We start from the raw sequence: 113,667 nt of genomic DNA on the forward strand, positions 1-113,667 counted from the left end.
TTACAACGATCATCGACCACACTCTGGACTAGGCTGGATGACGCCTGCCGAGTTCGCTCAGACCATCAACCCGCGACGTGATGCGGTGCTGCGCAGCCGAAATGGCTCCGCACCACACCCCGCCGCTACCGCCCCGAATACAGCAACCCAAAACCGCTGGAGCGAACTCAAAACTGGATAAAACTTGGGGGCAAGGTCACGACGCTTGTTCAAGATGGATCAGCCTCAACATCGCGATCGACAACCATCAACGATTCCCGTACGCGTTCGAGCGCCATCTCAACCGCTCCATCCATGCCCATAAGTGAGAAGCTACCGCTAAGATCAAAGGTACAGTGGCCATGGACGGTCGCAACCAACGAGCGCGCGAGTCGCGGCGCCATATCCGTCCTAGCGGGGGGCAATGCATTAGCGACTTCCTGGACGACGACCTCTGTGAGTTTGCCGCGCTTCATATCCTGGTGCTCCGGCATGACGAAATCATCTGGAACGTGATGCTCGTATATTGCCCGCCACAGGTTACGGTTATCCCGAGCAAAGGAAAAGTAGTTTTCAACGAGACACTGGATCCTGTCTCCCTTGCAAGCTGACAGCGCATCTCTCAATTCGTCGGCCCAGAGCTCAAATGTCTGCGTGTTTACGGCGGCGACGAAATGATCATAGGTGCCGAACACATTGTAAAGCGTACCTATAGAGTAGCCGATGCGCTTTGCGACTTCACGAGCGGAGAACCGCGCAAAGCCCACCTCGGCCATATGCTTATGCCCTTCCAAAATCAGCATCTGTGCGATTTCGGGGCGTGAATGATCAGAGCGTCTTCCCATTGAAAATTTGTACCACAGCGTCGCCATAACAACAATTGAACGCCGTTCATAATTATGTTATCGCCTTAAAAATGAGCTCGCTTTTAAAAAACTATGGACGCGCTGTGAAGTCCGTTTGGGCCACCTTTTCGGTTATCACACTCTGTGGTCCAGAAGCGTACGCAAGCGGTCAACTGCCGCAACGGGTGATCCGGGACGAAACCTTTTCCGACATCCAGCTATGCAGCAGTGTACTCTACAAAATATTCTATGCCGACGTGTCAGAGGCGGCTCAAGCAAACTTTCCAGCATTAGGAAAACGCCTGATCTTCACGAAAGGGCCGATTGCAGAAAATGCCAAGCGCATAACCTATGACGTTGAGCTTGGATGGGAGTACAGAACTGAACTTCCAGAAGTTCAGCAGGTTCGGACAAGCTACAGTTATGATAGGCGTCGTTATGTATGTGAAGGTGGCCATCTCGCTGGCACGAGTACCGAAGGTTACAGCAGTGATAGTTACGAAGATCTTTCGACGGCAAACCGCCCGAAGGAGGGCGCAAGATAATGCGTTCTAGAGCGCTAGCGAACGGCTTCAAGGCATTGTGAACAGAAACTATTGCCAGGAACGCCTTAGGGATGGCCACTTCGCTATAGGAAGCCGGGCAGCGGATGACATTGAAAAGGAATTGCCATGACACTGAGAAAACCCCTCTCCTTATCTGTAATGCTGACGCTCGGAATCGGCAGTCAGATTTCCTCTGCCAATGCAGAAGGGATCAACTGCGCCAAGGCACAAACTAAAATAGACAAAGCGGTATGCGCAGACCCTGACTTGCGGGCTCTGGATAAGCGCATCGCAACTGCGTATAGCCGATTGATCAAGGAACTTGATCCTCAAAGTGCCGAAGCGTTGAAGAAAGATCAACGATGGTTTCTTGGTGCTCGTAACAGTGATGAAGACTTGCGAGAGGGATCTGTCGACAAACAGGATCTATCCGACACGCTGCAGTTCCGCGCCAAGTTTCTTGAATCAATCATTGCCCATCCACGGCCTGGGTTCTCGGGTCGGTGGGAGAATGTCGCGGGCACTCTTAATCTGGAAGAAAGTTCTGGAAAGCGCGTGACATTCGATGGAAATGCGGCTGATCCACAAAGCCAACGCTGGGTTTGCGAGGCAGCAGGTGATGGGCCTTTGATAAATGGTAAAGCACAAATTGCGATAGACACGGACGATGGCGCCTGGACCCTTACCGCCAGCCGTGATGGCGCAACGCTTGGTGTGGAAGAGACTGCGCCCGCGAAGGAGGGAGGCGTTGGCAGCCCACCCTATTGCGGTTTTAACGGTACGTTTTCCGGGGTGTATTTTCAAACCGCCAAGTAGCGATACGCCTAGCCAGCAAAGAGTTCGATAGAAGGCAGGCTTCCCGGTGCAATGGCAACTTTTCGCCGCCGCTTTTCGTCGCCAATTCCTCAAACGCATGATCATGCCTAGGCATTTTCATTCAAAACATTGCCGGTTGGCCGATCTTAGGAGAATGACAATGAAACGACTGAACTTTCCACCTGCAGCGAACGCATTTCCCGCGCTGCTGATCGCACTCGCGTCATCCGTGATGATGACTTGCACGATCGCGCAGGCAGCTGAAGAACCTACGCTAAAGCTGCGATCAGCGCTGAGTCTCGTGCCAGAATCGGTGATGACCACCGCAGACCCAATGCCGGTGGTTTTCTTGGATATTGGAGCTCTCTCTAAAGCATCCGATGGCGCTTTAAGTGCGAAAGCGCTGGGACGAATGAGATTTGTTCAGCAGATCAGACCACTTGAGGCGCTAACGACAGATGGCGGCAAGTCTTGGACAGATAAGGCTGGCGTCCCGTTCGATGAAATTTCGTACTTTACTTCTTTCGGATCGAACGAGACAAACATCACATATTGGGGCCTGGCAAACGCAGTGGGCGCAACAAAGCTTCTCGACACGTTGAAACAGAAGAAGTTCGATGCGGTTTCTGCATCGCCGCTCATCCTTGCAAACGGTAAGCCAGGGGCGATCAACCTAGCGAACAGGGACCCCAATAATCCATGGAGTGGCCTGATGGGAAGAACGAGCGCCGTGATGGCTCTGGATTCCGTGGTCGCTCAAGCGTCAGCCCCCGAGCTCCTCACAGAGCTGAACAAAAGCAAGACGAGTGTTGAAACAAACAAGGCTGTGGCTGTGGCACTGAGCGGGCTGGATTCTTCCATCAGTGAAACGAACAGCCACATAATTCAGGCCGGCGTATTCACGCCTCTCATGGGCGTTCCGGCAGCTGATCCGGCATTTCTGCTGGACGCTAATAAAAGTTTTGCTGAGCTTTCGGCCGATCTTGAGAAGCAGTTTACTCCTGGCGAGACTGGCCTTCCAGTTTATGCAGGCGGTATTGTCGCTGATCTTGATACTGGAGGTAGTTCTACACTCGCAGTCTCCCTCGCATACGGTAGTTGCGAAGATGCCGAGAAGGCCTTATCCGCTCTTCAGAGCCGCTGGGAGGAAGGCATGGCCACGCCAGCGTCTGTCACCGTTAAGAAAGTTTACGCGGCACAAGATGGGTGCGCCGCAGTGGCGCACTTCACCACGAACGCCGGTGAGCCCGATGCCTTCACAGAGGTTTTGACAAACTACCTCCAGAGAGGCTTCAACGTGCTGCAAATAGGTCTGGCACCATAAACCGCTCATTTAAAATGGCGTGATGTTTTTGCTGCTGCTTGAGCAGTTCCTGTATACACAAAAGCCTCGCGCTGCTATGGAGCGTTTCTTGTGTAAAGAAGCGCTCCGCATGGAGATAGACATGATTTGGAGCAAAGGATTTTCCATTCGGCGATTACTGCCTCAGCGAATATCAGGCAGCCGTTTCGTGGTTCTCTGCTGCTTTCTAACCGTTTTGCTCCCGTCTCATTCTTGGTCAGAACAGACTATTCCGAACTTAGTTATTGTTGATCAGTACCCGACAGAACCCTCATCTTCCGGGGCGCAGCCAATTTCCACGGTTCCAACCACATCAGATGATATAAAAGGCATTAGGATCGAACCGAACGGCGCTTTGATAACGGGCCCGCTGAATGCGAGAAAGGTTTACATCAAGCTCGACGCGGTGGATTTACCGCGTACCTTTCACGCCATATGGGTTGGAGATCAGGCTCTGTGCTCATTGGCAAGCGAAGCGAGCAAGTCGAATGCGGAAGAAATGCCTGATGGAAGCATTTTCATGACAGAGCGGCAGTTTTTTGGTCGCCAAAAGTACGATATTCAAGCTGTTTTCGTGCCGATCCCCGACACTTTTACCCTAGACTTGCTTAATTCTGGCAAGCAGTTGGTTCTCCCTGGGGCGGACTACAGAATGGCGTCTGAAGCGTTGATAATCTTCTCAAGCCGTGGCCACCGTGATTATTTGATACTGTCTCTGATCGCTCAGGGACAGAAGCTCAATGTCCGGGGTCAGAACGGTACCGAAACCGCCGTTAGATGCAATTAGTAAACTCCCGTAAAGGAACGGCGCCTCCGTAAGCGCCGCGGCAAATCGGATACAGAAACAACGCGCTCAGAGCTTGTATGCCTTTAGAAGTGGGACGCCAATCCTCTCCGCAACCACGCTTAGGAACCTCATGGGTAGACGCCGAGCGAGAGGAAGGTGTCTGAAATAGAAAGCAGTATACTCGATTTCAGCTGTCGCGCCGCGAGAGATCTTGAATGCGGTTGCGCCGGACGACATGTTGAAGCTGAGCTCCTTCTCCGCGGCGTAGCGACTACCCGCGTGAAACCCTAACCGGTACAGACCGGCTGCTCGTTGAAGGTCGGTATTGTAGCCCATGAGCGGGACGGTTCCATGGGTACCAAGTCGGTGAAAACCTGCAAAGCTCTGAATGATACCATTTCGGTCTCTATGAACAAGGTAACGGATCATCCCGATCTGGTGGCTCATAACGATGAAGTCCGCCGTGTAGGCCGGGTTGAGACCAGAATATTTTTCAAGATATAGCATCGTATAAAGGGCTGCGATCCGCTCTGCATCCGCGTCGCCGACCGTTTCCAACTCTTCGTACCGGAGGCCGGATCCCAGCCACAGCGCCTCGTCCCGCTTGAGATCACGCCGTCGCGTCATCTGGGTTTTAATGTCGTCAGCAATGAAAATTTGTCTGCTGGGCAGAAGCACCCAGCCCTTGGCAAGGAGCCAAGCAATAAGCTGAGGGTGATGCCTTCTTGTGAGTGATCGGATCGCGAGAAAGTGTTTCGGAAAGCGCAACCGAAGTTGCTGTGTCTGCGCAGATACAAGAGAGCCGTCGATCTCGGGTAGCAGGTTCGTGGACATCATCCAGTTGTTGATGTGAACGACTGTATCGATCTTGGCGTGTGCCAGAACTCTGGCAACGCAGCCGATCACAGTCCTCAAAGCTGGCACGATCGCGGGGTTTGGAAATCTCGCAAGCTCCTCTTTTACGTAGTCCACGTAGCCGACCCAAGGCGAAGACACAAAAGTCCCCTGAGATTCGCCATCGTTGATCGTCATCGGGAGACAAGCGTCCCCCCATTGAAGACTTGTGACTCTCGTCCGCAAATTGCGAATATAGGCCGTCGAGCCCGCTTCATCAAAAGCCGAAACATAGCGTCTGACGAGCTCGTTGCGGCTCCCCTCAACCATTGTCGCCACAATGAATTTTGCCAGTGCGGACGCGGTAGATGATGGCCTTATCCGACACCGTAAGTGCTTCTGACAACGTTTTATCTACGTCGATCTTTTCGAAGGGCGGCGGCATGTCGTTCATAAAAATCCGTTCGCAAAATCTGGCACCAAGGTCGGCCACAGCCACGATGCCTTTCCAGCACTCCTCGTAGGCCTGCCAATTACTGTAGGAGCCGAAATCGGAGAGAGAAAAACCATCAAAGCTGCCGATCGCCATGTTTGGCAAGTCGACGAGGCCGCCCTCGACGATCCGCAGTCTTTCAAGCCGATCTTTCAACATCTTATAATTCTCGCGCCGTAGATGAACTGGCAAAGCCCCATCGCCATCGTGCCGGCCATTGAAGATAAGCAGTGCGAAATCACTCTCCTTGAAGAGAAATGTCCGCGCGGCTCTGCTGAAATCGGAATTGAGCCGCGCGCCCACCTCCTGCGGAGGTGGCAGGAACTCTCCTGCTGGCTCTCGCATCACCCACCGCCATATCCAATCGCGACCGATCATCTCGAGCGCGGTCTGCAATTTGCTGCTGGCGAACTTCTCTTCCCACAGACGTCCCTGTGCTTCGACATTCTCAATCCGCATCAACTGCTTGATATCGCGTCTACGCATGAGTCTTAAGAAGCGTGAGTTCCACAGCAACAACTTCTCCCACTTCCCCGCGTGCCAGACGCCCGCTCGCACCATGTTTCTCTTTCGGTCCCAGATATCACGCGCCGCGGGCGATAGTTCAGGCCGTAGCTGCTGATAGATCGACAGACGTGACTTGCTCCTTGCAACTCCGAGAAAAGACAGCAGATTGTCATAATCCAGAGAGCGGATTGCTGCGATTTTCAATTCAAGCAGCGCGTTCTGAACTGGATTGATATCGAGCGCCACCACCTCGTCGGCTGTCGATAGCAGCATATCTAGCGGACGGGTGCCGGATCCCGTTAGGCACAAGATTCTTCTGCTCCCAGCAAGCGCGCTCAGCTCGGTGTTCCCGTCTTCGTTCGCGGATGAGAAATTGAGATTTTGGAAAAATCCCATGCTTTCCGGCCTCCTTTTCAAAAACTATCACGGCGCAGTGGATCACCACCGCTTCGGCGCCATTGACGCATAACTCTCCTGAGCTTCCTGCTTGGATCTGGGACAAAGTCCGCCAGCCTTAGATCGACACGGGGAACTCCATGTCTTTGAAGCAGTAAAACCAGATGGTCGCGCGCGCGTTCACGTACTGGCAACGGGACCGATGACGGCAGGTGCAAGATCAGTTGGTTGCACGCCGTTTGCACCAGTTTGAAGTCGAGTATGCACCTGTCTGCATCGACGATGGTGTTGCGAAGAATGTCGGGCGTCAGTTCAACGAGATGCCCATCCTCGTTGCCGAGATAGAAGATATCGTCTTCTCGGCCAACGATCTCATCTACGACCTGAAGCGGCGATCCACATGAGCACCTTCGGGAGCAGAGGCGCAGCAGGTCGTTCAAACGATATCGCGCCATGATTTGGGTTTTCCTGCTGAAGTCGGAGATAATTGGCAGGCAGAGACCGCCCCCCTTCTCCTCAAAGCTGAAATGCATACAGTCCTCGGTCAAATGAAGCCTGCCATGAGCGCAGGTAACCGCCAGCAAGCCTTCGGTGGCCATGTAGATTTCCTGGAGTGGAACGCGAAATACCGTCTCTATCGGTTGCCTGTCGAAGCTCTCCAGCTTTTCGGCACAGGAAAATACCCGCCGCGGCGAAAAGCGCAGGTCCATTTCGGCGATCTGTCTGAGGATACGTGGCGGAGCGATCAAAACCGTCGGATTAAATACGTGCAAGGCTGTGCGATGATCTGCAAGAGGCTCGTTGGTGTCGAAGAAACGCAGTGTAAGAACTCGTGTGCGATCGGCACTCGTATAAAGGGGCGTATTGACTGGCAGCAAAACCGCTACACGGTCGCGGTGACGCCAGAAATCCGGCAGCGCCTTTGCTAAAACGGCGCCAAGCCAGGCAAAACGCTCTTGCTCAGAGATAACGAACAGACCTCGATTGCCACTCGTTCCAGTACTTGCACCTGCAATCAGATTTCCGATCCGGCGGCTGCCTTCGAAAGCGCTCCAGCCCTCTTCGTTGGTAACGCGAGCGACGTTATATCGGGAGAAGTCGGCCATCAGATGAGACTTTTCCATTATGGGAAGGCTCTCAAGCACAGGAACGCCGCCAGTCAGGTCTTGAAATGCCTCGACCTTTTGAATGTCGTTTCGTAACCAGCGCTCAAGTCGCCGCGCCTGCCACGCCAAAAAGTCTTCACGTCGGTTCGCAAAACGGCGGACGGATCTCACCGTGAGATAAGAGTGCAGCGCAGCAGCCAGGCTCATGTTTGCGCCTCCCCCTCTGCATCGAGGTCATAGCGATGAGAATTTATATCATGGCACAGCAGCACATCTCCGCCCCGTCGAACAAAGATGGCCACTTTCTCCGTGCTTAATCGCAACATTTCTCGATCGCATGCGACCAGGCTTGCTGCAAAGCGGGGCATCCTGTCCTCGACGATTGCCTGGGTCAACCACTGGCTATCCGTTGCGTAAAGAAACGGCTTGGGTAGTTGGGGGAAGCAAAAACCGACGTGGCCCTCGGCATGTCCTGGAAGGTCTACCACCAGAAGCGAGCCATCGTTCAGAAGATTATAGCTGCGGCCTAGTTCGTAAGGTGCCTCGACCATCGGAGCATCCTCGAAAAAGCTAAGACGCGTTTCGATATCCTCCGGCAAAAGAACGCCAAACACTCCGGATAAGGCGTTCTTGAAACTTGAACGAAGACGATAAGTTTCCCAGGCTCTTCGAGAGCAGATGATGCGTGCATTGGGAAAATCGCGCAGTCGTCCGATATGGTCTGCGTGGAAATGACTAATCAGGAGGGTCTGGACCTCTTGCCTGGTGATTCTGAGCAATGCCAGACTGCAAGATAAAGGATCATGACCAAGCGTGGACGGTCTCAAAAGGGCTCGATAGATCGAAAGGAACGGTGATGTTACGATCCCTCGGAGCGTGTCGTTATTGAAATAGCCGGTATCGATCAAACTATGACCGAGTGCCGGGTGGTGAAAATAACCGACCCGCACGCGCAGCTTGATCTTGCGCCATCGACCACCTTTAAGAACGAGCCATTCATAAACCGGCAGCAGCGATGTAGTGAAGAACCGTGGAGAAATTTCTGCCATCATATCGTCTCCCCGCCGATCCTTCTCCCAGGGAATGTCCGCGCGAAGCCTTCATCCCACGAAATCCTAGGTTTCCATTGCACATGTCGCTCGATCCTTGAGATGTCCAGGGTCTGCGAAAATGCGAAAATCCCCAAAGAATAGGCGGTGACTCGGGGCTCAGGTCGGTTCGATCCCAGGCCTGAGATGAATTCGCCGGCGCGAACCGCAGCCAGTGCGAGGAAAAGCGGCACATCCCGCCACGCTGGTTCCACACCGCTTGCCCGAGCAGCTTCGCCGACGATATGCTGGATGGGTATCACCTCGCCGCCGGAGACGTTGAAGGTTTTCCCGGTCGCAGCCTCGCGTTTCTCCACAATGGTTATGACCGCATCTACGGCATCATCGACATGGGTGATATCGGTTGCAGCGACACCCTTGCGAAATCGTGGCAAGGGGCCAGCTTTTGCCGCCCGGATCAGCCTCGGAAGCAGAGCCGTATCGCCTTGCCCGTAAAGCCCGCGAGGCCGGACGATGGTGTATGCAAGACCGCTTTCGCGGACAATTTTCTCCGCGACCGCTTTGCTACGCGCATACTCGTTGACCGGTCGCGGTAGCGCACCATCCTCCCCAACATCCCATTGGTCCTTAAAGCGGAAGTAGATTGCAGGAGTGGAAATGTGAATGACATGGCGAACACCGCAGGCCTTCGCCAGTGCGATGACCTTCTCGGTTGCCCGTACGTTGGAATGTTCAAAATCCGATTTACGTCCCCATGGCGACGACAGGCCCGCGCAATGAATAATACAATCCAGACCGCCGAGCTTTTCCGCCAGTCGAACCGGCTCCGCAGCACCAAGGTCAAATGCAAGCTTGCGTCTTTCATCTACAAGCGGAAGCGCGTCGAGGATGTTGCTGTTACGTCCGGCAGCAAAAACATCATGCCCCCTTGCTAGCAGCCCATGGACTATCGCTCCCCCGAAAAAACCCGTTGCACCCGTGACCAGACAAAGGCTCATGATCTAGATATCCATCACGAGGCCACCGAAAGAGACGCCTGCTGAAGTGCCGAGCAACAGTATTCTGTTACCTTCGCTAACAAGGCCCTGCTTAAAAGCATAATCCAACACAAAGGGGATGGATGCAGCAACCTGATTGCCAACCTTGGCAGAGATATCAATCACCTGTTCGTTTGTAAAATTGCACAATTTACACATGTGCGCGAGACCGCCCGGACTTGCTTGGTGGGCGATAACGCGATCGATCTCGTGCCTTTGTGTCCCGGCGTCATCCAAAAGCTGGTCAACGAAGGAACCAAACGCTCTTGCGGTTACACGGAAAAGCTCCTTACCATCCATCATGAACACACTGTGCTTTGAAAAAAGCTCGAATTCGTTTCGGAAATCGAAGCGTGTGCCGCCAGACGACAAGCTGCATGCGTCATAGGCTGAGGGAAGTGTAGTAAATTTTGACGCAACGATGCCCGCTCTATCACCTGCGGTCAAAACTGCTGCACCCGCGCCGTCGCCGAACAATCCCGCAACGGCAGGCGCCTCTTTCCAAGGAAGCGCACGCGAAGGAACCTCGGAGGAAACAATTAGGATCGTCCTGTACATTTCACTTTGTATCAAGCCCTGCGCAAACTGAAGGGCGACCGGGAAGCTGAGACAGGTGCTATTGACATCGGTGGCGAAGCAGGCCCCGTCATTAATTCCAAGCGCACGCTGAAGGGCTGGCGCTGTTGCCGGAATAGGTTGATACGGAACAGCATTCGCGCAGATAATCATGTCAATCTCCTGGGCTTCCACTCCAGCAGATTGTAGCGCCTTCACAGCTGCTTGCCTCCCTAACTCAATCTGATCCTCCGTGCTGCAAACGTACCGTGTCTTCACGCCGGTGGCCGATTGCAAATAGCCCGGTGCAAGGCCATGCGCTTTGTTCAGCTCATCAGATGATATAGCGAGCTTTGGCAAGGACCTTCCCGTACCAGCAAATTTCAGCCATCGCTTACTGCTACCAGACATAATCGAGTTTCTCATTCAGCACTTGTCCTGCGGCATCCAGGGGTCATTCCTGGCCGCGCTCTCCATCCGGAAGCAAGATGTCGGAACTTCATCATGTCTTAATTACCGTTCAAGAGCCGATATAGGTGCGCAACCCCCTCCGCGCTGCTGATGTCGTGATAAGTTCTCAACCAGTTTTTCTGATTTCCGCGGATTAAACGGCTTGGTTTGATTATTGCTCTTCGGTTCGATCAACCTCTAGATCCACCAACATGCGAACAAGCAGGAATCGCGCTCTCGTTTCACGGAAGAGTGTTTGTTTTCAGACAAACCTGGCTTTCGGAGGGTGATTCTCTTAGGCCTTGCCGCTATTGGCTTTTGAGATACACGGCGCGTACACCTGTTAAGTTGTTCTGCTTGTTAAATGAGAAAGTCATGACAACCGATCTCGCATCTGGATCGAGTATCGGTCTGCCCATATTACTTCTGACAACGAGCTGCTCAGGCAAGTCTATGACGATTTTTGACGATGAGACTGTCTCAAGTGCCGCTAGGACCTGAGAGCGAGTCTTCCCGATCGGAACAATCGTCCTCACTCGAGCAGATACATCGACCTGTTGAAATCCCGTTGGAACCGGAGAAGAAAAAACTTCTTGTAGAAGCTGAGACATATCCAAGTTAGTCCCAGCCTGCCATGCTTGCAAAATGGGGACAGCATCCTTAGCACGAGCGTTGCTGGACGTCGCTGCAAACGGCAGCAGAAGGGCAGCGGACAGCGAAAGCGTCCCGAGAGGTAGAATGCTCTTATTCAAATTCAATCCTCCAATCTGTCGCACCTTCAGAATCACAACTTCCCCCTACCAATATTGTCATTCAAGACAGAACTCCGCAGTCGAGCTGCGAAGGCAGCCGCGCTTACGACCAATGTTTTCAAGTGCCGCCATTAGCCCGTTTATCAACGGGATGGCTGGAACTACGTCACCTCACTCCGACTGCTCATACTGTTTTGTCGTCGTGTTGATCTTGTAATTTACAGCGTCGGCAGTGCCTAAAGTCTTTGTCTCGCCTGGGCCCGCAACCTCCGTGCCACTCAAAGTTACGCGAATGGTTGGCATTTTACTGGCTCCGCGCGTCGGCGCGACGAATGAAAGGTTCCCGGTGCTGGACACGCATGGCATCGGCAGGCCTTCCCCACAATTTGCGCTGTTCTCACCGCCTGCCGCCACGGTTCCTAGATAAGTCCAGCTCTTATAATCGCCGAGGTCGTTCTTGTTTGGATCAAAAGAGAAGATCGTGAAATTGGTGAACGTCTCCCCATTCTCAAAATCCGTTGTGGGAATTGCTAGAACGAGGTTCTTATCTGAGGTGATAAAGGTCTGTGGGCTTCGGGTATCGTCAATTTGCGGCGCCCTCATTATACCCGGAACTTCTGCGGTAGCGCGATCGCCATAGGATGAAACCCAACTAGGTTTTCCGTCGTCATTCTTCAGAACGTAAGTCAAATGACCAAAAAGTACGCCACTGTAGGAAGTACTGCCCTCTGCCGGCTCTAACACCGTGAAGCCGGTGTAGTATTGTCTACCAGATAGCGTAAAGTGATAATTGTACCAAAGGCTGACGACGTGGCCGCCGTTGTATGACGCGAGTTGTGAGGACGTCGAATCGTCGCTAACTTCCCCTTCGATTGAATCCCCATAGACTTGCCTGATTACCGATCCAGGACTGGGATCTGGAACGTCTCCAGTGTTAGATCTCGAAGCGCTGTTAGCCGTGCTCACAAGAGCAATAAGCATGACCGATCCAAATATCGGTTTTCGGAGGTATGATATCATCTTTGTTTCCAGTCATCAGGTGAACAGTGCCAGATACGAAATTAGAGCCGGACGCCGCACAATTATCATAAAATAGACAATGTTCAATATCCACTTGCAGCCGCAGATTGAAAACTGTAAGAGGTGGAAGAAATGGGATGAGCACAATTGCTTATTCGGGCACGGCAACGCCGATGCGTCGGCGGCAGGCGTGCAGGATCTAGCTTCGCCGACACAGGATGACCGAATGCGGAATACTTTCAGACGGCAGCTCCCTTCCTGGATCGCTAACACATTGCTCGCCCTCCTAATAGGTTACGCGGCCAACGCTCTAATTGGCACCACGCTTGTCGCAGTTGACGGATTCAACCCGCTGCCGAGCTTGATTGTTGAGTATGGCGGATTGGTCTCACTGTTTCTCACTTCTCTCGTATCCCTTATCTGGCTGTCGAGGATTAGCGCACCTAAAACTCGTTACGCCGACGGACTAAGGCTTGCTGGGTTACTTTTCCTCTCTGTGATCGCGCCGTTCTTGACACTTCTGATTGTTGATGGGGCAAAGCGAAACCCTGGCTCCGACGGCGTGGCGGGGGCTGTGATATTAATGACGGTCGTCGTTACGCTCTGGTATGGAGTGACTGGGGGATGTCTGCTGTTCCTGAGCCGCATCATTTCCCGTAGTCAAGCAAGGCACGACATCTAGACTTAATCCAGAACGCGAGCGGAAGTATGCGTTAAACAATCGGGAAAGATTCGAAGCGCATAATACGGATCTTCCGAGTAATTTTCGGCCTGGGAGAGTGACTTATGGGCGATTTTTCTTTGCGAGATGCCACAACGCCGTCACTGGTTGGCGACGAATGCCGTGGGCTCTAGTTGTGGAGCCTCAATAGGTTGTCTCGGTTAAGGCCGAGGCGACTGATTGGTGTTTTTGATTTTATTCCGCCATGCGGTCTATGCCAATTGTACATGCGCGTCCATTCCGGGAGATGCGTCTTTCGATGCTCTGAGGAGGGATATGATCGTGCATAGGCCCATTCGGGCAAGGCTGTCTTGATGAACCTTTCGGCCTTGCCGTTGGTTTTCGACGTATAGGGCTTTGTGCGGATATGCTCGAGACAGAGCGCCTTTCCTGCCACTCGCCGAAGAGCTGAATGATTGGCTCCAAACCGAGCGGGCAAAATTGTCGCGCAGTTCTCCCGTCTCCGAGCCGATAGATTACATGCTCAGGCGATGGGATGGCTTTACGTCATTCCTCGATGACGGCCGGATTTGCCTGACGAAAAATGCTGCCGAACGAGCGCTAAGAGGGTTTGCACTCAGCAGGGAGTCATGGCTCTTCGCCGGATCGGATCGTGGTGCTGATCGCGCCGCGTTCATGGCTACGCTCATCATGAGCGCCAAGCTCAATGACATCGACCCACAGGCCTCGCTCGCCGACGTCCTCGCCTACATTGCCGACACGCCGATCAGCAGGCTGGCGCAATTGCTGCCGCGGAACTGGAAACCGATGCAAACAGCAGCCGTTGCGGCATAGGATCAACGATGGATAACAAAGCCAACCGAGCTATCATTCGGAAAATATTGCTCACAGAATGGGACCCCATCGGGGGGTCGGACATTCCTGAAGCGCAAGACGAATATGATGCTTATGCCGATACCGTCTTTGGCATGCTGACCAATCAAACCGCATCAGTTGACGCCATCGCGCAGTATCTCTTCAAGATCGCGACCGAGCACATGGAGCTCTCATACCCAGAACTTGCAGAGCGCTGCGACAAGGCTGCCAAAGCAATCGCGGAACTTCAGTCAGGCCGCTGAAGCTGGACACCATCAGCGTCAACCGCGGTAGTCAGCGTATACTTACGGATAGGCGGGGTCGGTCAAACAGGCGGTCAACCAGGTCTCGTCGGCGATCTCGACTTCGGCATCAAGTTTCGGTAAGGGTTTCTCTGAATAGAGGTCTTTGCGCGGTACAGGACGCACGTTCCAATGATCGCCGGCCCCGCTATCATCCAAACAACTTGTATCATTCCCGTTGAACGTGCAGGAGGCCACAAGCTTGGGTTTGCCTGCAACGATGTCCACGACATAGCGGTTCTCGTACACAGAGCCAGTTGCCCAATACTCCTCGTCAGAGCAGATCCTGTTTAAATTTTGAAAATGCTGCGTTGTGAAGCACGAGTAGTAATCGTAGTTGGGTGGTAAGTAATTACAGGTGGTATCGAAGCCCGCAAAATCTCCGCCGGAAAACTTTTGTACAAAAAGCCGCTGCCTCGAAGCCGCTGCGATCAGCGTCGGAACGCCATCTTTTTCCAGAGACGAAAGGTCATCCGTACGCCCCTGAATATTATTTAGCAAAATATCATCGGGTGAATGTTGATCGGCACCCTCGTCTGTCTCTTCGGCCTCTTCACCAGCAAGCGTCTTGCTATCATCCGGAACCATCTCGAATGCCAGGCTCAGTGCTGCCTGCCAACGTTTCTGGCTCAAAGTAAGCATCGTGCGAATCTCGTCATCCGGTGCTTGTGCCAATATGGCGCTATAGGCCGATTCCATCTTCTCGTAGGCATCCATGAGCCGACGATCTGCACAGAAATGTGCAGTTGTACTATCCGTCTTATTGCTGCAGTCGATTGCTAGAGCTGGATAAGCGCTCGCAACCAAAAGTCCGATAGCGAGTAGCGCCCGTCTGCTAAATCCACTAGGCTTCAATAACAACGCAAAAGCGCGACGCTTTCCGTCGAGATCCTCACAAGACAACAAAATCATCATCCACCAAGATAATTGACCACTGTTCAATTATCTTGTAAATGGCTTCGCAGAAAATGCAATCGCGAAAGTTCTGTCACGCTCAAGTTGAACGATATCAATATCACCCAAACGATTGCGCTGGGTAGGTGCACGATCAGATGCGCGGACTATGATTTTCAAAAAGGTGAGTAGATGCTTGCAAAATTTTCTTGCCCACTGATTTTAGCCTTACTCCTGGGCTCGTTACCAGCACGCTCAGAACCACTCGTTGCCGATGCCGACAATCTCCAGAACGACGAGACTTTGGTGATCACCCTGCCCGCAGGTCCTATCGAAATTACCATGGACCAAGTTAGCGCTGCACGACTCATCATTAAAGACGGAAAAGGCCAAACCGTCACGATTGATAGCGCCTACATGCCACGCCTTCTGAAAAGCTTTCATAACAGCGCTTTGCTGGAACTCAATACGGGTGGAAATGCATGCCCAATCCTATTCGGATGGGTGACATTGGACGCGCGGGGATTGAGAGCGAGCGAAGATTTCGGGACATGCGCGGAAGACGCGAGCTACGAGGAAACGAAGGATGGCCCGGTTGTAAGTATGGATGACATTGGAGATCCCGGCCACACCGTAAGCTATCTCTACGACCCGACGTCGAACAAGCTCACTAAGATGAAAACTAGGGCGCTACACGCGCCTTAAAAGTTTTCAGGATACGCGCGCGGTGACTTAGTAAGCGGAGCTTGGCCCTGCCTCAAAAGTTTTATTTCTGTAATGTATTTTCCAAGATGCTGAGGGTTCTATCTCAGCCATGTTTCAGAGGCGAAAACTATCAAAGATTTCTGCGCCAGCGGTCGATTTCGAATTCTCAGGGCAGTAGATTTTGCCCACTAGACCAACTTTTGACTCCGCCACACAGGAAATCGCCACCCTATTTTATGCCTTCACGACATATGAGGGTGGTCGGCTGGTGTTCTCTACGAATGCAGACGCGCTAAGAACAACATTGGGGTGGTTTGATCGATCATGAACTATAAGGAAAAATTGCCTGAACCACTCCGCCCGCTATGGCATCCTCTCCTTGTGATTGTGTTTCTACTTGGATTCAGCTGGATGAATTATTCTTCCGCGGCAGTTGTCGAAATTCCACCTTCCCCCAATGAGCTTAAACAAGTCCGTTTGACTATCGACTCTGTCACAAAGTTTGAAAGCCAGTCCGCTACCCCGGGGCGCTATAAAAACTCTTATGCGCTCAAGACATTTGGTAGATCAGACGAGTGGCCTGGTTTCGTATTCGACTTTCATACTCTTGGTTACTTCGTGAAACCTCAAACGACCTACACTGTGTACGTCACAGAGGATCCACAGGAATGGATGTCAACCTATGGTAAAGCACCGACTTACACTCGGACCACCCGCGTATATGGTGTCGAGGCAGACGGAAAGATGATTACAGACCCCTTTGGCCCTTACTATAGAAACGTAGAAAGAAAAGAGCGACTTTTACTGATCGCACGGATTGCTCTAGTGCTTGCCCTGCCAGCATGTGCATTTTTCGCTTGGCGCGTAAGAAGACTTCTATCGGAACTCTAGTCTCCTGATAGTCATGGTCAATGGCCAAAGCGCGAATCTCCGAGATCAGCTCACCTCGCGTCTCCATTTTCGAGCGCTTTCTCACCGACGGCCGCATCGAGCTCGACAACAACATAGTCGAGCTTGCAATCCGGCCGCGGACAACTACGAGAAAGAACGGCCTCTTCGCCGACAGTGGAAGGACTTGGGCAACAATCGCCACTCTCCTTCAGAGAGCGAATATGAACAATGTAGATCCGCAGGCTTGGCTAACCCAGACCCTCGAGCGCATAGCCAACGGGTGGCCCCACAGCGATCTCGGTGCACTCATTCCGTGGAATTACGCGCGCTGAATGGTCTCTGCTTGCCGCTTCCGTAGCACCCCGCGGCCTTTATCGGTTGCATATTCCTTATAACCTGAAGAGATCCAATCAGGCCGCCAACGCGCCAGCGCATCCGTACCGTTGCTCTAAAGCGGACATAGGCATCCGAATTTCGCCTGCAGATGGGGAGAGCAAATGTCGAGCAACTCTATCAAGCGACTAATCTGGCAGGGGCGCGCAGCCTTTCACGGTTTAGTTCGAGGCGATAACAGTATGCCGTCGACAATCTGAGGTTTTCCACTCCAAGTCATGATCTTTGTCAGGTCGCCACCAGGTTTTGCAAATAGATCGCATCCCTGCTCTCTAATAGCATCGCGCACATCCGCGGCTTGCGTCGCACCGACTACCACGGCCTCTCGCCATGTTTTCGCCCATTCCTGATCTTGGTCAGGGAGCGTTGAGCGTGCATCTTCCAACTGTGATCGGCTAGCATTTAAAATTGCTTGGGCGTCGTCCTCGGAAAGTCTTTGACAAAGACGTCCTATTGAAACCAGCCGCAGGATACGAGCATAAGTTTTTGCTTCACTCTTGAAGATTTTGCGGTTGGCGCAAGCCTCAAGCGCCGTCAGGTTGTCCAAAGGTACACCACATTCGGCCGCCATCACCTCTAACGGATCCGTAACGGTGCTCGCACGCGTGAGAGGTGTCAACTCTTCCCTTGCAGAAGCCACGTGCGCCAAACAGGTAAGAGCGACTATTATGGTCCCGATGTATCGTACACGTCGACCTAACATTGGCTGCTTGACCCCGCATTGGTGATTGCTATTCTTCCGCAAATATCTGACTTTGCTGCTCTTGGTACTCATTCGATATTCCTTGCTGGATCAGCCAGTGGGAAAGAACGATCCGTCAGACAAACCTTGACCCAAGCCTCGTCCTCTTCAAATACCTCTGCGTCGACTTTAGGTAGCTGTTTTGAAGTGTAGAGTTCAGGATGTGACATTGGTTCCGTGTTCCACCGACCGTCGTCGCGCACACCGATGGGACATGGTGAATCCGCTCCCCATCGGAGACTGCAAGACGCGATCAGTCGCGGCTTGCCGCTCGTCACGTTGGCAACATATCGGTTCTGATCTGGGCCGGCGCTGGTCCAATGCTCTTGAACAGTACAAAGCCTATCCCTGTTCCTGTAAGTCCTTGTGGAGACGCACGAATAAGAAAAATCCACCCCCATGAACTCACAGCTTGTCTCGTAGCCGGCAAACTCGCCATTGAGATAACGCGTAAGCTCGTGCTGTTCGTTCTCAAGAGCTCTGGCGATGAGGTTCGGCGTTCCATCCTCTTCCTCCGCTGTTAAGTCGTACAAACGGGCCTTCAGCGCTGCTGCAGCAACTTCTTCCCTGTTTGTGGGATATTGGCTACCGGTCAGGATCTGAGATCGCTCTGGCGATCGCTCCAAAGCTCGGTCCAGAGCGGCCTTCCAGCGTTTCTGGCTCTCTGTAAGCATCGTGTATAGCTTCCCGTCGGGGACGTACCGAAGAGCCTTTTCGTAGGCATCTTTGACCTCGGCATCTGCGGATTGCAATTGATCATCTCCGCAGATCACCGCATCTGTGATGTCTTTATTTGCAACGCAATCAAGCGCCGTGCCCGGGGTGTAAGACGTTAGCTGTAAGAAAAATGCCCACAGAAGAAGATGGAGGTGCTTCATGGTGCTACCCTTGGAAAAAGAGACGAAAATGCGCTCACGAATAGCCACGCTTCATCGTGACAAAGCGACGACGTGACCGCTGTCTAAGAGGGTTCGTACGAGGCAACATATCCTCTAATTTTGGCTACTATTTATTGCTCGACCAGCTCGACTCTTCGGTTTTTAGCGCGGCCGCCATTATCTGCGTTGCTGGCCACTGGGGCGAAAGGGCCTAGGCCCTTAGGGGACAGGCGGTCAGGCGTAATTCTGTACTTTGTGATAAGGATCTTGACGACGCTGGCTGCTCGAGCTCCCGATAGGTCGATATTGTGCTTGAGCGAGCCCGTACTGTCTGTATGTCCGACCACATAGACCTTACGACTTGGATGATCCGCCAACATTTTTGCCATCTGCGCCAACGTTTCGTTGGACTGAGGTTTGAGGGTGGCGCTTTCCGTATCGAACTGTATCCCGTATAGCGCAATGTGTCCCATAGTCGCTAAGCCGTTACTCATAGCGTTGGCATCGATATTGACCTGATCGTTGTCCATCGGACGTCCCTCTACGATTTGTAGAAGGACGCCAGGCTGCCTACCTGAATCTTGACTTACGAGCAACACGACATCTACGGGCCCATTTGGACGATCAAGACGAGCCGTCAATGCTCGCACGTCGCCATTAGTAGCGTCGAGTAGATTTATCCTGAGATTAAATAGATCGCCCGCCATGGCTTGGTTTACTGGGTCCGCTATGGTTGCTGCGAAATTGTAGCCGCCGCAGCTTTCCGCTTCGCATTTGAATGACGATTTAAATCCGGCGTCAGCTAGCGTCTGTTCATAATTCCGGTAGACCTCCAGAGCCGACTTTCCCTCAGGTGCCGCATAGGCAATGCTTGTCACCCTGCCCTCAACGGTTTGGCTGTTAGCAAATTTGCTACTTTTTCCCTCATCATATGGCCCGAGTGGCTTTATGAGTGCGGCATAGTCCTGTTCTTGGTAGCCGATGATCACAGCTCCGCGAAAACGCGAAATTATAGGGCTGTCCTTCGCCCCCTTGACGTCCTCGCTAGGGCTATCTGCTGCAAGGACTGGCATACTAAGGCCGACGAGCAGCAATACCGCGGCGAATCTTCTAAGAATATCAATCACTCCACAATCCTTTCATTCCTCAAGAAAAATGTAGACGGAGAGCGCATTTCACCGGTTGCGAAACAAAGAAGACTTTTGTTGAAAAGTGTCGGGATCCATGCGGCACCCAAAAAGAGCCGAAGCTATTCCTGGCCGGGCAGACCCATGGAATAAGCCTCCATCTCGCGTGCGAAAATCCAGCCCTGTGGACAGCCGATGTAGCGTTGGGCTTGGTGATCCGCTTTGCACGTGACCATGACTTTCGGCGTTGGCTTAGGTAGAGGCAGACGGCAGACCTCGCCATCCCTACATTTTAGTTTGTAGTCCCAGGGTAGAGCCATGACATATTGTTCAACGTCTCCTGTCCCTGGCCCAGAAGAAGCAGTCGCAAGGATACAGACCAGTTGGTTCGCTGGCAGCTCCGCGAGAACTGTAGTGTGCGACCCAGTGGTGGCAACCGTCTTCCGGGCCCCAACGGTTTTGTTGGAGATGCGTCCGTAATAGGCATTCGTAAAGCAATCGCCATAGATCGTGACGTCGTAGAAGTCACCTGTCGACAAATCACCGGCGGTGCATTCCTGCCCTGTGGAGTCACAGTTGATAAAGGCTTTCTTCATCAAAGCTGCACGGTCCTGAGGGGACAAATCGCCATCCTCGGCATGCACTGAAGCGGCCAACATTGCCAACGTAGATAGAAAAAAAGCCAGCACTCGCGTCAAGCTATTTATCTGTTTCATTTTACTTTCCTCGTGGAACTGCGAGCAGATGGATATCAGTCAAGAGTTTTTTGGTGTTTATCCATTATGGCTTGCACAGCTTCAGCATCGATCTGCGAGAGAGGTGTGAAAGGTATGTCGTCAGGAAAACGCGCTTTTCGAATCACCACACCCATTTTGCCGGTCTTCTGACTTTCAGACGGACTCGCACTTCTGGCTTCGAACAGAAACCAGGTGTTTTTAGACTTGTCATATCTTAGTTCGAAGGTGACGTTGCTACGAGCGGCCTGGTTAACGTAAATGATTTTGCCATCGCTTACCGTGAGATTTGCACTCAAATCCGTGGCGTTACGAGCAAGGTCATTGAACAAGCAGTCGACAATCGACCCGCTTCGTTCTTTCACCACCCATTCGGACGCCGTTCGCTGCAAGATTAAGAGCTCGCACGTGTTACCATTAGCGTCCGGTTGTGAATGACGAACGACTGCTGCGGCTGCCTTATTCTCGTCGTTGCGCCCGTCCACTTTTTTAAAGGCTAGGAGCTCGTCATTAAGCTGCACTATCTCCTGTAGATCAGTTTCTGGCCCTTTTTCGGCACTCATCACATCGCCGCAACAAAGGGTGACCACAGCGACTTTAGCAAAAATCTTGGTTCTCGCCGAGATATTCATGTCAGGAAGTTGCTCCGTTCCGGTCAAGATGGGACGACCCTCACAGTCCCACGAAAGAAGTGGCCACCGTAAATGATCAGCGTTCAATTTCCGACTAGCACAAAACGGAACGCCTAGGCAATTGGCTACCGTGCCTTTCATTCAGGTGCCGCCACTCACCGCCCTTGCTGCAAACACATCGGCGCGATTACGCGGGTTGGAGAGATTATCGAAAAATTTCCAAATAGCGGCTGCTCGATAATTGTGGGAGTAACGCCATGGTTCACTACAGGCTGCGGTCTCTATCTTACGCAGGCTGGTAGAGGCAGTGGTGCTTGCCTCGATATGGTTCGCTGTGCGACGGAGTTGCACGACACGAACCCGCTTCGATCGGAAGGCCTTCATAGATAGACCTAAGATCGGGGAGCCACGGTTCCGGCATGAACTAGCCTCTAGGAATGCACGGTAAGGACGCCAAACTGCTCAATTCCAAGAGGAGCAATGTGCAGTCGATAACAAGCCAGAACCGATAAGGAGGCACTGCGAGACATCATCAGCGCGATGAACGAATGGCTGACTCTTCGGCCCATGCTGGAGGCCTATTCAGATTTCACCGCGCCAATCATTCGAAATAACGAAGTTGCGCGCGCGTTGGTCAGCCTCACCTTAGGGCACGCCCACAGCGTCACGGACTTTTCTGAACCATGGGACGCGCAAGGCAGCTCGCGGCTGCCATCTGGCAATCATGAATGTAGTTTTGCGTAATTTGTGTCAAGTGCAGCATTCAAGGCAACAACCTGGCCGGCTTCAAGGGCGGCTTCGTTAACGGAATAGCGGATAGTCTCGCTTGAGCCGTAGCTCGATCGCCGCTGCGATCGGATGTCGTTCAACCGGGGTCAGATCACGGAGTAATGCCCACGGCGCATCGATGAGAAGGTGGCCGGTGTCAAAATCGGGAAGACCATCGCGGCACCGGAGCGCCTGGACCGCCAATAGCTCGCCGGGAAAAAGCCGATCAATATCGCGATCGAATTCGTAGAGTTTGGAGCCGTTGCTGTGTTTGCTTCGGCTGATGTCAAAGTCCGCCGCGTCCCGCATCACCTTGGCAAAAGTTGCCTCGTCCGCCGATCGCGAGTGATCCAATACGGCCTGGTACTGTACAATCAACCGCTTTTGCGGCTTGAAATCCGTCGCGATGCCGAACGCATCAGAAAACAGAAAGCAAAGAAATGCATCATTGGTCTCCTGAGCGATCCTGCGCGATTCTGCAGACCGATTGACGCGCTGATATTTCTCCGCCATTTCCAAAAATCGTCTGGCACAGACACTTGCCTCATCCCACCAAGACACCATGGTTGGACCGACAGCTTTCATGCTGTCCCAAAATTGCGTGGGCCAATTTCCAAGGTCCGGATGCATTTCGCTATGCATGCCATTCCACCGCACTGGCACTGCACACAGGGCGACGGTCCATTGCAGGAAGCGCGTCAGTCCGTTATGTTGGCGCGGAAATACGCGTCACAGGCGGCAACATTAAAGTAATGCCCAAGACGATCTAGGCTTAGCCCCACCTTTGGGTCAAGCGGTCCCGGCCTCATCAAACTGATTTCGATGGTCGCCGCGTAGCGGTCACAGTCGCCGGTTTTACGCGTATGCTCGATCCAATCCGTGCATTCCTTCTTGAGCGTCTTCAGCGAGGGATGGAAACGACATGACCGACGCGTTAGTGGACCGTTGCGGAAAAGTCAATATTGTGACGCCGCCACTGCGACTTTCGCTTGCATTATGGCACCCATCGTTGTCTTTGCCCTGTCTTATGGCGTGCCCCAATAGTCCATTGACGGATAACCCTGCCAAGTCATTTTTTTAGCGGTTGGATAGGCTCGACGAGGCGGACGCCAACCGCGCTAATAGAACGTGGCTCAAGTTGTAAGGCGGGCAGACGAGACCGTAATAGTGGCGCCTGCCCTTAGGTGACATGCGCTTGAAGAGAAATAAACCGGCAACCTGTAATTCTAAAGACTTAGGCGGACCAGGGATTGATAGCTAATAATCAGGCTGCTTCAAATGGGCTTGTATCCCGCGTTGCGACCGCGAGATAGTTTCTGCAGCCGTAGCAGCAATGTATCCATCAGCCTTCCCGATCGCCTTCCCAGATGTTCGCCTGCTGGCCATCAGGTCCGCGTAGAAACGCAAGGTGCCCGCGTTGAAGGGCAGAATGCGCCCGTCGAAAATTGGTAGAACTTCACCTTCAAGGCGATCGTGGAGAATTGTCTGACGCTTCCCCGATGGCATTGAGGCAATCCCGAAACGAAGTTCGGCAATTGTAATCGCAGAAATGAATAGCGTTTCGATGGCCTGTGCATCCAACCAAGTCAGCACAGCAATATCAGGAGCTGGCTTCCAAGGCTCAGATATTACATTAGTGTCTAGCAAGATCATTCGAAAGTCATCGATACTGCAGGGGTCCTGTCGCGCTGTTGTTGCAGCGCTTTGACATCATTGTTTGACATTTCGGCGTCCCGGCCAATGGCCGCGAGAAGTGAGCCCAGTTTCACGCGTCCAGAAGGACGAACAGCGGCGTCAAGAATGTCACGAATTTCGGCCTCGGTACTACGACCGTGGTAAGCTGCTCTTGCGCGTAATGCCCGATGAGTTTCATCAGAAAGGTTTCGTATGGTCACCGCCGGCATTCGTCCGAACCTACATATATTTCGTCGTGATATCATTAACACAGAAATGATAGCATTTTCAGGTCTTACCATGAGCCGGAAATTGGAGATTGTGCCCGCTCTTTCGCCTTGATGCAAATCGGACCAGCGACCATGCTTTCGCTCCGCTAAGTGATTGAACGCCTTGTGTCATGGCGCGCGAAGGAAACAAATCGATGAGTTTCGGAAAGCAGCCAGTCTGCAAAAGCCTGTATTGGAGCGTCACCCAACCGGATGGGCTCCGGGAGGATCAGGCTGAACGTCTTGGAAATGGCTTGGCTTTCGGGCCAAGGAGCGATTAGACGCCCTTCCGCCAACTCCGTCTCGACATATAGCCGCGGCACCAGCGCAACGCCAAGTCCCGCCAGTGCGGCCTCGATCAGCATAATATGGAGGTCGTAGTATGGACCGATCGCAGGATTGGTGAGCGTGATCCCTGTCTCCTGCGCATAACGTTGCCACGCATCCGGGTTCTGGCGACGATGCAGACGTGGCAGATGGTCGAGCGACACCACGTCTGCGCCTTTGTCGAGAAGCGCCGGATGACAGACAGGCATCAGCGTTTCGTGCAGCAACGGGTGCGTCCTCATTCCGGTCCATGCGGGATGCTCGTAATGGATGGCGGCGTCGAAACCGCTTCCGGCGAGCACGAATGGTTCCATTCGTTCGGCAAGATGCACGATGATGTTAGGGTGGCGCTCCTGAAATCGTCCAAGGCGGGGAATGAGCCATCGCGTGGCGAAAGTCGGGATCGTCGCGATATCGATGCTGGCGCCATCGCTGGGCTGCCCCATCAGATACTGGCTGTCACGCTCCAGCCGATCAAGAGACTCGCGAATCTGGGCGGCATACCGCTCCCCGCTTGGCAGAAGCCTGACGCGATTGCCGACGCGCTCGAACAGCGTCAAGCCGAGGAAAGCCTCCAGCCGACCGATCTGGCGGCTGATTGCTCCTTCGGTCAGTGCTAACTCGTCCGCTGCGCGTGCGAAGCTGCCATGACGCGCCGACGCCTCGAACGCCATGAGAGCGGAATTGCTGGGAATTTTACGGCGCATCCGTGGTCTCCGCAGGTCTGATCGATCCCAGCTTGATATTAGATCATTGAAGGATGACCCAATATCGATATCCATCGGATCATTCGCCTCCTATCATGACAAAATATCAATGACAAACGAAGCCGGAAGCGCTGTGCGGCCGGCAGGAAGCGATAAGATGATCTATACAGTTGAATGCAGCTTTGCTGACCCGCACAGCGAGGCGGAGTGGAACGCGTTTTACAGCCTGGACAAGCTGCCGGCCCTGATTTCCGTGAGCGGCTTTCACACCTCACAGCGTTTCAAGGCGTTGAGAGGCGGCTGTCCCGTCTACCTCGCTCTCCATTCGATCGACGGCCTCGATATTCTGACCGGCGAAGAATATAGCCAGAAGGGCGGCGGCAACTTCGCCCGCTGGCAGCAACACATCACGGATTGGCACCGAAACCTGTACGAGGGCGTCGAGCGCGCCCCGGCCGTCGGCGAAACCGAATATCTGGTGCTGAGCACAACAGGGCCTCAGCCGCTGCGCGAATTGGGCCTGACGCCATTTGCGATGCGCGCGGTCGCCATGGAGAAGTTCCCGGAACATCGGTGGCTCGCGACAGCATGTCGCGACGTGATCGGAGATATCGGACATCTGCCGGACGATGTTCACGTCTATGCGCCGATGACGCCGCAATTGACGAACGGCGATGACGTCGCCTCCGCCAGCGCGCGGTGAACGTCGATGCCCAATGTCACCCTCTACATCTCGCAAGACAGGATACCGCCGGAGGAGACGCTCGTGGCGCTCACGGAGCGATGCACAGCGCTCTGCACCGACATCCTTCGGGCGGCCTTGGAGAATGTGCATGTCATTTTTGTCACCGTTCGGCATGGCCGGGGGCATCCGGCCTTTGCCGAGATCCAGTATCGCCTCGAACCTTTCCGGACAGCGGCCGTGATGGACCGGTTCATGATGGAATTGGACGACGTCATTCAGAGCAGCACCGATCTGACCGCGCGCATTCGCTGCTTCGGCTACGAAGCGTCGAGCATCCACGCACGCAACTGAACTCACGCCAGAGAAGAACATGACGATGACCGATTTTCCCACCCAGACGGTTGGCGACCTGACCCTCACAGCCATCAGTGACGGCTATCTCCACGCCAGTTTCGGCCTACTCTCGAATATCGATGCCGACGATGCCTCTCAAATGCAGGAGAATGCGGGGATACGGGATCACACCGCTATCCACATCAACTGCTATCTGGTGCGCGGAGGGGGTCGCACGGTCCTGATCGATGCCGGCGCGGGCGGTTTCAAACAATGGGGCGGTCGGCTGAAGGACAACCTCGCCCAGGCGGGCATCCAGCCTGCTGCTATCGACGCCATCCTGTTGACGCACGCCCATCCAGACCATGTGGGTGGACTGCTCAATCCCACAGGCGAAGCCGCATTCCCAAACGCCGAGCTCATCGCCCATCGGCAGGAAGTTGCGTTCTGGCAGGATGACGGCAATCTGAGCCGCGCGCCCGAGCGTGCCCATGGCAACTTCATCTTCTCCCGTCGGGCGTTTGCCGCTTATCGTGGCAGGTTGCGCATGTTCGAGACCGGCGACGTGCTTCCCGGCATGACGGCAGTTCCGCTCCCTGGTCATACGGCAGGACATACCGGCTACCGCCTTGGGTCCGGTGGCCAGAACCTGTTGGTCTGGGGCGACATAGTCCATTTCCCCCAGATCCAGATCTCACGGCCGGATGTGTCGATCGCGTTCGATCAGGATACACATCTCGCCGCAGAGACGCGATCGAGATTGCTGGATATGGTCAGTTCGGAACGGCTTCTGATCGCCGGGATGCATCTTGGTGAGCTCGGTTTCGCGCGCATCGAGCGAACGGGGGGAAATTACCACGTCGCCTATGAGGAACGAGCACAGCATTCTCCACATGCGTGACAGAAGGCGTTCACGCTCGTTGGGTATTTAGGAACGTGAGACCAACTTCCTGCCCAAGTCCTCCAGATCGCCCAGAAAGCAGCACGACGATCCCTGATTTGATTCATACACGAAGTCCTTCAGCGCTCTGCTTAGGCATTCGCCGTTATGACGACCTACGCCAATCGAGCGGTGTCACCAACGCCACCCTGTCGGACCGGCTGAAACTGCTGGAGGAAAACGGGCTCGTCGAGCGACGGCAGTATAAGACACGGCCCGATCGGTTCGAATATCAGCCGACCGGAAGAGGTCGCGACCTCGGCCTCCTCACGCAGGCAATGGTGCAGATCGACGTCCGGTGGAACCTGTCCAACCTCGAAGGACCGCCCCTCGACTTCATCGACAGGCGAACGGGCCAATGCGTCAAATTGATTACCGTCAATCGGGAAACGAGCGAGCCAGTCGAGAGGGATCAGCTCGGCGTGCGATCCGGCCGCAGCGCCGACGCATTAATGACCTGGCGGCTCTCACGGGGATGCGAGAGCGCAGAGACCTCTGCAGTCCGTTCCGGCCAAAGTTAGGGCGCGGACTATCCCGCAGTCCGGGACGACCATTCCTCCGCCAGAAGCCGGTAAATCAGCGAATCCCGAACGCCGATATGCGTCTGCCATTCGGCCCGCAGGCGCCCCTCCAGCGTGAAGCCGAGCCTCGTCAACAGCGCGATCGACGGCTGGTTGTCCGGATCGGTATCGGCGAAAATGCGCCGTTGTCCCTCGGCGAATAATTGGTCGATCAGCATGGCAACAGCTTCGTGCGCATACCCATGCCCCTGTGCTTCGCGCGCAAGCAGATAGCCAATCTCGGACACGCCTTCGCGTTTCTTTCCTGCCGCCACAAAGCCAACGGCAAGCTCTTCATCTGCCCGTACAATCGCCCATGAGCGCCAGTTCGATTGATCGTCGTTGGCGAAATACTCCCTCAGATCCTTGACACGCTCAAAGGGTGCGCGAGACCACCACCGCATCATCTCTGGATCGGCCATCGTCAAAAACAAGGCGTCAGCGTCGGACGGACGGCGTGGGCGCAGTGTCAGGCGATGCGGCTTTGACGTGTCGCCGATCAAAGTCAGTGCTGCTTCTGGGAATACCATTCTTAATTCCTTTCCGAATGCGTATGCGGTGCAAGACGGCTAGACTCGATCAGGCTTGGCAGCTCACGCTCGAACAGGGTCGCAAGCGTCCGGATTCGAGATGGGATCGGTCGGGTCGCCGAATAAAGAATATGAAGGTCAAAGCCGGTCAACTCGAAGTCCGGCAGAATGCGCCTGAGGCGCTCGGCGGCGAGGTCATCGGAGCAAACGGGTCCCTGTAAGACACCAATTGGCCCGCCATCAAGCAGTATTGCGTACAAAGGCCGCCAATTGCTCATCGTCATCACGACGTCGACCGGCACCAACGTCAGTCGGGCATCGTCGGCAAAGGCGGTGCGCTGCCCCAATAATGTGCTCCTGAATTGCAACGGATGTCGGCCGCGATGACGACTTCTGTTCAGCGGAAGAGAGTGCATATGTGGTCAGCGAATGCGCGCACTCTTGGGACCATGTCTGCTCGATTTGGAAACGTTAGATTGAGCCGCGTCGGGCGGAGCCCCGCGTGCGGGAGGAGCGGTTCTGCATTGCCAGTCATAACGGCATCCTGGCACAAGCCTTGCGGCAACAGAGCAACACCAAAGCCGTTCAACATCAGATCCCGGGCCAAGGCGTGGCTATCGACCTCGATCGCACCGGCAGGTAGGGATGCACCACCAAGCACATGCTTTTCCAGATATCCGCGCAAGACTGGTTGCGGGGAGATGAAATCCTCCACCTCGCTGATATTTTCCGGCCGCCCCTTTCGCTCCAGCCACGATGTGCTCGCATAGAAGGCCCATTCGATGTCGAGCAACCGTCGTTCGATTGCAGTCTGGGCAGGGTTCGCGCCGACTCTGACCGCAATGTCGATGTTGTCCTCGACAAGATCCATAACGGCATTTGTCGACATGATCTGGAAGCGGACTGCCGTGTGGGCCTGCGTGAAGCTGGTGATTGCGCTCGCCAACAACGCGGTGGGGAAATCCGCCGGGACGGTCAGCCTGATCAGACCGCCCAGTACGCCATCTCCCGCTTGCAGGTCATCAAGCGCCCGGACGAGAACATCTACCGGACCCGACGCCTTGTCATAGAGGCGCTGTCCCTCGTCCGTTAGGGCAAAAGAACGGGTCGAGCGCTTGAGCAACCGAACCCCTAGCGTTTCTTCGAGCGCCCTGACCTGAAGGCTCACCGTCGAACGCGGCGTGCTCGTGCGCCGGGCCGCTGCGGTAAAGCCGCCAGCACGAACCACTTCTACAAAGGTCTGGATCGGATCAAGCTTCATCATTGTCCAGAATAATAGATGATGATGGCAGAGCTTGCCAGATAATCGTTCTTGCTCTGATGAGGTACCGTGGGTCCGGATCATAAGGAGACCACATCATGGACATCACCCCTCATCCCGCCTCGCCTGCAAGCGGCGTACTCTCCTCTCACGCAACCGCACGCTTCTCGGGTATCGATGCCGAAATCCTGCTCGGTGGTGAAGCAACTCCCATGACCGTCATGGCGATGACGGTCCAACCGGATCAGGGCGCACCTTCTGGGGTGAAGTCCGAGCCATCATGCCACTTCACTCCCTCGCGCACATCCATCCAGACCTTGGTCTTGTCGTCGTTCCAGCCCCAGTCGGTCAGTAAACCGGGCTCGAAGGAAAGATCCGGCTTCTGGCCAATATATTGATCGTAAATGGAGCGGTAGATCGCCTGGATGGCGGGATTAACGCCGGAAAGCCCAACTGTCCCGTCAAAGGATGGCAGGTTAGAATTGAAGGCAATCGTCAGAGTATTTGTTTGCGCAGCTTGAACCGGGATGCGCCCGGCAAGGATGCCGGTCAGAACGGTAGCCGCACCTAGTCCCAGTACGCCACGACGCGTCATGTCAGTCATTTTGGACTCCTAAAGTTCCCCTTGAAGGACTTCCGGTGTTTCCCGGATTAGCAATTGTTTTAAACTTAAAATTAAAATCAGGATTTTGACAAGAGCCACGTCGTCCATTTTTAGAAAATAATATGAAAGGGAATATTTCTTGGCGGCACTTCCGGCACGCCGCCAGTCGCGTTTCCGCTGGTACTTCTGGATAGTACAGCTATGCAAAGGCTTGTTGGGCCGAGCGGTTCGCAACATAAAACGCCGCGCTGATCGCAAACCATCGAGCTCTCACACAGGCAATTTATTTTAAGCTTGATGCATTATCGAGAAAATGTATGCATACAGAAATAAAATCATAATACTGGTGGAATGAGATGGCTGAATTCGATGCGGTGGTTCTGGGAGCAGGTCACAACGGGCTGGCAGCGGCGGTTCATCTGGCCGCGAGGGGCTGGAAGGTCGCAGTAGTCGAGGCAAAGGCCACTGCCGGCGGTGCGGTGAAGACGCAGGAAGTGATCGAACCTGGCTTCCGGCACGATCTGGCAGCGATGAACCTTTCGATGTTCGCTGGCTCCGCTTTTCATCAAACCTACGCTCAAGACCTCGCAACGCATGGTCTGAAGTTCGTCCCCGCCGCGAAGTGCTTTGCCAGCGTTTTTCCAGACGGAACCCATCTCGGCATTGGCACTGACCTTGCAGCCAATAAAGCGGCAATTGCTGCCCTTTCGGCGAAAGATGCCGAAAGCTTCGCCGCCATGTCGGCAGAGTTCGGCGCCAAGGCTCCGCATCTCTTTGGACTGCTTGGGGCACCCATGCCTTCGTTTCTCAGCGTCAAGACGATCTGGAAAGCCTGGCGAGCAGGTGGCATTCCGCTGCTAACCGACCTGCTCCGCCTGCTACTGTCCTCGCCACGCGGTTTTCTCGATCGGCATTTTGACAATGAGAAGCTGAAGGTCACCATGGCGACGTGGGGCCTCCATCTGGATTTCCCGCCAGATGCTTCCGGTGGCGCACTCTTTCCTTATCTGGAAACGATGGCTGATCAGGCCTTCGGCATGGTGATCGGTGAAGGCGGCGCGGATATCATCATCAAGGCGATGGTGAGCCTGCTGGAGAGCAAAGGTGGCGAGGTGTTCCTCAATTCTCCTGTCACCTCTGTGGAAATCTTCAACAACACAAAGAAAGTCGTCACACTTGCAGATGGACGCAGACTTACGGCGAAACGTGCCATCATCTCCAACATTCACCCCAAGCTTCTCTTCGACGGAATCGTGAAGACCGGTCGGTTGCCGCCCAAATTCGCCGAAGGCATCAAGTCCTACCGGTCTGGACCAGGCGCAATGATGATCCATTTGACGCTGGACGGCTTGCCGGACTGGATAGCCTCTCCAGAACTGAAAACCTACGCCTACGTCCACATAGCGCCCACTCTTTCGATGATGACGAAGGTTTACGACGAAGCAATCTCTGGTCTTCTGCCTCAAGAACCGGCTCTCGTCGTCGGTCAGCCTACCGCGGTTGATCCAACCCGCGCGCCCGATGGCAAGCATGTGCTGTGGGTACAGGTGCGCGTGCTCCCGGCAGAGATCAAGGGCGACGCTGCAGGCAAGATCAACGCCACGGACTGGGCGTCGGTAAAAGACGCCTATGCCGAGCGCGTCATCTCGATCATTGAGAACTACGCGCCAGGCTTTCGGTCTAAAATTCGAGGGTGCTCGGTCTGGTCACCCGTCGATTTACAGGCGGAAAACCCTAATCTCATCGGCGGCGATAGTTTGTCCGGCTCGCATCATCTTGACCAGAACTTCCTCTTTCGCCCCGTTGCAGGCTATTCGCGCTACAAGAGCCCCATCGATGGCCTGTACATGTGCGGGGCCGCGACGTGGCCGGGTGCAGGAACGGGAGCCGGCTCTGGCTTCATGCTGGCAAAGATGCTTGCTGGGTGACAAGCAAGTCCGCCTGCTGAGGTGGTTCCAGTCGGGTAATGCCCAACAACAAGCGAAGCATCACCGCGACTTGTCCTACGCCTGTAGTCTGGACGCCAGGAAGTGGTCAATGCCGGCCTGAGCACATTGCGTATCCTGGGCTGGCGTGCCTGAACTCAGGCCAATTCCGCCTACGACCTCGCCATCAACTATCACTGGCAATCCGCCGCCTACAACCACCAGGCGCCCACCGATCGCAGAGTTGATGCCATAGGCGGGGTTGCCTGGCTGGCTTGCCGCGCCGTAACTCTCGGTCGTGCGCTTGGCGCCGGCCGCCGTGTACGCTTTGTCCTGGGCAATGATGGTGCTGGTTATCTTACCCCCGTCCATTCGTTCAAATGCGATCAACTGACCGGATTCATCGACAACAGCGATACACATTGGCACGCCAATTTCCGTTGCTTTCGCTCGCGCTCCTGCAATCAGGCTGCGCGCGTCCTCTATGTCCAAACGCTTGATGACCAACATTTGCTGTTTCCTCTCGTGTACCTACCAACTCAGGCAGCGCACCGCATTCGAAAGATCAATAGCGGGCACTAGCCTGTTACTCGACGCAAAGACTATCATTGAATGAGGTCGCTCCGATCTTCGGAACGACACTCCCCCAAGGATATCAAAGCGCGAGTTGACGGCGAAGCGTTTCCAGACGCTCCATCGCGATAACTCCCTCGACGATCGTCGGCGCGGGGGTACTTGCTCCAGCAAGGGCGGGAACCACATCTGCAAGCAGAGAATGGTAGCCTTTGGGATCCTCATTGGCCGCTGCCGTAAAGTTCGGCTTCCATGTCAGCGTGTCGCAATCCTCGTTCAGTGTTGCACCGAGATCATCGATCTTGAACGGCGGGTTTCGGTGCCATTTGATATCGATCACGTCGTCCACTTCGATCCGCTGGTGATCGCCCATGAGCTCAATGCGCTCGACCGGCGTGCCGCGCGATTGGATGGTGCCCATCGCCACATTCCCGATAGCCCCGCATTCGAATTCGAAGCCAACGTGGAAGAGTACGCGCCCCGGTGTTTTCTCGACTTTGCGGGCGTTAATCGAGCGGACGGGGGAAACCAGGAAAGACACGAGATCCATGTAATGAACGCAATGGTGAAGGAAGAAGCCGGTATAGTCGACGTTACCCACGAAGTAGCCCGGTGCGGTCATGTAGTAGCCAGTCAATCCCAGGACATCGCCGAAACGACCGGACTTGACGATATTGGCTGCCATGCGATTACCGATCGAGTACCGTTTCATGAAGCCCAGAAGGAGCGGTTTCTTGGCCTTTTCCGAAGCAGCCAAAAGTTCACGAGCACCGGCAGCGCTGCCCGACGGCGGCTTTTCCATGAAAACAGGCAAGCCCCGCTCGAGAGCCATCTTTCCGAAAGCCAAGTGCTGGTCGGGGCCAACCGCCATTCCGACGGCGTCGAGTCCCGGCGTCTTCAGCAGATCGGCAACGTCACTGACCAGATTGGTCACTCCGAACTGACGGCCAGCATCTTTAAGGCGCGCGCCGTCAATATCGCAAAGCGCGACGAGGTCGACGTCATGGCGAACAAGCTGCGGAAGCAGCATCTGCGTGGCGTGAATGCCGCAGCCGATCCAACCGATTTTTATAGTCATCGACGATACTCCGTCAGCAGGAGGTGAGATTTCATGAACGCGCACGAGGCAGACAGGCGATTGCTCTCGTCTTCATGGGGCGCCCGCCACTGGGCTAACGGAACACCGAAACGGTCATCGGTACGACGAAAAGGTTCGAGCGAGATCGGCCCCTTGTAACCAACCTCATGGAGGGCGCGGCAGACGTCGACCCAGTCCGTCAAGCCCGTCCCAGGGAAGCCACGATGGTTCTCGTTCGCCTGGAAATGGACAAGGCGATCCCCTGCGAGCCGGATGGCCTCTGATAGCGAACTTTCTTCCATGTGCATGTGGAAGGTGTCGAGCATGAGCTTCACAGCAGGATGATCGACGGCATCAAGCAGTTCCATCGCCTGCTGCGTCGTACATAGCACGTCGCTCTCGAAACGGTTGAGGGGCTCCACCGCCAGAACAATGCCGGCCTTCTGCGCGTAGTCTCCCGCCTCCTTCAGCCCTCTGACACATCGATCTTTTCGTGCAAGGCGCTCAGCTTCTTCCACGACCTGTGGGGCACGACCTGCGAAGACCAGCGGGTTTCCTGTCAATGGCCCCCCAACCACCGTCGCGCCGAGACCAGCAGCACAATCGACCGTGTATTTGAGATAATCGATACCGGCACGATGCGCATCCACGTCGGCGGACGACAGGTTCCTCTGCAGATTGACACGAGCGGCGAGAACAACGCCAATTCCGGCATCGTCGAGAGCCTTTTTTGTCTCAGTGATAGCGAGCTCACCGATTTCTGGAACAAGAAGCTCAACGAAATCATAGCCATGATCGCGCATTTTCATGAACAGCGGGAAATGCTCAGCCGTGAAAGGGCGGGCATACTGCATGGATATCAACCCTATGGGGTTCATCTTTGTGTCCTTATGATTGAATAAAATTCCATTGCCGCGAAGACCTCTGCGAGGACGCTCAGCCCTTCACGGCGCCCTGCGTCAGACCGCCGATCAGCCGACGCTGAACGAGCAGGAAAAGAATTGTTGCTGGCATGGCCCCGACCACGGCACCTGCGGCAAGCAGGCCCCATTCGATTTGATACTCACCGATCAACGTCTGGATAGCGACTGTCACAGGCCGAACATTGCGGCCACCAAGCGTTAACGCGTAGAGATATTCATTCCAGGCGGTGATGAAGATGTAGATCCCGGTCGAAATGATCCCCGGCATTGTCAGAGGCAGAACCACCTTCCGGAGAGCCGTCAGACGTGAACATCCGTCTGTCATCGCCGCTTCATCGAGACTTCTAGGGATCGCGGCGATATAGCTTGTCAGCATCCAGACCGCGAACGGAATGGCGACCGTCGCATTCGCGAGAATAAGCCCAATATGCGTGTCGAGAATGCCGAACCGGCGCATCAGCACAAAAAGCGGCAGGATAAGCAGGACCATCGGGAACATGTTGATTAGCAGGAACTGCATCATCAATAGTTTCCGCCCACGGAAGCGAAAGCGCGAGAATGCATAGGCAGCGGTGACCGAAACGATCAGTCCGATGACGACCGTGCCTCCGGCGATGATCAGGCTATCTCCCATGTTTTTTAGAAACGACGTCTGCTCGATGAGCCGAACATAGTTGTCCATACTCCAACCCATGGGCGACAGCGAGACCCCGGTAGCCGAAAGGACGGCTGTTGGCGTGAGTGACGTTAGTATCATCCACACGAACGGTGCCATGGCGAACAGGACGATCGCAAGAACAGGCAAATCTGTTGTGAGGATCCGGCGAAGCGTGCTTTTCTGTGTCATCTTTCTACCTCGCGCATGGTGCGAGCGAGATAGAGAACCACGAACGCGCCAAGAAGGATGGTGAAGGTAACGGCAATGGACGTGCCGTATCCGAAGTCGAGGTTTTGGCGAGCTTTTATGAACGCATAGAGCGGCAGGGTGTAGGTGGCATATCCAGGTCCGCCCCCGGTCATCACGAAGATGACATCCATTGAATTTGCAACCCAGATCACGCGCAACAGCCCTGCGGTCGCAAGAACCGGCGCGATCCCAGGCAACGTTATATGCAGGAACTGCCTCCATGATGACGCCCCGTCGATCGACGCAGCTTCGTACTGACTCTTCGGGATGCCTTGCAGCCCCGCGAGGATCATGACCGCGAAAAAGGGGAAGCCTTGCCATGTCAGCGTTGCTATAATCGCATAGATCGCGACCTTTGGATCGGCGAGCCATGGAACTGCCGCTTGGACGACCGACAGATAGATAAGGATGTCGTTCAGCACACCTGTATTGGGATCATAAATCCAACGCCACATCAGGGCGATCACCACGCTGGGTAGGGCCCAGGGAATAATGATCAGCGCTCGCGCCAGACCACGCCACGGAAACTCCCGGTTCAAGAGCAAAGCCGTCAGAAGGCCGAGCCCCATCTGAAGCGGTACGGTCAAACCGATCCATAACAGAGTGTTCCAGAGTGCGGCCCAGAAAACAGGATCGTTGAAGAGCTTCACATAGTTTCCGAAACCGACGAACTTGCTGGCATTCGGTTTAAAAAGGATGAGATCGTAGAAACTCGTCCACACCGCCTGCACCATCGGCATGAAGACAATGACCAGCGTCACGACAAATGCAGGCGCAAGCAGGACATATGGAAGAAGCCGTTCCGAGCGCCAGTCGAAAATCGCGCGGCGCTGCGAGGAAGATGTTGCTAACAAAGACATACTGCGTCCGTTTCATTGCCGGGAAGAAGCCCCGACACAGTTGTCGGGGCAAGGAGGTGGCGGCTACTACTCAGCGAAAAGCGCCTGCAGCTGCTCCATCATCTGCTGAGAGGTTACCTGCCCCGTCAGCGCCTGCTGCATATTCGTCTGCCACGCGCTATTGACGAATTCGGAAACATTCGAGGTTTGGGGCAGTACCTTCGCAAACGGCAGCGATTGGACCGTCGCATCAACGAAGCGGCGCTCGTGAAGCTTCCAATTCGCCGAACCGCTCTTGGTCACGGTCATCTGGCCAGTGGCGCTATTGAAAGCGACGTTGTTCTCACCCTCTGCGAGAAATGAAATCCACTTCCAGGCTGCGTCCTTGACTGAGGAACTGGAGAAGATCGCAAGAGACTCGTCGCCATAGGACGTCCACTGACCGTTGCCACACTTCGGAACGGGCACCGCGGATACCTTATCGCCCAGCGCAGCAACGAGATCCTTCGATGAACCGATGTGGTGGATCGTCATCGCCGTTTTGCCCGATTTGAAAGCTGCAATGATTTCCTGGAACCCATCATTGGGGGCGGATGGCGGAATTACCTTGTCCTTCTGGAAGAGGTCGATCACCCACTGATTGGCCGCAATCGCCTCGGGCTTGATCAGGCCGCCTGGCTTCAGTTCTGCTCCCTGAGAAAAGACAAACGCGCCCCACTGATCCCAGCCTCCCTTGCCGCCGCGCAGGCCAAATCCATAGGTGTCAGGTGCCTTTGTCAGCTTGATAGCGGCGTTTCTGAAATCTTCGCAGGTCTTGGGTGGCTGCAGACCAGCCGCCTGAAAAAGATCGCTCCGATAATAGAGATAAAGAGCGACATACTGGATAGGCAGATAATATTGAGTGCCGTCCGGCCCCTTGTTCAGTTCGAGTACGTTATCGAGAAGATCGGCTTTGCCTTTCCAGGCATCGATCTTGTCGCCGATCGGCTCAAGCGCGCCCATTTCGACGAGACGCGGTTGAGCGAAAAGCTTCACCATCGCGGCATCAGGTGCGTTACCGCCCACAAGCGACGTGTATAGATTATCGTAATAGCTGTTCCACGGGACATTCTCGGCCTGAATTGTAATACCCGGATTGGCTGCTTCAAACTTTTTGACCAGGTCAGCCATCGGGTTGGCTGGATTGTCGAAATGATACCAAAAGCGGACCGTTTCCGCCTTTGCCTGGGATAGCGCCGCCGACGCCGCCAGTGCAGCGCCGAGCGCCATTGCTTTCAGAAATTTCATGCCTTCCTCCTCCAGGTTTGTTTTGTTTTCAGCGGCTGGTTAGTCGCCTAGCTGCACTGCCCGCTGCCGCCAACGCCTCCCGCGCGGCAGACAGCTCGGATGTGTTCTGCAAAAAGCCGTGAATCACGCCCGGGATGATCAACAACTCATCGCTGCGACCAAGCGATTGAAGACGCTCGCTCAGAGCCAGCGTGTCCGACAGAAGAGGGTCAACCTCCGCGGCCATCAAATGAAGAGGCGGCAGCGATGACAGTTGCAGATCGGTTGCGACGAGCGGACATGCCAAAGGGTCAGCTTCGATCTTCTCCCCCCCGGCATAGAAGCCCCAATAACGCTGCATCTTGCCACGCGTCAGTCCGGGCCCTTCGCTGAAGCGCACGTAGGAGGCCGTCTCGAATGAACACGCATAGTTCCCGTAGAACAGCAGCCCACCGTCTGGGAGTGGCCGTCCATCCTGCTCTTCGTGCAGCATGGCTGCCAATGCGAGATTGGCACCGGCGGAGTCGCCAGCTACCAGCAAAGGGCCATCGCAAACACCGAAAGCAGATGTTGCGCTAAAGACGTGACGGAGTGCCGATACCACGTCCTTCAGACCTGCAGGAAACGGACATTCGGGCGCAAGCCGGTAGTCCGGCAACACCACAGGCATCCCGCTTTCAATCGCAAGGACTCGTGCACAGCGCTCGTGCGTTTCCGGAGAACCGAATGCAAAGCCTCCACCATGTACGAACAGGATTGCTCCGTGCCCAGCACCATTCGGCACGAGAATTTTCAGGCGACAGCGGGCGGCACCAAGTTCTTGATCTTCATCGACCCAGACTTCCGAGACGCTCTGCATCGGCGGCAGATCGACATTGCAACGCGCGCTCGCGAACGCCGCCTGGGCCCTTCCCTCTTCAACCGCCAACGTCGTTGGGTCTGGTAACGGGCCAAGCTCCGCCAGCGTCTTTGCCATCAAAGCAGCGGTCTCTGCCGACAACGCACCCGATAGCACCTGGGCGGCGCTCACTGAACGCTCTCCGGAAATACCTCAGGACCAAAATCGACGATCGTTGCAATGTGGTGATGCATGGAAGCGGCTGCGCGCCGCGCGTCACCGCTTTCGATAGACTCGATGATGCTGCGGTGACGCAGTGCGGTTGCCTTCAAGTCGCGCGACATCGGGCTACGCGAAATCTTGAACCGATGATTATGAACCAGGCAGCGATGAAGAATGGGATCGAGGGCGGGCAGATTGGCATCCTCGAAGATTCGACGATGAAAATCACGGTCGACAGCTGCAAGCTCCAGTTCGTCGGCAGCGTCCGCGGCGTCCAACATTTTGCTCAACAGGTCCTCAAGGTCTTTGACCAGGGTTCGGCTCGGAGCGCGCATCATCCTTGCAATGCCGCTACCCTCGATCTGCTGCCGCAGCCGAAACATTTCGATTGCCTCGTCAGCGGTACACTCGGAAACCTGCGTGCCCCGACGACCCTTTCGAAGCACAAGGCCCTCTTCCTGCAACTGCAACAAGGCTTCGCGGACAGTGCCCTGACTGCATTGAAAGTGCGTTGCTAGATCGAGTTCGGTCAATCCCGTTCCCGGTTCAAGCACGCCAAGCATGATGTCCCGTTTCAGCGTGTCAAACGCTGCGCTGGATTTGAGGGATTTCGTCGCGGTTTGCCTGGGTGGAAAATATGCCATCCGAATGTGCCTGCGCTGTTGCGTATCGATGAACTTATCATTATCGATATTGACATCGATAATGATCGTCAAGCACGAAGTTGCGACCAGGGAGGAAAACGTGGCCGAAATTGCGCTGAAGGAAATCCAGAAGTCTTACGGCAGTCTAAAAGTTATTCACGACATCGATATTGATATTGAAAGCGGCGAATTTCTCGTCTTGGTTGGCCCGTCCGGGTGCGGAAAGTCCACCCTTCTTCGAATGATTGCCGGACTGGAGGAGATTTCCGGTGGGGAGTTGCACATTGAAGGACGGACAGTGAATCGTCTGCCGCCTGCAGAACGCAACATCGCAATGGTTTTCCAGGACTACGCGCTTTATCCACACATGAGCGTGAGAGACAATATGTCTTTCGGCCTGAAGATGCGTGGCAGCAAAGACGAGGAAATCGGTCACCGTGTTTCTCACGCGGCTGATATCCTTAAGATCACAGACTATTTGGACCGCCGCCCTGCGCAGCTTTCCGGTGGCCAGCGCCAACGCGTCGCCATGGGTCGAGCAATTGTCCGGGAACCTGCCGCGTTTCTCTTTGACGAGCCATTGTCCAATCTTGACGCAGCGCTCCGTGTCGAGATGCGGCTTGAGATTGCTAAGCTCCACCATCGCATGAAGGCGACCACCATTTACGTTACGCACGATCAGGTGGAGGCGATGACATTAGCGGACCGCATTGTTGTGATGAATGCTGGCGTTATCGAACAAATCGGCAAACCTCTGGATTTGTATCACAGACCAGCAAGCTTGTTTGTCGCCCGCTTTATCGGCAGCCCGACTATGAACACCCTTCCTGCAAACCTCGCTCGTGGCCTGCTCACGTTACTCAACAAGTCGATCCATCTAGATGATGCTGTTGCTTACGGCAGGCTCGACGGTCAGATCGTGGTCGGCATTCGGCCTGAAGACCTTATAGAGTGTTCTGAGGACGACGCCTGGGTAACCGGAGAGTTAGTAGTTGTAGAACGCTTGGGCAGTCAGACATATGGTTACGTGGAGATCGGTCATTCGAAAATGCTCTGCGCGGAGTTCCCTCGAACAAGTGACGTGAACGTTGGTGAGACGTTACATTTTCGAGTGCGCACCGAAAGTCTCCATCTTTTTGATCCTAAGACGGGCCGCAGGATAAATCCGGTGTGAGAGCGCTAACCGACGGAGCCACATACCGAGCTTACCGCCGTCCTTAGAACGTTCCACGGGCGTTCGCATTTTAGCGATCGCTTCACCGGCCGTGAAGGGTCCGATGTCTTATGGACGTCTCAAGAAAGGAGCTACTCCATTGGCAGACATCGGACTAAGGGCGCAGGCGCTTTCACTCGCGGTAAAACGGATTACCGAACTGCAGCGTCAGATAACCGAACTTGTCTTGGCGATGACAGGAGATAGGCTGACGGAAATCGTGTTTGCCGCGGGAGTGAAAGCCTTCCTCAGGGCTCGATGTAATTTGTCTGTCATCGAGCTATCGACCTACATGGGACGCGAAGCCCCTTAAAGCCTCGCAGCTCGTTCTTCGCAACACGCGAGCATCGTGCCGCGTCGTCAAAGCTCTGGTCGGTGCTGAGCAGCAGGCACGTCAGGAAATTCTCGAAAGAATGGAGATCGGCGCAAGGATCAATACAAGAGATGTCCCGCCGGCTAGGAAGCGGCTGGCCGACGCTACGTTGACGCCAGCTAAAGCAATGACCGCTGCCTCCTTCGAAGAGAAAGTCGCGTGGTTTGTGAGGAGCCAAAAAAGCGTTTTCGAACTACTGGCGAAAAGTGTACGCTCGCAGAGCCAGAGCCTCGCCAGCAGGCAGGAATTATTCAGCTCGAATGTAACCTCGCCGTCAGCAACGCCAGGAATGATTTGACTTCAACTACCCAGCGACACCAGCAACTGCCCTGTGTCCGCCTGCAGGCATTCTTGTTTACAGATCCTTGCACAATCCATGTGTCGAAAGAGTGTAGTGTGCGAACAGTGTTCTAGTATATTGTAAAAAACTGTAACGACTACCGTTGGGGGCAGAGTTGGCAAACGATATGTGGCTTCAATTGAATGGTGCGAAGCTCGGTATGTACACGTGGGATCTGTCTCGAAACAGCCTCGTTGGCGATGAGTACTACTCTTATCTCTACGGGTTTGATCCAGACAAACTTGCTGCTGGAATCGACATCGAGACCCTTTTGTCCAAAATCCTGCAAGAGGATAGAGAAATTGTCGCCGAGCGGACCCATGCCTCCATTCTTGATGGATTATTCGGCACAATATCCTTCAGGGTCACAAGACGATCAGGTCTATTAAGGCTCGGCGCGTTCGGCCGGTGTATCAAAGACGTGGACGGAACACCGAATTTTTTCACAGGCGCAGTCTTCGAGTTGGGGTCTGACAATCCGCGTTTCAGCTACCGCTCACCGACAAGCTTTCAATAATTTCGCTCTCTAGACAGCAGAAAGCGACACAGCGGCTCGCATCTGTCACGCAAGCAAGGATGTCCGCCTGACGAGCTTCGTACCCCTCTGTCGCGCATTCTGATCAGCGTCCTGTGTTAGGACAGGCGGGGACGATCTCCCTTATCGCGGAAGGAGTGACATTTTGAGCGATTTCTGTTCCTAGGAATAGGGCCATCATAGTTCGACAAAGACGACCGAGCGGTCGGCGGTTTCCAAGAGCGTGTCAGCAACAGTGCCGTAGGAAAGGTCAGTGCCTGCCCGCCTGTTGACCCCCAAAATGATCAGATTAAAGCGGCCTCTTCGAGCATGCTTAAGTATGGCCAACTCCGGTGATGCTTGCTGCGACGTGACCTTCTCCAATGGCAGACCGTAGAACTCTGCAATTTGGTCAAGTTGCTCGAACGCCGATTGCTGGACACCACTCGTGTCGCTCACTCTCGACAGAGACGCTGCCTGTGCAGGATCGTTGAAATACACTGCAGCGATCGATCCGCCGGTAGCCTTTGCGATGACAAATGCAAACTCTGCTGCGTTCAGCGAACGCTCTGTCCCGCTGACAGGTACAAGTATACGCAGTTGGGTATCCGCTTCTGGAAGATGTCCTCGAGCCGAAACAATCGCCGTCGTCCCGCCGAATGCATCCACCATCGTTGTGTGCCGACCACCGTACCCACCGCCCTCGGCAGTGCTCGGCTCAACGCCCACGAACATCATGTCATGGCCTTTGTCCGCAGTCTCCGACAGGATGTCGTCCAGTTCCCCGTCCTTTGCTCGGATCGTAACATGGACCTCACCATCAGCCGAAGCTTGCTTGACGTCGTCCATTTGCAGGGCCGCATCAGCAGTGCTCTGCACGCGCTCGCCGACCTCTTTCGCGCGACTGTCCGGCATACGTCCCGCCAATTCGTCAGTTCGACCATCGCCGGGTTCGTCCAAGACATCCAGAACGGTAATTGGCATCTTGCGCACGGCAGCGAAATGTCCAGCGATGCGGGCAGCAAGATCGCTGCTGGCTGAATGGTCGACCGCAAGCAGGATACGCTCGAAATTGGACAGGAAGCTTTTTTCCTCGAAGGATTCAAGCCGCAGGCGATCCTCCTCATCTTCCCGCATCGGTAACCGCGCCAATGCCCACCGCAAGGTGGGTGGCATAGCCATCGTCGTTACGACTGCCATAGCAACAATCACGGAAAACAGACGTTCGTCGAGCACGCCGACCGATAGCCCTATGGAAGCTACAATAACTTCAGTTGATCCCCGGGCATTCATTCCGCACCCAAGCGCGATAGCTTCTGGATTGGAGAACCCACCCATTTTAGCACCGACAAAGGCACCACCGAATTTTCCAAGACTGGCGATCAGGATCAGTCCTACCGCCAGAAGCAATATAGATGGGTCAGCCAAGAGGCCGAGATCAGTATTCAGACCCGTCAGACCAAAGAAGACCGGCATGAACAGCGCGGTCGTCAATCCACGTAGCTGTCCTTCGATCTGGCGTGTCAGGATTGGGGATTGACCGACGAGAATGCCCGCGACAAACGCGCCCAAGACAGTGTGAACACCGATCAAATTGGTGATTATCGCCATGCCACCCATAATGGCGATAATCGCACTCAACACTGGCAGGTCACTCTTGAAGGTATCGTTGACCCATCGAATGATCTCAAAAACGATGCGCCGTCCGATCGTGAAGCTGAAGGCCATGAACGCGATCGTGCCAATGACGCTCTTTGCGAGGATTGCAACATCAACAACGCCACTCGTGGCCAGGCTGAAGGTCACAGCGATGATAACCCAGCCGATCGTGTCATCGATAATAGCAGAAGCGACAATCAACTGACCGACATTACGGCGCATGAAGTCCATCTCCCGCACCACAGACGCCACAATCTTCACCGAAGAGATCGACAGTGCGGTTCCAAGAAAGAGCGACGTGACCAATCGCGCGTCGGGATCAGGCAACAGACTTGCGGGGATGACCTCCCCCAAAGCAAAACCGAGTGCAAAAGGCACCACGATCCCAGAGAGCGAAACTCCAGCCGCCGCACGACGCAGCCGCAACGCCAGACCAAGGTCCGTTTCCATACCTGCGAGCAGAAGCAAGAACAAAATACCGAGTTGAGCAACGGCGTCTGCCATCGCCTTTTGCGCCTCGCCATCCGGGAACAGCGTCGACTGGGCTTCGGGAAACACAAGGCCAAATACTGAAGGACCTAGCAAGACACCGCCGATGATCTGGCCCATGATAGACGGCTGCCCAATGCGCACCATAGCCTCGCCGAGCAATCTCCCGACGACCACAAGTACAATGATCTGGATTAGAAATAAGGCCTCTGAGGGGCCGGGGGATTTTCCATCGGCGGCAAAGGCGGCGCCGCACGTCACTAACATCCCGACTGTCGGCAAGGCCCAAAGGCTAAGCCGGACAGAGTTCACTCTGATTTTCATCGATGGAGGCCCCGTACATTTCTGGCGATAAAACGGGCAAGCCATGCCAATGTTCCGTAGAGAAGACTGAAGGCGCCTACGACCTTATTCGATCCGGCTATCCAAGCAGCCCCAAAGTTGTCTCCAATGGCTCTGACGTAATAGACACCCCATCCGTTTTCGTCAGCTTTCCCGCAGCCTGTTCGCAAACAGAACGGGCAAGCGATGCTGCTTAGCGACTTCTTGTACTGCCTACCTATTCGCTCAGAAACCTTGCACCCCGTAAAGATGCTTCCTCGAGGGCTCGAATGATAGGTTGTGCTAAATGGTCGGCACAAAGCCGGACATGATCGTGTCCAGCGACATCGTAGCAAGCGGCTCCAGTCCCGAATATCTAGAACACGAGCGAGTGTCTGGATCGAGGGTCGACATGTGTAGCCAAGCACGAGTCTAGCTTATCCTGCAACAACATCTTCGAAGCGGACAAATACCCAGACTGAGCAACAGAGCTAGATTTGAAGGTAAGCAACGCGATTTCGCGCAAGGCGATCCGTGAAAACAATGGCTGCCAAAGGATTCTGGCAACGCGGCCGACGGTCTGATCGAATTCGTCAGAGGCGATGAGCAGGCCGTCCACAGCACTTCAAGCGTCCAAATCCACCTGGACAGATTTTAGAACAACGTCTCATCATCTGGCCATCGCGGCCCGACACCGATGCCTGTAGAAAGCCATGCTTCGCTGACCTCGAGAGAAGCGGCGATCGGCTCAAGGTACTCGCAGCCCGGCTCGCTTCGATCATTCTCCCAAGCGCTCCAAACGTCGCTTTCCACCCCAACCATCTTCGCAGCATTATCGATAGAGAGCGTAGATGCATCTCGCGCCAATGAGATGCGTCCCCCGAGCGTGTCAGTTTCGGCGAGCGCTCTATGATTGGTTTCTAGTGCCATCCCTGCCCCCGAAAATGATCCGGCCTCCTCGAATATCTTACGAGAAGGCCGGATTGCATCAGCTCTGTTCCCCAACCCAGGCCTTCACCTGATCTGGATGGTCCTTGATGTATTTTTCGATAGCTGCGTCGTAAGACGTCTCTTGGGCTGTGAACATCGCCGCTTCCAGGTCGTTAAGCGGCACCTTCATGCGCGAAAGAAAGTCGGCAGCCTTGGGGTTTTCTTGCCTGAATTTCTTCGATGCAAGGATATCGACATGCTCGGCCTGACCCAAGGATTCTTTCGGATCAGTAAGATAGCGGAGCTTGTACTTTCCAAACATCCAGTGCGGGCTCCAGGACGTAGCGACGAACCACTTTTCACCTCGCATCGCGCGGTCAACTGTCGTTAGCATGCCCGCTTCGCTGGAGATTTGCAGCTTGTACTGGTCGAGCGCATAATCCTTGACCGCCTGTTGCGAAAGGCGGGTCAAACCAGCACCCGGATCGATGCCCTGTATCGTGCCAGACAACTTCTTCTGAACCTCAGGCTTCTTCAGGTCCTCGATCGAAGAAATCTCTGCTTCAGGAATATAGGCAGGCACGACCCAACCGAGCTTCGCGCCGTCATAGACCGTGCCGAGCGTCTCTACCTTGTCTTTCACCTTTGCGAAGTAATCCGCGTGAGTTGCCGGCAACCACGCCATCATCATTGCATCGATATCGCCTCGGCTGACGCCTTGGTAAAGCGGCGCGACATCCGTCTGAACGAGTTCCACATCCTGGCCGAGCTTCTCCTTGATCAGCTTGGCGGCGAGTTTGGTGACGAACTCAGCGTCGGACCACGGGGCAAAGCCAAGCTTCACAGTTTTCGCATCTTCAGCCATCGTTGGCGTTGCTGAGCCAAAAAGCACAGCGGCAGCAAAGCCAATGGCGCCACCAAGTGCAGCCCGGCGGGTCGAGGAAAGTGTCTTGAACATATGTTCTCCTTTTGGGAGGTTTGAATTTGCGGATTCAGCATCCGCATCGTTGGGCGGCGCGGTGCTCAGACAGTTGCCGGAGACAAGTGTTTGCGCTCGCTCTTTCTGTTGAAAAGCCCCGACCAAAAGGCAGCTTGAGGCTTTCCAAGGCTTTGTGTCAGGCGATCGAGGATCACCGCGAGAATCACGACAGCAAGACCGCCCTCAAAACCGGTGCCCACGTCCAGGCGCTGTATGCCGGTGAGAACCGTGTTCCCAATACCGCCTGCGCCAATCATGGATGCAATGACAACCATGGAAAGCGACAGCATGATCGTCTGGTTGATGCCCGCCATAATGGAGGGCATGGCGTTCGGCAGTTGGACCTTGAAGAGCAACTGCGAGGGCGTGCAGCCAAATGCGTTTCCAGCTTCTATGAACTCTACATGCACCTGGCGAATGCCTAGATTGGTGAGGCGGACCACCGGCGGCATGGCGAATATGACAGTTGCGATAGCGCCGGGTACTGCACCAAGTCCGAAAAACATCGCCGCAGGAATAAGATAGACGAATGCAGGCATGGTTTGCATCAGGTCTAGGACCGGTCGGATGATCGCAGCAACCGAATCCTTCCGCGCCATGGCGATCCCAAGCGGAAGACCGATGATCATAGCCATCAGCGTTGAAGCTATGACGAGTGATAGAGTCTCCATCATCGCGGTCCAAAGACCCATGTGGTCGACGAGCCAGAGCGCAAGTCCAGCCAAGACACCAAAAACTGCGCCGACCCGCCAAAATGACAGGATGACGAAGATGAGAATGCCCACTGGCATGGGAATGGCAGTGAGCGTGTCCTGGATGTTACTGGTCACGAACCCGATCAGAGTGGCGACGAAATCCAAGAGGGGTGAAAAATTGTCCAGAATGTAATTGACGACGGCATCGACGCCGTCCCCTATATCGAAATTCATAGTCAGACTCCGGTTGTTGGCCGGTTGGGGGAAATGCTGAAATCAGCTCGCGCGGTCGAGCGTTTCAAGCAGTGTCGATTTACTGATAGAGCCGAGGTAGCGCCTGGAGTTGTCGACAACGGGAACTGGCCATGGGCTCGCCGCTACGCGTCCCAGTACGTTCGACAATGGCTCGTCAGCCGGGATCGGTTCGATCTCGGATAGAAACGCCGCTCTATAGGGATCCGAATGTCCAGAACGCATATTCTCGACGAGCGTGGTTTGGCTGACAACGCCATGATAGGTTTTGTCGCGCCCCAGAATGATCGCATATTCGCGATCGAATGTCTTCATTCGCTCGAGTGCTGCGGCAGCGGTTACACCTTGTCGCTCGATGATCGTCACCTGTGTTTTTCGAGCGACGTCGCCAGCTTTGAAGACGTGACTCACGTCAACGTTCCTAAAGAAGGAGCGGACGTAGTCGTTTGCCGGGTTCATGACGATTTCGTCCGGCGTGCCGACCTGAACGACATCGCCGTTCTGCATGATGCATATCCGGTCACCGATGCGCATGGCTTCGTCGAGATCGTGACTGACAAAAACGATGGTTCGGCTGTGTTCGGCCTGAAGGCGGACCAGCTCATCCTGCATTTCCGTACGGATTAGAGGATCGAGAGCGGAAAATGCTTCGTCCATGAGCAGAATTGTGGGTTCACTGGCAAGTGCGCGAGCCAAGCCGACGCGCTGCTTCATTCCACCTGACAGCTGATCGGGCATGCTGTCTGCGTAACCGGCGAGACCAACAGCCTCCAGCGCCAGAAGCGCCTTTGCTTTACGTTCGTCTTCCCCCATACCGGCAACCTCAAGCCCGAAAGCGGCATTGTTGATAACGGTGCGGTTGGGCAGAAGAGCAAAGGACTGGAATACCATGCTGATATCGCGCCTACGCACCTCTATTAGGTCGCGGCGGGACATCTTCGTGATATCCTGGCCGTCGATCTTGATTGAACCCGCTGTGGGCTCGATCAGTCGGTTGAGCAGGCGTAGGAGGGTGGATTTGCCCGAGCCTGAGAGGCCCATGATGACGAAAATTTCGCCGGCTTGAATGTCAAAGCTTGCCTTGTTGACTCCGACCGAGCATCCGGTTGAAGAATGGATTTCAGATTTCGTCTTCCCGGCGCGAACCATATCCAGCGCCTTGTCGGTATCCTCACCGAAGATCTTGTAGACGTTATTGAGACTGATTTTGGTCGTAACCGGCGGAGCCAGTGCGTCATTTTCAGTTTGAGAATTCATATATTTTATTCAGCCCAGCATAGAGCAGGGGCGCTCTCCTTCTTACCGCAATTGCACCTGACACCCTCAGCGCTTAAGACGCGGGATATCGACAGGATAAAAGCTCGTTTGCGACATCACCGATAGCGCAAGCTTCAAAAACGCGGATCCAAATTCGTGATGACGACTTCGCACACGCACGATTTGGTCCGATAAAGACGCGGGATAGTGAGCATCAAACTCACTGATAGGCGCTACATAAGATAATTTTTTTCCAATGTCCATAAAAAAACCCTAAATATTTTTCGCGAAGTGAGTTTTCGCGAGCGTTTGAGAGGTCCTTTGGCAGAAGCACCAGTCTCGTCAGACTGACAAAAAACCTCTTGATAGCAACCAACGGGTCGCGAGATTTGAGGACTAACGCGGGAAGTGGGAATACGTCTATTTACGACATCGCACCACAGAATGAAGGAAGCGGAAAATGACTTAGAGTGGCATTGGCCCAACTGGCACTGCTTGGACGAAGCTGGGTAATGACGCTTACGGCTTTTCTATAAATACCAGATGTCACCAAAGGTCATATCCACACACGAGGCCTTATAGGTTCTTGTACAAGCTCGGGGAACGGGCAATGTATTTCCGTGGGTGGACCTTTTCTGAGCCCCCTCTAGACGTGACATTGCGTCACGCGACACTATGGGGGCTTGGGCTCATTTGACATGAGCTTAAGATGCTCGCCATCGACTCTGTGAAACTGCAGTGCCCGCCCGGAACATGGGGCCGCGTTGCAAAGTTCGAGGGTTTCCATGATGGAGTTACCATGACCTTCCTCGGCCTAGAAGCGGACATGCTGGCGCGGATACAGTTCGCGTTCACCGTATCCTTCCATTTTCTCTTTCCTGCCTTCTCGATAGGCACGGCGAGCTACTTGGCCGTTCTCAACGCGTTATGGCTGTGGAAGCGTGACGAAGCCTACCTGAAGCTCTTCGAGTACTGGAAGACCATCTTCGCAGTCACCTTCGCGATGGGTGTCGTGTCCGGAATCGTGATGAGCTATCAGTTCGGGACGAATTGGTCCGCGTTTTCAGACAAGGCCGGACCGGTCATCGGACCGCTGATGGGTTACGAGGTCTTGACGGCGTTTTTCCTTGAAGCGGGCTTCCTCGGTATCGCGCTTTTCGGTCGCAAGCGCGTCGGGGACTCAGCACATATGGTGTCCGTCGCCATGGTCGCTTTAGGCACGCTGATCTCCGCTACGTGGATCACGTCAGCCAACAGTTGGATGCACACGCCCGCAGGTTTTAGCATCGATTCTAACGGCGTCTTTGTGCCCGAAAACTGGTGGAATATTATCTTCAACCCCTCCTTCCCCTACAGAATGACCCATACCGTGCTGGCGGCCTTCCTAACCACCGCTTTCGCCGTAGGCGCGGTCGGCGCTTGGCACCTGCTGAAGGACAATACGAACCGCCAGGCTCGCATCATGTTCTCGATGGCGATGTGGATGGCGGCAATCGTCACACCCGTTCAGATTTTCGTTGGTGACCTCCACGGTCTGAATACACTCGAACACCAGCCCGCGAAGATCGCAGCAATGGAAGGACATTACGAGACACATAAGGAAGGTGCCCCTCTCGTCCTTTTCGGCATACCGGACGACGAGGCAGAGACCACCCGCTATGCAATCGAGATTCCGAAGCTCGGCTCGCTGATCCTGACCCACGAACTTAACGGCGAGATCAAAGGCCTGAAGGAATGGCCCCGCGATCAGCGCCCTCCTGCACTCATGCCATTCATAACCTTCCGCGTCATGGTCGGCCTCGGCTTCCTTATGCTCGGCGTTGGGCTGTGGTCGCTCTGGGCTCGATGGAAGGGTAGGCTGTATAGCACGCCGTGGCTCCATCGCATCGCTGTGCCCATGGGAGGTTCTGGTTTTATAGCCGTGCTTGCTGGCTGGTACACGACCGAGGTCGGTCGCCAGCCTTGGACGGTCTATGCACATCTGCGAACTGTCGACAGTCTGTCACCGGTTTCCGCACCCGCGGTCGGGACCTCCCTGCTCATTTTCATCGGCGTCTATTTCGTGGTCTTCGGCGTCGGGGTCTACTACCTGCTGAAGCTTATGCGGCGGCCACCGACCCCGCTCGATATGGATCAGGAGCTCGACGCCGGCCCAATCCGAACCGCTGGTATTGTGCCCGGCGTAACGCAGGACCATCAGCCTGGAGGCCGCCATGGACATTGATCTTTCCTTTGTATGGGCGGGGATCATTGCCTTCGCCGTGCTTGCCTATGTTGTGCTGGACGGTTTCGACCTCGGGATCGGGATCGTCTTCCCATTCTTCCGAAAGCGTCGCGACCGCGACGTCATGACGAATTCGATCGCTCCGGTCTGGGACGGCAATGAGACATGGTTGGTGCTGGGTGGTGGTGGCCTCATGGCCGTGTTCCCGCTCGCCTACGCCATCATCATGCCAGCACTCTATATGCCGATCATATTGATGCTGGTCAGCCTTATCTTCAGAGGAGTCGCATTCGAGTTTCGTTGGCGAACTCACGACGAATCCCATCTTTGGGATTTCGGCTTCTGGATAGGATCCTCGATCGCGGCCCTCATGCAGGGCATCTCCCTTGGCGCCTTGGTACAGGGCATCGCAGTTGATGGCAGGCAGTATGCGGGCGGCTGGTGGGACTGGCTGACGCCCTTTTCGATCCTGACAGGCGTCGCCGTTCTCACAGGCTACGCGCTGCTTGGCGTAACGTGGCTCAACCTGAAAACCTCCGGCGATATCCAGGCACGCTCGGCACTGCTCGCGCGTCCTCTGAGCGTCGCGCTCTTGGCGCTGATCGGGATCGTTTCTCTCTGGACACCGTTCATCAATCGGATTTACTTCGAACGGTGGTTTGGCTGGCCAACCGCGTTCTTCTCGTCATTAGTACCGCTGCTGCTAACTGGTTGCGCTTTCTTGCTCTGGAACGGCCTTAACAGTGGGAAGCACCTGCAACCGTTCTTGGCAGCGCTCGGCGTCTTCGTGTTGAGCTTCGCCGGACTTGGGATCAGTTTTTATCCCTATATTATCCCCGGCGTCCTCACGATCAGGGAGGCCGCGGCTCCGGAGAGTTCACTGATGTTTCTCCTCGTGGGCGCCGTGGTACTCCTCCCCATGATTCTCGCCTACACGGCTTATGCGTACTGGGTCTTTCGCGGCAAAATCGACCCGGAGGAAGGATATCATTGATGAGCGATGGCCTTCGAAAGACAATGTGGTTCATTGTCCTGTGGCTGGCCGGCGTCGGGACGCTCGCCGCAATAGCAATTTTGATCCGCTGGTTTCTGAAATAGCTCAAGACGGGAAAGAACGACCGCAGGAAAGTCGTCAGTTTGCAACGATCCGCGAACGGATCCGAAGGAACTTCAAGCGTCATCATGGGTTGAAATTCACGATGTAAAACGAGGATTTGCCAATGAAGATGGAAGAGCTTTCTAAAAAGCTCAGCAAGATCGACTTCTGCATGTTCAACACGCACGATCCAGCTGGGCACATTAACAGCCGACCGATGAGCAACAACGGCGATGTGGAATATGACGGTGACTCATGGTTCTTCTCCTATGAAGATACCAAGAAGGTCCAAGAGATCGAGCAAGACGCGTCGGTCACTCTGACTTTTACCGCTCCACCAAGCATGCTCGGCAAGCCCGGAATTTTCATATCTGTGAACGGTGAGGCGAGGCTGATTCGAGACAAGGCACAATTCGAAGCTCACTGGTCGCGCGATCTAGACAGATGGTTTCCGCAGGGCGCCGATACGCCACGAATCGTTCTGATCAAGGTATCGGCCGGCACCATCGAATTCTGGGATGGCGAGGAAAACGGAACAATCGAGCGAGCAAGCAGTGCCGCCATGAGAGGTGCAGTGTGAGTAGCGAGCAGACCGATCACGAGAAGATTTGGAAAGAGTTTTCCGACGCCGTCAATATGACACCATCCGCGTTGGAGAAGTGGCTAACGACTGACGAAAGCAAGGAAGCTGGCTGGTCCGGAGACGGCAAGAGCGAAACCGTTGGTCATAAGTCTGGTCGTCGTATCGTGGAAATCAAGCACAAATCAAAATCGGAACTCACGAATGACGACTTTGCCCACATGAAGAAGGTGATCGGCTATGTTCACCGTCACGTGGCCCAAGGCGGACCCAAAGAAGATGTGGAGAATTCCACCTGGCGGCACTCGCTCATGAACTGGGGCCATGATCCACTCAAAGATTGATGTCATTGGGGTGCGGAGGAGCCTGCTGTTTTGGCAGCAGGCTCCGTGTCCAAATGTGCGTTCAAATCAGTGTGCGTTACCGAGCTTTCTGATTGCTTCCACGTCCTTCGCCGTTAGCTCAGACGCTTCGTTCGTCCAGGCGTCACGCAGGAATGTCGCGAGCTCCGGCGAATGAAACTACGCCCTCGTTGGTATGGCACGCAGGGCGACCGCTGGCGCGTATCAGATGCACGACCTGCCGCAGGTTTGAAATCCGATCTGACTGCATAGCGTCAGGCAAACTACACTCCCTGCCCGGAAAATACCGAAAGACTACTGGTTACCAAGCTCGACGCGATCGAACCCGTTTCTCAACCCATAACCCGCAGATTACGTGGGCCTTCAGACGGGGCGGCACAGAAATCGTGTGCCATAACCCTAATTTATATATCTTATCAGTGTTAGCCTTGGTTCAGTTTTACGACTGCAGCTGCGTTTGTGGTCAGCCGGTATTCCGCCATTTTTTCGGGCGTGAGATAGTAGAGCTGATTGGGGGGAGTCTCCAGCGCATGGATCCACAAGCCAGCGCCAATACCCATTTCGTCGAGATGTCGCGCGACCCGTGCGGTGACGGCCTGAGCACTGGACATAGCTTGGTCTGGTGAAACAGGCTCGATGCCGCCATTGAAAACCTGATGCACGCCTATCACGGCGTCTTTTTCGGCTGTTCGCGTCACACCACCAGCAAAAACGATTGGGCAGGATGAGGCACAAAGCGCCCTCTCGTCGATCTTCGTACCGATTGCCTTTTGCCGGATCAGCTTGGACATCGCGATTGCATCATCGACCGAACCTCCCGGCGAGTTCAACGCGACGAATTTGATGTATTCGCCTCGGGCCTCAATCTCGTGGGCGAAACGTTCGGCTGCGCCCGGATCGATTGTTCCCTCGGCATAGAGCACTCCGCCCGAAATCAAATTGAACGTCATTGGTTTACGAAGAACCGCCTCAGGGCTTGAGGGTTTAACCGGTGGAGCTCCGGGGGCATCTGGCGCAATCTTCGGCGGTAAAAAGGTGGGCACGTCCGGGACTGTTTCCACGCCTGGTCGGGCTGCTTCGACTTCGCTGATCTCTCTTATGTCAATTACCAAAAAGGTCGCCGCCGCTGCGAGCAGCAGATAGAAGGCGCCGCGCATCAGCACCCCATCGTTGATGTTCGTCATGGCCTTTAGCGCAGTTGCCGGCTTCATGCCGTGGGGCCTTTGCGCGGTGCTTTGTTAAGGCCGAGACTCGTGATGTTATTGACCTCGGCGTCGTCTTTGTCATCTCCGGCCTTGGCGAGAGCGTCTTCGATATCCTGCTCCTCTCTGGCTGACATGCCTTCTCCGGCGATCGCCTTTTGCATGGCGAGCGCCTGCATCAGCTCTGCCACTGTGATCCTCTCAGCAAGCGGCATCGTTTCCTCTTGCCTGCGGATCGCGCCGTTCACGACAGCAAGGATGAAAACCATGACCCCTGGCAACAGATCGATGGAAATAGCACCGGCCCATGCAGGAATGAAGTCGGACGCATAGCGCAGAACGGCTTCCGCCGATGAAAGCGGCACGAACCTCCGCTCCGCCACGGGTGAACGCGATAGAATTTCATCTGCGGCATCGGACAGCACCTTTGATTGTGCTGCAACGGAAGTGCGGATCGTTTCCATCACCCGATCTTGGCGCGATATGAGATCCTGTTCGCCACCATCCGGGATTGGAGCTATGAAGCCGAGCGACAGATCATCTGCCGCGCGGCGGATCGAGGGAGCGATAGAGGTTTGCTGGAGCGAGGTGATTACGCCGGTTAGAGCCACGGCTTCCGACGAAAACTTATCTGCCCGGGGTTCGACAATACCGGGTGCCGAGACGAGACCACGCATGGTCTCAAGGCGCTTCTGTCCTTCGTTGAACAAGCTGGTGACCTGCTCGCGCGACGCATTGATGCCGTTTTCCAACTCGTTTAGTTGCGAAGACATCTGCGACAAAAGCGAGACAACGCTACCGGAACCTGTCGTGCCCGTCAGCGCCCCGGACTGTTGCTCGGAGGACGCCAGCTGGGCGAAACGCTCCTTTGCGCGTTGAATGTCCGGCAGCAGGCTTTGTGCAGCCAGCGCGTTTTGGTGTGCCTGCTCCAGATCCGACGTGTAATCCTCGACCGTCTCTGCCAGATGCTGTTCGAGAGCTGCCGATCCTGCGAGCGCAGCAGCATTCAACCAGCTCGACATCGCCAGGATCATGACGCAGCCAACGGCCATCACCGCCAGCATTGCGGTGCGGCTGGAACGGCTGGTGACGTGCGGATAAAATCGCGCCATGTATGTCCAAAACGCGTAGATTCCGACAGAAACTGAAGCGGAGTAGATGATGGCCGCGAAAAAGATCGCTGTTGGCGAGCCGTCGAGAATACTACGTACACCGAGATATGTGTAGACGCCGGAAGCGAGAGCAAGAACAGCAAGGGCAAAACGTGTCATCGTTTCGACCGCTGCCAGGCTTTCCTGCAAGCGATGCGATGCGCCAAGCGCCATAAATTTTTCTCCGGAAGAGGACTGTATTCCTTAACACGACCTTAAATGTCGGCGAATTCAAGGCTACTGCAACCGCAGCATCAACGACACATCGTATCCGATTGACGGTGGGCGCACATCATGGTGCAAGTTTTATAGTTTGATACCAATACGCTCAGCTTTTGTCTTCGCTAGCGCCTGCAGGACTAAGCTGAATGACATTACTGGCATGTTATTGAGGACGGACCTGCCCGCAGAGAGAGTATCCGTCTCGTCAAGACGCTTCCTGTCTTAAAGCGCCTAGAAGGCTGAGCCCTATAAGCACGTATTGTACTGGCAACGGAACAAGTTGCGGTGAACTTTGTTCGCGCTGACGGTCGAATTGCCAATGAAAGAAATGCCGATGGACGTGAGCGCGACGAAACGCCGGGAAAAAAGGGCCGCTGCCCCCACAATAGAGCTTGAAGCAGGCAGAGTTTTGAAGGCACCGCCCGCTTTCATAGCGACCAGGCTTGCAGAATGGCTCGGCAGATCGGACAAGCCGATATGTTATATTGCAAGGAATGAGGAAGAGGCAGACGGCATCGCGCAGACGATTAGCGCGCTCTTTCCGGCGATAGATCACGTCGTCCTCCCGCCTTGGGACTGCCCGCCGTATGATCGTGCGCCGCCCTCGCGACATTCCATGGGACGACGAATGGACGCGTTGAGGCTCTGGACAAATGAGACATCCGCCCAACGATTGCTTCTGACATCTTTGGAGGCATTGCTTCAACGTGTTCCGCCATTACACGTGATCGCGCAAGCGCACTTTGAGCTGGCAGTTGGAAAGACGTTGGATCGCGACGCGTTCATCGATTTTGCCGTGCGTCATGGATATTCCGAAGAAGGCGTTGCGGACGATCCCGGAGAATTCGCTCTTCATGAGGACGTGATCGATGTTTATCCTGCTGGCGCGCCTGGTCCACTGCGAATTGTGCTTGGCGAGAATAACGAAGTGCTGGAGTTGCACGGCTTTGACCGCATATCTCAACGGACAGAAAGTTCTTTGGAGAACGTGTCGATCGGCCCTGCATCGGAAGTTGTTTGGGCCACCGAGAATTGCGAAGATACTCGCCTGTCGGCTCGCAACATCGAGCATTTGCTGCTGAGCCACTACGATGTCATGGCAAGTGTGTTCGATCTCATTGGCGACGCAGACCTGATCCTGGGCCAAGGCATGCATACGAGGATCGAACGGTGTTTGGAGATAATTGCAGACGCTTATCAGGGCAGTGCAGACCTCGACGAAACTAACACCTCGCCGCGGCGCTCGCTCTACCTCAGTCGCGAAGAATGGGATCAGGAGGTAGACCGTTTCAAAACACAGACCTTGGACCTCGAAGGAGGCAGCGGCCTGCCGGTACGGACATATGAGGCTAACTATGGAAGGTTGGCTACAAAATTTGCGCGGGAGGCATTGCAGCAGGAGAAGAAAGTTCTGGTTGCTGGCGAAGGAAAGAGCGCAGAAACTTTTTATCGGCGATTGGAGAATGCCGCAAAATTCAAGACCGATTCTTTCGTTCAATGGAGCGATTTGTTGGAAGCCAAGCCGGGTAGCCTGCTTAAAAGCAGCTGTTTGCTACAAGAGGGATTTTGCGATCAATCGCTTAACATCGTCGTCATTGCAGCGCCCGGCGGATCGTCTGCCGAAAATCCCAACGATTTGCTATCGGAGCCCGAGCTTCGGATCGGCGACGTTGTCGTTCATGAAGACCACGGCATTGGGGTCCTTAAGGAGCTAGAGACCATCATCGTCGAGGATGTACCACGCGACGCCGCTCGACTGGAGTATCGCGATGGTGATTCAATCCTCGTGCCCATGCAGGAGTTCGACAAGCTCTGGCGTTACGGTTCCGAGCCCGACGCCGTGTCACTCGATCGCCTTCATACCGAGGCTTGGAGCAAAAGACGCCAGAAGATCGCCGAGGATATCGCTTTCACTGCGCGCCATCTCTCGAAGGTTGCAAAAGAGAGGCGGGAATTAGAAGCGGAAAAGTTCGTCCCTCCACGTGCGCAATTCACGGCCTTCACCCGTCGCTTCCGCTTTGTCGAAACCCGCGATCAAGCCAGCGCAATCCGTGACGTCCTTTCTGATTTCGGGTCAGGACGCGTCACGAACCGTCTTGTTTGCGGAGACGTCGGCTTCGGAAAAACAGAGGTGGCTTTACGAGCAGCGGCCGCTGTGGCTCTCTGCGGTGCGCAGGTTGTCGTTATCGCTCCCACCACTGTGCTGGCACGCCAGCATTTTCACACGTTCGAGCAACGCTTTAGGGGTACGGGCATTTCGGTCGGCATGCTGTCGCGCCTTCTTAAGCCTGCTGAAGCCAAGCAAACGAAAGCGGCTCTGGCGGGAGGGAAGCTGGGCGTGATCGTGGCGACACAGGCGATCTTTGCGAAGGATGTACGATTTGCAAAGCTTGGTTTGTTGATTGTGGACGAAGAGCATCGCTTCGGCCTGAGGGAAAAGAGAGCCATGACGAAGCTCGCGCCTTCGCTTCACACCCTGATGATGTCGGCAACACCAATTCCGCGCACTCTGCAGTCGGCAATGGTCGGCGTTCAGGAGGTCAGCCTTCTCACAACAGCGCCATCGAAACGGCGAGCGGTGCGAACCTCTATCACTGCGGTAGATAATGCCTCAATTAGAGCGGGACTGATGAGGGAACACCGCCGCGGCGGGCAAAGTTTTGTCGTCGTGCCTCGTATCGAGGACATAGATGCGATCCAACGACTACTTGAGACGGCTGTTCCGGAGCTGTCGGTCAAAGTAGCACACGGAAAGATGCCTGCAGCGCTAATAGATGAGACCGTTGTCAGCTTTGCAGCAGGTGACGGGGACATACTACTCGCGACGAATATTATTGAAAACGGGCTCGATATACCACGAGCCAACACGATGTTCATATTTAACCCGGAGCGTTTCGGACTTGCACAACTCCATCAACTGCGTGGCCGCGTTGGTCGTTCAGGTGCGCAAGGCCACGTCACTCTTTTGACGGATGAGCATGCGGAGTTGGACGACGATACGTCCTCCAGACTTACCGCCCTTATTGAAGGTGACCGGCTTGGGTCCGGCTTGGCGATCAGCCTGCGCGATCTTGATCTGCGTGGCGGCGGCGACATGGCCGGCGATGATCAAGCCGGTCATATGCGGGTGCTCGGTGTCGGATTTTACCAGAAGCTCTTGGCCGCTGCGGTCGCAGACCTCACCAAGCGCCCTCCCCCTTTTCTTCAACGAACGGTTCTACAACTCGACGCGTCAGGAACAATACCGGAAGCATATGTGGCGGATCCGGCGACGAGGCTTAATCTTTATGCAAAGCTTTCTCGAGCGTCTGATCTGAGCGCAGTAGATGATCTTGAAGCGGAGTTCGAAGATCGCTTCGGTGAACCACCGCCACAGGTCTTGCTTCTTCTACGCACGACTCGGCTTCAGCTTACCGCAGCACGGCTGGGCTTCTCCAGGCTTGAAGCTGGCCCGAAGGCACTGGCCTTGAACGTCACTGCAAAAGCGCCAGCCAAGGCAATCGCGCTTTTGGTGAAAGAGTTCGCCGGTCGCCGCACCGAGGACCGAATTATCTTCGAGATTGCTAGTCACAATAGTGATGAACGATTGAAGTATTTCGAGGATTTTCTCTCGCAAGCGGGAAAAGCTCTACGCCAACGGCTCGAAAATCGAACACGATTTTCCAGAAAGCACGTTGCGTAGTTTAAAGAAGATGGAGCACCCTTTGTGCATCTCTTAAAACGCACAAAGGATGCTCCAGCAGAAACGAAAAGGCGATCAGTCTCCTCCCAAGCCGCTTTATATCTCGGGCGCAGAACTGAAGTATCCACACCAGACAACGCGGTATGATCGAAGACCTGCGATTTTTTAGCTTCAAGCGCCTGCCAGGCAATCGATGGTGATCGTAGTGATACCGCTCACAAACTTCCCAGTGCGTTTTTGTTCAGGAGCTTTGCCACCCAGTCCACGAATACGCGAACCTTGTTGGTGACGTGGCGCGTTTGTGGATAGACGATGTAGATCGGCATGGCTTCGCTTTTCCATTCCGGCAACACGCGAACCAGCTGCCCCTGCCTCATTTCCTCTCGGATCGCGAATGGCACCAATTGTCCAATTCCCATTCCGGCAAAAACGGCATGCTGATAAGTGCGCGCATCATTCGCCGAGACAATGTAGCGCGGATTGATTTCGACTGAACGGATACCATTGTCGAAGGCCATGCTCATGACTTGGCCCGCATTGGCATTCAGATATCCAACACAGTGATGGTCGACCTCAAGATCTTCTGGCGCCTGGGGCATGCCGAAGCGTTCGATATAAGCAGGCGAAGCGACCGTGAGGAAACTGAGTTCGGAAACCTTCCTGGCAATAAGCGACTGATCGCGCAGTGTTCCCACGCGCAAGGCACAATCAACATTTTCGGCTATGTAGTCCACAAGGCGGTCTCCGACCCCGATATCGAGCCTGATTTGCGGGAAGCGCTGATGGAAATCACACAGGTTGGGAATAATGATCTCATCTGCAAACATTCCAGACATTTCAACACGCAGGCGACCCGAAGGTTGTACGTTGGCGTTTGAGACACTGCCATCCAGTTCATCGATCTCCGCCAATATCTGAGTGGCTCTCTCATAGTAGAGAGCGCCGTCAGTCGTCACCATCACGCGCCGCGTCGTGCGGTTCAGCAAGGTAGTGCGCAGATGTGCTTCAAGCCCTTGGACCATATTCGTCACGGTGGTCTTCGGAATATTGAGAGCGTTGGCTGCCTTGGTGAAGTTTCCCGTCTCCACCACCCTTGCAAATACGCGCATCGCCGCCAACTGATCCATGTCATCCCCCACAGATTATCCACGAATTTGGAATAGTGTTTTCGATTTTGCGCGCTTGCGCGACTTACACCGAACAATATATCAATATTCGAAATCACTACAAGAGAGGAAGCGATCTCCTCTGAAGGATGAAAGATGGACAGCCGATGGCACACGATCGAGATGAGCTGCACAGCGAGCCCGCCTGTCTCCGTGCGCGTGTACAGTGCTGAGGGGAAAGTTCGTACGCCTCCGTTGGTCCTTTATCTAAGGGGCGGCTCTTTCCTTGAAGATAAGGCCGAGCCAGCGGAACTGCCTGTTGCAAAAGCGCTGGCCAGTAGCGGTGCCGTCGTTATCGAGGCGGACTATAGCACTGGCTCGTCCAATGAGTTCCCCGCGGTGATCGATCGTGCTTTTGTAGCGCTTAATTGCTTAAGCAACAGCCGAAAGCAGTATGGCAGCGCCAAATCTCTGCTGTTCGTTGCGGGCGAAGAAGCAGGTGGCAATGTTGCTGCAGGGTTGGCGCTAAAGGCGCGGGATCGTATGCCGGGAAAACTCGCTGGGCAAATCCTTCTGTCGCCGATGATCGATCCGCTTATGGCATCGATATCGATGAGAGATGCAGACAGGATCGGCATGCGGCAACGCTGGGCAGAAGGCTGGAGCAGATATTTGGGCAAAGCCTGTGGGGCGGCGCATCCCTACGCGGCACCATGTCTGTGTACGAGGCTGGGCCGTGTGGCTCCAGCCATGATTTTTACCGCAGAAGATGATCCTCTGCGTGACGAGACTATCAATTATGCCAGTCGGCTGCGGGATGCAGGAATAGTTGTCAGGCTGCATGTTTTCCCCTCAGGTTCCGGCTGGACGGGGCTTTATCGATGTGAAGGTGGCAAATGGCTTTCGGCGGTTTGCGATGAATTTTCGGGGTTTGTTCAAGACCTCAAGCATTAGCATTAAAGACAATCACTGATCAGCTTCCTTATGAAGCCAAGGAGTATCCCATGACGCTCAAGAACAAGCGCCGCGCCCTTACGGGTGCCGGTATCGGCCTTGCTATGTCTGTTGCAGCAGCGGCATTGCTATTCGATCTTCCTGTGAGCACCGGCGCGGTGGCCGCAGCACCAGAGGCGCCCGCGCCTGCAATCCCTGTCACTGTTGCGGTGGTGAAAGACCGCGACATCACCCACTGGGAGCAGTTTTCCGGTCGGCTGGAAGCTGTCGAGCGAGTTCAGATCCGCTCCCGTGTTGCGGGCCAGCTTCAAGCGGTCCACTTCCGGGAGGGCGCGCTGGTAAAGACGGGCGACCTGCTCTTTACTATCGATCCGGCACCCTATCAGGCAGCAGTCGCGGGAGCAGAAGCACAAGTAGCCTCAGCGGAAGCAAAAGTTGATCTCGCCAAAACCGAACTCGAGCGTGGCCAACGCCTATCCGACAATCGCACCATTTCGCAGAGCGACCTCGACCAGCGTCAGAGCAATGTTGCAGAAGCAGAGGCGCAACTGCGGGCGGCCCGCGCAGCCCTGACAACCGCGCAGCTCGATCTGAGCTACACGCAACTTCGCGCGCCGATTTCGGGACGCGTTGGCAAGCTTGATATCACTGTGGGTAATCTGGTTGCCGCCGGGTCTGCCTCTCCCGCGCTTACCACGCTCGTGTCGGTAGATCCTATCTATGCGAGCTTCAATGCAAGCGAAGAGGTCGTTTCCAAAGCCTTGTCGCAACTTCCGACATCGCACGGCGCAGTCCAGCCGCTTGAGCAGATCCCGGTAGAGGTTGGAACGCTTGCCGATGAGGGTACGCCGATCAAAGGCACGCTCCACCTGATCGACAACCAGGTCGATGGCGCCAGCGGAACGATCGGAGTGCGTGCGGTCTTCGCCAATACTGACGGGCACCTCATCCCTGGCCAGTTTGTACGTGTTCGCCTCGGCGAGCCGAAATCGGAGCGACGTATCGTCATCACAGACCGCGCCATTGGCACCGATCAGGACAAGAAGTTCGTGTTCGTCGTCGATAGCCAAAACAAGGTGGGCTACCGGCAGATCAAGCCTGGTCCCTCGGACGAGGGCATGCGGGTCGTTGAGAGCGGTCTTGCCGCAGGTGACCGGATCGTCGTCAACGGTCTGCAGCGCATACGGCCGGGTGCCATCGTCGCTCCGCAGGCCGAAGACAAGGTCGCCGTCGCGCAATAGTCGATCCGGCGGATCGTCCCGGTCCGCCTAGAGCCAGTAACAACAGAAAGACCTTCGACTGGTGGCGAAACGTCACCGGAAAGATCTTTTGCATCCAATTTTCACCAGGAGAGGGCAAACCCATGAACATCTCCAGATTTTTTGTCGACCGTCCAGTCTTTGCTGGGGTCCTATCGGTCCTCATCGTTATCGCCGGCCTCATTGGCATGCGCGCGCTGCCTATTTCTGAATATCCGGAAGTCGTACCACCATCCATCGTCGTCCGCGCCACTTATCCGGGTGCGAACCCAAAGGTCATTGCAGAGACTGTGGCAACGCCATTAGAGGAGCAGATCAACGGCGTCGAGGACATGCTGTACATGTCCAGCCAGGCGACTTCGGATGGCGTCATGACACTGACTGTCACCTTCAAGCTGGGAACGGATCCGGACAAGGCGCAGCAATTGGTACAAAACCGCGTCTCGCAAGCCGAGCCGCGCCTGCCCGCGGAAGTAAGAAGCCTTGGCGTCTCCACGGTCAAAAGCTCGCCTGACCTGATGATGGTCGTGCATCTCGTGTCCCCGGGCAACCGCTATGACCTCACCTATCTGCGCAACTATGCCGTTCTCAACATCAAGGACAGGCTGGCCCGCATCGAGGGTGTCGGACAAGTCCAGATCTTCGGCGCGGGGGATTACTCCATGCGAGTCTGGATCGATCCTCAGAGGGCCGCCGAGCATGATCTTGCGGCGAGCGATATCAGCAACGCGATCCGCGAACAGAATGTTCAGGCGGCGGCTGGCACGATTGGTGCTTCTCCAAGCCCGAACGGCGTCGATCTGCAGCTGAATGTCAACGCTCAGGGCCGCCTTTCCACTCCGGAAGAATTCGGCAATATTATCGTCAAGAGCGGCACGAACGGTGAAATCACCCGTCTGCGTGACGTCGCGCGTGTCGAACTCGGTGCCGCAGATTATGCTCTGCGTTCGCTGCTTGACGGCGAATCCGCCGTGGCGATCCCGGTCTTCCAGGCCCCCGGCTCCAACGCCATCACCATTTCCGACCAGGTCGCTTCAACCATGCAGGATCTGCAAAAGGCTATGCCTGACGGTGTAAAATATGAAATCGTCTACGACACCACGCAGTTTGTCCGCGCTTCCATTGACAAGGTTATCGACACTCTGCTCGAGGCCATCGCGCTCGTCGTCATCGTCGTCATTCTCTTTCTGCAGACATGGCGTGCCTCGATTATCCCGCTGATTGCCGTTCCGGTATCGATCATCGGCACCTTCGCGGTCATGTATGTCTTCGGCTTTTCAATCAATGCGCTCAGCCTGTTTGGGCTTGTTCTTGCGATCGGCATCGTCGTGGATGACGCTATTGTCGTCGTGGAGAATGTCGAGCGAAACATTGAAAACGGCCTGTCGCCACGCGATGCCACCTATCGCGCCATGAGGGAGGTGTCCGGTCCGATCATAGCGATCGCGCTGGTACTTGTGGCGGTTTTCGTCCCGCTTGCCTTCATCTCGGGCCTTTCGGGACAGTTCTACCGTCAGTTCGCGCTTACCATCGCGATTTCTACGGTCATCTCAGCCATCAATTCCTTGACTTTATCCCCTGCGCTCGCTGCTCTTCTGCTGAAGGATCACCATGCGCCGAAGGATTGGTTGACCCGTGGCATGGACAAGCTGTTCGGTGGCTTCTTCCGTGGCTTTAACCGCGCTTTTGGCGCAGCGTCCAACGGCTACGGTAAAAGCGTCGGTGGCTTGCTCAACCGCAAAAGCATTGTAATGGTCGTCTATCTGGCTCTCGCCGGTGCTACATATGGCATGTTCAGTGCAGTACCCGGCGGCTTCGTCCCCGCGCAGGACAAACAGTACTTGATCGGTTTTGCCCAGTTGCCGGATGCCGCAAGTCTGGACCGCACGGAAGACGTCATCAAACGTATGAGTGACATCGCCATGCAGCAGCCAGGCGTGGAGCATGCTATTGCATTCCCTGGCCTGTCCATCAACGGCTTCACGAACAGCTCAAACGCGGGTGTCGTCTTCGTTGCATTGAGCCCGTTTGAGCAACGCAAGACAGCGGACCTCTCCGGCGGCGCCATTGCCATGGCGCTCAACCAGAAATTCGGCGCTATCCAGGACGCGTTCATCGCAATGTTCCCGCCACCGCCCGTCAACGGACTCGGCACTACCGGCGGCTTCAAGATGCAGATCGAGGACCGTGCGGGCTTTGGCTACCAGACGCTTGACGAGGTCACGAAGGCCTTTCTCGGGAAAGCCTATCAGACACCCGAACTGGCCGGCTTGTTCTCCAGCTTCCAGATCAACGTGCCCCAGCTCTATGCAGATCTCGATCGCGCCAAGGCCGAGCAGTTGGGTGTCTCAGTGACGGACGTTTTCGAGACGCTTCAGATTTATCTAGGCTCTCTTTACGTAAATGACTTCAACGCATTTGGTCGCACCTACAGCGTTCGCCTACAAGCAGATGCCCAATTTCGCTCGCAACCGGAAGATATCGGTCATTTGAAGGTCCGGTCATCTAACGGTCAGATGATCCCCTTGTCCGCACTGCTAAAGGTGGATGCCACGACGGGACCAGAGCGGACGACACGGTATAATGGCTTTCTTTCGGCCGACATCAATGGCGGCCCGGCCCCTGGCTTCTCCTCCGGCGAAGCCCAGGCCGCCATCGAACGCATCGCAAGCGAAACGCTGCCCTCGGGCATCTCCTTCGAGTGGACGGATCTGACCTACCAGCAGATTTTGGCCGGAAGCTCAGGCTTTCTCGTTTTTCCACTGGCGTTGCTGCTGGTCTATCTCGTACTGGCTGCGCAGTATGAAAGCCTCACTCTGCCGCTCGCGATTATCATGATCGTGCCAATGGGCGTGCTTGCGGCCATGACAGGTGTCTGGTTGACGGGCGGAGACAACAACATCTTCACCCAGATCGGGCTCATCGTCCTCGTCGGGCTCTCGGCAAAGAATGCCATCCTGATCGTTGAATTTGCGCGGGAGTTGGAGTTCGAAGGACGCTCACCTGTCGCTTCCGCAATCGAGGCAAGCCGACTTCGCCTCCGTCCCATCCTGATGACATCGCTCGCCTTCATCATGGGCGTAGTACCCTTGGTCATTTCCACTGGCGCAGGGGCGGAAATGCGCGCGGCCATGGGCGTTGCGGTATTTTCCGGCATGATCGGCGTCACATTCTTCGGCATCTTCATGACGCCTGTCTTCTACGTCCTCGTCCGCAGACTTTCGGGCAACCGACCGCTGGTCCAGCATAAGGAAGAGCCTGCCAACACAGACTATAAGATGAGCGAAGCCGTCTGAAATTACGGCTTGTCAAACAAATCCCCGGAAAGATGCGATCATTCCGGGGATTTTTACTAAATTCCGGTCACATGATAACGGTCTGGCAACAAGACTTCCCGGCGCTCGTGACAACTGCACGCGCCGCGAACATTCAGACAAAGTGCCCGGCCAGTAGCGCTTTCCAAGCAGGATATCTTCGTAGTTCGCCACCTGCCATTCAGTTGACACACTGAAGGGATTGAGAGGCAGAGCACCGAGCGTCTTGAGGCCTCCAAGCGTTGTCGATGCAGGGTTTTCGCTCGAGGGCGTCGACAGGGTTTGCCGGCCTGCCCGGCGTGATCGAGCACCGAACCGGAAAGGTATGATTCAGATCAGTACTGCGCGAAGTCAACATCGATTTTGCCGGCGAGATGGCCGAGCGTTTTGGAACGCCTACCATCATTGAAAGCGATGCCCATTCGGCCTGGCGTCACCATCCCCGGCGCCGACTTAGCGCAAGATGTAGAACCTGGGCGACGGCTGGCGATGATGGGTCTGGGGAGTGGCAGTAGTCGGCCGGCAACGAAGTCGAGGATGCCGGGAAGAGCACGCAATCCGCCACGATGAGGTTGTTTCGGTCGAATGATAGCTGCGTCGCGCTCACTCACTCCTTTAGCACAAGTTTATCATGAAGTTCCTTATGTCGCCATGCCTAGACAATGCCACCGGATCCGCCACGCTGTGAGGGCCGCTCACCTGCAACCTGTTTGCGATAGCCGCTGGAGCGGTAAGTCGCGATCGGGTCGATTGCCGCACCCGCCCTCCTTCGTGCTTCAGCAAGAATGGCCTCGACATCAGTGCGATAAGCGCGCTTCAGCGTATCGGACGCCATGAGCGCATCATTCTCCTGCTGGAACCCTTCGAGCGCCTGGCGGTCTACGAGCAATGCCTGCGCGTAGGCCCGGCGAATTTCGTTTGCGCTGGAGATCAGGCTTTCGATTGGATCGGTCACATTATGCGACTGGTCGATCATATGGGCGGGGTGGAATTGCTTCACGCCGCGATGCTCTGCATCCACCAGTTCGTTGAAGACGAGGAACAAGCGATAGGGCTCGATGGCGCCCGCATCGAGATCGTCGTCGCCATACTTGCTATCGTTGAAGTGGAAGCCGCCGAGCTTGCCGAACTGGATCAGACGCGCGACGATCATCTCGATATTGGTGTTGGGTGCATGATGCCCAAGATCGACAAGGCAGAAGGCCTTCTCACCCAGCGTGTTGGCGATCAGGTAATTCGTGCCCCAGTCTTGCACCACGGTCGAGTAAAAGGCGGGCTCATACATCTTGTGTTCGGAGAAAATCCGCCAGTCGTCCGGCAAAGCCTTGTAGATCTCGGCCATCCCGGCAAGGTAGCGCTCGAAGCTTTTGGTGAAATTGCTTTGGCCCGGGAAATTCGAGCCGTCGCCGATCCAGACGGTCAGGGCTTTGGAACCAAGTGCTCTACCGATCTCGATGCATTCGATGTTGTGCTCGACGGCCTGCTGGCGCGTTGCAGCATCCGTGTGGCTCAACGAGCCATATTTGTAGGAATGCTGCTGATCCGCACCGTCGGAGAAGGTATTAGAATTCATCGCATCGAAGCCGAGGCCAAGGGCGTCGGCGTGCGATTTCAGCCTTGCAGGATCTTCCTTATCCCATGGGATGTGGAGAGAGACGGTCGGCGTGGCAGCCGTCAGCTGGTTGATGACGGCACAGTCGTCCAGCTTGTCGAAGATACCGCGTGGTTCACCCAGGCCCGGAAATCGTGCAAAGCGGGTCCCACCGGTGCCGACCCCCCAGGAGGGAACGGCGACGAAAAATTCTGCGACCTTGGCGGTAATTGCATGGATATCGATATTGCGGCGCGACAGATGTTCACCGAGAGCCGAATAGTCGGCCTCATGAGCCTTCGCGCGCTTCTCGTTTTCGCGACCGACCACATCGGCGGCAATCCTAAGTTCCGTCATTTCATCCTCCCTCTGCACCACTTTTTTCAAACTGCCCGCACCGTCATTATTCTTGGCGCGCAGGACCGGAGCTCGATTGTGGAACTTGCTCTTTTGAACGTATCGGTCTCATCTGAGAGACGCCCGCGCGTTAACAGGCGGGCGTTTTAGCGTCAGCGCGTGAAGCTCTGGGCGTTGCCAGCATCGACATTGATAATGTTACCCGTCGATTTTGCGGAGGCGTCCGAGGCCAGGAAGTAGATTGCCTCGGCAATATCTTCCGGGAAGACGTTCAGCTTCAGCATGGAGCGCTTGCGATAGTGTTCTTCCAGATCGTCCACTTCGATCTTGGAGGATGCCGCACGCTGCTCGCGCCACTCGCCGTTCCAGATCTTCGAGCCACGCAGAACAGCATCGGGGTTGACCGTGTTGACGCGAATGCCGGAATCGGCGCCTTCAAGCGCCAGGCAGCGGGCAAGATGAATTTCAGCGGCCTTCGCCGTGCAATAGGCAGATGCATTGGGTGAAGATGCCAGACCGTTTTTGGACGCGACGAACACGACATTTCCGCCGAGCTTCTGACGTCGGAACAGACGGAAGGCTTCTCGCGACACGAGGAAATAGCCCGTTGCAAGAATGTCGATATTCTTGTTCCACATGGCAAGTGTGGTGTCTTCAACCGGTGCAGACGAGGCAATGCCCGCATTGGAAACAAGGATATCGATGCCGCCAAACTCGACGGTCGCCTCGGCGAACGCCCGAAGGACGGCATCTTCCTGCGTGACGTCCAGCTTGACCGTACGAACGGCATCAGCGCTGAACCTCTTTTCGAAATCACCCTTTGTGTTGTCGAGTGCACCTTCATCGATATCGGCAAGGACGACGCATGCACCCTCGCTTGCAAGCCGCTCTGCCGTGGCCCGGCCGATCCCGCCGGCGCCACCGGTGATGAATGCCACCCTCCCGGCCAGGCTCTTCGGCTTCGGCATGCGCTGAAGCTTTGCTTCTTCCAGTAGCCAGTATTCGATGTCGAAGGCTTCCTGTTCCGGCAGTCCCTTGTACTCCGAAACGGCGGAGGCGCCACGCATCACGTTGATGGCGTTGACGTAGAACTCACCGGCAATACGAGCCGTTGCCTTGTCCTTGGCAAAAGAGAACATACCCACACCGGGAATAAGGAAGATGACCGGATTCGGATCGCGCATCTTCGGCGAATTTGCGTGTTTGCAGCTCTCGTAGTAGCGGGTGTAGTCGGCGCGGTAGTCTTCAAGGGCCTGATCGAGGCCAGCCAGCAGCGCATCGACATCGGGTTTCGACGTATCGAGGTCGAGGATAAGGGGCCGGATCTTGGTGCGCAGAAAGTGGTCTGGGCAGGATGTTCCAAGCGCGCCGAGCGGTTTCAATTCCTTCGAGTTGACAAACTCCAGCACCGCATCCTGATCGTCGAAATGGCCCAGCTTGCGCTCGTCCTTCCCGATGCGTCCCCGAATTTCCGGCATGAGGCGCGCGGCGATCGCCCGCCGCTCTTCCTTGGGGAGGGCGCTCGCGACTGCACCGCCGAAAATCGTCTTACCTTCGGTCTTGGCGGCGAACCATTCGATCGCCTTGTTGATGATCGAAAGCGTCAGCTCGTAGCAGGCCTTTGCATCATTATCCCACGTGAACAAGCCATGGCTTTCCAGCACAACGCCCTTGGTATCAGGGTTTGCCTTGACGAAAGCTTCAAGATCGAGACCGAGCTGGAAGCCGGGGCGACGCCACGGTAGCCAGCCGATATCGCTGCCAAAAACTTCCTTTGTCAGTTCACGGGAGTTTTTCGAGGCCGCAATGGCAATGATTGCGTCGGGATGCATGTGATCGACATGATCGAAGGGAACGAAACCATGCAGTGGCGTATCGATGGAGGCGGCGCGCGGATTGAGATTAAACGTGCAATGGGGGAGGAAGCCGACCATACGGTCCTCATCTTCCACGCCGCGGTAAATGCCCTTCAGCGCTTCAAGCTTCTCCATGTAGAGGGTGGCGAAACCGTCAAGCTTGATCGTGCCGACATCGCCGCCAGATCCCTTGACCCACATGACACGGACTTTATTGCTGGTGAGCGGGTCGGTTTCCCAGACTTTGGCAGAGGTATTGCCGCCACCGTAATTGGTGATCCGTTTGTCTGCGCCGAGCAGGTTGGAGCGATACAGCAGCTTTCCCAGCTCATCCAGCGTTGCCGCATAAGCGTCGTCCCAGCGATTTTCGAGAAGACGGGTTTGTCCCATCGCAGTATCCTCCCACATCGATTGTCGCGAGTCTCTCAAAGGAACTCGCCTCCCTTAGGCGCAGATATCGCGCATCTAAAAGCGTCATGTCAATCAAAAACGATCATAAATTTTCATTGTGCGCCGCACCATTGATATTTTTGATCGAACTTGATTGACAACAAAAGAAGTTTACGAAAGATTGCGGTCAGGAGGACCCCATGTACGAGAGCGAACGCCATCGCATCATCTTGAGCGCCATACAGGAAAAGCCTGTTGTGACGGTGCAGGATATCGCCGAGCTGACGGATGCGTCGGAAGCGACGATCCGGCGCGATATTGCCTCTCTCCATGTTCAGGGAAAACTGCGCCGGGTGCGCGGCGGTGCCGAAGCGGTACATCCGCCACAGCTTGGAAATCTGGCGGCACGTCCCTTCCGCGTATCGGAATCGGTCAATATCGATAAGAAACGCGCAATTGCGCGCAAGGCCGTCGATTTGTGTGAGGAAGGTGACGCCATCATCATCAATGGCGGCACGACGACCTTCCAGATGGTGCATTACATGTCGGCCCGGCGCCTGCAGGTGATGACGAATTCTTTCGCCATTGCCGAGCATCTGGTGAAGCACTCGAAGTGCAATGTCAGTGTGCCCGGCGGTGCGATCTATCGCGACCAGAGCCTGATCCTGTCGCCTTTTGAAAATGATGCGATCCGCAATTTCTATGCGCGGCGTATTTTTATCGGTGCGCAGGGCGTGGGCGCGCTCGGCATCATGGAATCCGATGCAATGGTGATCCAGAGTGAGCAGAAGCTGATGCGCCAAGCAGAGGAGCTGATCGTCATGGTCGATTCCTCCAAGTTCCGCAAACGCTCCAGCCTGATCCTGACGCCACTGGACACGGTATCGACCATCATCACCGACGAGGACATTTCAGACGAGGCCGCACGCATGGTGGAGGCCGCGGGGGTGACGCTGGTCATCGCCGGAACAGCGGCCGCGCAGGCGGAGGACAAGCCGCCTACAGAGGAGGATTCCGCTTCGGTTGCTTGAGGAGCACCGAAGGGAAGGTTTTAACGGGAGGAAAAGGGAATGAAACTTACACGTAGAAAACTGACCCGCGCCCTGGCGCTCGGTGTGGCCTTGGGCGTTGCCGGTATGGGCAGCGTTGCACAGGCGAAAGACATGAAGATCGCGCTCGTGGTCAAGTCGCTCGGCAACGGCTTCTTCGAGGCAGCCAACAAGGGCGCGCAGGAAGCAGCCAAGGAGCTTGGCGGCGTCGAGATCATCTATACCGGCCCGACAACCACCACCGCTGAAGGCCAGATCGAAGTTATCAACTCGCTGATCGCCCAGGGCGTCGATGCGATTGCGATTTCCGCAAACGATCCGGACGCCGTGGTTCCGGCGCTGAAGAAGGCCGCACAGCGTGGCATCAAGGTCATCTCCTGGGATTCGGGCGTAGCACCGGAGGGCCGCATCCTGCAGCTCAACCCGTCCTCTAATGCGCTGATCGGCAAGATGTGCCTGCAGCTTGCAGCGGATCATCTCGAAGGTGGCAAGGGCGACTTCGCCATTCTTTCTGCCACAACCACCTCCACGAACCAGAATATCTGGATCGAGGAGATGAAGAAGCAGTTGAAGGACTTCCCCGGCCTCAATCTGGTGACGACCGTTTACGGCGACGACTTGGCCGACAAGAGCTACCGTGAAGCGCAAGGTCTGTTGACCTCGCAGCCAAACGTCAAGGTTATCGTCGCGCCGACGACCGTCGGTGTCTTGGCCGCATCGCAGGCCGTAAAGGATGCCGGCAAGATCGGCCAGGTCTATGTGACGGGCCTTGGCCTTCCTTCTGAAATGGCGGGCGCGATCAAGTCCGGCGCGACGAAGGAATTCGCCATCTGGAACCCGATCGACCTTGGCTATTCTGCAACGCAGATCGCCTACCACCTCGTCAAGGGTGATGCCGACGGCAAGCCCGGCTCGGAAATCGAAGCTGGCCGCATGGGCAAGATCAAGGTTGGCGAAAACAGCGAAGCCGCGATGGCCGATCCGTTCGTCTATGACGCGAAGAACATCGATCAGTTCTCCAAGATTTTCTGATCCTTGACGACATCTCCCGGCGACACCGACCGCCGGGAGATGTTTCCAACAGCCCTCAGTCGACGTCATCCTCGAGCTTGAACCAAGCATCGATCATGCATGCCGGATGTTTGCATCAGTAAACCCATCGGGATGCCGTTGAGTGAAGGCTTCGCTTTTTCTGCTCGATCATGAGCACGCAGGTCCGTGAGAAAATGACAGTAGAGACAATGACCGAAACGGCAGCGCTTTACGCGACGGAAGAGGAACGTTTGAACCCCGTTCTCGAGATGCGCGGCATCAGCCAGATTTTTCCAGGCGTAAAGGCCCTGGATAATGTCGACGTTCAGCTCTACCCCGGCCAAGTGACGGCACTGATCGGCGAAAACGGCGCGGGCAAATCCACGCTGGTCAAGATTCTGACCGGTATCTATCGGCCCAATGAGGGCGAGATCCTTCTGGATGGCAAGCCCGTTCAGTTTCAAAGCGCGCAGGATGCCATCGATGCGGGTGTAACCGCCATCCATCAGGAAACGGTTCTGTTCGACGAGCTTTCGGTTGGCGAGAACATCTTTCTCGGACATGCCCCCAGGGGCCGCTTTGGGCTGATCGATTGGAAAACGATCAACGAGAAATCCCGCACCTTGTTGGAGCGGCTGGAAAGCAAGATCGACCCCACCATCCGGCTGAAGGATCTGTCCATCGCACAGCGACATCTGGTGGCGATTGCCCGTGCCCTGTCGGTGGAGGCGCGCATCGTCATCATGGACGAGCCGACGGCGGCTTTGTCACGCAAGGAAATCGACGATCTTTTCCGCATTGTCGAAAATCTCAAGCGGCAGGGCAAGGCGATACTGTTCATCAGCCACAAGTTCGATGAAGTTTACGAAATTGCCGAAAATTACGCCGTCTTTCGCGATGGACGCATGGTCGGCGCGGGAAAGCTCGCCGCAACAGCCCAGGACGAAATCGTTCGGCTGATGGTCGGTCGCGATGTAAAGGACGCGTTTCCGAAACAAGCCGTCAACATTGGCGGCACGGTGCTGTCAGTCGATGATTACTGCCACGAAACGGAGTTTCGCGGCATCTCCTTCGAATTGAGACGGGGCGAAATTCTTGGGCTCTATGGCCTGATCGGCGCTGGGCGGTCGGAAGTCTGCCAGTCTATCTTCGGCATTACCCGACCTGCATCCGGCACACTGAAGCTGGACGGCAAAACCGTGACAATCGACTCACCCGAAGACGCAATCCGGGCCGGTATCGCCTATGTGCCGGAAGAGCGGGGACGTCATGGCCTGGCGCTGGAGATGCCGATCTACCAGAACATGTCTCTACCCTCCCTCTCCCGCACATCGCGCAAAGGCTTTCTGAAAGCGGCAAACGAGTTTGCGCTCGCACGCAAATATGCAACGCGCCTTGATTTGCGTGCAGCCGCGCTTTCCGTGCCTGTAGGAACACTGTCCGGTGGCAACCAGCAAAAGGTGGTGATCGGCAAATGGCTGGCGACTGCGCCGCGGGTCATCATTTTGGACGAGCCGACAAAAGGCATCGACATCGGCTCGAAAGCCGCTGTCCACGGCTTTATCAGTGAATTGGCGGCGGAGGGCCTGTCCATCATCATGATCTCGTCCGAACTGCCGGAAATCCTTGGCATGTCCGACCGCGCGATCGTGATGCGTGAAGGGTTGACGGCCGGCACATTCGACCGGGCGGAGTTCTCGCCGGAAAAGCTGGTGCGCGCCGCCACCGGAAATGCGTGAGGGGAAATGCGCATGAAGACACTTTTGAAGAACCGTGAATGGCTGCTGGCAGGCATCATCATTCTGCTCATCATCGGCTTTTCGCAGCGGTCTGCGGGCTTTGAGAGACCAGCCAATCTTGTCAATATCTTCAACGATACCTCGATCCTGATCATTCTGGCCTTGGGACAGATGACGGTGATACTGACGAAATCGATCGATCTGTCGGTGGCGGCCAATCTTGCATTTACCGGCATGGCGGTGGCGATGACCAATGCCGCATTCCCAGGCGTGCCACTTCCCCTCCTGATCGCCATGGCTGTCGGCATCGGAGCGCTGCTCGGTTCGATTAACGGTATTCTCGTCTGGTGGCTTGGCCTTCCCTCCATCGTGGTGACACTTGGTACACTCACCATCTATCGCGGCATGGCCTTCGTTCTGTCAGGCGGCGCATGGGTCAACGCCCATCAGATGTCCCCGACATATCTCAACGTGCCCCGAACGCCGGTCCTCGGAATACCGATTCTCTCCTGGGTGGCAATTCTCGTCATCCTCGCTGCCTGGATCATCCTGAAGCGGACCTCCTTCGGTCGTGCGGCCTATGCGTCTGGGGGCAACCCGAACGCTGCGATCTATGCGGGCATCGATGTAGGTCACACGCGCTTCCTCGCCTTTGTACTGTCCGGAGCGCTGGCCGGTCTCGCAAGCTATCTATGGGTGTCGCGATACGCCGTTGCCTATGTGGATATCGCTCAAGGCTTCGAGCTGGACAGTGTTGCGGCCAATGTAATCGGCGGCATCTCGATTGCAGGCGGCATAGGCTCGGTGCTTGGCGCCGTCCTTGGCGCGCTTTTTCTCGGCGTCATCAAGAATGCGCTTCCGGTAATCGGCATCTCGCCCTTTGCGCAGATGGCGATCTCCGGCATCGTCATCGTTCTCGCCGTCGTCTTCAATGCGCGCGCAGAAGCTCGCAAGGGGCGCATCATCTTGCGCGACAGAGCCGCCACCGAACAGAGCAAGGAGGCTGCGGCATGAGCGTGGATCATTCGCAACCGCAGATGTCATCCCGCATCATTCCAGATAAGCTGGGCACGCCTCTGCGCCGCATTATGGCAAGCTGGGAATTGCTGTTACTTGGTGTGGCTATCCTTATCTTCATCGCCAACTCGCTGGCCTCGCCGTATTTTCTCGACGCTTGGAATCTCTCAGACGCGACTTTTAACTTCACCGAGAAGGCGATGATCGCCTTTGCCATGGCGCTTCTCATTATCGCTGGTGAAATCGACCTGTCGGTTGCCGCCATCATCGCACTCGCCTCCACTGCTATGGGTTACGCGGTACAATTGGGTGCGGGAACGCCTGAGCTGGTGGCAATCGGCATTGGCGTTGGCTTGGCCTGTGGCGCTTTTAATGGCTTTCTTGTTGCCGGACTTAAGCTTCCGTCCATCGTCGTCACCATCGGCACCATGAGCCTGTTTCGCGGCGTTTCCTACATGGTTCTCGGCGACCAGGCCTTTGGCAAATATCCCGAAGACTTCGCTTACTTCGGCCAGGGCTACGTGTTCTGGGCGATTTCGTTCGAATTCGTACTGTTCGTCCTGATGGCGATCGCCTTTGCGATCCTACTACATGCGACGAATTTTGGACGACAGGTCTATGTCATCGGCAACAATCCATTCGCCGCAAGATTTTCCGGCGTCCCCGTGGAGCGCGTCAAGTTCATTCTCTTTCTCATTACCGGCTTGATGAGTGGTATTGCCGCTGTGTGTCTGACTTCGCGGCTCGGCTCCACACGCCCCTCCATCGCTCAAGGGTGGGAGTTGGAAGTCGTGACGATGGTCGTGCTCGGGGGCGTGTCGATCCTGGGCGGCTCCGGAACAATCGGCGGAGTGGTGATTGCCGCTTTCGTCATGGGGCTGGTTACATTCGGTCTTGGTCTCCTCAACGTCCCCGGCATTGTCATGTCGATCTTTGTCGGCCTTCTGTTGATCATCATCATCGCCATTCCAATCGTCGTGCGTCGCATGAAAGCCATGAGGTGAATAATGCCAGAGCTTGAAAAACACGCGTTCAAGATGAAGCTATTTGCGGGCAAGGAAGCGGAATACAGGAAGCGTCACGACGAGATTTGGCCGGAGCTCGTAGACCTGCTGCACGAGGCTGGCGTGACCGATTATTCGATCCACCTCGACCCTGAGACCAATGTGCTCTTTGGCGTCCTTACACGTCCGAAAGATCACGGCATGGCGGCGCTGCCCCACCATCCCGTGATGAAGAAATGGTGGGCACATATGGCCGATATCATGGAAAGCAATCCGGATAACTCTCCAGTCGCGACCGATCTCGTTACCGTCTTTCATCTGCCATGAGCCAGCCGATCCAAACCGTTGCCGTCATCGATATCGGCAAGACGCATGCCAAATTGATCATCGTTGATGGCGAAAGCGGCCAAGAACTGGCATCCTGCAAGATTGCAAACAGGATCGTCAGCGGTCCGCCATATCCGCATTACGATACCGATGCGCTGTGGCGTTTCATTCTGGGAGGGCTTGCCGGACTGCACAAGGCGCCCGGCTATCAGGCAATCTCGATCACCACACATGGCGCAAGTGCAGCGCTCCTGAATGCTTCGGGGGATTTGGCGTTGCCCGTTCTCGATTACGAGTTCGCATTCCCGGACAAGATTGTCCAAGCCTATGAGACGATCCGCCCGGATTTTGCGGAGACATTTTCGCCGCGGCTGACAGGAGGTCTGAACCTCGGTGCGCAGCTCCACTATCAGCGTACGTGCTTTCCTGAGGAGTTCGCCTCCGTCGCGACCATGCTAACCTACCCGCAATATTGGGCCCACCGCTTGACCGGCATTGCTGCGAATGAGGCCACCTCGCTCGGCTGCCACACCGATCTATGGCGCCCCTTTGAGAGAAGCTACTCAAGCCTCGTTGCGCGTCTCGGTATTGCCGACCTTATGGCGCCCATCCGGTCTGCTTTCGATGTTCTGGGAGAAACGACGCCTGCCGTCACAGAGCAACTCGGCCTTCCCGCACCGGTTCCCGTCTATTGCGGGATCCATGATTCCAATGCTTCATTGCTCCCGCATCTCGTGGGTTTTGGCATTCCCTGCACCGTCGTTTCGACCGGCACATGGGTGGTGTGTTTTGCCGCTGGCGGACAGGCGGTCGATCTTGACGAAAAGCGTGACACGCTGGTCAATGTGGATGCATTCGGAAAACCCGTGCCTTCTGCCCGGTACATGGGTGGCCGGGAATGGGAACTGGTCAACAAGACCTTAGGGCCAGTCACACCGGAATCAGAGTGGGCGTCGGTAAACGACGTGATAGCGCAAGGCCAGATGCTGCTCCCGAGTGTCGTCAGCGGCACCGGCCCGTTTCCGGGCACGACGGGCGGGTGGCGCAATGAGCCACAAACGGATGAAGGCCGGCGCGCGGCTGCCAGCCTCTACCAAGCTTTGATGACGATGACCTGCCTCGACCTGATTGGATCACGCGGCCCTATCGTGGTGGAAGGCCCCTTTGCCGCCAACCGCGTGTTCTGCGCAGCACTCGCCACCTTTTCCGCCCGGAAGGTGTACGCCTCGGCCTCGCACACAGGCACATCGCTTGGCGCCAGCTTTCTCACCGGAACAAAGTCGAATGTGCCTGTCGAGCGAGTGAGCGACACGATTGCAAACCTCGCTGCCTATGCCGAAACGTGGCAGAAAATGGCAGGGTGAACACAAAACACCCCACACCTTTGACCGCATCAGCTCTGCTTGACGAATTCTCCGCCCTTGATGATGAACGGCATGTGCTTACCCTGACCGGTCAAAAGTGAGAGATCGTCGAGTGGGTTGCCTTCCACGACGATCAGATCGGCGTAAGCCCCTGGCGCCACAGCTCCCAGTTTGCCTTCAAAACCTAGTGCCTTTGCCGCATCAAGCGTTGCAGAGCGAATGACATCTGCGGCCGGTAGATGTTGGCCGCGAAGAACGAACTCCTCCGACTGATGCTCGTGCATCTCACCCAGCAAATCCGTACCATAGACCATGGTCACGCCCGCCTTTTGCAGCACTTTCAGCGCCTCGAAGCCAGCGCTGCGCACATCCTCGATCTTGGCGACAGAGACTGGCGGCAGGCCGAGCGAAGCGCCGTCCTTTGCCAGGCGATCATAGACGATGTTGGTCGGCACGACGAAGGCACCGCGTTCCTTGGCAAGTTTTGCCGTCTCCGGCGTGATCAGGTTGCCGTGCTCGATCGACTTAACCCCGCATTCGATCGCGCGGCGAATGGCGGCATCGGTGTAAAGATGGGCAGCCACGTAAGTCTGCGCGTTCTCGGCCTCTTCAACGGCGGCGAGCACCTCTTCTTTTGAAAAGCCTAGGTTTGCAATCGGATCGGTCGGCGAAGACACGCCGCCATTGGCCATGAGCTTGATGAACTGTGCGCCACCTTTGACCTCTTCACGACAGGCCTGGCGAACTGCATCGACCCCATCGCAGATGCGACCGAGCGCACCCAGTTGGTCAGGATAATGCTCGACCGAACGACGATTGAACCGGCCTCGGTAATCGGTATGGCCGCCCGTCTGGGACAGCGCCTTGCCGCAGATGATCAGTCTCGGGCCAACAATCGTGCCCTCGTGAAGCGCTTCAACCAGACCGTGATCGGCACCGCCGAGGTCACGAACCGTGGTAAAGCCACGCATCAGCATCGCCTTCATGATGGTCGCTGAGCGCAGCGCCACCAGAGAATTCGGCAGATCCGCATTGGCTCCAAGGTCGAGTTTGGTGGCGATGACATGGACATGTCCATCAATCAATCCCGGCATGAGGATCTTGCCAGCCAGATCGACAACTCGGTCGGCAGTGGCCGAGAGCGCCGGGCCAACTTCGATGATCAAATCGTCACGGATGAGCACATCCGTGGGAGCGGTCGGTTCACCCTGCGATCCATCAACGATGCGGGCGTTTTTGAGAAGAATTGAACTCATTGGATTCACTTTCGATCGATGTCTTAGAAAGGCGCACAGCGGCTCAACGCTGGTTCGCTGCCAGCAAGAAGTATGGAACCAACCACGGCGCTAGCGCCTCCGCACGGTCCAGATGACGCTCGTCATAAACTCCAGCGCGATGGGTCAGATTGATCGTGCCAATGCAGGAGCCATCGAAAACAACGGGCACGTTGATCTGCGTGCCGCCGCCAAGACTTGCGATGAGTTCATGGTCAAAAAAGGCCCATTTGATGCCGTCCATATCCTTGGCGAGAAAACTCTTGTGCTGCCCGATAACGTGGCGGCCCCAAGGGGTGTCCGTCATAGGCTTACGGCCCGAGACCGGATAATGCTCAGGGTCCGAGGAGTAGATGCGGACGACTTCACCACCATCGACCGCGAGCAGCGTGAAGAGGACATGTCCCACCTCGCGCTGGAACAATTCGTCGAGTGCCTGAAAGAAGGGTGCTGGCTGATCGGGCAGCTTCATGGCTTCGTAAAGGCTGATCTCATTGTGCATGTCGTGATCCTTTTTGCTGATGAGGGAGCAGCAATTGCCGCTCCCTTATGTGCCTGGAACGCCATGCGTCCTATTGGGCGCTCGAAGGACGCTCCATCTTCTTCGATCTAAGCCTCAACGCGCGGCAAACTCTTCCGCCTCGATTTCCTCCAGCGACCGGTTCTTTGTCGGAATGCCGAGAAAGAGCACGGACATCGCACCGATGAACAGGATGACGGTCGTCATGCCGAAGACACCAGCGAAACCGCCAATCGGATAGACGGCTCCCACGAGGATCGGTGCTGCAATTCCTCCGATACGTCCGATGGCCGAGGCGGTGCCGACGCCGGTGGCACGGATGCGCGTTGGAAACACTTCCGGCGTGTAGGCGTATTCTCCAGCGGCAACGCCATTGATGAAGAAGGAGAGTGTCATGGCAAGCGCGATGACCTGCGTATCACCGGTGGCAAAAGCAAGCGAGAGCGCCGAAACAGCTGCCAACGCCATATAGAGCACGATCGTATAGGGACGACCGATCTTCTCGCAGAACCAAGCGGCTGTGAAGTAACCAGGGATCTGTGCGGCATAGATCAGAATCGAGAAGGAGAAGCTTTTGGTCATGGTCATGCCACGCTCGACGAGCAGGCTCGGGATCCATGTCATGAAGGCGTATATGCTGAAAGTGACCGATACCCAGAGAAGCCAGGTCATGATGGTGATGCGCAAGAAGCGTGGCGACAGCAGCGCCTTGAAGTTAGCCATCAGCGAGGTGTTGGGCGTTGCAGAGACCTGCGCCGCAGGTTCCGGTGCAGGCAGAACGATGCCGCGCGCCGCATATTGCTGCTCGATGCCAGTGACGATGTCGTTTGCTTCCTGATGACGGCCCTGGCTTTCCAGCCAGCGTGGCGATTCCGTCAAGCCACGGCGCCACCACAAAACCACGATGACCGGCATCGCGGTGACGATCAGAGCGTAACGCCAGCCGTCGTCAGAGGCGGGCACAAGCAGATATCCAAGAACTGCCGAAATGACGAAGCCGAAGGAGAAGAAGGCTGCGAGCGAAGCCGTAAATCGTCCACGATACTTGGCGCCAACGAATTCGGAGAGGAACGGCGCGATGATCGCCGCCTCGGCACCCATGCCGATACCGCCGACGACGCGCAAGGCAAAGAACTGGTGCCAGTCATTAACGGCAGCGCCGGCAAGACTTGCCAGGCAAAAGAGGACGAGCGCCCAGAGCATGACGTTCTTGCGGCCATAGCGATCGCCGATCGCACCGGCAATGAGAGCGCCGATGAGGAAGCCTACATAGGTGCTGCTGGCAAGATAGCCGACCTGAAGGCTCGTCAGTTGCCACTGCGCCCGAAGTGCCGGAAGCAGGAAAGCGATAATGCCCGCGTCCCACGCCTCGAACATGTAGCCCAGCCCGCCCATCATGAGGAGCTTGTATTGAAAGCGCCCCACGGGCAGCCTCTCCAGTCTTGCAGCAGTATTATACATTTTTGGTTCCCACCATTATAGTGTGTCACCTCCGCCGCGTTGCGGATGGTGTGCGCGTCTTTTCGTCGCGCAACATTTTTTGCACGGGAACGATTATTAATGCAATATGCAAAAAACGCTGCAGACGATTTTGCGGGAACGCTAGAGGACTGGCTGCGTCATCTCGATGAGAAATTTTCGCTGACGCCAGCAGCGCACGAGGTGATACAGGCCGTGATCAACGACCCGCGGCACGCCTCTTTTGCATCCGCCGCCGAACTTGCTCAAAAGGCTTCCGTCAACGTTGCGACGATCACGCGAACCGCGCAGAGTCTTGGTTTTTCAGGATGGCCGGAGCTTCGCCAGGAAATCCGTACACGCTTCATGAGCAAGCTTTCGGCACCTGAGGTCAGCGTCGTCCACCAACAGGAAACCGGCAATGAGCGCCCGTTCGATGCGGCTATGAATCGGCAGATCGAGCAACTGACGGCGTTGCGTCGGCGTACCGACCGCAACTCGATCAAAGAGATTGCAAAACTTATTGCAGGCGCAAAACGCAGAATCGTTCTTGGGTCGGGCAGCTTCGCTTCGATTGCCAATATACTCGCGCACCACGCCACGCTTTGCGGCTACCGCATGGAACTGGCGACCGACGGGGTAATGATCGCCAATGCGCTAGGCGATGTGAAGGAAAACGATGTCGTCATCATCTTCACCTTCTGGCGCCTCTACAATTCCGCAATCAGAGCTGCCGCTCAGGCCAAGGCCAAGGGCGCAACCACATGCGTGATCACTGACGCTGCCGTGGATGCGCTGGCAAAAAATGCCGACTATTTGCTGCTGGCGCCAGCAGAAAGCACCTCATTCTACGCGACCGTCGTCCCCGGCATCGGGCTTGCGGAAGCCATCTCTGCAGAGTTGGGCGCGCTAAACCCTCAAATGAGCGCACGCTCCATCGCCGATTTCGAGGAGCAATGGCAACACCAGGACCTGCTCTTCACCAAAACAGCGCCTATGGCTGGGAAGCCTTTTGATCAGCTTTGAAATCGAGCGAGTGCAGGGCGGAGCCGTATTTTGCTTCTTTGTCGTCGACGTCAAACCCGCTCAAGAGCAATTGCGATGCCCTGCCCGACGCCGATACACATGGTGGAAAGCGCGTAACGCGCTCCGGACAAGCCCAATTGAAGCGCCGCCGTGCCGGCAATGCGGGCACCGGACATGCCGAGAGGATGTCCGAGAGCGATTGCTCCGCCGTTGATGTTGACGCGCGGATCGTCATCGGCGATGCCGAGATCACGCAGCGTCGCCAGGCCTTGGGAGGCGAAGGCTTCGTTGAGTTCAATGACGTCGATCTGCTCTTGCGAAAGGCCAAGCCGGGCGAGTAGCTTCTTCGATGCCGGAGCCGGGCCGAAACCCATGATCCGCGGAGGAACGCCTGCCGTCGCGCCACCCAGAATGCGGGCTATGGGTGTCAGTCCGTGCTTTCTGGCGGCTGCCTCCGAGGCGACAACAAGTGCTGCCGCGCCGTCATTGACGCCAGAGGCATTGCCGGCTGTCACCGTCGCGCCCTCGATTTTGTTGACCGGCTTCAGCTTGGCGAGCGCATCGATCGATGTCGTACGTGGATGCTCATCGCGATCGACAAGGACAGGATCGCCTTTCCTTTGTGGCACGCTGACCGGCGTGATTTCTTTTGCTAGGCGGCCATTGGCCTGCGCTTCGGCAGCCTTTGCCTGGCTTCGCACGGCAAAGGCATCCTGATCTTCGCGCGAGATATTGAAGTCGATCGCGACATTATCGCCGGTTTCCGGCATCGAATCGACGCCATATTGCGTCTTCATCAGCGGGTTGACGAAGCGCCAGCCGATGGTGGTGTCATAGATTTCCGCATTCCGCGAGAAAGCAGACTCTGCCTTTGGCATAACGAAAGGCGCGCGGCTCATCGATTCCACACCCCCGGCAATCATCAACTCGGCCTCGCCCGACTTTATCGCCCGAGCGGCGGTAATGACGGCATCCATGCCTGAGCCGCACAGGCGGTTGATCGTGGTACCCGTGATAGAAACCGGCAGGCCTGCCAGCAGCAGCGACATGCGCGCGACGTTGCGATTGTCCTCGCCCGCCTGGTTGGCGCAGCCATAGATGACATCATCGACGGCATCGAAATCGACGGTCGGATAAAGCGCTATCAGGGCTTTCAGCGGCACCGCACCGAGATCGTCGGCACGAACCGATGACAAGGATCCGCCGAAACGGCCGATGGGCGTGCGGAGATAGGCACAGATAAGGGCTTCGGTCATTTCTTTACTCCTTACAGGTCCGGGACCACAAGGTCAGCGACCTGACCATCGATATGGAGCTTCGCGCCCGTCATGGCCTGAAGCTCTTCCATGGTCATGGTGGCAAGCTTCTCCCGGAGAACGAATTTGCCATTCACAATGTCGATAACGGCATGGCTGGTGTAGATACGGGTGATGCAGCCGACGCCGGTGAGAGGAAACGTGCAGCGCTCGACCAGCTTCGGTTTGCCATCCTTGGTGACGTGCTCGGTGATGACCACCACCTGTTTTGCACCATGGACAAGGTCCATCGCTCCGCCCACGGCAGGCACGCCCTTGGAGCCGACACGCCAATTGGCAAGATCGCCATTCTCCGCAACCTGATAAGCCCCGAGAATCGCCACATCCAAATGGCCGCCGCGCACCATGGCGAAGCTGTCGGCGTGATGGAAGAAGGCCGCGCCGGGTTTCAGGGTGATCGCCTTCTTTCCGGCATTGATGAGGTCCCAGTCTTCCTCACCAGCGGGCGGCGCTTCACCGAAGTTCAGGACTCCATTCTCGGTGTGGAAAATCGCCTCGCGGCCCTTCGGCTGGAACTTTGCGACCATTTCCGGAAAGCCGATGCCAAGGTTTACATAGGCACCATCGGCAATATCTTGCGCGGCGCGCCAGGCGATCTGCGCATTGGAAAGCTTGATATCGTCGCGGACGTCGATGCTGGTTGCGTCGCTCATGCGTAGGCCACTCCTGCTCGGATCAGTTCTTCTTCCTGCTGAGGATTATTCACCTCCACGACCCCATCGACGAAGATGCCCGGTGTGATCACCTGCTCTGGATCGATCTCTCCGGGTGTCACGATCTTCGACACCTGCGCGACAGTCTTTTTGGCCGCCATGCACATCAGCGGGTTGAAATTGCGCCCGGCCAGCCGGTAGGTGAGATTGCCATGCGTGTCGCCGAGATGCCCCTTGACCAAGGCTATATCGGCCTTCAACCAGCGCTCCTGCACATAGCTGCGACCATCGAACTCGGCAATCACCTTGCCGTCGGCAAGTTCGGTACCGAAACCTGTCGGCGTATAGAACGCCGGAATGCCTGCACCGCCAGCGCGAATGCGCTCGGCAAGCGTACCCTGTGGCACCAGTTCCAGCTCGATTTCGCCGGTGAGATAGCGATCCGTAAAGGCGCGGGGATCGGATGAGCGGGGGAAGGAGCAGATCATCTTGCTGACCATGCCCGCATCGATCATCGCCGCGATACCGATACGACCATTCCCGGCATTGTTGTTGATGACCGTGAGCCCCGACGGTTTGCCTGTCGCCTTGAAGCGATCGATCAGGGCATGAATGAGTTCGATCGGCGCGCCGGAGCCGCCAAAACCCCCGATCATGATTGTTGCGCCGTCGTCGATGTCAGCCACGGCATTCGCCAGGCTGTCGATCCTCTTATCCATGTCATTTCCTCCAGCAGCCTTGTCTTTTCCGCCTGAGGCTCAGGTAAATCCCAACGCGGCTCGACATCAAGTCCGTTTGTGCGATATATGATATTTGTTCGATTATCGCACATCACTGAAAGGGTGACATATGATTGTGAAAGGACGCGATATGATGGGCGGGCTCGCCAAGGGGCTGAGCATCATCGAAGCTTTCAGCGCCGAGCGACCGAGATTGTCGATTTCCGAAGCAGCAGACATCGCCGAGCTTGATCGCGCGACAGCAAGACGCTGCCTTTTGACGCTGGCCGAACTTGGCTACGCCGCCTATGACGGAAAATTCTTCACGGTCACACCAAAAGTGCTGCGCCTCGGTACAGCTTGTCTTGCCACAATGCCCCTGCCTCGCATCGTGCAACCCTTTCTCGATCAAATGTCGGAAAACATCGGACAAAGCACATCCGTGTCGATCCTTGACGACATCGAGATCGTCTATGTCGCACGTGCCGCCCAGCGTCGTGTCATGTCGATTGCGCTGATGCCCGGATCCCGGCTACCCGCCTATTGCACCTCCATGGGTCGGGTCCTTCTGTCTTCTCTCACAGTAGAAGATCGTCGCGTCCTACTGGAACGCTCGGCGATCACCGCCCGCACACCGATGACACTGACTGATATCGATGCCCTTCTGGCGGAGATCGAAGAGACCGCGGCCCGTGGTTATGCAATGATCGATCAGGAGGTCGAGGTCGGCCTGCGTTCGCTGGCCGTGCCGCTGAGGAACGTGCGAGGTAAGACGGTCGCGGCCCTCAATGTCGGTGTCGCCGCCTCCGCGGGGTCCATGCAGGAGTTGGTCGAGCGCTATCTACCTACGCTCACTGCGGTGCAGATGGAGTTAAAAGGGCTTCTCGTCTAAGCGCGCCTTCGTTCCTTCCAAAGGCAAACCGACGTAGTTTTCGGCAAAACTCGCCTGTGCCCGCGGTGAGCTTCGCAGATAGCTGAGTTCGGCCACCTGCATCCGTCGCTCGAAAGCCCCCGTTTCGGGGAAACGATGCGTAAGGGTGGTGAACCACCAGGAAAAACGCTCAGCCTTCCAGACGCGCCCCAGTGCCCGCGCCGAGTAGGCATCGATGCCCGCAGCCGAGCGCTCGCTGTAGAACTCCGCCAGCGCCTCGCCCAGCATGGTCACGTCAGAGACTGCGAGATTGAGGCCCTTTGCCCCGGTCGGTGGCACGATATGGGCAGCGTCTCCCGCCAGGAACAATCGGCCATAACGCATTGGTTCGGCGACAAAGCTGCGTAGCGGCGCGATGCTCTTTTCGAAGGAAGGTCCGCGCTGAAGCCTTGCGCCGAGATTGGGTCCGAGACGCACAGCCAACTCATCCCAGATGCGCTCGTCCGGCCAGTCTTCCAGCCGCTCACTCATGTCGCATTGAATGTAATAGCGGCTGCGTGTCATGGAGCGCATAGAGGCAAGCGCAAAGCCACGCTCGTGACTGGCATAGACAAGTTCCTCGCTAACAGGCGGGCGCTCGGTGAGAATGCCGAGCCAGCCAAAAGAATAGACCCGCTCGAATGTGCGCAGCACGTGGCTGGGGATCGCTTGACGACTGACGCCATGGAACCCGTCGCAGCCAACCACGAAATCGCAATCAACCCGGACCTCGCCGGACGGCGTGCTGCAGGTCACGAAAGGCTTCTCGGTGTCTATGTCGTGGAGAGCGACATCGCTTGCTTGGAAGAGGATGTTCAGGCCCCGCGCCTCCGCAGCCTCGAAAAGGTCGCGCGTTACCTCCTGCTGGCCATAAACCGTGACGCAGGCACCGCCCGAGGCTTGTTCGAGATCGATACGGAAATCATCGCCATCGGCGGATAGATGCGTGCCGGAATGGCGCAGTCCTTCCTCGCGCAAGCGCTGATCAAGCCCGAGGCGGGACAGGCAGTCTACCGTCCCTTGTTCCAGAACCCCCGCTCGCACCCGCCCCTCGACATAGGCGCGGGTCTGCCGCTCAATCACCACTGTCTCGACACCGGAGGCGTGGAGGAGGTGGGCAAGGATAAGTCCGGCGGGGCCGGCTCCGACGATAGCGACTTGTGTGCGCATGGTTGTCTCCTAACTGGCTGCGCCATTTGGCGGCGCTGCTCGATGCGGATTTATGGGACGCTCAGGCGAAAAGGCTCTCCCGGAGCTTATTCTTGCGGATTTTACCCGTGCTGGTCCGGGGAAGTTCCGTGACGATCCGGAAGTGCTTTGGCACCTTGAAGCGGGCAAGCCGCGCCTCGCAATGGGCACGAAGCTCGCCCTCGGCTTCTTCGTGTCCCGGCGACAGGATGACGAAGGCATGGCCCGTCTCGCCCCAGCGCGGGTCCGGCACGCCCACGACCGCTGCCTGAAAGACTGCTGGATGTTCGGCAAGAACGCTCTCGATCTCGACCGGATAGACGTTCTCACCGCCCGAAATGAACATGTCCTTGCGGCGATCGACGATGGTTACGAAACCATCGGAGTCACGAAGTCCAATGTCGCCGGTGCGTAGCCAGCCATCCGGGGTGAACGCGGTCTCGTGCTCTTCCGGTTTGTTCCAGTAGCCGGGCGTGACGTGCGGACCTTTGACGATAATCTCGCCAGCGGTTCCATCCGGCACGTCCCGGTCATCGCCATCGATTATCCGAATCGCAGTGGCAGGCCCCGCTTGACCGACGGCGCCGGCATGAGCAGAGATCAGCGCCGGATCGAGCGGCATGCCAAGGATCGTTCCGGCCTCGGTCATGCCATAGCCGTCCACCATGGCAACGCCGCGCTCGAGCCACCAGCGGATATTGGCAGGCGGGTTCGGAGCGCCGCCGGTGAAAAGTGCGGCAAGCGACCAATTCTCCGGCTGGAAGCCATCAGCGTCCTTCAATGCGGTGGCCATCTGCGGAACGCAGAAATAATGGGTGATGCCGAGAGCGCGGTCTGCAAGCCGGGCATTGGTCACAACCGGATCGAAGCCGGATGAAACGAGCACCGTGCCGCCCTGAACCAGTGGTGGCCAGACCGAGGTCACAAGGCCAATGACATGGAAGAAGGGCGATTCTGCAAGAAAGACCGACTCCGACGACACATGCCCCAGCACGCCGAAATTGACGCCAGTGAAGAACAGTGTCTGAGGCGTCAGAATGACGCCCTTCGGCACTCCGGACGTCCCGGAGGTGTAGAGCAGGACGCAAGGCTGGTCGGCATCACGCGAAGAGCCCCGCTCGCCTGGCGCCGCGGTTTCATAACGTGCGGTAAAGGCGGCGATACCAAGCAGTCTTGCGTCGTCTGGCACCGTAAAAGCGGCGGACGATCTATCAACGAGGATGAGCGTTGGGGTGCAGTCGGCGAGGATCGCATTGATTTCGGGAGCGGCAAGCCGCCAGTTCAGCGGCGTGAAGATAAGGCCAGATCGCAGACAGGCCTGCTGCGCGATCACAAGGTCGGCGGAATTGCGGGCAATTGTCGCCACTCTGTCGCCTGTCTTAAGGCCAAGTGCTTCGAGTGCTGTCCTTGCCTGCTCGATCGCCCGGTCCAGGCCCCTGTAGGTCCAGCGCCGTCCTGACGCCAGATCGACTAGGGCGAGTTTGTCCGGGCGCGCCTGCGCATGCAGGCCCACCGGATCGGGGGCTAGCCAGTTGTGCATGATGTTGGTCCTCCTCCCAGTAAAACCGCTATCAGCTGTGGGTTTTGCTCTTGTCGTAAGAGCCGAGGCCCGGCTTGTAGGTCTTCTCGTCGATAAACTGGCGGATGCCTTCCTTGCGACCTTCATTATCGTAGGAGTTGGCGGCCTCCTGGGCGCGCACGAGATAATCCTCAGCGTCGTCATAGGTCATGACGCCGACGCGGCGCACCGCATCCTTGGTGGCCTTAAGCGCGACCGGGTTCTTGGCCAGCAACACCTTGGCAACCTCTTTCACCCGGTCCTTCAGAGAGGCAAGCGGCAGGCTTTCGTTGACGAGGCCCCAGGAAGCGGCCTTCTGACCGTCGATAGGCTCACCCAGCATGGCGTGATACATGGCCTGGCGGAAGGGCATCAGCTCTACCGCTACCTTGGTTGCGCCACCGCCCGGCAAAATGCCCCAGTTGATCTCGGAAAGGCCAAACTTGGCCTCATCCGCCGCAAAGGCCAGATCGCAGGCGAAGAGCGGACCGTAACCGCCACCGAAGCACCAGCCATTGACCATGGCAATGGTCGGCTTCTGGTACCAGCGTAGACGACGCCACCAGCCATAGCTCTCGCGCTGGCTCTGGCGCACGCCAGCGAGACCCTTGGCCTCGGTTTCGCGGAAATATTCCTTGAGATCCATGCCAGCCGTCCAGGCTGTGCCTTCGCCGCTGAGAACAAGAACGCCGACATCCTCGCGGAATTCCAGCTCGTCCAGCACCTCCATCATCCGGCGGTTCAGCTCGGGGCTCATCGCATTGCGCTTTTCCGGGCGGTTGAAACGGACCCAGGCAATGCCGTCCCCTATCTCGACGGCGACGACGTCCGTCTTGCTGCTATTGTCGGTCATAAGATTGGTTTCCTTTTGAATGATTTAGAGGCGAGAAAGGCTCGACGTGAAATCAGATCGGGAAGCGTCCGGCTTCGGTCTCGACCGTGATCCAGCGAAGCTCGGTAAATTCCGCAATGCCTGCCTTGCCGCCAAAGCGTCCGTAGCCCGAAGCCCCAACGCCGCCGAAGGGCATCTGCGCTTCATCATGCACTGTCGGGCCGTTGACATGGCAGATACCGGAGCGGATCTGCCGGGCGACCTTCAGGCCGCGCGCCGCATCTCCGGTAAAGACGGCAGCCGACAGACCGTATTCGCTGTCATTGGCAATGCGGATGGCGTCCGCCTCGTCCTTCGCCCGGATGACCGCGACGACAGGCCCGAAGCTCTCCTCGGAATAGAGGCGCATTTGCGCTGTCACATCCGCAACGATATGGGCGGGAACGAGTACGCCGTCCGACTCGCCCGCCGCAATCACCTTTGCGCCCTTGGCAACGGCGTCGTCGATCAGCCCCTTCAGCTTCTGGGTGGTTTTGATATCCACAACCGCGCCCAGCGGTGCCGCACCCCAGCGCGGATCGCCAGCGGTGAGCGTCCGCACCTTGGCGGCAAATTTTTCAAGGAAGGCGTCAGCCACCGCATCGACGACGATAATCCGTTCCGTCGACATGCAGATCTGGCCCTGATTGAAGAAAGATCCAAAGGCTGCTGCTTTCACGGTCTCGTCGAGATCCGCATCGTCCAGCACCACAAGAGGCGCCTTGCCGCCGAGTTCCAGAACACAGGGCTTGAGATTTTGTGCCGCTCGCATCGCAACAATGCGTCCGACGGCGGTAGAGCCGGTGAAATTCACACGTCGGATAGCCGGATGATCGATAAGCGCTCCAACCACCTCCGCGGCATCCTGCGGCGCATTGGTAACAAGCTGAACAAGCCCGTCCGGCAATCCGGCCTCCGCCAGGGCCTCGACGATCAGGCCATGGGTTTTCGGGCACAGTTCACTTGCCTTGAACACCACGGCATTGCCGCAAGCGAGCGGAGTAGCCAGCGCACGCACACCAAGGATGACCGGCGCATTCCAAGGCGCGATGCCGAGCACGACGCCTGCCGGTTCACGGATAGCCATGGCAAGGCAGCCCGGCTTGTCGGAGGGTATAACTTCGCCGGCAACTTGAGTGGTGAGGGAGGCGGCCTCGCGCAGCATCGATGCGGCAAGCATGACGTTGAAGCGCGCCCAGGCCTCGGTCGCACCGATCTCAGCCATCATCGCCGCCACAAAGGCGTCGCCCTTTGCACTCACGGCATCGGCAGCTTTCAAAAGCGCAGCGCGGCGCGCATTCGGCCCCTGCGCGGCCCAGGCTGGCATGGCGCGCGCGGCCGCATCGACTGCAGCTCTTGCCTCATCAGGCGTTTGCGCCGGCGCTTCGCTGGCTATCTCGCCGCTGATCGGATTCATGCGTCGAAACAGGTTCGATGTCGATGTCATGGTGTCTCCTCCCTGGAGCGTTCAAGGCTCCCGACCTTAAACATTGCTATGTGAAATAGCGATTGACTGCTATATCCCATAGCGATATGAAACTGACAAGAGGCAATTTTTACGAATTTTAAAAAGGGCGAAGCGTGAAGGCGAAGGTACGGGACATTGAAGCGGTGAGAGCGCCTGTTATGGACGACCTTCTCGGTTACCATCTGCGTCGGGCCTCGATCCTCGATCTGGCGGGTTTTGCCGAGGCGCTGGGCGACGAGATCAAGCCCATTCCTTTCACGGTGCTGTGCCTGATCGATGAGACCCCAGGTACCACCGCCGCTGAGATCGGTCGGCAGGCGCGGCTGCAGCGGGCCAATCTCGCACCAATCCTTGCGCATTTCGACACCCAGGGATGGATTGAACGTCTCGCGGATGATGAGGACCAGCGCATTCAGCATCTGCACTTGAGTGAAACGGGTGCTGAGGTCGTGGCCGAATGGCGCGCGCGTGTCATGGCGCAGGAGGAACGTACATTCAGTGCGCTGACGCCAAGAGAACGCGAAGTGCTGCGCCAATTATTGTCGCGCATCTGGAAGGGCGCGTGACGCCATCCGAACGGGCGGAAAGCACGGTTACAGTTTTAGCCATCGCCTTAGAGCGGCGGCTTTAAAGGGAACGAGCCCTTACTCGCAGAGGACGGGCTTGGGAGGACTGCGGGAGATATCGCTGAGGCAGCGTCAGACGCAGGCCGAATGAAAGCATGATTGCCGCTGAGGCGGCCTTTGGGAGGAGAATATCATGACGAATGCCACGCATGTTCATGCGGGGACGGGAACGCGCGCGCTCGTGCTTGTGTTTCTCGCCGCGATTATCGAAGGCTTCGACCTTCAGGCCGCGGGTGTTGCCGTGCCGAAACTTGTTTCCGCCTTTGGGCTTTCACCGTCACAGCTGGGCGTTTTCCTCTCATCGGCAACCTTCGGATTGGTGCTCGGCGCGCTGTGCGGGGGCGTGATCGCCGATCGCTTTGGACGGCGCAACGGCCTTGCCCTGTCGCTGGTCGTCTTCGGCCTGTTTTCGATCGGCACGGCTTTCTCCGATACGTTCGAGCATTTGGTTGCGATGCGGTTTCTGACCGGCGTCGGCCTTGGCGGCGCGCTGCCTAATCTCATCGCCATTGCCGCTGAATCCGTTGCGCCCGAGCGGCGCGGCAGGGCAGTCGCGATCATGTATGCAGGCGTACCGCTTGGTGGCGCACTCGCCAGCCTGATCGCCCTGCTTGGCCTGCATGACGACTGGGGCTCGATATTCCTGGTGGGCGGCATCTTGCCGTTGCTTTTGGTCCTGCCGCTCCAACTCATGATGGGACCGTTCCGCGTGACACGCGATGCCAAGGTACCTGCGCGTCGTCGCGACGTGCTGATGGCGCCAGGCGCACTGCCACAGACGCTGCTGCTCTGGGCCGCCTTCTTCTTCGGCCTCATCGTCGTCTATCTGCTTCTCAACTGGCTGCCGCAGATTCTCGTGTCACTGGGCTTTGCGCGTGAAACTGCGTCGACCGTGCAGATCGTTTTCAATATCGGCGGTGCAGCTGGCGCCATCCTTGGCGGGCGACTGCTGGACGGCAACAGGCCTGCCTTTTCCGCAGCGCTCTGCTTTATCGGGCTGATGCTGGCAATCACCTCTCTTGCCATCTTGCCCGCAGGCAATGTTGCGGCAGCGCTGGCGGCTGGCACTTTTGTCGGCGCGACGGTCATCGGCGTACAGGCGCTACTCTATGGTATTGCCCCACAATGCTATCCAAGCGAGGTGCGCGGCACCGGCGTCGGCCTTGCCGTTTCTGTCGGTCGGCTTGGTTCAATCGTCGGACCTCTCGTCGCTGGCTGGCTCCTGGCAAGCGGCATGGGTCCGCAGCAACTTCTCTACACGCTGCTGCCCATCGCGGCCATCTGCGGCACCACCACCGTGATCCTCATCCTGCACCGTAGCGGGAAGACACGGGAGGAAATGTCGAGACGACTGGGCCAGGCTTGAGCGGATCGCAGACCTTGCCGCGTAGAGGTGGGCGTCCTTGGCAATCAATAAATATCTTGCCTCGATGAGGAGTGTGATCTCGCGAGAGACGTGCTCCTCATTGGCATTTGCCGCACAGCATCCTCGATAGCACTGCAATGTCCAAGCGCTGTTCCAAGCTGCGGTGCCGTTCTCTACCAACTCCGGTGCGATACACCGAGTCACCGCTGGCAGCGCGGTGTCTGCGTGTTGCAACAAAGAGCGACTATAGCTTCGGTAGGCCCTCCGGTCGCAGTAGGCGACGCTGGGCGGCAATGCGGAAGGGCGCGTTCATGGCGCCATATCCATTATAGGCGCCGCGTCGCTCGATGATTTCGAAGAAGAACCCTTCACCGAAAGTGCGGCTGTAGATCTGGAAATATTCGCCGTGTTCGTCGCGGTCGTAAAGGATACTGGCGGCACGCAGCGCATCGGAGAAATCCGGTTCAAGACCGAAGCGCGCCTCGAGGTCATCATAATAGTTTCGCGAGATCGGCAACGCCTGAAAGCCGGTGGTCTTTAGCGCCTCGGCAGTCGCAAAGATGTCGTCGCTCGCAAATGCTATGTGCTGGATGCTGGTGCCGAAGCCTTCTGCCAAGAATTTGCCGGCAAAGGTCTTGCGATTTTCAGCGCCGTTCATGGTGAGGCGGAAAAGCGGTTGCGGCTCGCTTTCGATGGCCTGGCTTCGCACTAGCCCGCCCGGATCAACCACGTCGACCATCGGCGTGCGCCGGGTGGAGAAGATCGACGTGTAGAATAAAAGCCAGGTCAGCATCTCGTCGTAATGGGTTGTCTGGGCAAGATGGTCGATACGGGTGAGATGGGCTGTGGGCGACCCGCCCTCGTCGACCAAAGCCTCGAATTCGCTCTCCCAGATACTGCCAAGCGTCGCATTATCGTCGAGGAAGTAGATGACACCATTGCCGACGCCCTGAATGCCGGGCACCGCGACTTCGCCGGGCTGCCGGGGCTCGGAAAAGACGGGCGCACCGAGTGCGCGCGCGCGGGCGAGCGCTTGCTCGGCATTATCGACCTTGAGGCCAAATGCATAGGCATTGGTGCCGTGTACGGCATAGGAAGCGCCGGCAAAGCTATCGCCACTCTCATCCGTATTAATCAGGATACGGATATCGCCCTGGGTATAGAGATCGACGGCGCGGTTGCGGTGCCGGGCGGTGCGTCTAAAGCCAAGCGTTTGCAGAAGATCGATGAGGGTCTGTTGTTCGTCGGGTGCCGAGGTGAACTCGACGAACTCCACCCCTTTCGCCTCGACACGGTCCGGCATCTCCGGCATGGAAAGACGGATATCGGGCTCGTAGCGCCGGACGCGGTCCATCAGATTGACGAGCGAGCGATGTCCGTCCTCTGCCAAAGCCCTGGCTGATCCGCCACGGAACTGATCGTTGAAGATTTCAAGGGAGAGCGGGCCGGTATAGGCAGTGGCTACCACAGCGCGCATGAAATCGACGACTGGCAGATCGCCCTCTCCTGGCATATTGCGGAAATGGCGGCTCCAGTAGAGCAGATCCATGTCGAAGAGTGGCGCATCGGCAAGCTGCACGATGAAGATCTTGTCGCCGGGAATGGAGCGGATCGAATTGGGATCGATCTTGCGGGACAAGGTATGGAAACTGTCCAGGATTATGCCGACATTCGGGTGATCAGAGCGCCGCACGATTTCCCATGCGTCGCGATGGTCGTTGATGTGGCGTCCCCAGGCAAGTGCTTCATAACCGACACGCACGCCATGCCGAGCGGCCATCTCCCCGAGTTCGTGGAAATCAGCTGCTGCCCGGTCTATCCCGCCAAGCGAGATCGGCGATACATTCGAGCAAATCAGCATAAGATCAGTGCCAAGCTCTTGCATGATCTCGAACTTACGCTCCGCCCGCTCGAAGGCGCGGCTGCGGTGAGGCTCCGGCATGCCTTCGAAATCTCGAAACGGCTGGAAAAGCGTGATGTTCAGACCGTAGTCGCGCACGATCTTTGCCACCTCGCGTGGCGAGGCATCATAGGTCAGAAAGTCATTCTCGAAGATCTCGACGCCGTCAAAGCCAGCACGGGCAATCGCTGCCAGCTTTTCAGGAAACTCGCCGCTGATCGACACCGTCGCCATCGACGTGCGCATCATTACGCTTTGCTTGTCTGTCTGGTACTGGGCCATATTGCCTTACCTTTCGTGTTTATGTACGAGTTGGTTAATATGGAACGTGGAAAAACGCGGATGCAAAGCATCCGGGGGAAACATGACGAGCACCGCGACGACCACTGAGGGCAAGAAGGCGCGTCCGGCAAAGCGCGATCCGGAGGGCGTGCGGCGCGACATACTGGCGGTCGCGATGGAAGAGTTTTCCCAGAACGGTCTTTCCGGGGCGCGGATAGACGAGATCGCAGCACGGACGAAAACGTCCAAACGCATGATCTATTATTATTTTGGCGACAAGGAAGGCCTGTACCAGCACGTTCTGGAAGAGGCCTACAGCAAGGTGCGCGGCGGCGAGAGCAATCTGGCACTGGATCATCTCGACCCGATGGCCGCGCTCGACGCACTCTGTCGCTACACCTTCGAGCATCACCGCCGCAATCCGGCCTTCATCCGCATGGTCATGATCGAAAACATCCATCACGGCAGGCATGTGCAGATGTCGAAGACCATCCGAAGCCTCAACCGTCCCGCGATTGCCGCGCTGGAGGCGGTGCTGAAGCGCGGTCAGGAGAGCGGTGTTTTCCGTGAAGGGATAGAGGCACTGGAGCTCCACTGGCAGATCAGTGCGCTGTCCTTCTTCAACGTCTCCAACGCTCCGACCTTCTCCTCCATCTTCGGCGAAGACCTTTTCACACCGCAAGCGCAGCAAACGCTGGCGCGCCACGTGGCTGAAATGGTTTTGCGCTATGTGGTCCGGCCCGAACATATCGACGCTATCGGGTCTGACGAGCGATGAGATGGCGAAGCGCCGCGCTGTAGCCTTCGATACCGAGACCCGCGATGACGCCGTCGGCTCGTGTCGACACATAGGAATGGTGGCGGAAGACTTCCCGCTTGTGAATGTTGGAAATATGGACCTCGATCACGAGCGCCTCATAGGCGTTCAGCGCATCGAGGATGGCAATCGACGTGTGACTGAAAGCGCCGGGGTTGATAACGATGCCAGCGGCATTGCCGCGCGCCTCGTGAATCCAGTCGATTAGCTCGTATTCCCGATTGCTCTGCGCGAAGAAAAGTTCATGACCTGAGGCCGTCGCTACGGCGCGACACGCCGCATCGACATCGGCAAGCGTCTCGCGGCCGTAAATTTCCGGCTGACGCTGTCCGAGCAGGTTGAGGTTCGGTCCGTTAAGAACGAAAAACAGGCTCATGCAGCCGCCTCCGCTTTAAACATTTCGGCAAAATGGGCGCTCATCCGCTCCGCATCCGGCTCACGCCCGCAGAACAGCCGGAATGCACCGACAGCCTGGAAAATCGCCATGCCACCGCCCGGCAGTGTCTGACAGCCCTTCCCTGCAGCGGTCTCGATCAGCCTGGTGATGAGCGGCATATAGACGATATCCGCAACCCAGTGGCGCGACATAATCAGAACGGGATCGACCGGAATGCCGGGATGGGCCGGCATGCCAACAGGTGTCGCGTGAATAAGGCCATCGGCATTGCCGAGCACAGCTGCTGGCGTTTTAGCTGGCATCGCCCGGCCCTCGCCAAAGCGGGTGTTGAGGTCGTGCGCAAGCCGCGCCGAACGGTCGACGTCCTGGTCGAAGATATCCAGCCTGCCGATGCCGAGTTTCAATGCGGCATGGGCGACCGCGACGCCGGCGCCACCTGCACCGATCAGCAGCGCCCGGTCGCGCCGGGCATTCGGCAGACCGCGCTGGAAGCTTTCATAAAAACCGTACCAGTCGGTATTGTGACCGATGCGCTTGCCATCTTTGAAGACGACGGTGTTGACGGCGCCCAGCATGCGGGCATCCTCGGAAAGCTCGTCCAGATGGGCAATCACCGCCTGTTTGAAGGGATGCGTGATGTTGGTCCCGGCAAAGCCGCGGGCTTCCAGTTCCGCCAGAAGGTCGGGCAGCGCGGTCTCTGTCACATCGCGAACATTGATGTCCACGAGTTCGTAAGTATAGTCGAGGCCGTGCGCACGGCCCTCGCGCATATGGAGCGCCGGCGATTTCGAAAGCTGGATATCGGCGCCGATAAGGCCGACCTGATAGGCGGTTCGTTCTGTCATGGATCTGGACCGTTTATGCGGCGTGAAAGGCGCGGCGGGCCATCCCGCCGCTTGCTTCAGTGATGCGCTAAGATTTCACCGAGGAAGATGCGCGTGCGCTGATGTTTTGGATCGCGGAAGAAGTCCTCCGGCGGCCCCTCCTCGATGATCTCGCCCGACGCCATAAAGACCACGCGATCGGCCACCTGGCGGGCAAAGCCCATTTCATGGGTCACGCAGATCATCGTCATCCCGTCGCGGGCAAGGCCGATCATCGTATCCAGCACTTCCTTGACCATTTCCGGGTCGAGCGCCGAGGTTGGCTCGTCGAAGAGCATCGCCTTCGGCTCCATGCAGAGTGCGCGCGCGATTGCCGCACGCTGCTGCTGGCCGCCGGAGAGCTGGGCGGGATACTTGTCGGCCTGATCGAGAATGCGCACGCGAGCAAGATATTTGCGTGCGGTTTCTTCAGCATGCCCTTTGGAGAGCCCCTTCACCCGCATGGGCGCAAGCGTGCAGTTTTCCATGATGGTCTTGTGCGGGAAGAGGTTGAAGCTTTGAAACACCATACCGACCTCCCGACGCACGGCATCGATGGCACGGGCAGAATCGGTCAGCGTGGTGCCTTCGACGGTGATCTTTCCCTCCTGGATTTCCTCCAGATGGTTGATGCAGCGGATCAGTGTCGATTTCCCGGAGCCGGACGGGCCGCAAAGGACGATCTTCTCGCCTTTGCGAACCGTCAGATTGATATCCCTTAGGGCATGGTAGGCTCCATACCACTTTCCGACGCCCTCAAGGGCAATCAGCGGAGCCTGGACGGCGGATTGCGGCATGGAAACCTCCCTTACTTCACGGTGAAGGGGACGTCAGGCATGGATTCCGGGAACTTCGGAACCTCGCGCTTCATCCACTTGGTATAGATCGCCTGCAACTCGCCATCGGTCTTGATCTTTTCGAGGAAAGTGTTGATGGCCTGGTTCCAGTCCTTCTCGCCGGGACGGGTGCCCGCGCCGTTGTAAAGGGTCGTCAGGTCGAACTTGGATTCGTATTTGCCCGGTGCTGCAGCGTTCAGACGATCACCATAAAACTGGTTGCCGCCTACGGCCTCGACCTGACCGGAGACGATCGCCTGAATATTGGCGGCATCGTCGTCGAAGCGCAGAATGCTTGCCTTGTCGCCTGCGCCCGCCGTGATGGCGGTGTCCATGGCACTCGACTTCGGTACCCCGACATTCAGTCCCTTCAGATCGTCAAAACCGGCAATCTTCTTGTCCTTGGGCCCATAGACCGACAGAACGTTGCCGGCATAGGGCTGCGAATACTGGATCGTCTTGGCGCGCTCCGGCGTCATGCCCATCGTTGCGAACAACACGTCGACCTTACCGGTCATGAGCGCCGGAATACGGTTGGCAACGGCGAGCGGTACGAACTCGGCTTCAAGACCGAGGCTTTTGGCGAAGGCTTTGCCAATATCCGCGTCTAGGCCATCCTGGACCCCGCTAGAATTGACGAAGCCCCAAGGCGAGTTGTCGCCCTGAATGCCAATAACAACCTTGCCCTTGGCTTTGGCCTCCTCAAGCGTGCCAGCCGCGGCATCGACCGGAGCCATGAAGGGCAGAGCGGCAGCGGCGGCCATGAGCGCAAGTACGCTGCGGCGACCGAAAGTCATGCTGGATTTCATCATATTCTCCTCCTTGTAAACTGATGAATGCATGGTCACGAAAGTAGATCTCCTCCACCATCGACCGGAAAATCGACGGGTCTTTCACGACGCTCTATCGAGCGGCGGTCTGAAGGCGTTTCTCGACGCCAGCACCCCAAAGAGAGAGCGGCCAGCAGATCAGGAAATAGATGAGGCCAACGATGGCGAAGACGGTGAGCGGGCGGAATGTCTGGTTGGAGACGATCTGGCCGGCGCGCGACAATTCGACAAAGCCGACGATGGCAGCAAGCGACGTGCCCTTGATGAGCTGCACCAGGAAACCGATGGTGGCCGGCAGCGAAATGCGCAACGCCTGCGGCAGGACCACGTCCTTCATGATAGACCTGTAATGCAGGCCAAGCGCGCGGGCTGCTTCCGTTTGGCCCTTGGGAACGGCCTGTATGCCACCGCGCCAGATTTCACCGAGAAACGCGCTTGCATGCAGTGTGAAAGCAATGGCGACTGCAATCCAGGCATCGATATTGAAGCCAAGCAGAGCCACGCCGTAATAGACCACGAAGAGCTGCATCAGGAGCGGCGTCCCCTGAAAGACAGCGATATAACCAGCGGTTGCCCGACGCATCGACGAGGCTTCGGCGGTGCGGGCCAAGGCCACGAGAAGCCCAAAGACACCACCACCAGCAAAGCCGATCAAGGTCAATGCGATGGTCCACTTCAGGCCTTGCATGAGGAAGAACAGTTCGTTGGGGCCTATGCTTGCCATGATCGTCTCCTCACTTGACCGGGTAGCTGAAAGAGATGCGCGAGATGAGACCAAAGACGCCCATCATCAGCGAGGAAATCACGAGGTAGAGCAGCGTGATGGAGAAATAGACCTCGAAGGAGCGGAAGGTATCGGCCTCGATCTTCTGCGCCACGGAGGTCAGCTCGTAAGCTGCAATGGACGTACAAACGGAGGTCGTCAGCGTCAGCATAATGAACTGGCTGGTAAGCGAGGGATAGACCGCCCGCAACGCAGGCTTCAGAATGATGTGGCGGAAGATCTGCGCGCGACCGAGGCCAAGCGCGAGCCCTGCTTCCACCTGCCCCTTTGGGACGGCATCCACACCCCCGCGAATGATTTCGATCGCATAGGCGCCACCATTAAGCGCCAGCGCGACGATAGCAGTCACTGTCGGATTAAGACGCAGACCAAGCTGCGGCAGCGCGAAGAAGATAAAAAATATCTGGACCAGAAAGGGCGTATTGCGGATCAACTCTACGAAGCCGATGACAAAGCCGCGCAACGGCTTGAAGCGCGACCGACGTGCTACGACGCCCAGAATCCCGATGACGGTCGCCAGCGACATGCCGGCAAGCGCCAGGCCTATGGTGGCAAGACACGCGACGAGCAGCTCGGGAAGGCGATCGATGACCGCCGAGAAATCGAGACTGTATGACATGGTTCCTCCGCAACCTTCCGGTTAAGGCATTAGCCCGCCGTTCGGTCGTCTCCCGTTCTCCGCACTTGGGCTTTGAACGCTCCCTTGTTCCTGCCGGATAGTGTTTCAAGAAGAGCTCTCCCAAGCCTCTCCAGATCCAACATATGAATGTTTGTACCAGTTAGTTCATTTTAAAGTCAACGCTCAAGGAGAATGAAAATGCAGCTTTCACGACTGATTTTCGGAGCGATTTTGTTTCTATTTATTCAATGATTTCAATGCACCATGAACCATGAAGCAGCAAGCAGGGATCACGCTCGAACACCCTCACTCGCAGGCTATTCCTCGGCTGTGATGCCTTTGTTCTCTCCAGGCTCTCGCCCGATGCGTCTGATGTCGCCTAGCAGTCGGCGCGCAGTCTGTAGCGCGGAGGCGCTCGCCAACACCATGGGCGGCAGCGTCATCCATTCCAGCATCCAGGCGGCACCCGACCGCTCCTGCTCATGCACCAGCGACTGATGAAGCGCCGAAACTTGCGTCGCGTTGAAGCGCGCTAGCGTGATCAGCAGTTCCGCTGCAACCGGATTCTGCTTGTGCGGCATGGCCGAAGACCATCCCCCACCAGCAAGGCTTATCTCGGTGCCCGCTTGGGCGAGCAGGGCGATGTCCTGCCCGATCTTGCCGAGGCTGCCGGTGACAAGTGACAGGAGTCCCGCGAATTCGGCGATAGTGTCCCGCTGGCTGTGCCATTGCCCACGATCGTGAAGGCCGAGACGGGCGGAAAGTGCAGCCCGCAAGGCCGGCCCATCGTTCCCAAAGCGTTCGAGCGTTCCCACCGCGCCGCCGAACTGCACGGAAAATCCAACGGCGGCAAAATGGGCGAGCCGGGACTGCGTGCGTTCGAGTGGGGATCGCCAGGAACCGATCCGATCGGCGGCCTTTATCTCGATTGCGGCCTGCATCCGCGTATGCGCCATCAGCGGCTTGTCACCGTCGCGCTTCAAAAGTGCGTCGAGATCGCCAATCACCTCGCCCAACCGAGCCTTGATGATGTCGTTCGCCGCCTTCAGTCTCACCATCAGGCTGGTATCGATAACGTCCTGGCTGGTCGCGCCGAAATGTACTTTCTCCGCAGCCGCCCCACCGACCGCCCCGCGCATCTGGCGAATGAGCGCAGGAACGACCACGCCATCACGCGCAGTGCCCTCAGCAAGCCCGGCCATATCCGGCGCGAAGGTGCCGAGCGCGGCGTCGATCGTTTGGGCAACATCGACGGCGAGCACGCCGCAATCTGCCTCGGCCAGTGCCAGCGCCCTCTCGAAGCGGATCATCGCGGCAATATCGGCCTCTGCGGAAAACAGCGCAGCGATCTCGGCATCGCCGAAGAGGCCGGAGAGGAAAGGATGATCGAAGGGCGAGAGGCTCATGGCGGTCAGATATCGAAGAAAACGGTTTCGCCATCGCCTTGCAGGCGAATGTCGAAGCGATACGCATTCTCACCATCCGCCTTCGCGATCAGCGTTGGAATGCGGTCCTTGTGCTCGATTCGTGCGAGCACCGGATCGGCTGCGTTTGCTGCACCCTCCTCGGGGAAATACATTCTAGTATGCAGACCGATATTGATGCCGCGCGCGACAATCCAGAAGGTGATGTGTGGCGCCATGAAACGACCATCCTTGAATGGAACGCGGCCGGGCTTGATCGTTTCGAGCAGGAACTCACCGGTATCCATATCGCCAGGCGAGCGGCCCCAACCGGTAAAATGCGAGTCGGCAGCGCCAGCCGTCTCGCTCGGGCTGTTATAGAGCCCTTGAGCATCGGCCTGCCAGATCTCGACCAACGCATCCTTCAGTGCATAGCCGCCGCCGTCGAAGACGGTGCCGCGAATGGTGATGCGGGTGCCGGCGGCCTGATCGTCATAGAGTTTGCCCGAGCCGAGATCGCGCTCGAAGACGCCGTTGATGCCAACGAAATTCGGTGTGCAACCGATATGGACGTAGGGACCCGCCGTCTGGGAGGCGCTTTCTTTCAGATAGTCGAGCGGCTGCACCATGTCAGTTCCCCTCCGGGCGGTTCTCGAAGAAGGTCGAGCGGCGCCCACGCAACACGATGTCGAACTTGTAGGCGCGCATATCCATGGGAATGGTCGCATTCATATCGAGTGGCGCGATCAACCGGCGAATGGCATCCCCATCCGGGATCGTCTTGACGATCGGACAACGCCAGATGAGCGGATCGCCCTCGAAATACATCTGGGTAATCAACCGCTGCTGAAAACCATGACCGAAGACGGAGAAATGAATATGGGCCGGACGCCAGTCATTCACACCGTTCGGCCACGGGTAGGGACCGGGCTGAATGGTCTTGAACCAGTAATAGCCATTCTCGTCGGTGATGGTGCGACCGACACCGCCGAAATTCGGATCGACGGCGGCGAGATAGCTCTCCTTCTTGTGGCGATAACGCCCACCGGCATTGGCCTGCCAGAATTCCAGAAGCGCGCCGGCAACGCCGGCTCCCCGCTGGTCCAGCACCCTGCCATGCACGAGGATGCGCGGTCCGATGGGCATTTCGCCGGGCTTGGCGTAGTTCAGGATCAAATCGTTATCGAGCGGGTTCAGCAACCCATGGCCAAAGACCGGGCCGGTGATTTCACTCTTGGTGCCCTCGAGCGATATCAGCGCACGCTGCGGCGAGCGCAAAATCGAGGTCTTGTACCAGGGCGTATAGGCCTGCGGCTGCATCTCCCGATCACGGGCAAAGAAGGGGCCGGTTTCCGGAGGGTGTTTGCTCACGTCGTCTGCTCCTTTTGCGCGGAGGATGCGTTTCGATCGGCCAGCACCTGCTTGGCGATCTTGAAACCATGATTGGCAGCGGGCACACCAGCATAGATCGCCACATGCATCAGCGCCTCGCGAATGTCGTCTTCGCTCGCACCGGTATTGGCGGTCGCCCGCACATGCATCGCCATCTCCTCGTATTGCCCAAGTGCGGCAAGAAGCGCGATGGTCACGTTGGAGCGATCCCTCTTTGTCCACCGATCGCTCGACCAGACCGTGCCCCAGGCACTTTCTGTGATCAATCTCTGGAAAGGTTGGTCGAAGGTTGTAGCCAAGGCGCTCGCCCGATCCACATGCGCATCGCCCAGCACCGCACGACGGGTCACCATGCCCTGGCTGTAACGATCGACGGCCGAGGCTCCGGCAGTGGCGAGGGAAAGGTTCTTCAAGAAGGCGGCAACTGCAGCCGCATAGGCTGCCGGCTGCTCCAAGCAGGGGATGTGCCCGCAATCGGCGATCTCGACGAACCGGCTGCCGGGAATACTATCGGCCATCGTCCGAACCAGATCAGGCGACGTCGAGCCATCCTGATCGCCGGCAACGCAGAGGGTCGGCGCGGCAATGTGCGTCACGGCCTCGGTGTAATCGGCATCGCGGATCGCCGCACAGGTGCCGCTATAGCCCTCCGCCGACTGGCGGGCCAGCATCGTTCGGGCGCCAGCGTAAAGCGGATTGTCGGTCCGCCGGAAGGCCGGGGTAAACCAGCGCTCCATCACCGGATCGACGAGTCTCGCTAACCCATCAGCTTTGATGGCATCGATACGCGCATTCCACATCTCGGCAGTGCCGATCTTGTGGGCAGTGTTAGACAGGATCAAAGCGGTGATGCGCTCAGGCCGCGTTATTGCCAGCGACTGCGCGATAAGCCCGCCCACCGAAAGTCCCCAGACGATAACTTTTTCAATCTTCAAATGATCGAGAAGAGCGAGGAGATCGTGCGCATGAGTCTCGATCGTGTAGGGCGTAACGCCAGCCCCAGAAAGCCCGTGGCCACGTTTGTCATGCAGCACATAAGCATACGTGTCGCCCAGTTCGTGCATGACGGCATCCCAGATCCGGAAATCGGTACCGAGCGAATTGACGAAGGCAATGACCGGCTTTCCCGGCACCATACCCACGGTCCGGTAGTGGATTGCTGTGTCGTCAACATTAAGGAAATTCATCTCACACTCCTCTTAGGCAGGAGATTGCAAGATAGCTCAGGTTAAGTAAAATGAGATTTTTCGCACCTTACATAACTTGGTGGTTATGGTTTCTCTTATCGATCCACGTATCAAACTCCGTCATCTGCAGGCCTTTATCGAGGTGGCGCGGCAAAAGAGCGTCGTGAGGGCAGCCGATGTGCTTCATATCAGCCAGCCAGCAGTCACCAAAACGGTGAGAGAACTCGAGGACGTGCTGGGTGTCGCTCTCTTCGAACGCGAAGGTCGCGGTATTCGCCCAACGCGTCTCGGCGAGATCTTCCTGCGCCATGCGGCTACCACGATGACCGCCCTTCGCCAGGCGGTCGATGCCGTGTCGCGGGAAGCGGCGCAGGCAGACCCGCCTGTCCGCATCGGCGCCTTGCCGACGGTATCGGCACGCATCATGCCCGAGGCGATGACGCACTTTCTTGCAGACGCAACCCCGGCCCCCGTCAAAATTGTAACCGGAGAAAACGCGATCCTACTGGAGCAACTGCGCCAGAGCGATCTGGACCTCGTCGTAGGACGACTTGCCGCTCCGGAAAAAATGACCGGTCTCAGCTTCGAGCATCTTTATTCGGAACGGGTGGTTTTCGTCGTTCGTCCCGGGCATCGACTGCTATCGCGCAATGCCAATATCTTCACCGAACTTTCAACCTATCCCATGTTGATGCCCACCCGCAATTCGGTGATCAGACCGATAGTCGAGCAGTTCCTGATCGCACAGGGCATAGCAATGCCGCAAACGCAGATCGAAACCGTCTCCGACTCGTTTGGGCGTGCCTATGTCCGCATGAGCGATGCTGTCTGGATCATCTCGGAAGGGGTGGTGTTCAGCGATGTCGCAGCAGGCACTCTTGCCGTTTTGCCATTCGACACCTCCGACACGAGCGGGCCCGTAGGGCTAACAATGCGGACGGATACGGCAATTTCCACCTCACTCGCCCTGATGATCAAGGCGATACGTGAAGCCGCCACGATTGGGCGTGTGGCGTGATCTCAACCGCCATCACCTCCGCGGGAGCGAACGGCTCAATTCGGGTGGTTATTGGATGGGCAGTTGTTCGGGTCAGGAGCGACCGTCAAAGTCCAGAGGCTTCGACCATTTGTGAGCTGAGCAGATATTGGCACGCGGCAAAGCTCTAAGACTGGCTTTCCTACCTCGTGCTCATGCCCACGTTACAGTTTCAACAGCTGTCCACGACATAGAGACGTGAACAGCAACTGTGCAAGTCCGACTTCTTGCTGCACGGTTGGGCTCGCCGCTCGATCATTTAACTTTCGAATACGCCGATCGCAAACTGCCAAGGGGCGTGACGAGCGGTTCCCAGATGGTGACCATCTCGAGCAAAGGAAGAGAACTCACGGCCATCAAACCAGAACCAGCGACGCTAGCGACAAGACTAGCGCTGGAAACATGACAACCGCGCCGAGCTTGAGAAATCTCCAGCTGCTAATATCAAGGCCTTCGCGCCGCAGTGCCGACAACCACAAGATTGTCGCAAGAGAGCCTGTGACGGACAGATTGGGACCCAGATCAACGCCGATCAGGACAGCGCCAGCGACCTTGTCCGATACATGTGCCGCCTGAACCACGCTACCTGCGAGCAATCCGGCAGGCAGATTGTTGACGAGATTACAGATGACGGCAACGAATGTCCCGGCCACCCCAATTGCGTAGCCTTCTGAAACAGAGGACAGAGACACCAACTGATTGGCGAGAGTGGTCGTAACACCCGTCCGGTCAAGCGCTTCGACGATGACGAACAAACCTGCCACCAATGGCAGGACACTCCAGCTGATACCTTTTATCGTCTCGATCGGGCTTTGGCGTGTCAGCAACAGAACGAGAGCAGTCGTGATCGTTCCGGCAATGAAGGTGGGGACGCCGAGGTCAGCATGGAGCGCAGACGCAACGATAAGGACAATGGCGGTGATCACGATCCCCCATCCTGCGAGACTTGCGCTTCGACTGAGGACCGGTCGCTCTGCAGCAGCAGCAAGACTTTCCTCCGACAAAGCACGCCGCTGCGTCCAGTAGAGGCACATAAATGTAACGACAATGGAAACCACTGACGGTAGCAGGAACGTCGCCAGCCAACGCGACAGAGGTGGCATTTCACCGCCAGCAAAGATCACGAGATTAGCCGGATTGGAGATCGGCAACACAAAGCTCGCGGCATTCGCGATAAAGGCGCAGATCAAGAGGTAGGGCATCGGATCGCGAACCCGGCTTGCTCGGCATGCCGCATAGACGGCAGGCGTCAGGACGACAGCCGTCGCATCGTTCGAAAGAAAGACCGTGACGACAAGGCCTACCAGATAAACGAGTACAAAGAGGCGCTTCGGCGAACCCTTGGCGTAGGATGTCGCTATGGCGGCAACCCAATCAAAAAGGCCTTCGCGACGGGCAAGCTCTGACAAGAGCATCATGCCGATCAGGAACAGGTAGACATCAGTCCCCTTGGTGACACCTGCTAGCGCATCGGCAGGTCCGATCAGTTGGAAGACGACGAGGAGAACCGCGCCAACTACGGCCCAGATAGCCTCCGGCCAGCGGAACGGCCTAGTAATCACGCCAGCTGCTGTCAGCCCCGCAATACCCCATACGATCGCATTCTGGGTCATATGGCTCATCCTTGTTGTCGTAAGAGGCGCAATGGCCTGGCAGCGCGGAAATCCGGCTCGTTCGGCCGAACCGGATACATCACATCTTCGTCATCAGCAACAGGTTCCACCAGTCGTCAATCCATCTTCCCTTCGATTTAGCTCCCTTGCACAAGGCGTTATTGTTTCGGTCGCAATTTCGCGTCGCTCACGCATTGGAACAGCATGCCCTAGGAATCACTTTCGCAATCGTTCCTGCGGCGTAAATAACGCCAAAACAATCCATTAGCGGATATCTGGCACCCATAAGCGTTCATTAGGCTTGCCTAAAAAAATCGATCGGTCCAGAAAGCGATCCGTCTTTGCACCTTCACATCACGATACCCGGCAGGCGCTTTGACCTGAGTGGATCTGAAGTCACACGGCAGATGCTCTGCGCACTGAAGTGAAACTGAAGATCTTCTCGGAATGGAAATGAGGACTGAAATGACATTAAATCGAGCTTGCAAATCCCTGATCCGCTCTCTGTCCCTTGCAGCGGCCCTAATCCTTCTCTCAGCTTGCGATGACAGCACATCAAGCCAATCGGACCATTCGCAGGGGGTGCGAACAGCAAGCGACCAGGAAGAAATTCAAAAATATAACGCATATGTGGAGGTCGCAAACGCGGTTCGCCGCCCTTACGCAGAAGATCTGGCGACCTATCAGAGCGTTGTTAAGCCAGTCTTCGACGGCAAGAAGAAGGAGGACGATCTTCTCTTCCCTTCCTCCTCTACAATGAGCCAGATCAAAGACAATCTAGATAAGGCACGAACGATGAAGCCCGACATGGCTGACATCGACGGACCGGCGAAGGCCTATAGCGACGCGTTAAAAAACGCGATTCCTATTGACCGCGATATGGCAAACTACATCGAGTCGAAGGCCTATCTTGGCGACAAGTCTGCGCACGGGCGCGAGATACAACCAGCCTACATTTCCGCCATGGAAGCCCTGGCGATGGCCCAGGAAAACTACGATAACGCGATCGAAGCCAAAGATCGCGCACGTATCAAGTCTGCGTTCGATAACGCGGAAAAAGACACTCTGGCCTATTTCCGGATCGGCATGGTCTACAGGATTAAAGAGAGCATGAACTTCGCGTCCGGCTTCCTGAGCGGATCCGGCCTGGGCGACGAGCGCGACGCGTTCAAGACGTCTCTCGATCAGTTCAACGCAATGGCGACAGGCTATGACGATAAAATCCGAGAGCAAAACAACGAGGGCTGCTCGGCGATCATGTCCAAAGCCAATGCTTATCTCTCCACTGGCAGACAGATCGTCAACAGGACCGAAGAGGGTAGCTACGAAAAGGACAAGCAGCAGCGCTCCCAGTTCCAAATGATGCAATCGCGCGAGCAAGAGGATGCCAACTCGCTGCTGCAGGACTATAACAATATGATCAGCCGCCTTAATATGAACCAGTGCTGAGGTGGCGACGATCCGAATAGTCGCTGCTCGTAAACAGCGATCCCCAGATCGGTTTGCCTGGAAGCGCCGGTGATAATGCACTTCGGTTGGTAATTGTGCTTGTAAACCAATGAGTGCGTTACAGCCTCTTCATTCGGCGCTAATCATAATGTACGGGACGGAGGCTGCACCGTCCCGGCATGGGTGAAGGTGAGTTCTTCAGCCGTTCTATCCGTTCGCTAAGCGATAGCGCTCTGCGCATGAGCATCATCGCCACCAGCGGGAATACCAAATCTGATATCGCTTCTTTTCACATCTTGCCGGACAGCAGGATGCGGCAAGCCGTTTTTCGAAGTATCGCATTATGGTCATCGGCGCCGCCCATGGAAGCATAGGGCCGGGTTGTCAGCAAGATCATGAGTCTGGAGAAAACAGCCCATCGCATGCTTCTACGGAGTACCGCCAAGGCTCATGGAAACTATAACGTCTATGGCAACCTTGGCGGAGGTCCGAAAAGAGCGGCCGGACGAAAGATCCGTGAGGCGCACGGATCCGGCATCCCATATTGCGGATGGTCTGAATCAAAGCTGTCTCGAAGGCTTATCGATCTTTTGGCGCAGCCCGCTAATACGCGTTTCCACGATGGACGCGCCTGGATCGAAAAAGAAATTCGAAATTAACTTCGATTATGCTGACATCACCGGCAAGCGGCGGCTAGCGAGGGCGGCTTGGCCACATGCATTTGCCCAAGCCTCAAAGCGCCAATCCACTTGCCCTGTCAAAAACATGAACCCGCTCGTGATTGATGTTAGCGGCGAACAGCGAATTCGTTCGCACCAGTTGTTCGCCGTCAACCACCGCGGTCACGTGATGTCCGGCAAGATCAAACACTACATGGGTCTGCGCACCCGTCGGTTCCACCAGCAAGGTGTTTCCGGACACCGTCACGTCGCCTTCGCCGCCCATGGCGAAGTGCTCGGGACGTAGTCCAATCGTCACCGATTGCCCGCGCTTAACTTTGCGATCGGTCGCAATGCGAATGGCTGTTCCGTCATCCAATCTCGCAGCGGGCGCGCCATCTTCGCCATCCACGATGCATTCGATGAGATTCATCGCAGGTGAACCGATGAAGGCGGCGACAAACAGGTTGGCGGGTTTCTTGTAAAGCTCGAGCGGCGTTCCCTGCTGCTCGATGCGCCCCTGATTGAGGACAACGACGCGGTCCGCCAAGGTCATGGCTTCGATCTGATCGTGTGTGACATAGATCGATGTCGTGCCGACCTTCTGATGCAGGGTTTTGATTTCGCTGCGCATCTGCACGCGCAGTTTCGCGTCAAGATTGGAAAGCGGCTCGTCGAAGAGAAAGACCGCAGGATTGCGCACGACAGCCCGCCCCATCGCCACACGCTGGCGCTGGCCGCCGGAAAGCTGCGACGGTTTGCGATCCAGCAGATTGGCGAGGTCCAGCATCCGGGCGGCTTCGGTGACGCGCTCTTCGATGACTGCCTTGGGTTGGCCCGCGATCTTCAGGTTGAAGCCCATATTTTCGGCCACGGTCATATGCGGATAAAGCGCATAGGACTGAAACACCATAGCGATGTTGCGTTCGCGCGGCGTCATCTCATTGACGATGTTGCCGCCGATCAGGATGTCACCTTCGGTGATTTCCTCGAGTCCCGCAATCATGCGCAGCAGCGTGGACTTTCCGCAGCCCGAAGGTCCGACGAGCGCGATGAACTCGCCATCGGCTATCTCCAGTGAAATGCCATGGATGACGCCAAGCGAGCCGTAGGATTTGCGAATATCTTTCAGTTCCACAGATGCCATTGTCTTCTCCTCCTCAGGACTTGACGGCGCCGGCCGTCAGACCCGCGATGATGTGTTTTTGCGCTAAGAAGAACACGATGATGGTTGGCAGGATCGTCATGGTGATGAAGGCAAGGACCAGCTGCCATTCCGTGCCGAACTCACCGCGATAGACCATAATGCCGAGCGGCCAAGGGTATTTGGATTCCGAGTTGAGCATGATGAGTGGCAAAATGTAGCTGTTCCAGCTGCCGACGAAGGAAACGATGCCGACCGTCGCGATAATGGGCCGCGAAAGCGGCAAGGAGATATGCCAGAAGAATTTCAGGTAGCCGCAGCCATCGACAAACGCTGCCTGAAAGAGTTCGTCGGGCAGATTTCTGAAATAGTTGCGGAACAGCAGGATGCTCATCCCCAGACCAAATGCCACCTGCGGCAGCACAACGCCCCAATAGGTGTCAAGCAGCCCGAGATCGCGAATGCGGATGAAGAGCGGCAGAATGGCTGTGGCGGCAGGGAACATCAGTCCCAACAGGAAGTAATTGAGCAGAAAGTTGGAGCCGAAGAATTTCACATGCGCGAAGGTGAAGGCTGCCATCGCCGAAACGACGAGCGTCAAAAACACCGTCAGAACGGCAATGACGAGCGAGTTGAAAATCTGCAGCCAGTAGCGCTTTCCGAGCAGGATATCGCCGTAGTTGGCCCACTGCCACTCCGCTGGCAGACCGAAAGGATTGACGCGCAGATCACCGAGCGTCTTGAAGCCCCCAAGCGCGGTCGTGAGCAGCGGTATCAGGACGATGGCGGCAATAAGGGTTAGCGACACATAGAGGTAGATCCTCGTCTGCACGCTGACGCGGACGGATGTGGACGTATCAGTCATGGCGCATGAAGATCCTTTTGTAACCGAAGGCAAGCGTGACGCAGATAATAAACAGCACCACCCCGACAGCACTTCCAAGCCCAACCTGCATGCGCATGACGCCATATGTGTAAAGGAACGTCACCATCGTCTGGGTAGAATTGGATGGGCCGCCGCCGGTCAGCGGCATGATCATATCGAAGAGCTGCAACGAGCCAATCACGGCAAAGAAGATCGATAGCCGGACAGTCGAACCGAGCATCGGGAGCGTCACGTACCTAAACTTCTGCCAGCCGCTTGCCCCATCGATCTCAGCGGCCTCCAGCACGTTCTTGTCCACCGATTGCAGCCCGGCGATAAACAGCATCATGTGGAAGCCGAAGTACTTCCAGACGATAACGGCGAGGACGGCATAGATCGCGACATCCTTATCCGCCAGCACATAGGGGTTGGCAAAGCCGAAGAAGTTTGAGATGGCAGCGAATAGCCCGTAGTCGCCGTCATAGACAAAGCGCCAGATAAGACCTGCCGCGACATCTGCCAGAACGTACGGCAGGAAGAAAACGAGACGAAAAGCCACGACGCCCGGAATGCGATGGGCCAACATCGTCGCAAGCCAGATTGCCAGCGGGATCTGTATGCAGATCGAAATCACGATGATCAGCGCATTGTTGATCAGCGCTTGCGAAAAGGCAGCATTGCCAAACAGAACCTGAAAATTCTTCAGCCCAATGAACTCGCTCGGCGTACCGTAGCCATTCCAACGGTACAGGCTGTACCAGGCCGCCTCTCCCATCGGCAGAATAACGAAGAGGGTGAACAACAAGAGCGCCGGGGGCAGGAATATCAACAAGGTCAGCGCGCGGTCATGCGCAACGGAGCTCCGTTTCCGTTTCGACTTTACGACAGGGCTTGCCAGCGCCGGCGCAGCGTTCATGGAAATATTGGTCATTTTATCCGCTTTCGTATTCACGCGGTGGCGATAGGCGCCGTACATTGACGACGCCTATCGTTCAGGCGGGATCAGCGAAGCTCGAAAGCATCCTGGATCTGCTGTGCACCCTCTTCGGCCGTCATCTGACCGGAGACGATCTCGACGGATATATCGTTGACGACGCGGCCGACGGCGGCACCGAGCGTCTGGTCGAAGAAGTTTTGATGCCAGGTGGAGGCCGCAAGTTGCTTGGCGGAATCGGCCATAAGCGGATCCTTCACCGCTTCACTCGCACCGACTGCAACGGGCAAGATCATGCCGGCTGCGGCGAGTTTCTTCTCGTTATCCGCGTTGGTGAGAAAGGTGGCGAAATCGATAGCTTCCTTGGAAGCATTCTTCGTCACCGCCCATCCGTTCAGGCCGCCCAGAGTATCGGTGGCTTTACCCGCACCGCCCGTGACCATCGGGAAAGCGAAGCGTCCGAGATTGTCGGAAGCGAGACCCTTGCCATCACCTGCATTCTTGCGTTGATTGGCTTCGGTATTGTCGAAACCAAGGATCATAGCAGCTTTTCCGTCGCCGAAGACGCCAAGCGCCTGAGGCCAAGTAGCGCCGAGATAGCCAGGCTGGAATGGCTCGAGTTTGCCAAATTCGGCAAGCTGCTCACCGGCCTTGATGATGGCAGGATCCATGAAGCCTTCGCCCTCGCCCTTGCTTGCCGCCTCGAAGACCGACTGGCCTCCATTGCGCATGACGAGGTAACTCCAGTAGAAATGGATCGGCCATTTCTCGCCACCGCCACCGGCAATCGGAACGATGCCAGCCTCTTTGATCTTCTTCACAGCGGCACCGAGATCATCCCACGTCTTGATATCTTCCGCCTTCACGCCAGCCTTGGAAAACAGCTCCTTGTTGTAAAAGAAGCTGACGAGGCTAACACGGTAAGGCACGGCCCAGACTTTGCCATCGAAAGACAGGCCGTCGATGGCCGCCGGGTTATAGGCGTTTCTGATCTTGCCGCCATCGGCATCGAAAACTTCGGTGAGATCTTTCAGAGCACCGGTTTTCGACTGCTCCTCAAGCACGCCACCACCCCAGCTGTAGAAGAAGTCGGGCACGTCATTTGATTGTAGCAGGGTCGGAAGCTTTGCCTTGAAGGCTTCGTTTTCTAGGAACTGTAGCTGGATGTCGACATCAGGATGTTTGGTCTCGTAATCCTTGGCAATCTCCTCCCAGACGGCCACGGATTTCGGATCGAGTTCAACATGCATCCACTTGACGACCGTTGCGGCAGAAACGCTCGCTGCGCCGAGCAAGAAGGTAATGGCTGTGGTTGAGGCAAGCGTTATCAGCTTGCCGCCCAGGCTTGCGCCTGCGTGCATATACGTCATGATGGTGATCCTCCCGGGGACTTCCTCACATTTATTCCCCAATCCGAATTAATTCATATAAGAATTGGATGACTGTCAAGGCATCGCCAATATTTTTCCGAGCAATGCTTGACATGGGTGCCGATCTTGACGCTATTTAATCCGCGATCCGATATTAATAGGACATCGGATTTGCTCTGCTCAAGCTCGCTGCGACTGGACCCATGAAGACTGCCGACCCCGAACTGATGCGTGCAATCAATCGCTTGAACGTCCTCGACACGATCCGTCGTCACGGCCCCATCTCACGCGTAGAGATCAGCGAAAGAACCCAGCTCTCCACCACCACTGTTTCGGCGATAACGGCATCGTTACTGGATGACGGGCTCATCCTGTCGCGCCACCTAGGGGATATAAGAACAGAAGGCGCGCGCGGTCGTCCACGCGTCATGCTTGAACTCAATCCAGATGCCGCGCGCGTGGTTGGTGCGAAGATCGCTGCCAACCGCATGGTCTTCGTCGTCACCGATTTCTGCGGTAACGTGCTGTCTTCGCTGTCGCTACCAATCCGCATCGATCGCCAACCCATCGGCGTCATTGCTGACCTGATCGAAGACGGCGTTCGTCGATGCGTTGTCGATGCAGGGCTTTCGCTTGAGGACGTCGATCGGGTCTGCCTCGGTTTGCCCGGTGTAATCGAGCATCGCACCGGTAAAATCCGTTTCAGCCCGGTACTACGCGAAGTCAACATCGATTTTGCCGGCGAGATGACCTCGCGTTTCGGAACTCCCACGATCATCGAGAGCGATGCCCATGCCGTAACACTTGGCCACCACTGGTTCGGCAAGGCGCGCGACCTCGAGGACATGGTGCTAATTTCCCTGGAGCAGACACTCGGACTCGGCGTGCTGCACAGGAACGATCTCTTCCGCGGCGCAGGTGGCCTTAGCCACAATCTCGGCGACCTCGTGCTCGTCGCAAACCCGGAAAGCACGGTTCGGCTGGCAAGCCAGGCAGGCGAAAACGCGATCCTCGCATCAAGACCGGCTGACGGGCGTTTTGCCGAGGCTATCCGGCTTGGGCGGGGCATCCAACATGCGCAGGCGCTGGTGCTTGCGCAGGACAACGATCTTATCGCCGCCGCCCATCGTGCGGGTGCGGCGATAGGCCTGACGCTCGCCAATATCGTGACCTTGTTTGCGCCGCCGCGCGTCATCTTCGTCGGCTCCAGCCT

Annotated in this window: 104 protein-coding genes and 7 pseudogenes (1 of these 111 only partly in view); 43 read left to right on the forward strand and 68 right to left on the reverse strand. The window is 56.4% G+C overall.

The features are described 5' to 3' along the window. A pseudogene (locus tag ACQZ5M_RS13255) lies at window positions 1-181 on the forward strand (IS3 family transposase); the annotation flags it as partial. Between the two features lie 28 nt (window positions 182-209). On the opposite strand, the gene ACQZ5M_RS13260 reads toward ACQZ5M_RS13255, so the two are convergent. Further along, window positions 210-851: a TetR/AcrR family transcriptional regulator gene (locus tag ACQZ5M_RS13260; protein ID WP_296081942.1), complete on the reverse strand. Its 642-nt coding sequence runs from the start codon at window positions 849-851 to the stop codon at window positions 210-212. A gap of 8 nt (window positions 852-859) precedes the next feature. On the opposite strand from ACQZ5M_RS13260, the gene ACQZ5M_RS13265 reads away from it, so the two are divergent. From ACQZ5M_RS13265 to ACQZ5M_RS13280, 4 genes are all read left to right on the forward strand, one after another. Continuing rightward, on the forward strand, window positions 860-1,369 hold the full coding sequence (locus ACQZ5M_RS13265) for a hypothetical protein (RefSeq protein WP_449079963.1): 510 nt from the start codon (window positions 860-862) through the stop codon (window positions 1,367-1,369). 126 nt (window positions 1,370-1,495) lie between these two features. Next, window positions 1,496-2,185 carry a lysozyme inhibitor LprI family protein gene (locus ACQZ5M_RS13270; protein WP_449079964.1) on the forward strand — a complete coding sequence of 230 codons (690 nt, stop codon included), beginning with the start codon at window positions 1,496-1,498 and terminating at the stop codon, window positions 2,183-2,185. Window positions 2,186-2,345: 160 nt separating this feature from the next. Further along, window positions 2,346-3,509, forward strand: coding sequence for a hypothetical protein (locus ACQZ5M_RS13275; RefSeq protein WP_449079965.1), 1,164 nt, complete (start codon window positions 2,346-2,348; stop codon window positions 3,507-3,509). 22 nt (window positions 3,510-3,531) lie between these two features. Continuing rightward, window positions 3,532-4,314 (forward strand): hypothetical protein, encoded by a 783-nt coding sequence (locus ACQZ5M_RS13280; protein ID WP_449079966.1) that lies wholly within the window; start codon window positions 3,532-3,534, stop codon window positions 4,312-4,314. 66 nt (window positions 4,315-4,380) lie between these two features. Here ACQZ5M_RS13280 and ACQZ5M_RS13285 read toward each other — a convergent pair whose 3' ends face one another. From ACQZ5M_RS13285 to ACQZ5M_RS13320, 8 genes are all read right to left on the reverse strand, one after another. Then, a complete protein-coding gene (locus ACQZ5M_RS13285; protein ID WP_449079967.1) occupies window positions 4,381-5,310 on the reverse strand; it encodes a hypothetical protein in 930 nt (309 codons plus the stop codon). Window positions 5,311-5,470: 160 nt separating this feature from the next. Then, window positions 5,471-6,544 (reverse strand): DUF3419 family protein, encoded by a 1,074-nt coding sequence (locus ACQZ5M_RS13290; RefSeq protein ID WP_296081960.1) that lies wholly within the window; start codon window positions 6,542-6,544, stop codon window positions 5,471-5,473. 17 nt (window positions 6,545-6,561) lie between these two features. Continuing rightward, window positions 6,562-7,857, reverse strand: coding sequence for a F390 synthetase-related protein (locus tag ACQZ5M_RS13295; protein ID WP_296081963.1), 1,296 nt, complete (start codon window positions 7,855-7,857; stop codon window positions 6,562-6,564). Beyond that, window positions 7,854-8,699: an MBL fold metallo-hydrolase gene (locus tag ACQZ5M_RS13300; RefSeq protein ID WP_296081966.1), complete on the reverse strand. Its 846-nt coding sequence runs from the start codon at window positions 8,697-8,699 to the stop codon at window positions 7,854-7,856. Before ACQZ5M_RS13300 ends, ACQZ5M_RS13295 begins: the two co-directional genes overlap by 4 nt. Beyond that, on the reverse strand, window positions 8,699-9,697 hold the full coding sequence (locus tag ACQZ5M_RS13305) for an NAD-dependent epimerase/dehydratase family protein (protein ID WP_296081970.1): 999 nt from the start codon (window positions 9,695-9,697) through the stop codon (window positions 8,699-8,701). Before ACQZ5M_RS13305 ends, ACQZ5M_RS13300 begins: the two co-directional genes overlap by 1 nt. A 3-nt stretch (window positions 9,698-9,700) precedes the next feature. Continuing rightward, complete coding sequence (locus tag ACQZ5M_RS13310; protein ID WP_296081973.1) at window positions 9,701-10,717, reverse strand: 3-oxoacyl-ACP synthase III family protein; 1,017 nt, start codon at window positions 10,715-10,717, stop codon at window positions 9,701-9,703. Between the two features lie 332 nt (window positions 10,718-11,049). Beyond that, the gene (locus ACQZ5M_RS13315) at window positions 11,050-11,352 is read right to left on the reverse strand and encodes a DUF6393 family protein (RefSeq protein ID WP_449080138.1); all 303 of its coding nucleotides are present in this window, start codon (window positions 11,350-11,352) and stop codon (window positions 11,050-11,052) included. A 312-nt stretch (window positions 11,353-11,664) separates the two neighbouring features. Further along, complete coding sequence (locus tag ACQZ5M_RS13320) at window positions 11,665-12,474, reverse strand: hypothetical protein (RefSeq protein WP_449079968.1); 810 nt, start codon at window positions 12,472-12,474, stop codon at window positions 11,665-11,667. A gap of 118 nt (window positions 12,475-12,592) precedes the next feature. On the opposite strand from ACQZ5M_RS13320, the gene ACQZ5M_RS13325 reads away from it, so the two are divergent. Continuing rightward, a complete protein-coding gene (locus ACQZ5M_RS13325) occupies window positions 12,593-13,195 on the forward strand; it encodes a hypothetical protein (protein ID WP_449079969.1) in 603 nt (200 codons plus the stop codon). A 169-nt stretch (window positions 13,196-13,364) separates the two neighbouring features. Here ACQZ5M_RS13325 and ACQZ5M_RS13330 read toward each other — a convergent pair. Continuing rightward, a pseudogene (locus ACQZ5M_RS13330) lies at window positions 13,365-13,628 on the reverse strand (integrase core domain-containing protein); the annotation flags it as partial. Here ACQZ5M_RS13330 and ACQZ5M_RS13335 point away from each other — a divergent pair. Then, window positions 13,628-14,029, forward strand: a pseudogene (locus tag ACQZ5M_RS13335) (IS66 family transposase); the annotation flags it as partial. The pseudogenes ACQZ5M_RS13330 and ACQZ5M_RS13335 overlap by 1 nt on opposite strands. An 8-nt stretch (window positions 14,030-14,037) precedes the next feature. Beyond that, window positions 14,038-14,313: a hypothetical protein gene (locus ACQZ5M_RS13340; RefSeq protein ID WP_449079970.1), complete on the forward strand. Its 276-nt coding sequence runs from the start codon at window positions 14,038-14,040 to the stop codon at window positions 14,311-14,313. 42 nt (window positions 14,314-14,355) lie between these two features. Here ACQZ5M_RS13340 and ACQZ5M_RS13345 read toward each other — a convergent pair whose 3' ends face one another. Beyond that, complete coding sequence (locus tag ACQZ5M_RS13345; protein WP_449079971.1) at window positions 14,356-15,069, reverse strand: lysozyme inhibitor LprI family protein; 714 nt, start codon at window positions 15,067-15,069, stop codon at window positions 14,356-14,358. 369 nt (window positions 15,070-15,438) lie between these two features. On the opposite strand from ACQZ5M_RS13345, the gene ACQZ5M_RS13350 reads away from it, so the two are divergent. From ACQZ5M_RS13350 to ACQZ5M_RS13360, 3 genes and pseudogenes are all read left to right on the forward strand, one after another. Then, a complete protein-coding gene (locus ACQZ5M_RS13350; protein ID WP_296081989.1) occupies window positions 15,439-15,951 on the forward strand; it encodes a hypothetical protein in 513 nt (170 codons plus the stop codon). Between the two features lie 324 nt (window positions 15,952-16,275). Continuing rightward, window positions 16,276-16,842, forward strand: coding sequence for a hypothetical protein (locus ACQZ5M_RS13355; RefSeq protein WP_449079972.1), 567 nt, complete (start codon window positions 16,276-16,278; stop codon window positions 16,840-16,842). Between the two features lie 56 nt (window positions 16,843-16,898). Continuing rightward, a pseudogene (locus ACQZ5M_RS13360) lies at window positions 16,899-17,174 on the forward strand (transposase domain-containing protein); the annotation flags it as partial. Window positions 17,175-17,389: 215 nt separating this feature from the next. Here ACQZ5M_RS13360 and ACQZ5M_RS13365 read toward each other — a convergent pair. The 9 genes and pseudogenes from ACQZ5M_RS13365 to ACQZ5M_RS13405 form a co-directional block, all read right to left on the reverse strand. Beyond that, window positions 17,390-18,010, reverse strand: coding sequence for a hypothetical protein (locus tag ACQZ5M_RS13365; RefSeq protein ID WP_449079973.1), 621 nt, complete (start codon window positions 18,008-18,010; stop codon window positions 17,390-17,392). Continuing rightward, the gene (locus ACQZ5M_RS13370) at window positions 18,007-18,903 is read right to left on the reverse strand and encodes a lysozyme inhibitor LprI family protein (protein WP_449079974.1); all 897 of its coding nucleotides are present in this window, start codon (window positions 18,901-18,903) and stop codon (window positions 18,007-18,009) included. Before ACQZ5M_RS13370 ends, ACQZ5M_RS13365 begins: the two co-directional genes overlap by 4 nt. A gap of 83 nt (window positions 18,904-18,986) precedes the next feature. After that, window positions 18,987-19,982, reverse strand: a complete 996-nt coding sequence (locus ACQZ5M_RS13375) for a DUF4892 domain-containing protein (RefSeq protein ID WP_449079975.1) — start codon at window positions 19,980-19,982, stop codon at window positions 18,987-18,989. Window positions 19,983-20,104: 122 nt separating this feature from the next. Continuing rightward, complete coding sequence (locus tag ACQZ5M_RS13380) at window positions 20,105-20,698, reverse strand: hypothetical protein (RefSeq protein ID WP_449079976.1); 594 nt, start codon at window positions 20,696-20,698, stop codon at window positions 20,105-20,107. A 35-nt stretch (window positions 20,699-20,733) separates the two neighbouring features. After that, window positions 20,734-21,375: a hypothetical protein gene (locus ACQZ5M_RS13385; protein WP_449079977.1), complete on the reverse strand. Its 642-nt coding sequence runs from the start codon at window positions 21,373-21,375 to the stop codon at window positions 20,734-20,736. A gap of 774 nt (window positions 21,376-22,149) precedes the next feature. After that, window positions 22,150-22,758, reverse strand: coding sequence for a hypothetical protein (locus tag ACQZ5M_RS13390; protein WP_449079978.1), 609 nt, complete (start codon window positions 22,756-22,758; stop codon window positions 22,150-22,152). Window positions 22,759-23,380: 622 nt separating this feature from the next. Further along, a pseudogene (locus tag ACQZ5M_RS13395) lies at window positions 23,381-23,769 on the reverse strand (PIN domain-containing protein). Then, a complete protein-coding gene (locus tag ACQZ5M_RS13400; RefSeq protein ID WP_449079979.1) occupies window positions 23,766-24,020 on the reverse strand; it encodes a FitA-like ribbon-helix-helix domain-containing protein in 255 nt (84 codons plus the stop codon). Before ACQZ5M_RS13400 ends, ACQZ5M_RS13395 begins: the two are co-directional and overlap by 4 nt. Window positions 24,021-24,166: 146 nt before the next feature. Further along, entirely contained in the window at window positions 24,167-25,093 is a 927-nt protein-coding gene (locus ACQZ5M_RS13405; RefSeq protein WP_449079980.1) for a LysR substrate-binding domain-containing protein, read from the reverse strand. A 157-nt stretch (window positions 25,094-25,250) separates the two neighbouring features. On the opposite strand from ACQZ5M_RS13405, the gene ACQZ5M_RS13410 reads away from it, so the two are divergent. Genes ACQZ5M_RS13410 through ACQZ5M_RS13420 form a run of 3 tightly spaced genes read left to right on the forward strand, consistent with a single transcriptional unit; the run spans window position 25,251 to window position 27,012 of the window. Next, a complete protein-coding gene (locus ACQZ5M_RS13410) occupies window positions 25,251-25,796 on the forward strand; it encodes a sugar ABC transporter (protein WP_445543229.1) in 546 nt (181 codons plus the stop codon). A gap of 6 nt (window positions 25,797-25,802) precedes the next feature. Then, window positions 25,803-26,129, forward strand: coding sequence for a hypothetical protein (locus ACQZ5M_RS13415; protein WP_449079981.1), 327 nt, complete (start codon window positions 25,803-25,805; stop codon window positions 26,127-26,129). Window positions 26,130-26,154: 25 nt separating this feature from the next. Beyond that, window positions 26,155-27,012, forward strand: coding sequence for an MBL fold metallo-hydrolase (locus ACQZ5M_RS13420; protein WP_449079982.1), 858 nt, complete (start codon window positions 26,155-26,157; stop codon window positions 27,010-27,012). Between the two features lie 27 nt (window positions 27,013-27,039). Here ACQZ5M_RS13420 and ACQZ5M_RS13425 read toward each other — a convergent pair whose 3' ends face one another. Beyond that, window positions 27,040-27,123, reverse strand: a complete 84-nt coding sequence (locus tag ACQZ5M_RS13425; protein ID WP_445543236.1) for a hypothetical protein — start codon at window positions 27,121-27,123, stop codon at window positions 27,040-27,042. Here ACQZ5M_RS13425 and ACQZ5M_RS13430 point away from each other — a divergent pair. Then, window positions 27,111-27,572 (forward strand): winged helix-turn-helix transcriptional regulator, encoded by a 462-nt coding sequence (locus ACQZ5M_RS13430; protein WP_445543232.1) that lies wholly within the window; start codon window positions 27,111-27,113, stop codon window positions 27,570-27,572. The two genes, ACQZ5M_RS13425 and ACQZ5M_RS13430, sit on opposite strands and share 13 nt — an antisense overlap. 8 nt (window positions 27,573-27,580) lie before the next feature. Here the strand turns inward: ACQZ5M_RS13430 and ACQZ5M_RS13435 are convergent, their stop codons facing one another. The 4 genes and pseudogenes from ACQZ5M_RS13435 to ACQZ5M_RS13450 form a co-directional block, all read right to left on the reverse strand. Beyond that, window positions 27,581-28,141 (reverse strand): GNAT family N-acetyltransferase, encoded by a 561-nt coding sequence (locus ACQZ5M_RS13435; protein WP_449079983.1) that lies wholly within the window; start codon window positions 28,139-28,141, stop codon window positions 27,581-27,583. 2 nt (window positions 28,142-28,143) lie between these two features. Beyond that, window positions 28,144-28,557 carry a LysR substrate-binding domain-containing protein gene (locus ACQZ5M_RS13440; protein WP_449079984.1) on the reverse strand — a complete coding sequence of 138 codons (414 nt, stop codon included), beginning with the start codon at window positions 28,555-28,557 and terminating at the stop codon, window positions 28,144-28,146. Next, window positions 28,539-29,402, reverse strand: coding sequence for a LysR family transcriptional regulator (locus ACQZ5M_RS13445; RefSeq protein ID WP_449079985.1), 864 nt, complete (start codon window positions 29,400-29,402; stop codon window positions 28,539-28,541). The genes ACQZ5M_RS13440 and ACQZ5M_RS13445 overlap by 19 nt, the downstream gene beginning before the upstream one ends. Before the next feature lie 256 nt (window positions 29,403-29,658). After that, window positions 29,659-30,006 (reverse strand): annotated as a pseudogene (locus tag ACQZ5M_RS13450) (ABC transporter substrate-binding protein); the annotation flags it as partial. Window positions 30,007-30,362: 356 nt separating this feature from the next. Here ACQZ5M_RS13450 and ACQZ5M_RS13455 point away from each other — a divergent pair. Next, a complete protein-coding gene (locus tag ACQZ5M_RS13455; RefSeq protein ID WP_449079986.1) occupies window positions 30,363-31,934 on the forward strand; it encodes a phytoene desaturase family protein in 1,572 nt (523 codons plus the stop codon). Between the two features lie 75 nt (window positions 31,935-32,009). On the opposite strand, the gene ACQZ5M_RS13460 is transcribed toward ACQZ5M_RS13455, so the two are convergent. From ACQZ5M_RS13460 to ACQZ5M_RS13495, 8 genes are all read right to left on the reverse strand, one after another. Then, complete coding sequence (locus ACQZ5M_RS13460) at window positions 32,010-32,441, reverse strand: GlcG/HbpS family heme-binding protein (protein WP_449079987.1); 432 nt, start codon at window positions 32,439-32,441, stop codon at window positions 32,010-32,012. 145 nt (window positions 32,442-32,586) lie between these two features. Continuing rightward, window positions 32,587-33,582 (reverse strand): Gfo/Idh/MocA family protein, encoded by a 996-nt coding sequence (locus ACQZ5M_RS13465; protein WP_449079988.1) that lies wholly within the window; start codon window positions 33,580-33,582, stop codon window positions 32,587-32,589. Beyond that, window positions 33,579-34,460 (reverse strand): sugar phosphate isomerase/epimerase family protein, encoded by an 882-nt coding sequence (locus ACQZ5M_RS13470; protein ID WP_449079989.1) that lies wholly within the window; start codon window positions 34,458-34,460, stop codon window positions 33,579-33,581. The genes ACQZ5M_RS13465 and ACQZ5M_RS13470 overlap by 4 nt, the downstream gene beginning before the upstream one ends. Before the next feature lie 58 nt (window positions 34,461-34,518). Then, a complete protein-coding gene (locus tag ACQZ5M_RS13475; RefSeq protein ID WP_449079990.1) occupies window positions 34,519-35,352 on the reverse strand; it encodes a carbohydrate ABC transporter permease in 834 nt (277 codons plus the stop codon). Next, window positions 35,349-36,272, reverse strand: coding sequence for a carbohydrate ABC transporter permease (locus tag ACQZ5M_RS13480; protein ID WP_296081672.1), 924 nt, complete (start codon window positions 36,270-36,272; stop codon window positions 35,349-35,351). The genes ACQZ5M_RS13475 and ACQZ5M_RS13480 overlap by 4 nt, the downstream gene beginning before the upstream one ends. A 66-nt stretch (window positions 36,273-36,338) precedes the next feature. Continuing rightward, window positions 36,339-37,538, reverse strand: a complete 1,200-nt coding sequence (locus tag ACQZ5M_RS13485; RefSeq protein WP_296101416.1) for an ABC transporter substrate-binding protein — start codon at window positions 37,536-37,538, stop codon at window positions 36,339-36,341. Between the two features lie 28 nt (window positions 37,539-37,566). Continuing rightward, a complete protein-coding gene (locus tag ACQZ5M_RS13490; RefSeq protein ID WP_449079991.1) occupies window positions 37,567-38,547 on the reverse strand; it encodes an alpha/beta hydrolase in 981 nt (326 codons plus the stop codon). Continuing rightward, window positions 38,544-39,221, reverse strand: a complete 678-nt coding sequence (locus ACQZ5M_RS13495; RefSeq protein WP_296101414.1) for a GntR family transcriptional regulator — start codon at window positions 39,219-39,221, stop codon at window positions 38,544-38,546. The genes ACQZ5M_RS13490 and ACQZ5M_RS13495 overlap by 4 nt, the downstream gene beginning before the upstream one ends. A 100-nt stretch (window positions 39,222-39,321) precedes the next feature. Here ACQZ5M_RS13495 and ACQZ5M_RS13500 point away from each other — a divergent pair, with 100 nt between their 5' ends. From ACQZ5M_RS13500 to ACQZ5M_RS13510, 3 genes are all read left to right on the forward strand, one after another. After that, window positions 39,322-40,395, forward strand: a complete 1,074-nt coding sequence (locus ACQZ5M_RS13500; RefSeq protein WP_449080139.1) for an ABC transporter ATP-binding protein — start codon at window positions 39,322-39,324, stop codon at window positions 40,393-40,395. A 139-nt stretch (window positions 40,396-40,534) separates the two neighbouring features. Continuing rightward, window positions 40,535-40,747 carry a hypothetical protein gene (locus tag ACQZ5M_RS13505; RefSeq protein WP_449079992.1) on the forward strand — a complete coding sequence of 71 codons (213 nt, stop codon included), beginning with the start codon at window positions 40,535-40,537 and terminating at the stop codon, window positions 40,745-40,747. Window positions 40,748-41,262: 515 nt separating this feature from the next. After that, window positions 41,263-41,664 carry a hypothetical protein gene (locus ACQZ5M_RS13510; protein WP_449079993.1) on the forward strand — a complete coding sequence of 134 codons (402 nt, stop codon included), beginning with the start codon at window positions 41,263-41,265 and terminating at the stop codon, window positions 41,662-41,664. A gap of 195 nt (window positions 41,665-41,859) precedes the next feature. On the opposite strand, the gene ACQZ5M_RS13515 is transcribed toward ACQZ5M_RS13510, so the two are convergent. The 4 genes from ACQZ5M_RS13515 to proV form a co-directional block, all read right to left on the reverse strand. Next, entirely contained in the window at window positions 41,860-44,178 is a 2,319-nt protein-coding gene (locus tag ACQZ5M_RS13515) for a cation:proton antiporter domain-containing protein (protein WP_449079994.1), read from the reverse strand. Between the two features lie 940 nt (window positions 44,179-45,118). Beyond that, on the reverse strand, window positions 45,119-46,018 hold the full coding sequence (locus ACQZ5M_RS13520) for a glycine betaine ABC transporter substrate-binding protein (protein WP_296081649.1): 900 nt from the start codon (window positions 46,016-46,018) through the stop codon (window positions 45,119-45,121). A gap of 65 nt (window positions 46,019-46,083) precedes the next feature. Next, the gene (locus ACQZ5M_RS13525; RefSeq protein WP_449079995.1) at window positions 46,084-46,968 is read right to left on the reverse strand and encodes an ABC transporter permease; all 885 of its coding nucleotides are present in this window, start codon (window positions 46,966-46,968) and stop codon (window positions 46,084-46,086) included. A gap of 42 nt (window positions 46,969-47,010) precedes the next feature. Beyond that, a complete protein-coding gene (gene proV / locus ACQZ5M_RS13530) occupies window positions 47,011-48,243 on the reverse strand; it encodes a glycine betaine/L-proline ABC transporter ATP-binding protein ProV (protein WP_296038672.1) in 1,233 nt (410 codons plus the stop codon). A 799-nt stretch (window positions 48,244-49,042) separates the two neighbouring features. Between proV and ACQZ5M_RS13535 the strand changes: the two genes are divergently transcribed. The 4 genes from ACQZ5M_RS13535 (at window position 49,043) to ACQZ5M_RS13550 (ending at window position 52,487) form a co-directional block, all read left to right on the forward strand. Further along, window positions 49,043-50,467, forward strand: coding sequence for a cytochrome ubiquinol oxidase subunit I (locus ACQZ5M_RS13535; protein WP_449080140.1), 1,425 nt, complete (start codon window positions 49,043-49,045; stop codon window positions 50,465-50,467). Further along, window positions 50,457-51,461 (forward strand): cytochrome d ubiquinol oxidase subunit II, encoded by a 1,005-nt coding sequence (cydB, locus tag ACQZ5M_RS13540; RefSeq protein ID WP_296038671.1) that lies wholly within the window; start codon window positions 50,457-50,459, stop codon window positions 51,459-51,461. The genes ACQZ5M_RS13535 and cydB overlap by 11 nt, the downstream gene beginning before the upstream one ends. Window positions 51,462-51,687: 226 nt before the next feature. Beyond that, entirely contained in the window at window positions 51,688-52,143 is a 456-nt protein-coding gene (locus ACQZ5M_RS13545) for a pyridoxamine 5'-phosphate oxidase family protein (protein ID WP_449079996.1), read from the forward strand. Then, window positions 52,140-52,487, forward strand: coding sequence for a DUF3140 domain-containing protein (locus ACQZ5M_RS13550; protein WP_296038667.1), 348 nt, complete (start codon window positions 52,140-52,142; stop codon window positions 52,485-52,487). Before ACQZ5M_RS13545 ends, ACQZ5M_RS13550 begins: the two co-directional genes overlap by 4 nt. A gap of 440 nt (window positions 52,488-52,927) precedes the next feature. Here the strand turns inward: ACQZ5M_RS13550 and ACQZ5M_RS13555 are convergent, their stop codons facing one another. Together ACQZ5M_RS13555 and ACQZ5M_RS13560 are read right to left on the reverse strand one after the other, a co-directional pair. Further along, window positions 52,928-53,716, reverse strand: a complete 789-nt coding sequence (locus tag ACQZ5M_RS13555; protein ID WP_296038665.1) for a COG3904 family protein — start codon at window positions 53,714-53,716, stop codon at window positions 52,928-52,930. After that, window positions 53,713-55,032 carry a hypothetical protein gene (locus tag ACQZ5M_RS13560; RefSeq protein ID WP_296081626.1) on the reverse strand — a complete coding sequence of 440 codons (1,320 nt, stop codon included), beginning with the start codon at window positions 55,030-55,032 and terminating at the stop codon, window positions 53,713-53,715. Before ACQZ5M_RS13560 ends, ACQZ5M_RS13555 begins: the two co-directional genes overlap by 4 nt. Window positions 55,033-55,489: 457 nt before the next feature. Between ACQZ5M_RS13560 and ACQZ5M_RS13565 the strand changes: the two genes are divergently transcribed. Then, window positions 55,490-58,762, forward strand: a complete 3,273-nt coding sequence (locus tag ACQZ5M_RS13565; RefSeq protein WP_449080141.1) for a DEAD/DEAH box helicase — start codon at window positions 55,490-55,492, stop codon at window positions 58,760-58,762. Between the two features lie 215 nt (window positions 58,763-58,977). Here the strand turns inward: ACQZ5M_RS13565 and ACQZ5M_RS13570 are convergent, their stop codons facing one another. Beyond that, the gene (locus ACQZ5M_RS13570) at window positions 58,978-59,889 is read right to left on the reverse strand and encodes a LysR family transcriptional regulator (RefSeq protein WP_296038660.1); all 912 of its coding nucleotides are present in this window, start codon (window positions 59,887-59,889) and stop codon (window positions 58,978-58,980) included. Window positions 59,890-60,024: 135 nt separating this feature from the next. Between ACQZ5M_RS13570 and ACQZ5M_RS13575 the strand changes: the two genes are divergently transcribed. The 4 genes and pseudogenes from ACQZ5M_RS13575 to ACQZ5M_RS13590 form a co-directional block, all read left to right on the forward strand. Continuing rightward, a complete protein-coding gene (locus ACQZ5M_RS13575) occupies window positions 60,025-60,822 on the forward strand; it encodes an alpha/beta hydrolase fold domain-containing protein (protein WP_296038659.1) in 798 nt (265 codons plus the stop codon). Window positions 60,823-60,872: 50 nt separating this feature from the next. Then, window positions 60,873-62,063: an efflux RND transporter periplasmic adaptor subunit gene (locus ACQZ5M_RS13580; RefSeq protein WP_296038658.1), complete on the forward strand. Its 1,191-nt coding sequence runs from the start codon at window positions 60,873-60,875 to the stop codon at window positions 62,061-62,063. A gap of 122 nt (window positions 62,064-62,185) precedes the next feature. Beyond that, complete coding sequence (locus ACQZ5M_RS13585) at window positions 62,186-65,377, forward strand: efflux RND transporter permease subunit (RefSeq protein WP_449079998.1); 3,192 nt, start codon at window positions 62,186-62,188, stop codon at window positions 65,375-65,377. A gap of 259 nt (window positions 65,378-65,636) precedes the next feature. After that, window positions 65,637-65,835, forward strand: a pseudogene (locus tag ACQZ5M_RS13590) (ROK family transcriptional regulator); the annotation flags it as partial. A 215-nt stretch (window positions 65,836-66,050) separates the two neighbouring features. On the opposite strand, the gene rhaI reads toward ACQZ5M_RS13590, so the two are convergent. Continuing rightward, entirely contained in the window at window positions 66,051-67,343 is a 1,293-nt protein-coding gene (gene rhaI / locus ACQZ5M_RS13595) for an L-rhamnose catabolism isomerase (RefSeq protein WP_296081610.1), read from the reverse strand. Window positions 67,344-67,495: 152 nt separating this feature from the next. Next, entirely contained in the window at window positions 67,496-69,589 is a 2,094-nt protein-coding gene (locus ACQZ5M_RS13600) for a bifunctional rhamnulose-1-phosphate aldolase/short-chain dehydrogenase (RefSeq protein ID WP_449079999.1), read from the reverse strand. Window positions 69,590-69,789: 200 nt separating this feature from the next. Between ACQZ5M_RS13600 and ACQZ5M_RS13605 the strand changes: the two genes are divergently transcribed. The 7 genes from ACQZ5M_RS13605 (at window position 69,790) to ACQZ5M_RS13635 (ending at window position 77,121) form a co-directional block, all read left to right on the forward strand. Further along, a complete protein-coding gene (locus tag ACQZ5M_RS13605; protein WP_340192196.1) occupies window positions 69,790-70,620 on the forward strand; it encodes a DeoR/GlpR family DNA-binding transcription regulator in 831 nt (276 codons plus the stop codon). Between the two features lie 39 nt (window positions 70,621-70,659). Next, a complete protein-coding gene (gene rhaS, locus ACQZ5M_RS13610) occupies window positions 70,660-71,670 on the forward strand; it encodes a rhamnose ABC transporter substrate-binding protein (RefSeq protein WP_449080000.1) in 1,011 nt (336 codons plus the stop codon). Between the two features lie 209 nt (window positions 71,671-71,879). Further along, complete coding sequence (locus tag ACQZ5M_RS13615; RefSeq protein ID WP_449080142.1) at window positions 71,880-73,409, forward strand: sugar ABC transporter ATP-binding protein; 1,530 nt, start codon at window positions 71,880-71,882, stop codon at window positions 73,407-73,409. Window positions 73,410-73,421: 12 nt separating this feature from the next. Then, window positions 73,422-74,423: an ABC transporter permease gene (locus tag ACQZ5M_RS13620; protein WP_296105229.1), complete on the forward strand. Its 1,002-nt coding sequence runs from the start codon at window positions 73,422-73,424 to the stop codon at window positions 74,421-74,423. Next, window positions 74,420-75,430: an ABC transporter permease gene (locus ACQZ5M_RS13625; RefSeq protein ID WP_296105230.1), complete on the forward strand. Its 1,011-nt coding sequence runs from the start codon at window positions 74,420-74,422 to the stop codon at window positions 75,428-75,430. Before ACQZ5M_RS13620 ends, ACQZ5M_RS13625 begins: the two co-directional genes overlap by 4 nt. Window positions 75,431-75,433: 3 nt before the next feature. Then, a complete protein-coding gene (gene rhaM, locus ACQZ5M_RS13630; protein ID WP_296105232.1) occupies window positions 75,434-75,757 on the forward strand; it encodes an L-rhamnose mutarotase in 324 nt (107 codons plus the stop codon). Next, entirely contained in the window at window positions 75,754-77,121 is a 1,368-nt protein-coding gene (locus ACQZ5M_RS13635) for an FGGY-family carbohydrate kinase (RefSeq protein WP_449080002.1), read from the forward strand. Before rhaM ends, ACQZ5M_RS13635 begins: the two co-directional genes overlap by 4 nt. A 29-nt stretch (window positions 77,122-77,150) precedes the next feature. On the opposite strand, the gene ACQZ5M_RS13640 is transcribed toward ACQZ5M_RS13635, so the two are convergent. The 3 genes from ACQZ5M_RS13640 to ACQZ5M_RS13650 all read right to left on the reverse strand — a co-directional run bounded on the left by ACQZ5M_RS13640 (window position 77,151) and on the right by ACQZ5M_RS13650 (window position 80,376). Continuing rightward, window positions 77,151-78,377, reverse strand: coding sequence for an amidohydrolase family protein (locus tag ACQZ5M_RS13640; protein ID WP_449080003.1), 1,227 nt, complete (start codon window positions 78,375-78,377; stop codon window positions 77,151-77,153). A gap of 43 nt (window positions 78,378-78,420) precedes the next feature. Further along, the gene (locus ACQZ5M_RS13645; RefSeq protein ID WP_449080004.1) at window positions 78,421-78,897 is read right to left on the reverse strand and encodes a GAF domain-containing protein; all 477 of its coding nucleotides are present in this window, start codon (window positions 78,895-78,897) and stop codon (window positions 78,421-78,423) included. Between the two features lie 114 nt (window positions 78,898-79,011). Further along, window positions 79,012-80,376 carry an MFS transporter gene (locus ACQZ5M_RS13650; protein ID WP_449080005.1) on the reverse strand — a complete coding sequence of 455 codons (1,365 nt, stop codon included), beginning with the start codon at window positions 80,374-80,376 and terminating at the stop codon, window positions 79,012-79,014. Between the two features lie 99 nt (window positions 80,377-80,475). Here ACQZ5M_RS13650 and ACQZ5M_RS13655 point away from each other — a divergent pair, with 99 nt between their 5' ends. After that, the gene (locus ACQZ5M_RS13655; RefSeq protein WP_296101395.1) at window positions 80,476-81,399 is read left to right on the forward strand and encodes a MurR/RpiR family transcriptional regulator; all 924 of its coding nucleotides are present in this window, start codon (window positions 80,476-80,478) and stop codon (window positions 81,397-81,399) included. A 50-nt stretch (window positions 81,400-81,449) separates the two neighbouring features. Here ACQZ5M_RS13655 and pcaF read toward each other — a convergent pair whose 3' ends face one another. Genes pcaF through ACQZ5M_RS13670 form a run of 3 tightly spaced genes read right to left on the reverse strand, consistent with a single transcriptional unit; the run spans window position 81,450 to window position 84,087 of the window. Then, on the reverse strand, window positions 81,450-82,655 hold the full coding sequence (pcaF, locus tag ACQZ5M_RS13660) for a 3-oxoadipyl-CoA thiolase (RefSeq protein ID WP_449080006.1): 1,206 nt from the start codon (window positions 82,653-82,655) through the stop codon (window positions 81,450-81,452). Window positions 82,656-82,666: 11 nt separating this feature from the next. Next, window positions 82,667-83,368 carry a 3-oxoacid CoA-transferase subunit B gene (locus tag ACQZ5M_RS13665; RefSeq protein WP_296078572.1) on the reverse strand — a complete coding sequence of 234 codons (702 nt, stop codon included), beginning with the start codon at window positions 83,366-83,368 and terminating at the stop codon, window positions 82,667-82,669. After that, the gene (locus ACQZ5M_RS13670) at window positions 83,365-84,087 is read right to left on the reverse strand and encodes a 3-oxoacid CoA-transferase subunit A (RefSeq protein WP_449080007.1); all 723 of its coding nucleotides are present in this window, start codon (window positions 84,085-84,087) and stop codon (window positions 83,365-83,367) included. The genes ACQZ5M_RS13665 and ACQZ5M_RS13670 overlap by 4 nt, the downstream gene beginning before the upstream one ends. Before the next feature lie 130 nt (window positions 84,088-84,217). Here ACQZ5M_RS13670 and ACQZ5M_RS13675 point away from each other — a divergent pair, with 130 nt between their 5' ends. Then, entirely contained in the window at window positions 84,218-84,979 is a 762-nt protein-coding gene (locus ACQZ5M_RS13675; protein ID WP_449080008.1) for an IclR family transcriptional regulator domain-containing protein, read from the forward strand. Here the strand turns inward: ACQZ5M_RS13675 and pobA are convergent. The 4 genes from pobA to ACQZ5M_RS13695 all read right to left on the reverse strand — a co-directional run bounded on the left by pobA (window position 84,959) and on the right by ACQZ5M_RS13695 (window position 90,061). Further along, a complete protein-coding gene (pobA, locus tag ACQZ5M_RS13680) occupies window positions 84,959-86,167 on the reverse strand; it encodes a 4-hydroxybenzoate 3-monooxygenase (RefSeq protein ID WP_296101390.1) in 1,209 nt (402 codons plus the stop codon). The two genes, ACQZ5M_RS13675 and pobA, sit on opposite strands and share 21 nt — an antisense overlap. A gap of 61 nt (window positions 86,168-86,228) precedes the next feature. Continuing rightward, the gene (locus ACQZ5M_RS13685; protein WP_449080009.1) at window positions 86,229-87,725 is read right to left on the reverse strand and encodes an AMP-binding protein; all 1,497 of its coding nucleotides are present in this window, start codon (window positions 87,723-87,725) and stop codon (window positions 86,229-86,231) included. 31 nt (window positions 87,726-87,756) lie between these two features. After that, window positions 87,757-88,596, reverse strand: coding sequence for a p-hydroxycinnamoyl CoA hydratase/lyase (locus tag ACQZ5M_RS13690; protein ID WP_449080010.1), 840 nt, complete (start codon window positions 88,594-88,596; stop codon window positions 87,757-87,759). Window positions 88,597-88,648: 52 nt separating this feature from the next. Beyond that, window positions 88,649-90,061 (reverse strand): aldehyde dehydrogenase, encoded by a 1,413-nt coding sequence (locus ACQZ5M_RS13695; protein ID WP_449080011.1) that lies wholly within the window; start codon window positions 90,059-90,061, stop codon window positions 88,649-88,651. Between the two features lie 134 nt (window positions 90,062-90,195). Here ACQZ5M_RS13695 and ACQZ5M_RS13700 point away from each other — a divergent pair, with 134 nt between their 5' ends. Both ACQZ5M_RS13700 and mhpT read left to right on the forward strand, forming a co-directional pair. Continuing rightward, entirely contained in the window at window positions 90,196-90,648 is a 453-nt protein-coding gene (locus ACQZ5M_RS13700; protein WP_449080012.1) for a MarR family winged helix-turn-helix transcriptional regulator, read from the forward strand. A 193-nt stretch (window positions 90,649-90,841) separates the two neighbouring features. Then, the gene (gene mhpT / locus ACQZ5M_RS13705; RefSeq protein WP_449080013.1) at window positions 90,842-92,074 is read left to right on the forward strand and encodes a 3-(3-hydroxy-phenyl)propionate transporter MhpT; all 1,233 of its coding nucleotides are present in this window, start codon (window positions 90,842-90,844) and stop codon (window positions 92,072-92,074) included. A gap of 244 nt (window positions 92,075-92,318) precedes the next feature. On the opposite strand, the gene ACQZ5M_RS13710 is transcribed toward mhpT, so the two are convergent. Next, window positions 92,319-94,220 carry a bifunctional sugar phosphate isomerase/epimerase/4-hydroxyphenylpyruvate dioxygenase family protein gene (locus tag ACQZ5M_RS13710; RefSeq protein ID WP_449080143.1) on the reverse strand — a complete coding sequence of 634 codons (1,902 nt, stop codon included), beginning with the start codon at window positions 94,218-94,220 and terminating at the stop codon, window positions 92,319-92,321. Window positions 94,221-94,338: 118 nt separating this feature from the next. Between ACQZ5M_RS13710 and ACQZ5M_RS13715 the strand changes: the two genes are divergently transcribed. Further along, window positions 94,339-95,034, forward strand: a complete 696-nt coding sequence (locus ACQZ5M_RS13715) for a TetR family transcriptional regulator (RefSeq protein WP_449080014.1) — start codon at window positions 94,339-94,341, stop codon at window positions 95,032-95,034. Here ACQZ5M_RS13715 and aroQ read toward each other — a convergent pair. The 10 genes from aroQ to pcaDC form a co-directional block, all read right to left on the reverse strand. Beyond that, the gene (gene aroQ / locus ACQZ5M_RS13720) at window positions 95,012-95,449 is read right to left on the reverse strand and encodes a type II 3-dehydroquinate dehydratase (RefSeq protein ID WP_449080015.1); all 438 of its coding nucleotides are present in this window, start codon (window positions 95,447-95,449) and stop codon (window positions 95,012-95,014) included. The genes ACQZ5M_RS13715 and aroQ overlap by 23 nt on opposite strands. Then, window positions 95,446-96,315 (reverse strand): shikimate dehydrogenase, encoded by an 870-nt coding sequence (locus tag ACQZ5M_RS13725; protein WP_449080016.1) that lies wholly within the window; start codon window positions 96,313-96,315, stop codon window positions 95,446-95,448. Before ACQZ5M_RS13725 ends, aroQ begins: the two co-directional genes overlap by 4 nt. Window positions 96,316-96,371: 56 nt before the next feature. Then, window positions 96,372-97,130 (reverse strand): amino acid ABC transporter ATP-binding protein, encoded by a 759-nt coding sequence (locus ACQZ5M_RS13730; RefSeq protein WP_449080017.1) that lies wholly within the window; start codon window positions 97,128-97,130, stop codon window positions 96,372-96,374. A gap of 11 nt (window positions 97,131-97,141) precedes the next feature. After that, window positions 97,142-97,981: a transporter substrate-binding domain-containing protein gene (locus ACQZ5M_RS13735; protein WP_296101383.1), complete on the reverse strand. Its 840-nt coding sequence runs from the start codon at window positions 97,979-97,981 to the stop codon at window positions 97,142-97,144. A gap of 91 nt (window positions 97,982-98,072) precedes the next feature. Further along, entirely contained in the window at window positions 98,073-98,723 is a 651-nt protein-coding gene (locus tag ACQZ5M_RS13740) for an amino acid ABC transporter permease (protein ID WP_449080018.1), read from the reverse strand. A gap of 10 nt (window positions 98,724-98,733) precedes the next feature. Then, window positions 98,734-99,402 (reverse strand): amino acid ABC transporter permease, encoded by a 669-nt coding sequence (locus ACQZ5M_RS13745; protein WP_062424470.1) that lies wholly within the window; start codon window positions 99,400-99,402, stop codon window positions 98,734-98,736. 317 nt (window positions 99,403-99,719) lie between these two features. Then, a complete protein-coding gene (locus ACQZ5M_RS13750; protein WP_449080019.1) occupies window positions 99,720-100,808 on the reverse strand; it encodes a 3-carboxy-cis,cis-muconate cycloisomerase in 1,089 nt (362 codons plus the stop codon). Between the two features lie 5 nt (window positions 100,809-100,813). Beyond that, on the reverse strand, window positions 100,814-101,434 hold the full coding sequence (pcaG, locus tag ACQZ5M_RS13755) for a protocatechuate 3,4-dioxygenase subunit alpha (RefSeq protein ID WP_449080020.1): 621 nt from the start codon (window positions 101,432-101,434) through the stop codon (window positions 100,814-100,816). A 1-nt stretch (window position 101,435) separates the two neighbouring features. Next, entirely contained in the window at window positions 101,436-102,125 is a 690-nt protein-coding gene (gene pcaH / locus ACQZ5M_RS13760; RefSeq protein WP_296076533.1) for a protocatechuate 3,4-dioxygenase subunit beta, read from the reverse strand. Window positions 102,126-102,172: 47 nt separating this feature from the next. Further along, window positions 102,173-103,384, reverse strand: coding sequence for a bifunctional 3-oxoadipate enol-lactonase/4-carboxymuconolactone decarboxylase PcaDC (gene pcaDC, locus ACQZ5M_RS13765; protein ID WP_449080021.1), 1,212 nt, complete (start codon window positions 103,382-103,384; stop codon window positions 102,173-102,175). 85 nt (window positions 103,385-103,469) lie between these two features. Between pcaDC and pcaQ the strand changes: the two genes are divergently transcribed. Further along, window positions 103,470-104,402 (forward strand): pca operon transcription factor PcaQ, encoded by a 933-nt coding sequence (pcaQ, locus tag ACQZ5M_RS13770; protein ID WP_449080022.1) that lies wholly within the window; start codon window positions 103,470-103,472, stop codon window positions 104,400-104,402. Between the two features lie 374 nt (window positions 104,403-104,776). Here the strand turns inward: pcaQ and ACQZ5M_RS13775 are convergent, their stop codons facing one another. Further along, on the reverse strand, window positions 104,777-106,033 hold the full coding sequence (locus ACQZ5M_RS13775; protein ID WP_449080023.1) for an arsenic transporter: 1,257 nt from the start codon (window positions 106,031-106,033) through the stop codon (window positions 104,777-104,779). Window positions 106,034-106,498: 465 nt separating this feature from the next. On the opposite strand from ACQZ5M_RS13775, the gene ACQZ5M_RS13780 reads away from it, so the two are divergent. Next, window positions 106,499-107,482: a YiiG family protein gene (locus ACQZ5M_RS13780; protein WP_449080024.1), complete on the forward strand. Its 984-nt coding sequence runs from the start codon at window positions 106,499-106,501 to the stop codon at window positions 107,480-107,482. 732 nt (window positions 107,483-108,214) lie between these two features. Here the strand turns inward: ACQZ5M_RS13780 and ACQZ5M_RS13785 are convergent. The 4 genes from ACQZ5M_RS13785 to ACQZ5M_RS13800 all read right to left on the reverse strand — a co-directional run bounded on the left by ACQZ5M_RS13785 (window position 108,215) and on the right by ACQZ5M_RS13800 (window position 112,454). After that, window positions 108,215-109,288, reverse strand: coding sequence for an ABC transporter ATP-binding protein (locus ACQZ5M_RS13785; protein WP_296019613.1), 1,074 nt, complete (start codon window positions 109,286-109,288; stop codon window positions 108,215-108,217). Window positions 109,289-109,301: 13 nt separating this feature from the next. Continuing rightward, window positions 109,302-110,150 (reverse strand): carbohydrate ABC transporter permease, encoded by an 849-nt coding sequence (locus ACQZ5M_RS13790; protein WP_449080025.1) that lies wholly within the window; start codon window positions 110,148-110,150, stop codon window positions 109,302-109,304. After that, window positions 110,143-111,066 (reverse strand): carbohydrate ABC transporter permease, encoded by a 924-nt coding sequence (locus ACQZ5M_RS13795; RefSeq protein WP_449080144.1) that lies wholly within the window; start codon window positions 111,064-111,066, stop codon window positions 110,143-110,145. Before ACQZ5M_RS13795 ends, ACQZ5M_RS13790 begins: the two co-directional genes overlap by 8 nt. 86 nt (window positions 111,067-111,152) lie before the next feature. Then, complete coding sequence (locus ACQZ5M_RS13800; RefSeq protein ID WP_296038596.1) at window positions 111,153-112,454, reverse strand: ABC transporter substrate-binding protein; 1,302 nt, start codon at window positions 112,452-112,454, stop codon at window positions 111,153-111,155. Between the two features lie 203 nt (window positions 112,455-112,657). Between ACQZ5M_RS13800 and ACQZ5M_RS13805 the strand changes: the two genes are divergently transcribed. Continuing rightward, a protein-coding gene (locus ACQZ5M_RS13805) for an ROK family protein (RefSeq protein ID WP_449080026.1) crosses the window boundary here: on the forward strand, window positions 112,658-113,667 show its 5' portion. Its footprint extends 190 nt past the window's final position; 1,010 of the gene's 1,200 nt are visible here — the first part of the coding sequence; the start codon lies at window positions 112,658-112,660; the stop codon falls past the right edge of the window.

The sequence above is a fragment of the Rhizobium sp. 22-785-1 genome (assembly GCF_053521965.1).

Excerpts from the sequence above, each read along its gene's own strand:
- ACQZ5M_RS13355 (WP_449079972.1), top strand. The coding sequence starts at position 16,276 with ATGAACTATAAGGAAAAATTGCCTGAACCACTCCGCCCGCTATGGCAT.
- ACQZ5M_RS13620 (WP_296105229.1), top strand. The coding sequence starts at position 73,422 with ATGAAGACACTTTTGAAGAACCGTGAATGGCTGCTGGCAGGCATCATC.
- ACQZ5M_RS13295 (WP_296081963.1), bottom strand. The coding sequence starts at position 7,857 with ATGAGCCTGGCTGCTGCGCTGCACTCTTATCTCACGGTGAGATCCGTC.
- pcaG (WP_449080020.1), bottom strand. The coding sequence starts at position 101,434 with ATGGTGCAGCCGCTCGACTATCTGAAAGAAAGCGCCTCCCAGACGGCG.
- ACQZ5M_RS13405 (WP_449079980.1), bottom strand. The coding sequence starts at position 25,093 with ATGCGCCGTAAAATTCCCAGCAATTCCGCTCTCATGGCGTTCGAGGCG.
- ACQZ5M_RS13495 (WP_296101414.1), bottom strand. The coding sequence starts at position 39,221 with ATGGCATATTTTCCACCCAGGCAAACCGCGACGAAATCCCTCAAATCC.
- ACQZ5M_RS13600 (WP_449079999.1), bottom strand. The coding sequence starts at position 69,589 with ATGGGACAAACCCGTCTTCTCGAAAATCGCTGGGACGACGCTTATGCG.
- ACQZ5M_RS13485 (WP_296101416.1), bottom strand. The coding sequence starts at position 37,538 with ATGAAATTTCTGAAAGCAATGGCGCTCGGCGCTGCACTGGCGGCGTCG.
- ACQZ5M_RS13570 (WP_296038660.1), bottom strand. The coding sequence starts at position 59,889 with ATGGATCAGTTGGCGGCGATGCGCGTATTTGCAAGGGTGGTGGAGACG.
- ACQZ5M_RS13365 (WP_449079973.1), bottom strand. The coding sequence starts at position 18,010 with ATGAGTACCAAGAGCAGCAAAGTCAGATATTTGCGGAAGAATAGCAAT.
- ACQZ5M_RS13465 (WP_449079988.1), bottom strand. The coding sequence starts at position 33,582 with ATGACTATAAAAATCGGTTGGATCGGCTGCGGCATTCACGCCACGCAG.
- ACQZ5M_RS13460 (WP_449079987.1), bottom strand. The coding sequence starts at position 32,441 with ATGTTGGTCATCAAGCGTTTGGACATAGAGGACGCGCGCAGCCTGATT.
- ACQZ5M_RS13650 (WP_449080005.1), bottom strand. The coding sequence starts at position 80,376 with ATGTATAATACTGCTGCAAGACTGGAGAGGCTGCCCGTGGGGCGCTTT.
- ACQZ5M_RS13475 (WP_449079990.1), bottom strand. The coding sequence starts at position 35,352 with ATGACACAGAAAAGCACGCTTCGCCGGATCCTCACAACAGATTTGCCT.
- cydB (WP_296038671.1), top strand. The coding sequence starts at position 50,457 with ATGGACATTGATCTTTCCTTTGTATGGGCGGGGATCATTGCCTTCGCC.
- ACQZ5M_RS13710 (WP_449080143.1), bottom strand. The coding sequence starts at position 94,220 with ATGCGCACGTCGATGGCGACGGTGTCGATCAGCGGCGAGTTTCCTGAA.
- ACQZ5M_RS13320 (WP_449079968.1), bottom strand. The coding sequence starts at position 12,474 with ATGCTTATTGCTCTTGTGAGCACGGCTAACAGCGCTTCGAGATCTAAC.
- ACQZ5M_RS13695 (WP_449080011.1), bottom strand. The coding sequence starts at position 90,061 with ATGACATCGACATCGAACCTGTTTCGACGCATGAATCCGATCAGCGGC.
- ACQZ5M_RS13735 (WP_296101383.1), bottom strand. The coding sequence starts at position 97,981 with ATGATGAAATCCAGCATGACTTTCGGTCGCCGCAGCGTACTTGCGCTC.
- ACQZ5M_RS13310 (WP_296081973.1), bottom strand. The coding sequence starts at position 10,717 with ATGAGAAACTCGATTATGTCTGGTAGCAGTAAGCGATGGCTGAAATTT.
- ACQZ5M_RS13675 (WP_449080008.1), top strand. The coding sequence starts at position 84,218 with ATGATTGTGAAAGGACGCGATATGATGGGCGGGCTCGCCAAGGGGCTG.
- ACQZ5M_RS13690 (WP_449080010.1), bottom strand. The coding sequence starts at position 88,596 with ATGACCGACAATAGCAGCAAGACGGACGTCGTCGCCGTCGAGATAGGG.
- proV (WP_296038672.1), bottom strand. The coding sequence starts at position 48,243 with ATGAATTCTCAAACTGAAAATGACGCACTGGCTCCGCCGGTTACGACC.
- ACQZ5M_RS13535 (WP_449080140.1), top strand. The coding sequence starts at position 49,043 with ATGACCTTCCTCGGCCTAGAAGCGGACATGCTGGCGCGGATACAGTTC.
- ACQZ5M_RS13645 (WP_449080004.1), bottom strand. The coding sequence starts at position 78,897 with ATGCACAATGAGATCAGCCTTTACGAAGCCATGAAGCTGCCCGATCAG.
- ACQZ5M_RS13400 (WP_449079979.1), bottom strand. The coding sequence starts at position 24,020 with ATGCCGGCGGTGACCATACGAAACCTTTCTGATGAAACTCATCGGGCA.
- ACQZ5M_RS13635 (WP_449080002.1), top strand. The coding sequence starts at position 75,754 with ATGAGCCAGCCGATCCAAACCGTTGCCGTCATCGATATCGGCAAGACG.
- ACQZ5M_RS13560 (WP_296081626.1), bottom strand. The coding sequence starts at position 55,032 with ATGGCGCTTGGCGCATCGCATCGCTTGCAGGAAAGCCTGGCAGCGGTC.
- aroQ (WP_449080015.1), bottom strand. The coding sequence starts at position 95,449 with ATGAGCCTGTTTTTCGTTCTTAACGGACCGAACCTCAACCTGCTCGGA.
- ACQZ5M_RS13665 (WP_296078572.1), bottom strand. The coding sequence starts at position 83,368 with ATGAGCGACGCAACCAGCATCGACGTCCGCGACGATATCAAGCTTTCC.
- ACQZ5M_RS13420 (WP_449079982.1), top strand. The coding sequence starts at position 26,155 with ATGACCGATTTTCCCACCCAGACGGTTGGCGACCTGACCCTCACAGCC.
- ACQZ5M_RS13435 (WP_449079983.1), bottom strand. The coding sequence starts at position 28,141 with ATGGTATTCCCAGAAGCAGCACTGACTTTGATCGGCGACACGTCAAAG.
- ACQZ5M_RS13380 (WP_449079976.1), bottom strand. The coding sequence starts at position 20,698 with ATGAAACAGATAAATAGCTTGACGCGAGTGCTGGCTTTTTTTCTATCT.
- ACQZ5M_RS13555 (WP_296038665.1), bottom strand. The coding sequence starts at position 53,716 with ATGAAGCCGGCAACTGCGCTAAAGGCCATGACGAACATCAACGATGGG.
- ACQZ5M_RS13280 (WP_449079966.1), top strand. The coding sequence starts at position 3,532 with ATGTTTTTGCTGCTGCTTGAGCAGTTCCTGTATACACAAAAGCCTCGC.
- ACQZ5M_RS13305 (WP_296081970.1), bottom strand. The coding sequence starts at position 9,697 with ATGAGCCTTTGTCTGGTCACGGGTGCAACGGGTTTTTTCGGGGGAGCG.
- ACQZ5M_RS13545 (WP_449079996.1), top strand. The coding sequence starts at position 51,688 with ATGAAGATGGAAGAGCTTTCTAAAAAGCTCAGCAAGATCGACTTCTGC.
- ACQZ5M_RS13520 (WP_296081649.1), bottom strand. The coding sequence starts at position 46,018 with ATGTTCAAGACACTTTCCTCGACCCGCCGGGCTGCACTTGGTGGCGCC.
- ACQZ5M_RS13470 (WP_449079989.1), bottom strand. The coding sequence starts at position 34,460 with ATGAACCCCATAGGGTTGATATCCATGCAGTATGCCCGCCCTTTCACG.
- ACQZ5M_RS13785 (WP_296019613.1), bottom strand. The coding sequence starts at position 109,288 with ATGGCATCTGTGGAACTGAAAGATATTCGCAAATCCTACGGCTCGCTT.
- rhaI (WP_296081610.1), bottom strand. The coding sequence starts at position 67,343 with ATGACGGAACTTAGGATTGCCGCCGATGTGGTCGGTCGCGAAAACGAG.
- ACQZ5M_RS13615 (WP_449080142.1), top strand. The coding sequence starts at position 71,880 with ATGACCGAAACGGCAGCGCTTTACGCGACGGAAGAGGAACGTTTGAAC.
- ACQZ5M_RS13440 (WP_449079984.1), bottom strand. The coding sequence starts at position 28,557 with ATGCACTCTCTTCCGCTGAACAGAAGTCGTCATCGCGGCCGACATCCG.
- ACQZ5M_RS13625 (WP_296105230.1), top strand. The coding sequence starts at position 74,420 with ATGAGCGTGGATCATTCGCAACCGCAGATGTCATCCCGCATCATTCCA.
- ACQZ5M_RS13325 (WP_449079969.1), top strand. The coding sequence starts at position 12,593 with ATGTTCAATATCCACTTGCAGCCGCAGATTGAAAACTGTAAGAGGTGG.
- rhaM (WP_296105232.1), top strand. The coding sequence starts at position 75,434 with ATGCCAGAGCTTGAAAAACACGCGTTCAAGATGAAGCTATTTGCGGGC.
- ACQZ5M_RS13275 (WP_449079965.1), top strand. The coding sequence starts at position 2,346 with ATGAAACGACTGAACTTTCCACCTGCAGCGAACGCATTTCCCGCGCTG.
- ACQZ5M_RS13655 (WP_296101395.1), top strand. The coding sequence starts at position 80,476 with ATGCAATATGCAAAAAACGCTGCAGACGATTTTGCGGGAACGCTAGAG.
- ACQZ5M_RS13670 (WP_449080007.1), bottom strand. The coding sequence starts at position 84,087 with ATGGATAAGAGGATCGACAGCCTGGCGAATGCCGTGGCTGACATCGAC.
- ACQZ5M_RS13685 (WP_449080009.1), bottom strand. The coding sequence starts at position 87,725 with ATGCACAACTGGCTAGCCCCCGATCCGGTGGGCCTGCATGCGCAGGCG.
- mhpT (WP_449080013.1), top strand. The coding sequence starts at position 90,842 with ATGACGAATGCCACGCATGTTCATGCGGGGACGGGAACGCGCGCGCTC.
- ACQZ5M_RS13300 (WP_296081966.1), bottom strand. The coding sequence starts at position 8,699 with ATGGCAGAAATTTCTCCACGGTTCTTCACTACATCGCTGCTGCCGGTT.
- ACQZ5M_RS13290 (WP_296081960.1), bottom strand. The coding sequence starts at position 6,544 with ATGGGATTTTTCCAAAATCTCAATTTCTCATCCGCGAACGAAGACGGG.
- ACQZ5M_RS13800 (WP_296038596.1), bottom strand. The coding sequence starts at position 112,454 with ATGACGTATATGCACGCAGGCGCAAGCCTGGGCGGCAAGCTGATAACG.
- ACQZ5M_RS13415 (WP_449079981.1), top strand. The coding sequence starts at position 25,803 with ATGCCCAATGTCACCCTCTACATCTCGCAAGACAGGATACCGCCGGAG.
- ACQZ5M_RS13725 (WP_449080016.1), bottom strand. The coding sequence starts at position 96,315 with ATGACAGAACGAACCGCCTATCAGGTCGGCCTTATCGGCGCCGATATC.
- ACQZ5M_RS13780 (WP_449080024.1), top strand. The coding sequence starts at position 106,499 with ATGACATTAAATCGAGCTTGCAAATCCCTGATCCGCTCTCTGTCCCTT.
- ACQZ5M_RS13390 (WP_449079978.1), bottom strand. The coding sequence starts at position 22,758 with ATGCATAGCGAAATGCATCCGGACCTTGGAAATTGGCCCACGCAATTT.
- ACQZ5M_RS13730 (WP_449080017.1), bottom strand. The coding sequence starts at position 97,130 with ATGCCGCAATCCGCCGTCCAGGCTCCGCTGATTGCCCTTGAGGGCGTC.
- ACQZ5M_RS13790 (WP_449080025.1), bottom strand. The coding sequence starts at position 110,150 with ATGACTGATACGTCCACATCCGTCCGCGTCAGCGTGCAGACGAGGATC.
- ACQZ5M_RS13605 (WP_340192196.1), top strand. The coding sequence starts at position 69,790 with ATGTACGAGAGCGAACGCCATCGCATCATCTTGAGCGCCATACAGGAA.
- pcaDC (WP_449080021.1), bottom strand. The coding sequence starts at position 103,384 with ATGAATTTCCTTAATGTTGACGACACAGCAATCCACTACCGGACCGTG.
- pobA (WP_296101390.1), bottom strand. The coding sequence starts at position 86,167 with ATGCGCACACAAGTCGCTATCGTCGGAGCCGGCCCCGCCGGACTTATC.
- pcaF (WP_449080006.1), bottom strand. The coding sequence starts at position 82,655 with ATGACCGAAGCCCTTATCTGTGCCTATCTCCGCACGCCCATCGGCCGT.
- ACQZ5M_RS13410 (WP_445543229.1), top strand. The coding sequence starts at position 25,251 with ATGATCTATACAGTTGAATGCAGCTTTGCTGACCCGCACAGCGAGGCG.
- ACQZ5M_RS13775 (WP_449080023.1), bottom strand. The coding sequence starts at position 106,033 with ATGACCCAGAATGCGATCGTATGGGGTATTGCGGGGCTGACAGCAGCT.
- ACQZ5M_RS13455 (WP_449079986.1), top strand. The coding sequence starts at position 30,363 with ATGGCTGAATTCGATGCGGTGGTTCTGGGAGCAGGTCACAACGGGCTG.
- ACQZ5M_RS13260 (WP_296081942.1), bottom strand. The coding sequence starts at position 851 with ATGGCGACGCTGTGGTACAAATTTTCAATGGGAAGACGCTCTGATCAT.
- ACQZ5M_RS13480 (WP_296081672.1), bottom strand. The coding sequence starts at position 36,272 with ATGTCTTTGTTAGCAACATCTTCCTCGCAGCGCCGCGCGATTTTCGAC.
- ACQZ5M_RS13740 (WP_449080018.1), bottom strand. The coding sequence starts at position 98,723 with ATGGCAAGCATAGGCCCCAACGAACTGTTCTTCCTCATGCAAGGCCTG.
- ACQZ5M_RS13340 (WP_449079970.1), top strand. The coding sequence starts at position 14,038 with ATGGATAACAAAGCCAACCGAGCTATCATTCGGAAAATATTGCTCACA.
- ACQZ5M_RS13575 (WP_296038659.1), top strand. The coding sequence starts at position 60,025 with ATGGACAGCCGATGGCACACGATCGAGATGAGCTGCACAGCGAGCCCG.
- ACQZ5M_RS13515 (WP_449079994.1), bottom strand. The coding sequence starts at position 44,178 with ATGGCTTGCCCGTTTTATCGCCAGAAATGTACGGGGCCTCCATCGATG.
- ACQZ5M_RS13580 (WP_296038658.1), top strand. The coding sequence starts at position 60,873 with ATGACGCTCAAGAACAAGCGCCGCGCCCTTACGGGTGCCGGTATCGGC.
- ACQZ5M_RS13745 (WP_062424470.1), bottom strand. The coding sequence starts at position 99,402 with ATGTCATACAGTCTCGATTTCTCGGCGGTCATCGATCGCCTTCCCGAG.
- ACQZ5M_RS13640 (WP_449080003.1), bottom strand. The coding sequence starts at position 78,377 with ATGAGTTCAATTCTTCTCAAAAACGCCCGCATCGTTGATGGATCGCAG.
- ACQZ5M_RS13795 (WP_449080144.1), bottom strand. The coding sequence starts at position 111,066 with ATGAACGCTGCGCCGGCGCTGGCAAGCCCTGTCGTAAAGTCGAAACGG.
- ACQZ5M_RS13750 (WP_449080019.1), bottom strand. The coding sequence starts at position 100,808 with ATGAGCCTCTCGCCCTTCGATCATCCTTTCCTCTCCGGCCTCTTCGGC.
- ACQZ5M_RS13270 (WP_449079964.1), top strand. The coding sequence starts at position 1,496 with ATGACACTGAGAAAACCCCTCTCCTTATCTGTAATGCTGACGCTCGGA.
- ACQZ5M_RS13525 (WP_449079995.1), bottom strand. The coding sequence starts at position 46,968 with ATGAATTTCGATATAGGGGACGGCGTCGATGCCGTCGTCAATTACATT.
- ACQZ5M_RS13585 (WP_449079998.1), top strand. The coding sequence starts at position 62,186 with ATGAACATCTCCAGATTTTTTGTCGACCGTCCAGTCTTTGCTGGGGTC.
- ACQZ5M_RS13445 (WP_449079985.1), bottom strand. The coding sequence starts at position 29,402 with ATGAAGCTTGATCCGATCCAGACCTTTGTAGAAGTGGTTCGTGCTGGC.
- ACQZ5M_RS13315 (WP_449080138.1), bottom strand. The coding sequence starts at position 11,352 with ATGTCTCAGCTTCTACAAGAAGTTTTTTCTTCTCCGGTTCCAACGGGA.
- ACQZ5M_RS13345 (WP_449079971.1), bottom strand. The coding sequence starts at position 15,069 with ATGGATGCCTACGAGAAGATGGAATCGGCCTATAGCGCCATATTGGCA.
- ACQZ5M_RS13350 (WP_296081989.1), top strand. The coding sequence starts at position 15,439 with ATGCTTGCAAAATTTTCTTGCCCACTGATTTTAGCCTTACTCCTGGGC.
- ACQZ5M_RS13715 (WP_449080014.1), top strand. The coding sequence starts at position 94,339 with ATGACGAGCACCGCGACGACCACTGAGGGCAAGAAGGCGCGTCCGGCA.
- pcaH (WP_296076533.1), bottom strand. The coding sequence starts at position 102,125 with ATGCAGCCGCAGGCCTATACGCCCTGGTACAAGACCTCGATTTTGCGC.
- rhaS (WP_449080000.1), top strand. The coding sequence starts at position 70,660 with ATGAAACTTACACGTAGAAAACTGACCCGCGCCCTGGCGCTCGGTGTG.
- pcaQ (WP_449080022.1), top strand. The coding sequence starts at position 103,470 with ATGGTTTCTCTTATCGATCCACGTATCAAACTCCGTCATCTGCAGGCC.